Source organism: Streptomyces malaysiensis subsp. malaysiensis (assembly GCF_040653035.1).
In the GTDB taxonomy this organism is placed as follows: domain Bacteria; phylum Actinomycetota; class Actinomycetes; order Streptomycetales; family Streptomycetaceae; genus Streptomyces; species Streptomyces malaysiensis.
This window is the reverse complement of the sequence record NZ_JBEZNG010000012.1, coordinates 165,578-280,920: the sequence shown is the minus strand read 5'-3', so window position 1 is coordinate 280,920 and position 115,343 is coordinate 165,578. Positions and strand designations below refer to the sequence as shown.

The following is a 115,343-nucleotide window of genomic DNA, read 5'->3' as shown; positions in this document are numbered from 1 at the left end:
GGCGGCGATGTTGTTGAGCGCCTCCCAGGCCATACCGCCGGTCAGCGCGCCGTCGCCGATCACGGCGACCACATGGTCCTGCTTGCCGAGCAGCTCATTGGCCTTGGCGATGCCCTCGGCCCAGCCGAGGACGGCCGAGGCGTGGCTGTTCTCGATGACGTCGTGCTCGGACTCGGCCCGCGAGGGATAACCGGACAAACCACCCTTGCTCTTGAGCTTGGAGAAGTCCTGGCGGCCGGTGAGCAGCTTATGGACGTAGGACTGGTGGCCGGTGTCCAGCAGCACCTTGTCCCGGGGCGAGTCGAAGACCCGGTGCAGGGCGATGGTCAGCTCCACCACACCGAGGTTGGGGCCGAGGTGGCCACCGGTCTTGGAGACGGCGTCGACGAGAAAGGTGCGGATCTCCGCGGCCAGCTGGTCGAGCTCCTCCGCAGTGAGCCGGTCCAGATCGCGCGGTCCCGTGATGCGGGTCAGCAGCACCCGTGCCTCCTTGCTTCGAGCGTCTCCATGGAGCTTGCCGGTCCGCCCGAGTCTAATGTTCCGCCCTCCGGCGCAGACCTCCCCCCATGCAATCTCCGTCACGCGTGTTCTTTTCAGCCACCCGTGTGTTCCCCTCAGACGGCTGCCCGGTGCCTCCGCGGAGGCACCGGGCAGCCGGGCGAAGAGGACCGGGGTCAGCCGCGACCCGCGGTGCGTTGTGTCCTGCGCGACACCGAGTCGATGACGACGGCGGCCAGCAGCACTCCACCGGTGATCATGTACTGGACGGAGTTCGCGACGCCCAGCAGGTTCATCCCGGACGAGATCGAGCCGATGACCAGCATGCCGAGCAGAGCCGACCAGACCGAGCCACGGCCGCCGAAGAGGCTGGTGCCGCCGATGACCGCGGCCGCGATGGCCTCCATCAGCAGGTTGCCGGTGCCGGCCTGCTGGCTGGCGGAGCCGATCCGCGAGGCGATCATGATGCCGCCGGTGGCGGCCATCAGACCGGCCAGCGAGTAGACCGAGATCCGGATGGCGACGACGTTGATACCCGCGCGGCGGGCGGCCTCGACGCTGCCGCCGAGGGCGATCACCTTGCGTCCGTAGGAGGTGCGGCGGACCACGAAGTCGAGGATCACCAGGACCGCCACGAAGATCACCAGGGCGAGCGGCAGACCCTTGTACTGGTTGAGCCGCCAGGCCGCGGTGAAGAGGATCACCGCGAGCACGGCCGTGCGGACCAGGATCTCGCTCAGCGGCCGCGAGGGGATGCCGACCGCCTTACGGCGCCTGCTGTCCAGGAACTGGACGAGGAAGAAGGCCGCCGTCGCCAGCGCGGCCACGCCGTAGGCGGCGATGAGCTGGCTGAAGTAGTGGGCGGTGAGATCGCGCACGAAGCTGTCGTCCGCGATGCTGATGGTGCCGGTGGTGCCGAGCACCTGGAGCATCAGACCGTTCCAGGCCAGCAGACCGGCCAGGGTCACCACGAAGGCCGGAACGCCTATCTTGGCGAAGAAGAAGCCGTGCACCGCGCCGAGGGCCGCGCCACTGGCGAGCGCCGCGATCACCGCGATCCCCTCGGGCACCCCGTGGTTGACGTTGAGCACCGCCAGGGTGGCCGCGGCCAGACCGCTGACCGAGCCGACGGACAGGTCGATCTCACCGAGCAGCAGCACGAAGACGATTCCGACCGAGATCATGCCGGTGCCACCGAGCAGGATGGAGAGGTCGGAGAGGTTCTTGGGCGAGAGGAAGGCGCTGTCCTTCCACTGGAAGACCGCCCAGATGATGGCGATGCCGACGATGACCGGGACCACGCCCAGTTCGCCGCTGCGCATCTTGCGGCCGAACTCCGTCAGATAGCCCTTGAACCCCTCCTGACGGACCAGCAGCCGGGGGTCGACGACGGTGACCGCGTCCTTGGCGACGGGGTTGGCGTCGGCCGGGCCGCCCGCCTTGTTGCCGCCGTTCGACGGGCCGTCGTTGGTCTGGTGGACGTTCGTGGTCACTTCGCGACCTCCCCGCTACGCGCCTTGCGGCGGGTCACGGCGTTGTCCGTGGCGCCGGTGATGGCGGAAATGATGTCTTCCTGAGAGGTGGTCTTCACATCGAAGGTGCCGTTGTTACGGCCCAGCCGCAGCACCGCGACACGGTCCGCGACGGCCTTGACGTCGGCCATGTTGTGGCTGATGAGGATGACGGCGAGGCCGCGGTCGCGGAGCCGCTCCACCAGGTCGAGGACCTGCGCGGTCTGCTCGACGCCGAGGGCGGCGGTCGGCTCGTCCAGGATCACCAGCTTGGGCTCGCCGAGCATCGAACGGGCGATGGCGACGGTCTGCCGCTGGCCACCCGAGAGCGAGGCGATCGGGATCCGCACACTGGGGATGCGGATCGACAGGGTCTGGAGCAACTCACGGGAGCGCCGCTCCATTTCGACCTCGTCGAGCACCCCGGCGCGCAGGATCTCGCGGCCGAGGAAGAGGTTGCCGACGACGTCGATGTTGTCGCAGAGGGCGAGGTCCTGGTAGACGGTCGCGATGCCCAGCTCCTGGGCGTCGTGCGGCCGGGTGACCTGGACGGGCCTGCCCTGCCACTCGATGACGCCTTCGTCGGCGGGGCCGACTCCGGCGATGGACTTGACGAGGGTCGACTTGCCGGCGCCGTTGTCGCCCACCAGGGCGACGACCTCACCGGCGTGGACCTCCAGATCGATGTCGGTGAGCGCCTGGACGGCGCCGAACCGCTTGGAGATCCCGCGCAACGCCAACACGGGTCCGTTCGGCACGATGGCCATCTCCGTTCCGGGCAGGGTGGTCCCTGCTGTGTGACGGAGGGGAGAGGGTGCTCTCCCCTCGGTTGGGGGGTGGGTCAGGGGGCGGGCCGCCCTCGGGGTAGGGGCGGCCCTGCTCCGCTACTTCAGACCGGCCGCTGCGCAGGCCGCCTTGACCTTGGCGGTGCAGATCTGGTCGATCTTGTAGATGCCGTCCTTGATGACGGTGTCCTTGATGTTCTCCTTGGTCAGCGAGACCGGGGTGATCAGCGTCGCCGGGATGTCCTTGTTGGTCGGGCTGTCGACCGTGTTGGACTCGTTGACCTTCTCACCGCGGCCGAGCGCGACGGCCATCTCCGCGGCGGCGGTGGCCTCGTCCAGGTAGGACTTGTAGACGCTCATGTACTGCTCACCGGTGACGACCCGGCGCACACCCTCGATCTCGGCGTCCTGCCCGGTGACCGGGGGCAGCGGGTTGAGGCCGCCGCTCTTGAGCGCGGTGATCGCGCCGCCGGCCATGCTGTCGTTGGCGGAGTAGACGCCGACGATGTTGTCCTTGCCGAGCGAGGAGATGGCGCCCGTCATGGCCTCGTTGGCCTTGTCCGCCAGCCAGCGGTCGATGTCGTACGACTTGCCGATGTTCACCTTGCCCTTGAGGACGGACAGCGCGCCCTTCTTGAACATGGCGGCGTTGGGGTCGGCCTCCCAGCCGTTGAGCATGACGATCTTGCCGCTCTTGGCCTTGTTGCCCAGCGCCTTGAGCAGCGCCTGGCCCTGGACCTTGCCGACCGTCTCGTTGTCGAACGAGGTGTACGCGGAGACCGGGCCCTCGGCGAGGCGGTCGTAGGCGACGACCGGGATACCGGCCTCGTCGGCCCTGCGGACCGAGCTGGCGATGGACTTGGAGTCCACCGAGTCGAGGATGATCGCGTCGACCTTCTTGGTGATCATCGAGTCGACCTGCTGCTGCTGAACCGAGGGGTCCGACTTGGCGTTGACGTACAGGACCTTGCAGTCGGCACACAAGCCCTTGATCTTCTTGGTGACGAACGGCCGGTCGAAGTTCTCGTATCTGGCCGTCTGGTCCTCGGGCAGCAGCAGCCCGATCGTGAGCGGACCGGTCTTCTTCTTGTCGTCCTTGCTGTCGCCGCCGGCCTCCTTCGCCGACCCGCAGGCGGCGAGGGCTACCGTCATCGACACCACGGAAGCGGCAAGAGCGACGCGACGCATCGTTGCGTTCATTTGGGGATGACCTCCCTGACGAGGCCGCGTCATTGCGGCCGAGGTGGCTGGAAGTCAACTCGGCCGCCCGCATGACGTCAAGAAGTAAATCCTTAACGAGATGGCAACGGTGCCATTCGTTATCTGAGTGAACGCAGCCGGACAGGCCGGATAGACGGAGCGTGACCGGACAAAGGCGCTCAGGCAACCCCTAGGGTCTGTCGTTTGGATCTCCGCGGCGTCGCGTCGCCCGGCGGTCAGGTGAGCGCCGGGGTCCCCGCCGAGAGCGCACCGTCCAGCAGCGTCGAATCTCCCATCTCGCTGAGCACCAGCGCCAGCGCGCCCAGCACCTCGGCCCGGCCGCCGAGCGCCCCGGGCATCACCGACAGCTGATGGGCCGCGCTGGGGATCGCGTACCGCGCGACCGACTCCCGGATCGGGCCCAGCACCAGCTCCCCCGCCTCGGCGAGCTGACCGCCCAGCACCATCCGGCTCGGGTTGATCAGATTGCAGAGGTTGGCCACCCCGCTGCCGATGTGCCGGCCGACGTCCGCGATCACCCGCCGGCAGCCCGGGTCGCCCTCGCGGGCGAGCTGCACCATGCGCTCCACGGTGAGGTCGGCGCCATGGCTGGAATGCAGCAGTGGCAGCACATAGCGGGCCGCGGTGAAGGTCTCCAGACAGCCGCGGTTGCCGCAGCGGCACACCGGGCCCGACTCGTCGAGGGTGATGTGGCCGATCTCGCCCGCCGTGCCGCCGGGGCCGCGGTAGATCTTTCCGCTGATCACCAGCCCGGCGCCGACACCGTCGGCGACCTTGATGTACGCGAGGTCGGCGACCCCGCGGCCGGAGCCCCAGACCAGCTCGCCGAGCGCGCCGAGGTTGGCGTCGTTGTCCACGTGCACCGGCACTCCGAGCCGCTGGGCCAGGTCATCGCGCGGATTGGTGCCGGCCCAGCCCGGCAGGATCGCGGTCGAGCCCAGCGTGCCGGTCTCCACATCGATCGGGGCGGGCACCCCGAGACCGACGCCGACCACCTTGTCCTGGCTCAGCCCGCTGGCCGTGATCAGCCTGCTGACCAGGTGTTCAGCCCGGTCCAGCCCCTGTGCGGCGGAGGCGTCCACATCCAGCGGCTCGGCCTCCTCGGCCAGCACCTGATGGGCGAGGTTGCCGATGGCGACACGCAGATGCGTATGGCCGAAATCCACCCCCACCACGATGCCCGCGTCACCGCTGAGCGAGACGCTGCGCGCCCGGCGGCCGCCCGCCGAGGTGGGGGTGACCTCGACCGTTCCGCCGTCCTTGAGCTCACGCACGATGTTGGAGACGGTGGCGGCGGACAGCCCGGTGGACCGGGCGATCTCCGCCTGGGTCAGCGAGCCCGCCATCCGCACCGCACGGACCACCCGCTCGAGATTGGCCCGGTGCAGCGACGACTGCGATCCCGGAGTCTCCACGCCCATCCACTCCCGCCTTCGCGGGCGGCACGACGGCCGCTCCGCAGGCCGGACCGCAGCAGTGGGGCCCGGCTGTGTCTCCAACATGTGAACTCTAAGCTGAGCCGCCACGGTTGTCCCACGTCAAGTCCCCGACCGCCACGGGACGGCTCGCGACACCGTCCGATACCCACGAACCACACGGCCCCGTCCTTTCCGCGCGGCGGAATGGACGGGGCCGTGAAAAGGCGATCTCCGGGTTTTCCCCTATTTGAGCGCGCCCGCGGTCAGGCCCGCCTGGACCTGCCGCTGGAAGAGGATGTAGACGCCCAGCACCGGAAGCATCGCCAGCACCAGACCGGCGAAAAGGGCGGACCAGTCGCCTTTGTACTGCTGGCTGGCCGCGAGCTGTACCAGGCCCTGGGTGAGCACCCGCTTGTCCTCATCGGTGTTGAGCACCGTGGGCAGCATGTACTGATTCCACTGGCCGAGGAAGTTGAAGATCCCCACGCTGATCAGTCCGGGCTTCGCCATCGGCAGCATGACCTGGAAGAACGTACGGGTATGGGACGCCCCGTCGATCAGCGCCGCCTCCGCCACCGAGGACGGCAGCGTCTTGAAGAACGAGGTGAGGAAGAAGACCGTGAACGGCAGCGAATAGGCGATATAGACCAGAATGAGCCCGTGGAAGGTGTTGAGCAGACTCATGTTCTTCATCACGAAGAACAGCGGCACCAGCGCCAGGATGATCGGAAAACTCATCCCGCCGACGAACATGAAATAGATGAATCGCTTTCCCGGGAATTCAAAGCGGGCCAGGATGTATGCCGCCATCGAGCCCAGCAGCATCGTGCCGATCAGGGAGCAGCCCACCACCAGGATCGTATTGAGGAAGAAGTCGCCGATGTTCGACTTGCTCCAGGCCCGGGTCCAGTTGTCGAAGTGCAGCGCGGAGGGCAGCCCCCAGGGCGAGGTGAAGATCTGCTTGTCCGTCTTGAGGGAGCTCATCACCGCCCACAGCAGCGGCAGCGTGACCAGCAGCCCCCAGACCACCAGGATGCCGTGCGAGAAGACGTTGAGGACCTTGCCCTCGCTGCCGATCCGGTCCTCGGAGCCCGGCGACTGCTTGCGGACGGGCCCGGTGGGCGGTGCCTCGTCCTCCTTGGTGATGCCCGGGAGTTCCGAGGGCTCTGCGTGCGAGGTCACTGTGGTACCCCCAGATCGGCGGTCGGGCGGCGGTGGCCGGGTGCGGTCGGTGTGATCGGCATCAGTACTCCAGCCGCTCGCGCCGGCCGAGCCTGGTCACGACGACCGCGAAGATCAGGGTGACGATGAGCATCGCGACACCGATCGTGGTGGCCCGTCCCGCCTGCCCGTCGTGGAAGGTCTTGGTGTAGACGTAGTAGCCCATGACCTGCGTGGAGTCGGCGGGGCCGCCCGGCCCCACGGTCATGATCTGCACCACGGCGAACGCGTCGAGCGCGATGATGCCCATATAGATCCAGCCGGTCTGGACCGTGTCCCACAGCAGCGGCAGGGTGATCTTGAAGAAGGTCTTGACCCGGTTGGCCCCGTCGAGCAGCGCCGCCTCGTAGAAGTCCCTCGGGATGGAGCTCATCCCGGCCGAGAAGAGGACGACGTAGAAGCCGACATTGCTCCAGACCATCACCGCCATCAGGCACCACAGCGCCAGCTTCGGATCGGCCAGCCACTGCTGCTGGAGCGAATCCAGCCCGATTCCGCCGAGGAAGGAGTTGAGCGCGCCGTTGCGCGGGTTGTAGGTGAACTGGAACAGCAGGGCGACGATCGCGATCGACAGCACCTGCGGAAAGAAATAGATCACCTTGTACAGGCTCGACCCGCGCACCCCGGAGACGGCCGCGTTCTTCCGGCCCCGGCCCCCCACATTGAGCATGAAGGCGAAGAAGAGTCCGAGGCCGAGCGTCACCAGCGGCACCACGAGCAGCAGCACGACATTGTGCCCGACCGCTTTCCAGAAGAGGTCGTCATGCAGCAGCCAGTTGTAGTTCTTGAACCCGACCATCTTGAAGTCGGAGCTCAACCCGGTCCAGTCCGTGAACGAGTAGTAGACGGCCTGGACGAATGGCGAGATCACGAAGACCGCGTAAAGGATCACCGGCAGGGCCAGGAACCCCACGATGAACCGGTACTTCCCATGCTGCATTTCTACCGACCTCGGTCTTCCCCTACGGATAATGCCGCCGGCGACGCATGAAGGGGCATCAGACGTGCTTGTACTTCTTGACGGCGTCGTCCTTGGCCGTGTCATCGGCGAACTTCTGGCACTTCTTGATCGTCTCGGCGGGGGTCATCCGGCCGGCCATCATCTCGCCGAGCGCGCCGACGCCGATCTGCTGCTTCTGGAGCGTCACGTACCAGTCCTGGAGCCGCGGGTTGACCACGTTCTTGCCCGCCTTGGTCAGCGCCTCCTGCGCCGAGGCCAGGCCCGGCGGCAGGGAGAGGCCCTCGGTGCCGCCGTTGAGGGAGGAGAGCGAGGAGACCTGCTTGATGAAGTTCTTGGTGGACTTCTCCCCGAGCATGATCCGCAGCAGCTCCATGCCGCCCTCGGGGTTCTTCGCCGACTTCGGGACGATGAAGGGCTCACCGCCGGAGGCCCACAGGGTGCCGAACGGCAGCTTGTCGCTCTTGTCCAGGCCGGAGGGAGCGGCCACCGCCATCTGGAAGTCCTTCGGGGTGGTCTTCTTCGCCTCGTTCTCCACCCAGGAGCCGTTGGGGATGAACAGCGCCTTGCCCTGGTTCCACGCGGTCTGGGACTCGATGTGGGTCAGGCCCGGGGTGCCCTTGAGGATGTAGCCCTTCTTGTAGAGCTCGTAGTACGCCTCGAAGGCGGCCTTGACGGCCGGGTGCTTCCAGGCGTTCGGCTCCAGGTTGTCGATCGAGTCCAGGACCTCCCGGCCGCCGATCTTGGCGATGAAGGGGTAGAGGCTGAACGGCAGGTAGTAGGGGTACTTGCCGGGGTAGGTCCAGCCCGCGATCCCCTTCTTCTTGGCCTTCTCGCAGACCTTGAGCATGTCGTCCCAGGTCTCGGGGTACTCCACGTCCAGCTTGGCGAGGTTGGTCTTGGAGTACCAGACGCCGTAGACGGTGTAGGCGTAGTAGAGGATCCATACCGGCTTGCCGTCGAACTGGCCCATCTCCACGACACCCGGGCGCAGGGTCTCGCGCACCGTCTTGTTCGGGTCGTCGAGGGAGGGCGCGTCCAGCAGCGGGGTGAGGTCGGTCAGCTGGTTCTTCCCGACCAGGGTGCCCATGTCCATCTGCTCGGCGCCGGAGTTGTCGACCAGGTCCGGCGGGGTGCCGCCGTTGAAGCGCGGCTGGAGCACGGTCTGGATCTTCTGGGTGGCGGCGTGCTTGACCTTGCCCTTGGTCTTCGGGAAGGCCGCGGCGTACTCCGCCTCGGCGTCCTTGGCGTACTGCTGGCCGAAGCCGCCGTCGAAGATGACGACGTCGAGCGCGGCGCTCTCATTGACCGCGAGCGGGTTCTTCGCGCTCTTCTTGCCCTTGTCCACCTTCTTGGAGTCGTCGTCACCGCCACTGGCACAGGCGGACAGCACGCTCATCGCCGGCACGGTGATCAATCCGAGCGCCGCCGAGCGCTTGATCAGATCGCGACGGCCGACATCTGAAGTGGGTCCCATGCTCAAGTCCTCGCCTTCGTCAGGACTCAGGCGGTGTAACGGTCTCCCGTACATACTCGCCTCCGGCGAGGGGCCCGACACCGCGGGTCAGTTGAAGCGTCAAGCGGAGTATTGCTGGGTGTGCGCCGGGGAGTGCGGAGGACCCGCCGAGGCCCTCCGATATGGGCCGCGGTGCGGCCTTCCCCCTGGGGCGACAGGTATAGTCCACTGGGCCTCATATGGGCAAGATCGAGAGGTCATCGGGTATCAGTCTTTCCCGAGTTGAGACCTGGCCGACATACCGTAGGGAGACAGTCCGCGCGGCAAGCCGTCGTGCGCGCTCCCCGAAAGGCGGTCCCCGTGTCCCGGAAGCAGCTGACCCTCGCCACCAGCATTGTCGTGACCGCGACACTCGCGGTCACCGCGGGGTGCGGCTCGGACGGAGGAGGCTCGGCCGCCACGGACGGCAAGGGGGGCGCCGCGATCGGCAAGGGCATGGCCCAACTGCCCGTGGAGCCCACCCAGGCGCCGACCGAGGACCCCACCGACGACCCCTACGACAATCCGTATGACGAGCCGTCGGACTCCCCCACCGGCGGCTCCGGGCTGGTCACCCCGGACGCCAAGATGGGCACGTGCGGATGGGGTTCGGACGGCAAGCCCTATGCCAATGTGAAAATCACCAACTCCGGTTCCAGTACGGCCTACTACTCACTGCTGGTCGGCTTCGTCGACAGCTCCGAGAAGGCCGTGACCACCGGGGTGGAGTCCGACGCGCCCGTGGCGGGCGGCGCCGGGAAGACCATCAAGGTCACCGGGCTCAAGGCGGACAGCTCCCACACCGCGAAGAAGTGCCGGCTGTCGCTGGCCACCAAGTCCGACAGCAAGGACTGACGACACACCAGGGGCGGCCCCGACGGGCGCGCCGTATCACCCCCATGGACGCGGGCCGTACCACTTCCGGTGGTACGGCCCGCGTCGCACCGTCCGCCGGGCGGACCCGAATTGACGGCTGTCCGCATCCTTGACACCACCCGCCCCCTGCCTCCCTACTTATCACTGCCCGAACCAGTGGACAACGTTGTCAGACTCGTTGAGAGGCTGAGTATGCGACAGAGACGACCACAGAGACGATGGCGTGGGATCGGACGGTCGGCCGCCCTGGTGGCGGCCGTCCTGCTGGCGGTGACCGCCCAGGGCGGCGCGGTCGCCGCCCCCGCCGGCCCGGCTTCCGCTCACCACGCCGACCGCGCCTTCACCTCCTCCTTCGAGTCGGGCGACCCCCAGCCCGACTGGCGCAACACCGTCGAGACCGGACCCGACGGCAAGAAGAAGGCATCCGGAGTGGACGGAGGCTACTCCTCCGGAATCCCCGGCAATGTCACCGACAAGGTCACCGAGGTCCGGGCGAGCAAGGAGAACACCGACGGCGGGGAGATCAAGGAGAACCTCGTGGACGGCGAGGTCACCAGCAAGTGGCTGGCCTTCGACACCACCGCCTGGCTCGAATTCGATCTGAGCGAGCCGGTGGAGGCCGTCCGCTACGCCCTCACCTCCGCCAATGACGCCCCCGGCCGGGACCCGAAGGACTGGACCCTCAAGGGCTCGGCCAATGGCTCCGACTGGACGACGCTGGACACCCGTAAGGACGAGACGTTCTCCTCGCGCCAGCAGACACGGGAGTTCTCCTTCGACAGCTCCACGGCCTACCAACACTTCCGGCTGGAGATCACCCGCAATGCCGGGGACGACATCGTCCAGCTCGCGGAGGTGCAGTTCGCGAACGGCGACACCGCTCCGCCCGCGCCCTCCGACATGCGCACCCAGATCGACCGCGGCCCCACCGGCTCCCCCACCGCCAAGGCCAACGCGGGCTTCACCGGCACCCACGCCCTGCGCTACGCGGGCACCCACAAGCCGAACGGCCGGGCGTACTCGTACAACAAGGTCTTCGACGTCGACACGGCCATCGGCCGGGACACTCAGCTGTCCTACCGGATCTTCCCGTCGATGCCCGAGACCGACCTCAACTACCCGGCCACCCATGTCTCCGTCGACCTCGCCTTCACCGACGGCACCTACCTCAGCGATCTGCCCGGCGCGGTCGACCAGCACGGCGCCCGGATGAGCCCGAAGGGCCAGGCCGACTCCAAGACGCTCTACGTCAACCAGTGGAACCACAAGGAGTCGCGGATCGGCGCGGTCGCCGCGGGCAAGACGGTCGACCGGATACTCGTGGCCTACGACTCCCCCAAGGGCCCCGCGCAGTTCCGCGGCTGGGTGGACGACATCTCGATCGCCCCCAAGGCGCCCGAGAAGCCGCTGGCACATCTGTCCGACTACGCCGTGACCACCCGCGGCACCAACTCCAGCGGCAGCTTCTCGCGCGGTAACAACTTCCCGGCCACCGCCGTCCCCAATGGCTTCAACTTCTGGACGCCGGTGACCAACTCGGGCTCCACCGACTGGCTCTACCAGTACGCCCGCGCCAACAACGCCGACAACCTCCCCACCATCCAGTCGTTCAGCGCGAGCCATGAGCCCAGCCCCTGGATGGGCGACCGGCAGACCTTCCAGGTGATGCCGTCCGGCGCGAGCGGCACCCCCGACGCCGGGCGCACCGCCCGCGCGCTCCCCTTCCGCCATGAGAAGGAGACCGCCCGCCCCTACTACTACGGGGTGACCTTCGAGAACGGCCTCAGGGCGGAGATGGCGCCCACCGACCACGCCGCGGCCATGCGCTTCACCTATCCGGGCGAGGACGCGAGCGTCATCTTCGACAACGTCAACAACAACGGCGGGCTGACCCTCGACGCCGAGCACGGCGTCGTCTCCGGCTACTCCGACGTCAAGAGCGGACTGTCCACCGGCGCCAGCCGGCTGTTCGTCTACGGCGTCTTCGACACCCCGGTGAGCGCGAGCGGCAAGCTGGACGGAGGCGGTGGCAAGGATGTCACCGGCTACTTCCGCTTCAAGCCGGGCAAGGACCGTACGGTCACCCTCCGGCTCGCCACCTCGCTGATCGGTGTCGACCAGGCGAAGGCCAACCTCGACCGGGAGCTGCCCGCGTCGAAGTCGTTCGGGCAGGTCAAGCAGGCCGCGCAGGCGGAGTGGGACAACATCCTGGGGCGGATCGAGGTCGAGGGCGCGGACCGCGACCAGCTCACCACGCTCTACTCCAGCCTCTACCGGCTGTACCTCTATCCCAATTCCGCTTTCGAGAACACCGGGACGGCGTCAAAGCCCCGCTACCAGTACGCGAGCGCCTTCTCGCCGGCCGCCGGGGAGAACACCCCGACCCACACCGGTGCGAAGGTCGTCGACGGCAAGGTGTACGTCAACAACGGCTTCTGGGACACCTACCGCACCACCTGGCCCGCCTACTCCCTGCTCACCCCGAAGCGGGCTGGCACGATGGTCGACGGCTTCGTACAGCAGTACAAGGACGGCGGCTGGATATCCCGCTGGTCCTCACCGGGCTACGCCGATCTGATGACCGGCACCAGCTCGGACGTGGCCTTCGCCGACGCCTACCTCAAGGGCGTGCGGTTCGACGCCGAGGCCGCGTACGAGGCGGCGCTGAAGAACGCCACCGCGGTGCCGCCCTCGTCGGGCGTCGGCCGGAAGGGCATGTCCACCTCGCCCTTCCTCGGCTACACGAGCACCGAGACCCATGAGGGGCTGTCCTGGGCGCTGGAGGGCTATCTCAACGACTACGGCCTCGCCAACATGGGCAAGGCGCTCTACGAGAAGACGAAGAAGGCCCGCTACAAGGAGGAGTCCGAGTACTTCCTCCACCGTGCGCAGGGCTATGTCTCGCTCTTCGACGACAAGGCCGGCTTCTTCCAGGGCAAGGACGCGGACGGCAAGTGGCGCGTGCCCTCCGACAAGTACGACCCCCGGATCTGGGGCTACGACTACACCGAGACCAACGGCTGGGGCTACGCCTTCACCGCGCCCCAGGACAGCCGGGGCCTGGCCAACCTCTACGGCGGCCGGTCGGGCCTGGCCAAGAAGCTGGACACCTACTTCTCCACCCCGGAGACCGCCTCCACCGAATTCGCCGGTTCCTACGGCGGGGTCATCCATGAGATGACCGAGGCGCGGGACGTCCGCATGGGCATGTACGGCCACAGCAACCAGGTCGCCCACCATGTGGCGTACATGTATGACGCGGCGGGCCAGCCGTGGAAGACCCAGGAGAAGGTGCGCGAGGTGCTCTCCCGCCTCTACACCGGCAGCGAGATCGGCCAGGGCTACCACGGCGACGAGGACAACGGCGAGCAGTCCGCCTGGTACATCTTCAGCTCGCTGGGCTTCTATCCGCTGGTGATGGGCGGCTCGGAGTACGCGATCGGATCGCCGCAGTTCACCAAGGCCACGGTGCATCTGGAGAACGGCCGCGACCTGGTCGTCAAGGCCCCGCGCAACAGCGAGCGGAACGTGTACGTCCAGGGCCTGAAGGTCAACGGCAAGGCGTGGAACTCCACCGCGCTGCCGCACTCGGTGCTCGCCGAGGGCGGCACGCTGGAATTCGCGATGGGCGCCAAGCCGTCGTCCTGGGGCACGGGCGCGAACGCCGCGCCGTCCTCCATCACCAAGGACGACAAGGTGCCCACCCCGCGCCACGACCTGACGGTGCCGAGCGGCGGTACGGCGCTGCTGGACAACACCTCCGGCACCGAGGCGACCTTCGAGTCGGTGGACCTCCCGGTCACGGAGGCGGGCCGCGCGGTGCAGTACACCCTGACCTCCTCGGACCGGAGCAAGGCCCCGGCGGGGTGGGTGCTCCAGGGCTCACGCGACGGTGAGAGCTGGAAGGACCTGGACCGCAGATCGGGAGAGTCCTTCAGCTGGAACAAGCAGACCCGCGTCTTCTCGGTGCACACGCCCGGTACGTACGCGCACTACCGGCTGGTGCCCGATGACAAGGCGACCCTGGCGGAGGTGGAACTGCTGAGCTGAGGTGAGAGCGTGCGGGCCGTGGCCGTGAGTTCTGGCGGCCACGGCCCGCCTATGACGAATTGCCGCGTGAGCGAATGTAATGCCATCCGAAATAGAGCGCGCCCAGCGCTCCCACAACCGCACCGACCGCGCACAGCGCCATCGCCCATGAGGCCATGTCTCGTGTGATCCACAGCAAGCTCACGACAATCAGGGCTATGGAGAACAAGAATCGCTCTCCATAGCCCGGACCGCGGCGACCTGTCAGTCGCGGGTGGCGGTGCATGAGTAGGTGACGCCCTTCATTTTAATCTTCCGCCAACCTGCCATCGGCGCGAGGTCGGTGCCGCCGCCACCGCCACCGCCGTCTTTCCGGCAGTAATAACCAAGCGCGTCGAGCTTCCCGAGGTCACTCTTCGCCTGGTAGTTCTTGTACGACTTGATCATGGCAGCTCGCTTACTCGCAGGCGTAGCTTCCTTCGCCTTCGTGTACGCATAGCAGCCGATGCTGGCGCCGATCCCTACCCACGAAGCCCCCTTGGCCAGCGCCTTGGTGAGGCCCGCCGCGCCACTGCCGATCCCCAGGACCGCGCAGATCTCATCAGCTCCAGCGGCGCGAACAGGCGCCTCAGCTGACGCTCGCGCCACTACCGAATCCCCGTTACCTTCCACCGAAGCCGCGTTTGCCGCCTGTGCGCCAATTCCGCACGTCGCGCCGGCCATAGCGAAGGTGATTGCAGCAGAAACGCCCTTGTTCCGCATACTCACGAAAACATTCCCCCATGTTTTTGGTCATTGCGGGAAAGAACATTACCAGCAAGATCACAGTTACGCAATGGATTAATCGGAGCTATTGCGGAATGCCGCAGACCGGCCAGGGGGCGGTGGCCCCGACGGCGGGGTGTGGTGTCCACGGTGGAACACCGTCACCCATCGGCCGCGGGCCACCGCCGGATCCGGTCAGCCGCGGGCCACAGCGAAGATGTGGAGATCCGCGTTGTCGGGGAGGGTGACGGTCTTGACCGTCTTGCCCTCGGGGGCCCGGAACGCCTTCGTGGCGAAGATGTACGCGTCCACCACGTCCTTGTCGCCGCCGCTGATGTTGCGGTACGGGGTTTTGGCGAGGGTCACGTTTCCGTATTGGACCGTTCCGCCGCCGCCACCCACCGTCCAGTCGGTGAAGGACAGGTCCGCCTCGTCCGAGCTGCCGTCCGTGTAGGTGACCTTGGCCGTGGCCTTCTGGTTGCCGTTGACCGCGCTGCCGATGAAGGACAGCGCGGTGGACTCGGGCAGGGTGATGGTCTGGCCGGTGGCGGAGGCGTTGTCGGGGCGGCCGGGCGGGGAGGCGGGCCAGGTGTAGTCCAGGCCCTGGGTGGTCCCCTTGGCGCCCGGCCCGAGGTCGGCGGCGGCGAGGGCCTGGCGGGAGTAGCTCCAGCCACCGCCGTCGTAGTCGCCCTCGTCGTGCTCGCCGCCGTCGTCGGTCGCGCCGACGTTGTTGTAGGCGGCGAGCAGGGTGCCGGGGGCGGCGACGGTCAGGGTGATCGGCTGGACGACCTCGGTGTCCTCGCTGGTCACCGTCACCTTCGCGTCGTAGAAGCCCTCGGGCGTGTCCTTCCCCGCGCGCAGGGAGATCTCGGCGGTGCCGTCCGGGCCGACCGTCCCGGAGGCGGGTGAGGCGGTGAGCCCGTCCGGGGCGTCGGTGGTGAAGCGCACCTCGGGGCGGTCGCCCTCGCTGACCGGGACGGCGGCCACCTTCACGGTCAGGCTCTCGCCCGGGGCGAGCGTGCCCGTGGTGGGCCCGACCCCGATCTGGTAGGGCTGCTCGCCCTCGCGGAAGGAGGGCGGCGCGGCGGACGGGGCGGAGCCCCAGGCGCGGTCGGGGGCGTCGGACAGGGTGTAGTCCAGCGTGCCGCCGTGCCGTACGAAGGACTCCGGCAGCCAGGGGCGGTCGCTCGCCCGCCCGTCGACCTTCAGGGACTGGACGTAGGGCGCGCCGGGCGCGGCCTGCGGGGCGCGGATGGAGATGTCCCGGCCGCCGCGCTCGATCTCGATCCGCGGGAAGAGCGGCGAGGCCAGGACGAGTTCGGCGCGGGAGGGCACCTGCGGGTACATGCCGAGGGCGGAGAAGACGTACCACGAGGACATCTCGCCGAGGTCGTCATTGCCGGGGATGCCGTCGGGCTTGGTGGTCCACAGCTGGCGCATCGCGGCGCGCACGGTCTCCTGGGTCTTGTACGGCTGCCCGGCGTACGCGTACAGATAGGGGACGTTGATCGACGGCTCGTTGTCCAGCTCGGACTTCTCGCCGCCCGCCCCGGTGAGGGCCCAGCCGCCATCGGCGTCGTGGAAGAAGTCGTCCAGACGCTTCACCGCGGCGTCCTTACCGCCCATGGCGGCGAAGAGTCCGGCGGGGTTGTGCGGGACCATCCAGGTGTACTGGGCGCTGGTGCCCTCCACGAAGCCGTTGCCGGTGCCCGGGGTGAAGCCGGTGACCCAGCTGCCGTCGGCCTTACGGTTGGCGGCATAGCCGCCGGTGGCCGGGTCGGCGGCGGCGTTGAAGTTGTTCTGCCACCACTGGGCGCGGCGCGCGAAGGTTTCGGCGGTGTCCTTACGGCCCGCGGCCCGCGCCAGCTGGGAGAGGGCGAAGTCCGCGCCGGACATCTCCAGGGTTTCGGCCGCGCCGCCCCAGGCGTTGGAGACGGACGGCATGTAGTGCAGCTTCAGGTACTTGTCGAGGGAGGGCCGCTGACCCACCGACATGATGGGCTTGCCCGCCGGGCTGAGGTCCTTCTCCGTCGGCACGGTGGCCGCCTTGACGAGCGAGTCGAGCGCGGCGTCGAGGTCGAAGTCGTCACCGCCGAAGGCCCGGATCCCGGCGAGGGCGGCGGGCGAGGGGTCGCCGTTCATCACATGCGTCCCCGAGGCGCCCTGGAGCCAGCGGTCCCAGACGCCGCCGTTCTGCTGGGCGAGGTTCAGCAGGGACTGCGCGATGTCGGAGCCCTTGTCCGGCTCCAGCAGGGTGAGCAGCTGGAGCTGGGAGCGGTAGATGTCCCAGCCGGAGAAGGTGCCGTACTGCGCCCGGTGGCCCCGGCTCACCCGGTGCACCTCACCGTCGCTGCCGCGGTAGCTGCCGTCGGCGTCGCTGATGACGTTGGGGTGCAGCAGCGAGTGGTAGAGCGCTGAGTAGAAGGTGGTGCGGTCCGCGTCCGAGCCGCCGCCGACCCGGATGGCGGACAGCTGGCGCCGCCAGGCGTCGTACGCGGCACTCCGCACCTGGTCGAAGCCGCGCCGCGGCGGGTTCTCGGCGGCGAGGTTGGCCCGGGCGCCCTTGTCGCTCACGTAGCTGATGCCGACCTTGACGCCCACGTCGCGGGTGCCCGGGGCGAATTGGAGATAGCCGCCGGAGCCCTTCCCGGCCACCGGGCGGCCGTCGCCGCCATAGCCGCCGGAGCCGCCCTCGGCGCTGGTGGTGCCGGGCCGCAGGGTGCCGTCCCGCCAGGTGCCCTGGGCGGAGAAGGGGGTGTCGAACGTGGCGGTGAAGTGCAGGGTGTAGTAGCTGCGGCGCCCCTCGGGGTCGAGATAGCCGCAGAAGTTGCCGCTGGTGACCGAGCCGGAGACGGTGCGGTGGGCCGGGTCGATGGTGAGGTCGGCGTCGCTGCTGCCGACCTCGGAGGAGGAGGTGCGGATGAGCAGGGAGGCGGTCTTGTCCGCGGGGTAGGTGAAGCGGGCCGAGCCGGTGCGGGCGGTGGCGGTCAGCTCCGCACCGGCGCCGGAGGCGAGGGAGACCTTGTAGCGGCCGGGTTCGGCGGTCTCGTCGGAGTGGCTGAAGTCGGAGGCGTAGACCTGGTCCTTGGTGTCGGCGGCGGGTGAGCTGGTGACCTCGCCCACGTGGGGGAAGAAGGGGATGTCGCCCGCGCCGCCCGCACAGCCGGTGCCGGACATATGGGTGAGGCTGAAGCCGCGCACGCGGGTGGCGTCGTAGTGGTAGCCGCCGGGCGCGACGGTGCGGGTGGCGTCGCCGCGGGTGTTCTCCGGGCTCCACGACAGCATGCCGAAGGGGACGACGGCGCCGGGGAAGGTGTCACCGCCGGCCGAGCTGCCGATCAGCGGATCGACGTACGCCGCCGGGTCCTTGACCAGCGTCGGCGGCGGGGCGGCCGAGGCGGGCGCGGTCGCCGCGGTGGCGAGGAGCCCCGCGGTCAGGGCCGCGGCCGCCAGGGCGGCCAGGGGTCTTGAGGGCATTGCGGTCCCACCTTGTCGGAAGGGGCGCGATCACCGGGTCGAGCAAGCCGTGGGGACCGTACCGCACGGGGGCCGTCGGCCGTAAGGGGGCGGGGACGGTCTTGACAGGGGCACCCGGTTGGCGGCGTACTGATCGTTACAGCCAGCCTGACAACGTTGTCGCGTTCGCCGGTCGAGCAAGCCGCCACCACGTACCGACAACCCCTCACCCGACGCGCCATCATGGGCGCATGATCCTCCGCCAGCTACGTGACACCGACAAGGACGCCGAGGCGGCATGGGAGGTGATGGCCGCCGCCTTCGGGGACGCCGCCGCTCTCGCGGGCGAGGAGAGATGGCCGCCGGCGTACGTGGCCGAGGTCCACGAGCGGAACCGCCATCTCGCCCGCACCGACCCGGGCGGCTGCTGGCTCGCCCTGGACGAGACCGGAATGCCGCTCGGCGTGACGCTGTCCACGCGGCGCGAGGGCACCTGGGGGCTCTCGATGTTCGCGGTGCTGCCGCGGGCCCAGCGGCAGGGCGTGGGCCGGGAGTTGCTGGCCGCGGCCCTGATGTACGGCCGGGGATGTCTGCGCGGCATCATCTGCGGATCGGAGGATCCGCGCGCGGCGAGCACCTACCGGCGCGCGGGGTTCGCGCTGCATCCGGCGATGCGGCTGCGCGGCACCGTCGGACCGGAGACCAAGGAGCGGCTGTCCCCTCCCGACGGCGCCGTGCACGAGGGCGTGGCCCGCCACCGGGACCTGTTGGACTCGGTGGACCGCCGCACCCGGGGCGGCGCACACGGCGCCGACCACGAACTGCTGCTCACCCAGCGGCGGCTGCTGGTCGTGGACGACCTGGCGGGCAGCGGCTACTGCTACGTCGGCGCGGACGGCAAGGTCGAGATGCTGGCCGCGACCTCACGGCGGCTGGCGAAGCGGCTGCTGACGGCCGCCCTGCTGTGCCTTCCGGAGGGCACCGACGCCCGGGTCCCGGGGCTGACGGCCGAGCAGCAGTGGGCGGTGGACGTGGGTCTCGAGGCCGGGCTCGAGCTGTCGACCGGCGGCTATGTATGTCTGCGGGGGATGCCGCCGCCGGCGCCGTACATCCCCTCGGGGACGTTCCTCTGACCGCGGGGACGTTCCTGCGGCCGCGGGGCGCCTGGTACGCGGACGGGCCGCACCCCCGCCGAGGGTGCGGCCCGTCGCCGCCGTGAGCCGCCCTTACTTGCGGATCAGCGAGCGCAGTACGTACTGCATGATGCCGCCGTTGCGGTAGTAGTCCGCCTCGCCGGGGGTGTCGATGCGCACCTTGGCGTCGAACTCGATGCTCTTCGCATCAGCGGCTCCGCCGCGGGCGGCCTTGACCTTGACGGTCTCCGGGATACCGCCGTCGTTGAGCGCGACGACGCCGGTGATGTCGAAGGTCTCCTCACCGGTCAGACCCAGCGTCTGCGCCGAGGCGCCCTCGGGGAACTGGAGCGGCAGGACGCCCATGCCGATGAGGTTCGAGCGGTGGATGCGCTCGTACGACTCGGCGATGACGGCCTTGACGCCGAGCAGCGCGGTGCCCTTCGCGGCCCAGTCGCGGGAGGAGCCGGAGCCGTACTCCTTGCCCGCCAGGATGACCAGCGGGATACCGGCGGCCTGGTAGTTCTGCGACGCGTCGTAGATGAAGGAGACCGGAGCTCCCCCGTCACCCTCGGCGGCCCGGGTGAAGTCGCGGGTGAAGCCGCCCTCGGTGCCGGGCGCGATCTGGTTGCGCAGCCGGATGTTGGCGAAGGTGCCGCGGATCATGACCTCGTGGTTGCCCCGGCGGGAGCCGTAGGAGTTGAAGTCACGCCGCTCGACACCGTGCTCGGTGAGGTACTTCCCGGCCGGGGTGTCGGCCTTGATCGCACCGGCCGGGGAGATGTGGTCGGTGGTGACCGAGTCGCCCAGCTTGGCCAGCACCCGGGCGCCGGCGATGTCCTCGACCGGGGCCGGGTCCATCGTCAGGCCCTCGAAGTAGGGGGGCTTGCGGACGTAGGTGGACTCCGGGTCCCACTCGAAGGTGTTGCCGGTCGGCACCGGAAGCGACTGCCACTGGGCGTCACCGGCGAAGACGTCGGCGTAGCTGGTGTGGAACATCTCCTGGCCGATCGCGGAGGCCACGACCTCCTCGACCTCCTTCTCGGAGGGCCAGATGTCCTTCAGGTGGACCGGGTTGCCGTCCTGGTCGATGCCGAGGGCGTCCTTGGTGATGTCCACCTTCATGGAGCCGGCGATGGCGTAGGCGACGACCAGCGGCGGGGACGCCAGGTAGTTCATCTTGACGTCGGGGTTGATCCGGCCCTCGAAGTTGCGGTTGCCGGAGAGCACCGAGGTGACGGCCAGGTCGGCCTCGTTGACCGCCTTGGAGACCTCCTCCGGCAGCGGGCCGGAGTTGCCGATGCAGGTGGTGCAGCCGTAACCGACCAGGTTGAAGCCCAGCTTGTCGAGGTACGGGGTGAGCCCGGCGCGGTCGTAGTAGTCCATGACGACCTTGGACCCGGGGGCCAGGGTGGTCTTGACCCACGGCTTGCGGCTGAGGCCCTTCTCGACGGCCTTCTTGGCCACCAGGGCGGCCGCGACCATCACATACGGGTTGGAGGTGTTGGTGCAGGAGGTGATCGCGGCGACGGTGACGGCGCCGTGGTCGATCTCGTACTGCGAGCCGTCGGGGGCGATCACCGGGGTCGGCTTGGTGGGCACGCCGTTGGTGACGGCCGGGGCGTCGGAGGCCGGGAAGGACTCGACACCGGCCTCGTCCAGGTCGGCCACCGGGACGTAGTTGCGCACGTCCTGGGCGAACCTCTCGGCGGCCTCGGCCAGGATGATGCGGTCCTGCGGGCGCTTGGGGCCGGCGATCGACGGGACGACCGTGGCCAGGTCCAGCTCCAGCTCCTCGGAGAAGTCCGGCTCGGCGGCCGGGTCCAGCCAGAGGCCCTGCTCCTTGGCGTACGCCTCGACGAGCGCGAGCTGCTGCTCGCTGCGGCCGGTGAGCTTGAGGTAGCTGATGGTCTCGCCGTCGATGGGGAAGATCGCGGCGGTGGAGCCGAACTCCGGCGACATGTTGCCGATGGTGGCGCGGTTGGCCAGCGGGATCGAGGCCACGCCCTCGCCGTAGAACTCGACGAACTTGCCGACGACGCCGTGCTTGCGCAGCATCTCGGTGATCGTCAGGACGAGGTCGGTCGCGGTGGTGCCGGTCGGCAGCGAGCCGGTGAGCTTGAAGCCGACGACGCGCGGGATCAGCATGGAGACCGGCTGGCCCAGCATCGCGGCCTCGGCCTCGATACCGCCGACGCCCCAGCCGAGCACACCGAGGCCGTTGACCATGGTGGTGTGGGAGTCGGTGCCGACCAGGGTGTCCGGGTACGCCTGGCCGCCCCGGACCATGACGGTGCGGGCCAGGTGCTCGATGTTGACCTGGTGGACGATGCCGGTGCCGGGCGGGACGACCTTGAACTCGTCGAAGGCGGTCTGCCCCCAGCGCAGGAACTGGTAGCGCTCCCGGTTGCGGCCGTACTCCAGCTCCACGTTCTTCTTGAACGCGTCGGGCGCGCCGAAGACGTCGGCGATCACCGAGTGGTCGATGACCAGCTCGGCCGGGGCCAGCGGGTTGATCTTGGCGGGGTCGCCGCCGAGCTCCTTGACGGCCTCACGCATCGTGGCGAGGTCCACCACGCACGGCACACCGGTGAAGTCCTGCATGATCACACGGGCCGGCGTGAACTGGATCTCCTGGCTGGGCTGGGCCTGCGAGTCCCAGTTGCCCAGCGCGCGGATGTGGTCGGCCGTGATGTTGGCGCCGTCCTCGGTGCGGAGCAGGTTCTCCAGCAGCACCTTCAGGCTGTAAGGGAGCCGTGCGGACCCCTCGACCTTGTCCAGCCTGAAGATCTCGTACGATTCGTCGCCCACCTGCAAGGTGCTGCGGGCGTCGAAGCTGTTCGCCGACACGACAGTCTCCTTCATGCATGATTTCGCGCGTACCACCGCAATGCTGCCGTCACATGCCGGCGCCGATCCGCTAAGGTATGGCTAAGTTAGGTAAGCCTTACCGGCGCGGGGCGGCGATGCGCCTTCCAGCAGATATCTCGATGTCGAGATAACTCTAGTACATCGCCCCCGCACGGTCATGCCCTGCCCGGGGGCGGGCGCGTCCCGGGCCGGGGGCACGGCGTGTCCCCGGCCGGAGGCATGGCGCGCCCCGGGGCCGGTTCGACGGTGCTCATGTGCGTTCGCCGACGTTCACCGATTAGGGTGATCACCTGCCGGAAGGACCCCGGACGGCGACGTTCCGACGTGAGAATCTGGACCATGAGCATGTGCGCGGACGCGACCGACGGCCCCGGAACGGACGACGGCCGGGCCCGAACCGGCCCAGGCCACCTCCGAGTTGTGAACTGAGCCACTCCCGCCACCGCGATACTGCTGCCATGGACCCGCATCTGCTCCGCACGTTCGTCTCCGTGGCCCGCTGCGGATCCTTCTCCGACGCCGCCCATGAACTGGGCTTCACCCCGTCCGCGGTCTCCGAGCACATCGCGTCCCTCGAAGCGGATCTGCGCACCTCACTGCTGACCCGGCGGCCGGTCATGCTCACCAGCGCGGGCGCCCGGCTGCTGGAGCACGCCGGTCCGCTGCTGCTGCGGCTGGACGCGGCGCGGGCCGACGTGGAGCGGCTGTCGGGGGCCGGCGCCGCCCGGCTGGTCGCGGGGGCCTCGCCGCTGGCCATGACCCCGAGGATCGCCGCGGCCCTGGACCGGGTGCGCCAGGCCCATCCGGCCACCCGGGCCACGGTGCGGATCCTCGGCCGCCGGGAGATCCCGGCGGCGGTGGCGTCCGGGGCGCTGGACCTGGGCCTGATCGACGGCTCGGCCACCCCCGCCGACGCCCTGCCGCTGCCCGAGGTGGGTCCGCTCACCGCGGTCACGGTCGCGGAGGCCCCGCTGGTGGTCGCCCTGCCCACCGGCCACCCCCTGGCCCGCCGGCTCGGCCTGAGGCTGGCCGACCTCGCCGACGCCCCGTGGCTGGACGCCCCGGACGCCGCCATGCCGCTCGCACAGCTACGGGCGGTCGGCCGGAGCGACGGCTTCCGGGCCTCGCTGACGTACGAGGGCACCGATGTACGCGGCCTCCTCGCCCTCACCGCCGCCGGTCACGGCCTGGCCCTCCTCCCCCACCCGGCCACCAAGGGCGTCCCCGGCATCGTCGCGACCCCCTTGATCGCCCCCCGCCTGGTCCACCGCACCGAACTCCTCCACGGCCCCGCCGTCGACGGCCCGGCGCGGACTCTGGCGGCGGTGGTGACGGGGGATCGTCACCGGTATGGGTGATCCGCGAGCCGGATCCCCGCCACGCCACGTATCGGCTGCGATAGATCTCGCTCCCCGATACCCGCTGGAGGACCGATGAGCGCGCCATCACCTGCGTACCCGACCGACGATCCCCGCGGTGCCCGGCAACCTCGGCTACACCAAGGTGGACGGCCCCCACCCCTTCGGCACCCCGCTCCCGCTCCCGGAGCCGTTCGATCTGGAGTTGGACACCTCCGCGTTCTGACCGGCCTCAGCCGCCGGTGAGGCGGGTTCTGACCAGGGTCAGGACCTCTTCGTCCGAGAGGCCCAGGGCGCGGGCCTGTTCCACCAGGCCCTGGACGCCCTCCAGGAGCCGGGCGCGGGCGGTGGGCTGGTCGCCGGTGACGACCGCGCCGCGGCCCCGGCGCAGTTCGATCAGGCCCTCCTCGCGGAGCCGCTGGTAGCCGCGCAGGACCGTGTGGACGTTGACCCCGAGGGACTCGCCGAGCGCACGGGCGGCGGGCAGTCGGTCGCCGGGGCGTACGGTGCCGTCGGCGATCGCGCGGCGGACGGAGGCGGCGATCTGGTCGGCCAGCGGGACCGCGGAGCCGGGGTCGACACGGAAGAGCATCTCAGCCGCGCTCCCCCGGCGCGGAGCGGTCCCGCTCGATCAGGGTGTTGAGCAGCGCGGCGGCGGTGGCGGCGTCGTCCACCGTCACCGCGAACTCCCGGCCCGTGGTGAGCGTCAGGAACAGCGCGTCGCCGGAGCGGAACACCAGCGCGCTGCCCCCGCCGCGGATCCGGTAGCCCCAGCCGCCGAGGCTCAGCGCGCCGGCCTCGCGGCTGGTGGCCCGCTCGATCCGGTCCAGCGGTATCCGCATCCGGGGCCGCGGGGCGAACCACGGGACCACGGCGAGGCCCCGGCGGTCGACGGTCACCCGGCAGCGGGCCAGCGCCGTGGAGATCACCCCGATGACGATCAGCCATGTCGCCGACCCCGGGCCCACGGCGGTCAGCACGGCGCCCAGCAGCGTGGTCCCCGCTCCCACGGCGAGCAGCACGGGCGAGCCCACGGAGCGTGTCCAGGTGGCCACTTCACCCCTGGCCAACGGGAGGCGGGGGGCGGCGGCCCGGTCCCCGGGCCCGGTCGCGGACGCCGGGTCCCGGCCGGCGATCAGCCAGCCCAGGGCGCCCATCACGGCCGCGACGGCGAAGGCGACGCCCAGCTGCCACAGGGGCTGGGAGACCCGGGAGGCGCGGGTGGCGTCGGCGTTGGCGAAGAGCAGGGAGGCGAAGGCGTAGCCCAGCAGCCCGGACAGCCCGTAGCCGAGGGTGACCGCGAACCGCTGGGCGCGGAGCTCCTTGTTCAGGCGCAGCATGGGCATGAGGGTCAGGAGGCCGGAGCCGAGCAGAACGGCGGTCGCCACCGAGAGGAACGCACCCGTACCGGTGAATCCGTCGGCCTCCCCGCCCGGGCCGAAATGCGTGGCGAGCGGATCCGGCAGCCGGTCGCGCAGCCCGGCGAAAGCCGCCAGAACTACGGCCCAAGCCAGCACAAAAGGCAGAGCGACAACGAGCACGCGCCGCCGGGCAGGACGCATATCGACCCCCTCTATTCACCACTTGTTCGCATGCTACTAGAACAATTCCCGAGTGGAAGGCCAGCACTCCCTCCACCTCCCCCGTCGCGTGCGCATCTCATATGTGAGATAGCCTCTTGGGTATGACTGACGACTACCTCGCACGTATCGGCAAGCTCATCCGTGACGCCCGGCAACACCGGGGCTGGACCCAGTCGCAGCTCGCGGAGGCACTCGGCACAAGTCAGAGTGCGGTCAACCGCATTGAGCGGGGGAACCAGAACATCAGCCTTGAGATGATCGCCAGGATCGGCGAGGCGCTGGACAGTGAGATCGTGTCCCTCGGCTACGCGGGCCCGATGCATCTCCGGGTGGTCGGCGGCCGGCGGCTGTCCGGGGCCATCGACGTCAAGACGAGCAAGAACGCGTGTGTGGCGCTGCTGTGCGCCACACTCCTCAACGCGGGCCGTACGACACTGCGGAGGGTCGCCAGGATCGAGGAGGTCTACCGCATCCTCGAAGTCCTGGGCAGCATCGGCGTACGCGCCCGCTGGATCAACGACGGCGCCGACCTGGAGATCGTGCCGCCCGCCGAGCTGGACCTCGGCGCCATGGACACCGAGGCCGCGCGCCGCACGCGCAGCGTCATCATGTTCCTCGGTCCGCTGCTGCACCGGATGGACCGCTTCAGGATTCCCTACGCGGGCGGCTGCGACCTCGGCACCCGCACCGTGCAGCCGCATATGACCGCCTTGCGCCACTTCGGTCTCGAGGTGACCGCCACCGACGGGATGTACCACTCCCGCGTGGACCGCTCGGTCGCCCCCACCCGCGCCATCGTGCTGACCGAACGCGGCGACACCGTCACCGAGAACGCGCTGCTGGCGGCCGCCCGGCACGACGGTGTCACGGTGATCCGCAACGCCTCGTCCAACTACATGGTCCAGGACCTCTGCTTCTTCCTGGAGGAGCTGGGCGTCAAGGTCGAGGGCGTGGGCACCACGACGCTGACCGTCCACGGCGTCAGCCAGATCGACCGCGATGTCGACTACTCCCCCTCCGAGGACCCGGTCGAGGCGATGAGCCTGCTGGCCGCCGCCGTCATCACCGAGTCGGAGCTGACGATCCGCCGGGTGCCGGTGGAGTTCCTGGAGATCGAGCTGGCGGTCCTGGAGGAGATGGGGCTGGACCACGAGCGCGGCCGGGAGTACGCGGCGGACAACGGCCGCACCCGGCTGGTCGACCTCACCGTGCGGCCGTCCAAGCTCCAGGCCCCCATCGACAAGATCCACCCGATGCCGTTCCCCGGCGTCAACATCGACAACGTGCCCTTCTTCGCGGCGATCGCGGCCGTCGCCCAGGGCTCGACACTGATCCACGACTGGGTCTACGACAACCGCGCGATCTACCTCACCGAGCTCAACCGGCTCGGCGCCCACGTCAAACTCCTCGACCCGCACCGCGTCCTGGTCGAGGGCCCGACCCGCTGGCGCTCCGCCGAGATGATGTGCCCTCCGGCCCTGCGCCCCGCGGTGGTCGTCCTGCTGGCGATGATGGCCGCGCCGGGCACATCGGTGCTGCGCAACGTGTATGTCATCAACCGCGGCTATGAGGACCTGGCCGAGCGGCTGAACTCGATCGGCGCCCAGATCGAGACCTTCCGCGACATCTGACCGCCGACCGCCGCCGCACCTCCTGGCCGACCTGCGCGAGCACGGGCCGGGAGGGGGCGCGGCGGCACACCTCCCACGTCAAGATCCTCGACACAACCAGGAGCCTGTTTAAATAAATTAGGAATAATTCTTGACAGGGTTTCGGCCACGGGCCACAGTCATCGCCGTGACGCCGCCGACGCCTGTCACCGGGCGGCCGCGTCATGTCTCCTTCCTGCTTCCCAACCCTCGGGAGAGGCACGTGACTTCACCCCCGCCCGTACGGAGACCCCGCCACCGCACACCGGCCCGCGGCGCCGTCGCGACCGCGATCGCCGTGGTCCTGGCCACGGCCGCGGCCCCCACGGCAACGGCCGCCCCCGCCGTGGACCAGGGGGCGCCCGACTACTACGACAGCGGGCTCGCCCCGACGCCCTACATGGGCTGGAACACCTACTACGGACTGGGAGCGCCCACCGAGAAGGAGGTGCGCTCGGTCGCCGACAGGCTGGTCAGCAGCGGTCTGCGGGACAGCGGATACGACATCGTGTGGCTGGACGGCGGCTGGCAGGCCGACAACCCGCGGAACGACCGGGGACAGTTGGCGGCCCACCCGGACCGGTTCCCCTCCGGTATCCCGGCCCTCGTCTCCTATCTGCACCAGCGCGGTCTGCGGGCCGGTATCTACACCGACGCCGGCACCTACGACGGCGGCAAGAGCTGTGGCCTGGGCAGCCGTGGCCACTACACCGAGGACGCCCGGCAGTTCGCCGACTGGAAGATCGACGCGATCAAGGTCGACTTCCTGTGCGGCATCGGCGAGAAGCTCGATCCGGGCCCGGCCTTCAAGGAGTTCGGCGACGCGGTCGCGAAGTCCGGACGCCGGATGCTGCTGAACCTGTGCAACCCGCTCACCGACGACTGGGGCCTGCCGCACACACCCGAGCAGGACGCGCACAACTCCTACGGCTACGCCCCGACGATCGCGGACTCCTGGCGCACCGGCACCGATATCGCCTGGGGCACCCCGAGCCCCGGCCAGTGGCCGAACGTGCTGCGCAACATGGACGCCAACGCCTGGCACCCCGAGGCGCAGGGGCCCGGTCACTACAACGACCCCGACTACCTCATCCCCATGCGCCGCATGGCCGACGGCTCGCTGGAGCTGACGGAGGAGGAGTCCACCACGCAGTTGGTGATGTGGGCCGAGATGGGCTCCCCGCTCGTCATCGGCTCCGACCCCCGTACCCTGTCCGACTCGATGCTCCGGACGCTGCGCAACCCGGAGATCATCGCCGTCGACCAGGACCCGCTGGGCGTCCAGGGCGTGCGGGTGGCCACCGACTCCGCCGGCGATGTCTACAGCAAGGTCCTCTCGGGCCACGGCCGGCGCGCCGTCGTCCTGCTCAACCGCTCGGACCGGCCCGCCGAGCGCACCGTGAACTTCTCCGATGTGGCCCTCGGCGGCCCGGTCAAGGTCCGTGACCTGCGGGCACGTGCCGACCGCGGGAGGCACACCGGGTCGTACACCGTCGAGGTGCCGGCGCACGGCACCGCGTTCCTCACGCTCACCGGCGAGGACGCCCTCCCCGGTGCCGCCCTGGGCGAGAAGACCTCGGCGAGCCCGGCGGTCGTACGCGACGGCGAGACGCTGACCACCTTCTTCCGCGGACCGGGCGGCACCCTCGGCCGGCACACGGAGGACGGCGGCGGCAGGCCGCGGACGGAGAACCTGGGCGGCCCGGCGAACGGGAGGATCCTCGGCCAGCCCACCGCCCATGCCTCGGCGGACGGGCGGATCGACGTCTTCGTGCGCGGCGCCGACTCCCGGGCGTACCGGCGGGTGTTCGCGCATGGGCGCTGGGGCGCCTGGCAGGACCTCGGCGGGAAGCTGACCGACGCCCCCTCGGTGGCGTTCACCGACGGGGCGCACTGGACGCTGACCGCGCGCGGCGCCGATGGGCGGATCGTCCAGCGGGAGCCGTCGTCCGGCTGGTCGTCGCTGGGCGCGCCGGGCGACCGGCCGACGTACGGCAGGCCGTCGGCCGTCGTCGACGCGCGAGGACGGACCCATGTGGCCGTGCGCACCTCGGCGGACGAGGTGTGGACGCGGTCGCGCGACGCCTCCGGGCAGTGGTCGCGGTGGAGCTCGCTCGGCGGAACGGTGAGCGGCAGCCCGACGCTGGTCGCCGCCGGGGACGCGGTGGTGCTGTACGCGCGGGCCGGTGACTACACGCTCTGGCAGCGGCGGTACGAGAACGACGGCTGGCAGGGGTGGACCAAGCGGCCGGAGTTCCCCAGCGCCGCGTTCGACGGTGCGCTCGGGGCGGTCGCGGGCCCGGACGGTGTGGTCGACGCCGTGTACCGCGGGGTCGACGGCTCCGTACACCGGACTCAGTTCAAATAAATTAGGAATTAATCTTGACGTGGTGCGGGCACCACGCGAACCTGGATCCGCCGCGAGCGCGACCCGGCCGTCATGGCACGGCCGGGTCCCGCCGAGTGGATCCCCAAGGAGCACTCCATGACGAACTCACACCCCGGTCGACGGCTGTTCCTCGCCGGTCTCGGCGCCGCCGGGACGACGGCGCTGCTCAGCGGCTGCGTCACCGCCGGCTCCTCCGGCAAGAGCTCCTCCAAGGGCGGAGCGGTGACCCTCCAGTCCAACCTGTCCGCCCCGCAGGCGAAGGCGGCGATGGAGGATCTGGTCGCCGCCTACGCCAAGCGCGGCTCCGGGCGCGCCAGCCTCAACACCGTCGCCGCCGAAACCTTCCGCACCCAGCTGCCCACCTACCTGACCTCCGGCAATCCGCCGGATGTGTACACCTGGTACCCGGGCTCGGTGGCGAACACCTACGCGCGCAAGAACCTGCTGCTCGACCTCGGCGAGGTGTGGACCTCGCCCGATCTCAAGGGCTACTCCAAGGCGCTGAACACCCAGTGCACCTCGGCCGCAGGCAAGAAGGTCTTCGTGCCCAGCACCTACTACTGGTGGGGCGTGTTCTACCGGAAGTCCAACTTCGCCAAGTGGGGCGTCAAGGAGCCCAGGACCTGGGACGACTTCCTCGACCTGTGCGACAAGCTGAAGTCCAAGGGTGTGGCCCCGATCGGTCTGGGCGCCGGCAGCAACACCCCCTGGGTGGCCTCCGCCTGGTTCGACTACCTCAACATCCGCATCAACGGCGCCGACTACCACCGCCGACTCCTCGCCGGAAAGCACCGCTTCGACGACCCCGAGGTGCGCAAGGTCTTCGACCGCTGGCAGGAGCTGCTCCCGTACTTCGACCCCAACGGCACCGCCATCGCCTTCCAGGACGCCACCACCGCCCTGCTCGCCGGCCGGACCGGCATGATGCTCATCGGCACCTTCTTCGCCGACGCCGCGCCCAAGGGCGCCCTCGACGACATCGACTTCTTCCGCTTCCCGGTCATCGACCCCAAGGTCCCGCTCGCCGAGGAAGCGCCCACGGACGGCTACTTCGCCAGCGCCCGCACCGGACGCCGGGACGGGGTCTTCGAGCTGCTGCGCTACCTCGCCACGGCCGAGGCGCAGGAGATCTACATCAAGGGCTCGTCGGGCACCGTCCTGCCCTGCCACCCCGACGCGAAGGACGCCGGGACCGCGCTGGTGAAGAAGGGCCGCAAGCACATCGAGGAGGCCGCCGAGATAACCCAGTTCTTCAACCGCGACTCGAGCGACGCCCTCCAGCCCACCGCGGACACCGCGCTGACCAAGTTCATGGCCAAGCCGAAGAGCATCGGTTCGATCCTCACCGACTGGCAGCGCGACGCCGAGAAGATCTGGAAGGCGTGAACGTGGCCGTCCGCACCGTGCCCGAGCGCAAGTCCCCGGCCCCGCCCCCGCCCCGCGGCGGGCGGGCCCGGGGCCCTGGGCGCACACCCCCGCTGGTACTCGCCTTCCTCCTGCTCCCGCTGCTGGCCGAGGGGCTGTGGGTGTTCTGGCCCGCGCTCCAGGGCTTCTACCTCGCCCTGACCGACTGGGACGGGGTGTCGGCACCGGAGTTCATCGGCCTGGGCAACTTCGGCGAGATGGTCCACGACGAGGTGTTCCGCACCGCGGCCGTCGACACCGTGCTGTGGCTGGTGCTGTTCGGCGGCCTGTCCGCGCTCCTCGGTCTCGGTGCCGCCCTGCTGCTCCAGCAGGAGCGCCGGGGCGTCGGCTTCTACCGCGCCGCGCTGTTCCTGCCCGTCGTGTTCTCCCTGGTCGCCACCGCCCTGGTCTGGCAGGCCATCTACCAGCCCGACGGCGTGCTCAACCAGGTCCTGGAGTCGGTCGGCCTGGAGAGCCTGCGCCACGCCTGGCTCGCCGACCAGGACACCGCCCTCTACGCGGTCATCGTGCCCGCGCTGTGGCGCCAGGTCGGCTATGTGATGGTGCTGTACCTGGCCGGGCTCAAGGGCATCGACCCGGCGCTGTACGAGGCGGCCAGGGTGGACGGCGCGGGGCGTTGGCAGCGGTTCCGGTATGTGACGCTGCCCCAGCTGCGCAGCGTCAACGCGGTCGTTCTGTCGGTGATCATCATCGACTCGCTGCGCTCCTTCGACGTCGTGTGGTCCCTGACCCGGGGCGGCCCCTACCACTCGTCCGAACTGCTGAGCACCTACATGTACTCCACCGCCTTCCAGTCCCTGCGCCTGGGATACGGCTCCGCCCTGGCCGTCGTCATCTTCATCCTGGCCTTCGGCGTCATCGCCTCCTACCTCGTCCGCGCCTTCCGGGAGGCCGACTGATGACGGAACTCCGCAGCTCCGTGGCCCTGCGCAGGCGCCGCGCGGCGACCGCCGGCTTCCACCTGGGGGCCGGGGCGCTCGCCACGCTGTGGCTGCTGCCCATCGCCCTGGTCGTGGTGACGAGCCTGCGCTCCTTCGACGACATCTCCGTCCACGGCCTGGGCAGTTGGCCCCACTCCTTCACCCTGGGCAACTTCCAGCAGGCGTGGAACGACGGCGGCCAGCAGCGCGCCCTGATCAACAGTCTGATCGTGACCGTGCCGTGCGTCCTGGTGACCCTGGCCCTGGCCGCCATGGCCGCGTTCGCCCTCAGCCGCTACGAGGTGCCCTTCCGCCGCTTCCTGCTGCTGTTGATGCTCGGCGGCAATCTGCTTCCGCCGCAGATCCTGCTCATCCCGGTGTCCAAGCTGAGCGAACTGCTCGGCGTCTACGACACGCTGCCCGCGCTCATCGGTGTGCAGATCGGCTTCGGTGTCGGCTTCTACGTCTTCGTCCTGCACGGCTTCATGCGGGCCATCCCGGTGGAGATCCAGCAGGCCGCCGTCGTGGACGGCGCCGGTCCCTGGCAGATCTTCTGGCGGATCATCCTCCCGCTCAGCCGCCCGGCGCTCGCCGCGCTCAGCGCCCTGTCCTTCACCTGGATCTTCAACGATCTGCTGTGGGCCATCACCGTGCTGCGCAGCGACACCAAGATGCCCATCACCGCCGCCCTCATCGGGCTCCAGGGCCAGTACGTGTCGATGTGGAACGTGATCGCCGCCGGGTCCGTCATCGCCGCGGCGCCCACCGTGGCCGTCTTCCTGCGGTTCCAGCGCCACTTCGTGGCCGGTCTCAACCTCGGAGCGGTGAAATGACGCCGAACCAGCGCTGGACGCTGCGCACCGAGCGCACCAGCTACACCGTACGGCTGTCCCCGGACGGCCCCTGGGCCGAGCTCGACGCCTGGGGTCCGCACGGCGTGGAGACCGGCCCGTCCGCGCTGGACTGGTCGCACCGCACCCACTTCATCACCCCCGCCGACGCCGCGCCCGCCGAGTATCTGCCGTACGGGCTGCGGCCGTTCACCGGCGCCGACCTGGTGGCCGCGCGGCCCGGTACGGAGCGCGGCGCGTGGTGGGCCTTCGAGGCGGCCGAGGAGTCGGCGGACGGCCTGCGGCTGACCTTCACCGACGATCTGCTCGGGCTGCGCACGGTCCTGTGCTACGCCACGGTGCCGGGCACCGACGTCATCCACCGCTGGACCGAACTCAGCTGCACGGGCGAGGAGGAGCTGCGGCTGGAGCGTTTCGACTCCGCCACGGTGAACGTCCCCGTCACCGCCGGAGCCCGGCTGACGTACCTCACCGGCCAGTGGTCGCAGGAGTTCCAGCGCACCCAGCTCACCCTGTCCAGGGGCACGTTCACCATGGGCAGCCACCAGGGCGTGCCGGGACACGCCTATGCGCCCTGGCTCGCGGTCCAGGACGCCGCGGAATCCGGGGACGCCCCCGCCTATGGCGTGGCCCTCGAATGGCCGGGCAACTGGCACATCACCGCCGAGGCCGAGCCCGGCGGCGCCGTGCGCGTACGGGCCGGCCGCGTACCGCACGAAGGCGTGGTGTGCCTGGCGCCCGGTGACACCCTCACCACGCCCCGGCTGGCCTGCGCCTTCAGCGCCGAAGGGCTCGACGGGCTGTCCCGCGTCTGGCACCGCTACGAACGCCGTCTGACCGGCGAGCGGCTGCACCGGCCCCGCAAGGTGCTCTACAACTCCTGGGAGGCCACCACCTTCGACGTCGACGCGGCGGCGCAGCTCGAACTGGCGAAGACGGCGGCGGACATCGGGGCCGAGCTGTTCGTCGTCGACGACGGATGGTTCACCGGCCGCGCCGACGACACCGGAGGGCTGGGCGACTGGTACCCCGACCCGGTGGCGTTCCCGGAGGGCTTCGACCGGTTCGTGGAGGACGTACGGGCGCTCGGCCTCGACTTCGGTCTGTGGATCGAACCGGAGGCCGTCAGCCCCGGCAGCGCGCTGCACACCGAACACCCCGACTGGGTGTACCGGATCGACGGCCGTCCGGCGCGGCTGGTGCGCCATCAGCTCTCGCTCGACCTGGGCCGGACCGATGTCCAGGACTTCGTCATCGGCACCCTGGACCGGCTGCTGACCGGCCACGACATCAGCTATCTCAAATGGGATATGAACCGGCCGCCGACCGAGCGCGGCCGCCCGGGCGCCGGTCCCGCCGACCGTCTCGACCTGGACGCCCAGCATGTGGCCGGCTATCTGCGCGTGCTGGACCATCTGCGCGCCGTCCACCCCCGGGTCACCGTCGAGGGGTGCGCGGGCGGTGGCGCACGCATCGACCACGCGACCCTCGCCCGCACCGACGTCGTCTGGCCCAGCGACAACACCGCGCCCCTGGACCGGCTGTCCGTCCAGCACGGCTTTCTGCACGCCCATGCCCCGCATGTGATGAGCTCCTGGGTCACCGACGCCCCCGGTGTCTTCGACCCCCGTCCGCGCAGCCTCGCCTTCCGCTTCGTGGGCGCCATGTGCGGAGTCCTCGGCATCGGCGCCGACCTGCGCCGCTGGGACGCCGGGCAGCGCGCCGAGGCCGCCGGCTGGATCGCCCGTTACAAGGAGGTGCGCGAGGTCATCCACCTCGGCGAGGCCCGGCTCCTGGGCAGCCCGCTGGACGCCACCTGCGGCGTCCAGTACGACAGCCCCGACGGCCCCGACGGACGCACCGTCGTCGCCGCGCTCGGCACCGGCCGCCTGGACGGAGCCCCGCTCGTCCCGGGACGTCCGGCCCGGCTCCGGCTGCGCGGCCTCGACCCGGCCGCCCACTACCGGGACACCGCGTCGGCCACCACCTACAGCGGTGCCCATCTGCTCCACTACGGGCTGCCGTTCGTCTGGAGCGCCGACCATGACGCGGAACTGGTGGTGCTGATACGGCAGTAGAGACCGCCGACCGGCACCCGCCCCCGCCCGACGTACAGCGAAGGAGCCCGAACCCCGATGGAGCTGCCCCGCCGGTACGGTGACCGCTTCACCGCCCACACCGCCGTGGTCACCGGCGCCGCCTCCGGCATCGGCGCCGCCACCGCCGAACGTCTCGCCCAGGAGGGCGCCGCCGTCGTGCTCGCCGACATCGACCAGGAGCGTGGCACGGCGGTCGCCGAGCGGATCGGCGGGGAGGGCGGCCGCGCCCGCTTCGTGACCGCCGACGTCTCCGCGGAGGAGGGCTGGGCGCGGATCGCGGCCGCCGCCCGCGACTTCGGCCCGGTCGACGTGCTCGTCAGCAACGCGTACACGGTGGACGTCGCCCCCGCCCATGAAACGTCCCTGCACTCCTGGCAGCGGCAGCTCGCCGTCAACCTCACCGGGGCCTTCCTCGGCTTCAAGGCGGTCCTGGACGATCTGCGCGCCCGCCGCGGAGCCGTCGTCCTGACCTCGTCCGTCCACGCCCACAAGGGCATCCCCGGCCACCCCGCCTACGCGGCCTCCAAGGGGGCGCTGCTGTCCCTGTGCGGGCAGCTCGCCGTCGAGTACGGACCCGAGGTGCGGGTGAACGCCGTGCTGCCCGGCCCGATCCTGACGGCGGCCTGGGACCGGGTGTCCGCCGAGGACCGCGCGCGCAGCGTCGCCGAGACCGCGGCCGGGCGCTTCGGCACCCCCGAGGAGGTGGCCGCGGCCATCGCCTTCCTGGGCTCCCATGAGGCCACGTACATCACGGGTGCGAGTCTTCTCGTGGACGGCGGCTGGAGCGTCGTCAAGTCCTCCGCATGACCACCGCGATCAGCCCGCACCAGAAAGGCATGACGACATGACGCCCTACGCCCGCCGCGGCGTGCACGGCCAGACCGTGGAGGCCCTCGCGCGCCGCGTGCTGAGCGGCGACATCCCGGAAGGAGCCACCCTGGACCTGGTGGCCCTCCAGAGCGAACTGGATGTCAGCCTGACCGCTCTGCGCGAGTCGCTGAAGGTGCTGGCCGCCAAGGGGATGGTCGACGCCCGTCAGAAGCGCGGCACCTTCGTGCGGAATCGCTCGGACTGGAATCTGCTCGACGCCGACGTGCTGCGCTGGCAGTTCGAGAGCGACCGCACCACCGACGCCGGCAGCGCGCTGCTGGGCAATCTCGCCGAGGTGCGCGGCATCATCGAGCCCGCGGCCGTACGCCTGGCCGCCGAGCGGCGCACCGAGGACGACCTCGCGGCGCTGGACGCCGCCGTGGACGCGATGGGGGTGGGCGGCTCCGACGCCGCCCACGCCGTCGAGGCCGACCTCGCCTTCCACCGCGCCCTGCTCGCCGCCACCCACAACGAACTCCTCGAGCGCATGGAGATGGTGATCGAGTCGGGCCTCGCCTACCGTGACCGCATCGTCCACAGCTCCCCGCACAGCCAGGATCCCGTACCCGCCCACCGCGCCGTCCTGGACGCCGTACGCGCCCAGGACCCGCGGGCCGCCGAAGCCGCCATGCGGGCCCTGCTCGACCAGGCCGGTCGCGACCTGGACCGGATCGGCGGCTCGGACAACCACACGGAAAGGCCCTCCGGTCAGTGAAGATCACCCGTATCGAGACCTTCCTCGTACCGCCGCGCTGGCTGTTCTGCCGCGTCGAGACCGACGAGGGCGTGGTCGGCTGGGGCGAACCCGTCGTCGAGGGGCGCGCCGAGGTGGTCCGCGCGGCCGTCGATGTCCTCGCGGACTATCTGATCGGCCGCGATCCGCTGCGCATCCAGGACCACTGGCAGGTGCTCACCAAGGGCGGCTTCTACCGGGGCGGACCCGTGCTGTCCAGCGCCGTCGCCGGGCTCGACCAGGCCCTGTGGGACATCGCGGGGAAGACCTACGGCGCCCCCGTGCACGCCCTGCTGGGCGGGCCGGTGCGCGACCGCGTCCGGGTGTACGCCTGGGTCGGCGGCGATGAGCCCGCCGAGCTGTCCGAGCAGATAGCCGCGCAGGTCGAGGCGGGCTTCACGGCGGTGAAGATGAACGGCGCCGGGGCGACCTCCCCGCTGCCCACCACGGCCGAGACCGCCGCGGTCGTCGACCGCGTGGCCGCCGCCCGAGAGGCCCTGGGCCCGGACCGTGACGTGGCCGTCGACTTCCACGGCCGCTTCACCGCGGCGGGCGCCCGCCGCGTCCTGGCCCAACTGGCCGATCTCCACCCGCTGTTCGTTGAGGAACCCGTCGTCCCCGAGCTCAGCCATCTGCTCCCCGGCCTGGTCGCCGCGAGCCCGGTGCCCCTCGCCACCGGTGAACGGCTCTACGGGCGCACGGAGTTCCTGCCGGTCCTCGCCGCCGGTGTCGCCGTCGCGCAGCCCGATCTGTCCCACGCGGGCGGCATCTCCGAGGTGCACCGCATCGCCTCGCTGGCCGAGACCTACGGCGCCCAGCTCGCCCCGCACTGCCCGCTCGGCCCCATCGCGCTCGCGGCCAGCCTCCAGGTGGCGTTCGCGACCCCGAACTTCCTGATCCAGGAGCAGAGCCGCGGTATCCACTACAACAAGGACGCCGACCTGCTGTCGTATCTCGTCGACCCCGAGCCGTTCCGCTTCGTGGCCGGCCATGCGCCCCGCGGCGACGCCCCGGGGCTGGGCATCACCATCGACGAGGCGGCCGTGCGCGCGGCCGACCGCACCGGTCACGCCTGGCGCAACCCGGTCTGGCGGCACCCCGACGGCTCCTTCGCGGAGTGGTGACGCGGTGCTGGAGATCGTCACCGATCCCGCGCACGGCGGCCGCTGGACCTCGCTGAGCGCCGGGGGACATGAGTGGCTGTGGCACCGCCCGGATCCGGAGCGGGAGCGCGTGGGCCCCGGGGACGCCTTCGTGGACGCGGGCGGCCTCGAGGAGTGCGTCCCCACCGTCCGCGGCACCCCCGACCACGGCGACGCCTGGTCGCGCCCCTGGCGGCGCGAGGGGGACGCGGACACCGTGCGCTGCGACCGGTTCACGCTGACGCGCACGATCCGCGGTACGGCCGACGGTGCCGAGGCCGACTACGTCCTCACCGCCGGCCCGGGCTTCGCCTTCGTCTGGGCCGCCCACGCCCTGCTCGACCTGACCCCGCGGGCGACCCTGCGGCTGCCCGAGGGGGCGCGCGCCCGGCTCTTCCCGGAGGCCGCACCGCTGCTGGAACGGCCCTGGCCGGCCGGGGCGCCGTGGGTGGAGGGCGACTGGCCCGCACCGCTCGGCCTGGCCCTCGACCGGTTCGGGCCGGACGACGGCACCGCGGTCGGCGCGGTCGTGGACACCCCGTACGCCTGCGTCCACGACGGCACACGACGCCTGGCCCTCGCGCTGGAGGCCGACGGGCAGCCGCTGTCCGTCGCCCTCTGGCGCAACCTCGGCGGCTTCCCCGCCGAAAGCCCGTATCGCAGCACAGGAGTCGAGCCGATGCTCGGCCGGGTCTTCGACCTCGCCGACGCGGGCCCCGCCGACGCCGCGCGGGTACCCGCCTCGGGCGAGGTCCGCTGGCGGCTCACGCTCACCGCGGCCTGCCGCTGCCCCTGAACCCGCCCAACCTCACGAGGAGTTCCGCCCGTGGATCTGCGAGCCGCCCTGGCCGCCCATCGGCTGGTCGCCATCGTGCGCGGCAGCGACCCCGAGGCCGCGCTGCGCACCGTACTGGCCCTGGCCGACGAAGGCATCGAACTGATCGAGGTGTCGCTGACCGGCAAGGACGCCCTGACCGTCATCGAACGGGCCCGTGCGGCCCTCGGCCCCGGCCGTCCGCTCGGCGCGGGCACCGTGCTCACCGCCGACGACGCCCGCGCCGCCCACCGCGCGGGCGCCGACTTCGCCGTCACCCCCGGCCTGGGCGCGGGGATGGCCACCGCACGCGAGCTGGGCCTCCCGGTGCTCGCCGGGGTCATGACCCCGACCGAGATCATCGGTGCCCGCGCGCTCGGCGCCGAGGCGCTGAAGATCTTCCCGGCCGCCCAGGCCGGCGGGCCCGGCTATCTCGAGGCCCTGCGGGGGCCCTTCCCGCACGAGGCGTTGGTACCGGTCGGCGGCGTCGGCGAAGCCGCGGCCCGCGCCTATCTGGCCGCCGGGGCGACCGCGGTCGGCATCGGCTCGCCCCTCGTCGGCGACGCCGCGGACGGCGGCGGCACGGCCGCCCTGCGCGAACGCGCCCGCGCCTTCCGCACCGCGGTCCAGGAGGCCACCGCGTGATCGAGGACCCGCGCCCCACCCGCCCCGACCGCCTCGGCCTGGGCGAGGGCATCCGCTGGACCGGCGACGCCCTCGTGCTCGTCGACATCCTCGAGGGCCGCCTGCTGACCGCTCCCCAGGACCCCACCGCGCCGCTGCGGACGCTGGCCGAACTGCCCGTACCACTGGGCGCGGTGGCACCCGTGGCGGGCCGGCCCGGCACCTGGATCGCCGCCGCGGGCACCGGGATCTGCCTGCTCGGCCCCGACTCCACCACCACCTGGCTGGCACGGCCCGAGGCGGCCGCCCGCCCCGCCCGGCGCATGAACGACGGCGCCGCCGACCCGTCCGGCAGGTTCTGGGCGGGCAGCATGGCCTACGACGCCGACGAGGGCGCGGGCTCCCTCTACCGGGTGGACCACAACGGCGCGGTGACCCGGGTCCTCGACGGCATCTCGGTGCCGAACGGACCCGCGTTCACGGCCGACGGACGCACCATGTACCTGGCCGACAGCGCCCGGGGAGTCGTCCGGCGCCACCCCGTCGACCCGGCGACGGGCGGACTCGGCGCACCGACGACATTCGTCACGGTGGTCGACGGCAGCCCCGACGGCATGGTCGTCGACGACGAGGGAGCCGTGTGGATCGCCGTCTGGGGGACGGGGACGGTACGCCGGTACCGGCCGGACGGCGAACTCGACCGGACGCTGCGGCTGCCCGCGAGCCGGCCCGCCGGGGTCTGCCTCCAGGGCGACGTCCTGCACATCACGACGGCCACGGTGGGCCTCACCGCGCCGGGCCCGTACGACGGCGCCGTGTTCTCGGTCCGGGTGGGGGTGCCGGGACCACCGGCGGCGGAGTACCGCCCGGCGGCCGGACCGGCCGGGGGCTCGGTGTGAGCGCGCCGCGTGCCGCGGGCGACGGCGGAGCGCGGGCGGCCTCGCCGCCGACGACCGCGCCCGGTGTGCCCGGTGCGGTCGGTACGCCCGGTGCGCCCCGTGGCGGCGAGGAACCGCGGACCGCCGCGTCCTGGCCTCCCGTCGGCGGCACCGTGGTCTGTGTCGGCGAAACGATGGCCGCGCTCGCCCCCGAACCACCCGAGGCCCTGGATACCGGCGACGCCTTGCGGCTGTCCGTCGCGGGCGCGGAGTCCAATGTCGCGATGTACCTCGCGGACCTGGGGCTTTCCGCCGTGTGGCGCTCGGCCCTCGGCGACGATCCGTTCGGCAGGCGGGTGCGTGCCGCCGTCGCCGCGGCGAACGTGGACGTCTCGGGCGTACGGTCCGACCCGGACCGGCCGACGGGGCTGCTCGTGAAGGACCCGGGGCCCACGGGCACCCGCGTGCACTACTACCGGCGCGGTTCGGCCGCCTCGGCACTGGGACCCGACGTTCTGGATGATCCCGGACTCCGGTCGGCGGCGCTGCTCCACCTCACGGGCGTGACCCCCGCGCTCTCCCCGTCCTGCCGCGCCCTGGTGGAACGGGCGCTCGCCACCCCTCCGTCCGACCGCCCCTACGCCATCAGCTTCGACGTCAACCACCGCCCCGCGCTGTGGCCGGACGGCACGGCCGCCACGGTCCTCCACGAGCTGGCCGACCGCGCCGACATCACCTTCGTCGGCCTCGACGAGGCGCAGCACCTGTGGGGCGCGGACCTCGACGCGGGCGGGGTGCGCAAGCTGCTGCCGCGTCCGCGCCTGCTCGTCGTCAAGGACGGCGGACGTGCGGCGACCGCCTTCGGCGAGGGGCCGGAGGTCACGGTGCCGGCCCCGCGTACGGAGGTGGTGGAGCCGGTCGGCGCGGGGGACGCCTTCGCCGCCGGATTCCTGGCGGGGCTGCTGCGCGGCGGGGAGCTGACCTCGGCGCTGCGGCTGGGCCACATCACGGCCGCGTCCGCGCTCAAGGTGACCGGGGATCACGGTCCGCTGCCGGACGCCGCCACGGTCGAGCGGCTGCTCGGGCTCTCGGAAGGGGCGTGGGCGGCGCTCGTCTGAAGCCCATGAGGCAACCGGTGTTACCTATTTGCCTTATTTTGGCGCGAACACACCTTTCAGTCCCTAGGTCCCGCCAAGAGTGGTCCACGGTCCCTTCCGGCACTATCGTCCGCTTCATATCGTCAAGGGCTGCGGTATTCCGCTTCACGCCAACCGACGGGACCACCTCCGTGCCCGATCCCTCCCACGCCGCCACCTGGCGCTTCGCCCTGCCGCATACGACCGCCGCCGTCCCCCTGGCACGTGCGCTGATCCGGAACACCCTGGCCGACATCGGGGCGCCCGTGGACGGCGACACGGCGGAGCTGCTGACGGCCGAGCTGGTGGCCAACGCGGTGCGGCACACGGCCGGCGACGAGCCGATAGAGCTGGTCGTGGAGCTGGTGCCGACCGGGGGCTGGCAGGTCGAGGTGCACGACCAGGACCCGAATCCGCCCGGCGGGCTGGACTCGCTGGGGCGGCCCGAAGGGCCCAAGAGACCCGACGGCCTCGCCGAGGGCGGGCGCGGTCTGCTGCTGATCCGGACCCTCAGCGCGGACGCGGGCTACCGGCCGACCCCCTACGGCAAGGCCGTCTGGTTCGTCCTTCCGCCCATGGAGCGCCCCGAGGAGCCTTGAGGGCGCCCTTGGAATGCCTCGCGGGCCGCCTTACGAAGCGCCGCCCCCAGACCGCCTTACGGAGCGCCGAGGGTCGCGACCAGCACCGCCTTGATCGTGTGCATCCGGTTCTCCGCCTCGTCGAAGACGACGGAGTGCTCGGACTCGAAGACCTCGTCGGTGACCTCGAGCTCGGTCAGCCCGTGCCGCTCATGGACCTCACGGCCGACGTCGGTGCCCAGGTCATGGAAGGCCGGCAGGCAGTGCAGGAACTTCACGGCGTCGTTGCCCGTGGCGCGCAGCACGTCCATCGTCACCGCGTACGGCCCGAGCAGCGCTATCCGCTCGTCCCACACCTCCTTGGGCTCGCCCATGGACACCCATACGTCGGTGGCCACGAAGTCCGCACCGCGCACGCCCTCCTCGACGCTCTCGGTGAGCGAGATCCGGGCGCCGGAGGCCGCGGCGAGCTGCCGGGCCAGCTCCACGATGGTGTTGTCGGGCCACAGCAGCTTGGGCGCGACGATACGGACGTCCATGCCGAGCAGGGCGCCGGTGACGAGGTAGGAGTTGCCCATGTTGTACCGGGCGTCGCCGAGGTAGGCGTAGGCGACGCGGTCCAGCGGCTTCTCGCTGTGCTCGGCCATGGTCAGCACATCGGCGAGCATCTGGGTGGGGTGCCATTCGTCGGTGAGGCCGTTGTAGACGGGCACCCCGGCGTGCGCGGCGAGCTCCTCGACGACGCCCTGGCCATGGCCCCGGTACTCGATCGCGTCATACATCCGGCCGAGCACCCGCGCGGTGTCCTTGACCGACTCCTTGTGACCGATCTGTGAGCCCACCGGATCGAGATAGGTCGTCGAGGCGCCCTGGTCGGCGGCCGCGACCTCGAAGGCACAGCGGGTGCGGGTGGAGGTCTTCTCGAAGACCAGGGCGATGTTCTTGCCCCGCAGCCGCCGCTCCTCGGTGCCCGCGCGCTTGGCCGCCTTCAGCTCGGCGGCCAGGTCGATCAGGCGACGGAACTCGTCGGCGGTGAAGTCCAGCTCCTTGAGGAAGTGGCGGCCGGTGAGGTCAATCGCCATCAGGGGGCTCCTAGGGCACGGCATGGACACGACGGACACGGCGGATCAAAGCTACGGCGAAGGCGCCGCGGCCGGAAACCATGGAAGCATATACGATACTCTGCATATATGCGGAGGACGGAAGGTGAACCCTCGCCTTACGGCTCCACCGGGTCCCGCTCGACCGGACAGCTCATGCACCGCGGGCCGCCCCGGCCCCGGCCCAGCTCGCTGCCCGGGATGTCGATGACCTCGATCCCGCACTTGCGCAGATAGGTGTTGGTCGTCGCGTTCCGCTCGTAGGCGACCACCACGCCCGGTTCGACCGCGAGCACATTGCAGCCGTCGTCCCACTGCTCGCGCTCGGCCGCGTGGACGTCCTGGGTGGCGGTGAGCACACGGATGGAGTCCAGGCCGAGGGCCGCGGCTATCGCGCGGTGCATATGCTCCGGCGGATGGTCGGTGACCTTGAGGTCCCGGCTGCCCGCGCCCGGCTCGATGGTGTACGAGCGGAGCATCCCCAGCCCCGCGTACTGGGTGAAGGTGTCCCCGTCCACCATGGTCATCACGGTGTCCAGGTGCATGAACGCCCGCCCCTTGGGCATGTCGAGCGCCACGATCGTCCGGGCCGAACCGGCCTCGAAGAGCCGGTGGGCGATCATCTCCACCGCCTGCGGAGTGGTCCGCTCGCTCATCCCGATCAGCACCGCGCCCTTGCCGAGCACCAGCACATCCCCGCCCTCGATGGTCGAGGGGTACGCGGCCTGGCCCTCCGACCAGACGTGGAAGTCCTCCTTCGCGAAGAGCGGGTGATGGCGGTAGACGGCCTCGTAGTGCACCGTCTCGTGCCAGCGGGCGGGCCAGCGCATCGCGTTGATCGACACCCCGTCGTACACCCATGCCGAGGCGTCCCGGGTGAAGAGGTGGTTGGGCAGCGGGTTGACCAGGAAGTCATCGGGCTCCATGGCGTGGAAGCGGACGGAGACCGGCTCCGGGTACCGCGCCAGATACTCCCGCTTGGTCATGCCGCCGATCAGCGCCTCGGTCAGCTCGGGGGCGGTCAGCTCGTCGAAGGCGGCGCGCAGCGGGTCGGTGGCCAGCGGGCCGTACTCCTTCTCGTCGAAGACCCGGTCCAGCACCAGCGACCGCGCCTCCGGCTGGGCCAGGCTCTCGGTGAGCAGATCCCCGAAGAGATGGACCTCGACCCCGCGGTCCCGCAGGACGTCGGCGAACCCGTCGTGCTCCTGGCGGGCCCGGCGCACCCACAGGACGTCGTCGAAGAGCAGAGCGTCCCTGTTGGACGGGGTGAGCCGCTTGAGCTCCAGGTCGGGGCGGTGCAGTATGACGCGGCGCAGCCGCCCGGCCTCGGAGTCGACATGGAATCCCATGCCCCCATCTTCGCCGCTCGCGGCGCATTGTGAACGCTCGGCGAGACGGATCTCTCTCGCCGACCGCGATTCGGCGGAGGAGGGGTTCGGCGGAGGAGGGGGTGACGAATGCGCGGCGCCGGGCGGGACCCGGCGGGGGCGGGGCCCGCGCCCGGCCGCGCGGGGCGGCCGTCCGGCCGCGCTCGGCTCTCGGGCCGCGCTCGGCTATCCGGCCGCGCTCGGTTATCCGGCCGCGATCACCACGATCAGCACCAGCGCCACCGCGATGAATCCCAGCAGGGCGGAGACCCACAGCTGGCCGGGCTTCAGATCGAGACGCGCGGCGTCGTCGGCCACCCCGCGCCGCCGGCGCCACCGCGTCTCGCGCCGGGTGGCGCGGGCCGCCTCCGCCTCGTACTCCCGGCACTCCTCGGCCACGCCGCCGAACAGCGCCTTCCAGCCCTTCTCACCGAACCCGGTGAGCTGCCGGGTGCCGACGATCCGGCGCACCACCTCACGGCCCGCGCCGTCGCCCGCCACCCACAGACCGGGCAGGACGCACGCCATCAGCTCCGGTATCGCACCGCGCCCCGCGTACGGGCGGACCAGCCCCTCGTACAGCATCAGCGCGTTGCGCACCCGCAGCCGGCGGCCGGGGTCCGCGGCCGAACCGCCCGGCACCCGGTGCGGCGGGTCGAGATAGAGCTGCGCGAGCAGCACCTTCTCGCAGACCGCGGCCGCCAGCTCCGGTCCGCGCTCGGGCGCGCGGCGCACCAGCTCGACCACGACGCGGGTGGCCCGCTCGGCGGGCAGCCCCTCGTCGAGCGCGCTCAGCAGCAGGCCGTCGTCGGCCTCCCGCAGCGCGGCGGGCAGGGCATCGCCGCCGTCGCGCAGCGCCTCACGCAGCATGCGCGCCCCGGTGACCGAGACTCGGCGGGCCCCCGCGCCCGCCGGCCTCGCCCGGTCCGCCGTGCTGTCGTATGCGATCTCCGTGTCTTTCGGGTCCTCTGTCTCTTTCACCATTGATGTCCTTCTCCTCACAGCGCCTCCAGCACCTCCCGTATGCGTATGGCCGCCCCGGCGTCGAGCGGCTCGTCACCGTCCTGCGCCAGCCGGGGCAGAAAGTCGCACAACACGGCGACCTGTCGTTCGTCGCGGGCCGCCCGCCGGATCCAGCCGACCAGCGCGTCCTCGGCGGCTCCGGCCGATCTGGCCCAGGTCAGCGTGGACCGCAGCAGCTCGGCGAGCCGTGGCTCGCACTCCGGACGGGCCGCCAGCAGCGCCGTGGCCAGCGGCCAGGCGGCGTACGGCTCCAGCTCCGGCACCTCGCACAGCCCCCACAGATACGAGGTGCGGGTGGTGACCGCGCGCAGCGCCGTGAGCAGCGCCAGGTCCCGGCGGGGCCGCCGGGTGTCGCGCAGCCAGCGGGTGAGCGCGGTCAGTACGGTCTCCGGTTCGGGCCCGGCCAGCAGCCGCAACACGCTGTAGGAGGTGGTGCGGCCGTCGTCGGCGCAGGCGATCCGGCCGAGTTCCTCCAGGGACGCCGCGACCGAGCCGGCCGCCAGGCCGTAGCCGTGGGCGAGCGCGGCCGTCTCGCACTCGCGCTCGTCGTCGCCGCGCGCCCAGTCGTGCAGCAGTCCGTTCACGGCGGACCGCACCTCCGGGGCGCGGGACGCCTCGGCGAGCGCGGTGGCCGCCGCCATCCGCTGCACCGGGCTGTCGGTGCGGGCCAGCGGCAGGGCCAGCTCGACCAGGCCGTAGAGATAGTCGCGGGCGCACAGCACGCCCGCGGCGACCGCCGCGCGCACCCACACCTGGGGGCGCGGATCGTCGCACAGCGCGCGCAGCCAACGGGCCATCGGGCCACGGAGGTTGTGGTGGGCGTCCCAGGACTCGTGGAGCACGGCGGGCGCCAGGCGCCGCCCCTCGAACCACACCGCGCGCACGGGCACCGAGGCGTCCCCGAGGTCCTCCACCCCCTCGCCGTGAACCGCGCGCGCCATGGTGAGCGAGGCCCCGGGGCGGGCGGAGAACAGCGGGCGGCCCGGTGCGTACTGCGGATCGAGCGTGACGGCCAGTTCCCAGGTCAGCAGCTCGGCGGCCTCCGCCATGAGGCTGTGCGACGAGCCGTCGAAAACGGCGAGCGCGATCCGCAGCGCGGCGGTGCGCAGCGCGGGCAGCGCGGCGGGCAGGGTGCCGGGGTGCGCGGCCTCCAGAAGCCACTCACGGGCCTGGTGCGGCGCGAATGACCGGCAGTGCTCCAGCAGCCGCTCCTCGGACAGCCTGCCCTCGGCGTGCGCGGCCAGATGGCCGGCGAGCCGGGCGGCCTCGCCGGGCCGCGGCTCGTCCAGGCCGAGCGCCTCGGCCAGTTCGGGGCGGCGGGCGGTGGCGCGGGCCGTCTCCAGGAGTTCGGCCGGGCGGTCGGCGAGCAGCTCGGCCAAGTGGCGGTCGAGGACCTCGGCGGCGGCCGGGGGCTGGTACGGCACGGCGTGGCGGCGGCCGCGCAGCAGCCGCTCGGCGGCCGGGCCGCCCGCGACCAGGACCACGCAGAACGCCTCGTGCTCGGCGAAGTGTGCGCGCAGCCGGTCCAGCAGGGACTCGACCGTGGAGTCGGCCTGTTCGGCGGGGAGTTCGAGGAGATAGCCATGGCCCCGCTCGGTCTTCTCGGTCGTCTGCGTACCCGACGCCCCGTACGGGATGCCGGACCCGAGCCGGGCGACCCCGCCACCGGCCAGCTCGGACAGCTCGGCGAGAAGGGCGAGCCCGGTCCAGGCGCGCCCGGTGCCGGGTTCGCCGCACAGCGCCAGCAGCCCGGTACGCCGCAGATGGTCGCGCATCGCCGTATGGCCGGGAACGGTCCGGTACAGGCGGCGCAGCCGGTCCAGCTCCTCGCGGGGCACCGGGCCTTCGGGCAGGGGATGGGGTGCCGGTTCGGCGCACAGCCGGGCGGGGCCGACGGGGATGTGCAGATGGGCGCGTGCCTCGCGCGCCGTACGGGCGCCGCCCGGCTGGCCCGCCCCGTCCAGCGGGCCGCCTTTGGGGATCTCCAGCCGTCGTCCCGGAGACTCCGCCGGGACGTTGACGTCTTCCGCTGCGTTCATCGCCCGCCGTCCTTCATGCCGTGGCCCCCGTGTCCCGGGGCGGTGGTGATGGGGTGCCGGTGAATGCGCGAAGCGGGCGGCGGGGCTCGTCCCCCTGCCCACCCCGCCGCCCTTCTCCGGTGCGGGGCGCTTGGACCCTGTCCGGTGGTACTTCTCCGGGCAGGGCCCGGCCGTGCGCACCCCCGTCGCTCACGGCCCAGCGCCCTGTGCCGACTCCAGGGTCGCCGGGGAACGGCGGGACGGCTGTAGCCGTTTACACAGTCGCGCGGAAAGGCGTGGGGAGTGCGCGCCCGCGCTCAATCGCGGGGGCGGGCCGGGATGTGCTCCCCCGTCGCACGGCCCTCGGCCAGCAGCCGCAGCAGCCCGATGTTCATCACCACGAAGCGGCGCGAGGCGGTCCGGACGACGCCCTGGGCGCGCAGCAGCCGCAGCGCCTTGGCGACCGCCTCCCGGGTCGAGCCCACCGCGGCCGCTATGTCGTGCTGCGGCAGCGGCAGATCGACGGTGATCGCGCCGTCGGCGGCGGGGTGGCCGGTGCGCTCGGCGAGTTCGACCAGCCGGGCCGCCAGCCGCTGGAGCACCTTCTCCGAGGCGAGTGACCGCCGCTCCCCGTCGGAGCTGCGCAGCCGGGAGCTGAACTGACGCATGATCAGCACGGTCGCGACGGGACGCGCGGCCAGATAGGCCCGGAACCGGTCGCCGGAGACCACCACCGCCTCCATCGGGCCGAGCGCGGTGACGGTGGCGCTGCGCGAACCGTGGTCCACCGCGGCCTGGTCGCCCACGACCTCGCCCGCCCCGCGCAGCGCCAGGATCAGCCGCACCCCGCGCTCGGTCTCCACCGAGACGGTGGACCAGCCGGAGGTGATCGCGACGACGAAGGTCGTACGGTCGTGCTCGCGCAGCACGACCTCGCCGGCGGCGTAGGCGCGGGGGGTGCCAAGGCCGAGCAGCGCGCGCCGGTCCTCGGCGGGCAGCGCGTGCAGAAAGGGCCGTCCATCCTCGAAGAGACTCATCCGCCCTCCCCGCTCAGCTCGTCGTCGTCATGCCTGCGGAGAACCCAGGGACCGATCAGCACGCTAAGCAGCTGGCACGGGCACGTCAATGGTGCCGGGCGGGGTCCCTGCCGGATCCGCGGTTCTCCCCCGAATCGGTTCGATTCTTCCCGGTCTCCCCGGTCTCATGACGAACGCCCGTGCGCAAGGCGGCGCCCGCGACGGCCGCGAGCGCCGCGGTCACTGCCGTGAAGATCCACCCGGCGCGCAACGCGTCGAGCCCCGGCCGCGCCGCGCCCCCGGTGATCACGACCAGCGCCGCGACGCCCAGGGCCGAACCACCCTGCCGGGACATCATCAGCACCCCGGAGCCGAGGGAGAGCCGGCGGGCCGGAAGCAGCCCGGCGGCCGAGAACATCACCGGCTGGTAGAGCCCCGCGCCGATCCCGGTGAGCACCAGTCCGGGCATGAACTCCACGGCGTAGTGGGCGCCGTCGCCGCCCGCGAGAAGCACCCACCACATCGGCCCGGCCGCGAAGCACAGCCCGCCGACGACGGCCGTGGTCCGCTCCCCCAGCGCCCGTACGATCCGCCCCGACAGCGTCGACACCACCAGGACGGCCAGCGGCCAGGGCGTGACGGCCAGGCCCGCCCTGGCCGGGGACCAGCCCCACGCCCCGGTGAACAGCAGCGTCGCGGCGAGCAGCGAGGCGGCGTAGGCGAGGAAGTAGCTCAGCAGACCGAGCGCGGCGGCGGTGAAGGCACGGGTCCGGAACAGCCCGGGGTCCACCACCGGATCGGGGTGGCGGCGTACGTGCGCCACGGCCAGCGCGCCCACAACCAGGCCGGTGGCGAGGAAGCCGAGGGTGGCCGGGGCGCCGTAGCCCCAGTCCGCGGCCTCGACACAGGCGGTGGTGACGGCCCCGGTGCCGAGGAGGACCAGCAGCGTGCCCAGCGGATCGAGGCGGCGGCGCCCACCGGGGACGGGCCCGGTGCGCGGCAGCAGCCGCAGCCCGGCCACCCATGCCACCAGCACCACGGGCGGATTGATGAGGAAGATCCAGCGCCAGTCGGAGGCGGCCAGCAGCCCGCCCGCCACCGGCCCAGAACTCGCCGCGACCGCGCTCACCGCCGTCCAGACGCCGACGGCCGTGGCCCGCTCACGCCGCGGGAAGGCGGGCAGGGCGAGCGAGAGGGAGGTGGGCACCAGGACGGCCGCCGCCACGCCCTGCGCCACGCGCGCGGCGATCAGCGTGCCGAGCCCGGGGGCGGCCCCGCAGGCGAGGGAGGCGAGCCCGAAGAGCGCGATACCGGTCAGGAACGAGCGCCGCCCGCCGATCGCGTCGGCCAGCCGCCCGGCCGGGACCAGCAGCGCCGCGAGCACGATCGTGTAGGCGTTGAGCACCCAGGACAGCTCGGCGGTGGACGCGGAGCTGAAGTCCGCGCCGATCGCGGGGAAGGCGATGTTCACCGCGATCATGTCGAGCACGGCGAGGAACTGGGCCGCCGACGCGACGGCGAGGATCAGCCAGCGCCGGGGGCTGGGGGCGGGAGCCGCGTCGGAAGCCGTGTCGGGAGCGGGGGCGCTGGCGCTGTCCGGCGTGGTGGCAGGGGGCTTGTCCGGGGTGGCCGCGGGCACACCGCTGCCCTGGGCCTTTGAGGAAGGGGTCGTCATGCCTGTCCAGCATCGGCCCCGGGGTAGGGCGCAACGAGTGGCAAGAGTGACAGCATGCGCTACATTTCTGCCATGCGATCCATCGCCCTCGCCGTCGTCCCGGGCATGCCGATCTTCGATCTGGCGGTGCCCTGCCATGTCTTCGGCACCGATCGCCCCGGGCTCCCCGACCCCTGGTACGAGCTGCGGGTCTGTGCGATCGGACCGGGCGGTGAGGGGGCCGGTGACCCGGTCGCCGCCCGCTCGTGGTTCGCCGCCCACACCCCGTACGGCACCGAGGAGCTGCTCACGGCCGACACAGTGATCGTCCCGGCCTCGGCCGATGTGCGCGGCGATCCGCCGCCGGAGCTGGTCGACGCGCTGCGCGAGGCCCATCGGCGCGGCGCCCGCATCGTGTCGCTGTGCTCGGGCGCGTTCACCCTCGCCGCGACCGGACTGCTCGACGGCCGTACGGCGGCCACCCACTGGATGTACGCGGCGCTGTTCGCCGAGCGCTATCCGGCCATACGGCTCGATCCGTCCGTGCTCTATGTCGACCACGGCGATGTACTGACGGGGGCGGGCTCCACGGCCTGTATCGACGTCTGTCTGCATCTGGTGCGCGAGGACTACGGCACCGAGGTGGCGAACACCCTGGCCCGGCAGCTCGTCGCGCCCGCCCACCGGCCGGGCGGCCAGGCCCAGTACATCGAGGCGCCGCTGCCCGAGCGCACCGACGACTCGCTCGCCCCGCTGCTGCACTGGGCCGCCGAGCGGCTGCACGAACCGCTGACCGTGGCCGACCTCGCCCGCCGCGCCCACACCAGCCCACGCACCCTGGCCCGCCGCTTCCACGCCGCCACGGGCACGACACCGCTGCGCTGGCTCCAGGGCCAGCGGATCGGGCGCGCCCGGGAGCTGCTGGAGGGCGGCGATCTGCCGGTGGACCGGATCGCGGAGCTGTGCGGGCTGGGGACGGCGGCCAATCTGCGCCGCCACTTCACCCGGGCGGTGGGGGTGCCGCCCCACGACTACCGCCGCGCGTTCCGGGCCCGGGCATCGCGCGCACCGGCCGCCTGACACCCGGCGGCCGGAACCCCGGGACCTGGGCCGCCAGGCCCTGCGGGCCCGATACCGGCCCAACCCCGCGCTGAAGGACGGGGTTTACGGCCTCGAGCGTTTACGGCCTCGAGCGTTTACGGTCAAGAACACCCGTCCGGGTATCGCCCCGCGGCCCTCCCTCGCCTAATGGCTTCTCACCACGGCGGCCAGCTCCGCGATCCGCTCCGGCCCCACCCGGCAGCAGCCGCCGATGAGCCGCGCCCCCGCGTCCCGCCATGCCCGCACCCGCCCCGGGTCGAAGGTCGAGCGGCCGCGCCAGCTCCGCGCCGCGGCATCCCACTCCTCTCCGCTGTTCGGATAGACCACCACCGGTTTGCCGGTGATACCGGCCGCGATCTCCACGGCCCGGTCCGCGTCGCCCGGTTCACAGCAGTTGACGCCGACGGCGATCACCTGGTCGACCCCCGCGGCCAGGGCGAACGCGTCCCTCAGCGGCTGCCCGGCCCGGGTGGTCTCCCCCGCGATGCTGTAGGAGAGCCAGACCGGCACCCCACAGCCCTCGACGGCGCTCAGCATCGCCGCGGCCTCATCGGCGTCCGGCACCGTCTCCAGCGCCAGCGCATCGGGTCCGGCCGCGGCCAGCGCCTCGATCCTCGGCCGGTGGAACCGCGTCAGCTCGGCCACGCTCAGTCCGTACCGCCCCCGGTACTCGCTGCCGTCCGCCAGCATGGCCCCATAGGGGCCCACGGAGGCAGCGACCCACACCGACCCAGCGGCCCCGCCGCCCACGTGGCCCGCGTCGCCCGGATCGGTCTGCCCCGCCTCCGCCCGCTCAACGGCCGCCCGCTCAACGGCCATACGCTCGACGGCAGCCCCCCGCGCCTCCGCCCGCCCCGCCTCCGCCCCCTCGACGGCCGCCCGCTCCGCCTCCGCCCGCTCAACGGCCGCCCGCACGGCCGCCGTACGCTCGACGGCCGCCCGCCCTGCCTCCACCCCCTCGACAGCTGCCTGCCCCGCCTCCGCCCCCTCGACGGCCGCCCGCTCCGCGGCCGCCCGCTCGGCGGCCATGCGCGCCAGCTCCACGCTGCGCCTCAGCAGCGCCGTGGCCTCCTCATGCCCCAGACCCCGATGGGCGAAGCCCTCATACGTGGCCTGATAGCTGCTGGTGATGAGCACCCGTGCGCCCGCCCGTGCGTAGGCGGTGTGGGCCGCCTCGATCTGCCCCGGGTCATCGGCCAGCAGCCGGGCCGACCACAGTTCGTCGGAGAGATCGCAGCCCTGTGCCTCCAGCTGGTTGGACAGCCCGCCGTCGAGGACGAGCGGCCCGTGCTCAAGCGCGGCGGCCAAGGGTGTGCGGGGTACGGACATCACGGGTGCTCCTAGGGCCTGTCGTCAAAGGGGGCGCCCTGCTCCCGACGCCTGGCACGGCCGCTCGCCGCGTTGTCGCGTCACCCGAGTACGCCCAGTACGAGGGCGACGCTCCGCCTTGCGATCGACCGCACCAGACGCCGCTCGCGGCCGGGCGCCCCCTTTGACGACAGACCCTAGTGGTGCGCTCAGCCCAGCTGGGCCTGGACCTGTGAGGAGATCAGCTCCAGATGGTCGAGGTCCGCCAGGTCCAGCATCTGGAGGTACATCCGGGAGGCGCCCGCCTCCGCATAGCGGCCGATCTTGTCGACGACCTCGGCCGGAGTGCCCGCCAGACCGTTCTCCTTGACCTCCTCGACCTCCCGGCCGATCGCCGCGGCCCGCCGGGCGACCTCGGCGTCGTCCTTGCCCACGCACGCCACCAGCGCGTTGGAGTACACCAGATCGTCGCCCTTGCGGCCGGCGGCCTCGGCCGCCTCCCGCACCCGGCCGAACTGGCGCTGGCTGTCCTCGGCCGAGGCGAACGGCATATTGAACTCATCCGCGTACTGGGCGGCCAGCCGCGGGGTACGGGTGGTCCCCTGGCCGCCGATCAGCACCGGCACCCTGCTCTGCGCGGGCTTGGGCAGCGCCGGGGAGTCCACCAGCTGGTAGTGGGCACCGTCATAGCCGAAGGTCTCGCCGACCGGGGTCCGCCACAGCCCGGTGACGATGGCCAGCTGCTCCTCCAGCCGCGAGAACTTCTCCTTGGGGAAGGGGATCCCATAGGCCCGGTGCTCCTCCTCGAACCAGCCCGCGCCCAGGCCCAGCTCGACCCGGCCACCCGACATCTGGTCGACCTGCGCGACCTGGATCGCCAGCACACCGGGCAGCCGGAAGGTGGCTGCGGTCATCAGGGTGCCCAGCCGGATCCGCCGGGTCTCGCGGGCCAGCCCGGCCAGGGTGATCCAGGCGTCGGACGGACCCGGGAGGCCGTCCACGCTTCCCATGTGCAGATAGTGGTCGGACCGGAAGAAGGCGTCGAAGCCCAGGTCCTCGGTGGCCTTGGCGACGGTGAGCAGGGTGTCGTAGGTCGCCCCCTGCTGGGGCTCGGTGAAGATGCGAAGATCCATGCCACCCATCCTGCCTCTTCACGCGGCACCACCCCACTCCCCACCCCATTCGCGGAAGGTGAGATGCCGCAGCATTCCGTGCACCCGGTCCCGGGCCTCGTCCGCCGCGTCGATCGCCTCCACGCACTGCCAGTACAACGCCTCCTCCTCGGTGTTGGAGGCGACCCCGACCAGCGCGAAGCCCGCCTCCGCGAGCAGCTCCCCCAGCGCCAGCAGCACCCCTCTCGGATCGCGCACCTCCGAGAGCTGGGCGGCCCGTAAACCGCCGCCGCGCAGCGTGGGGTGGTGCAGCGCCGGGCGGAAGAGGGCGCCGCGCGCCCGCCCGCCCGCCTCGCACAGACCGCGCGCCTCCGCTCGCGCGGCCGCCGGGCCGCTCACCACGAAATATCCGCCGACCGCTTCGGCCAACGCTTGAACCTGCCAGGCTTCGGCCACGATGTCGTGCACGCTCCCGGCCTTTGCCAGGGCGTGCCGGGTGACACCGATCAGCCGCATCGCGTCCATTCCCCGCACCCCTCTCAACGGACTTCCGAGCCCGTCACTCCTCCACTACCCAGAGTGATGATTAACAGGCAGAAAAGCTAGGGGAATTCAGGAATCTGTTGACAACAGTTGCGGTGTGGATAACTTTCTCACTACGGAGAGTGACGAAATGCGGGGTTAAACGCTCTATGGACAGGCGAGATCACGGTTCACCGCCACACCGCCCGTTCACTGCCATAGTCCCCCGTTCACCGCCAGACCCCCCATTCACCGCCAAAGCCCCCGTTCACGATCAGCGCCTCGCCGCCCTTCGCGATCAGCGCCCCCGTACGTCGCGATGAGCGCCCCCGTCCGCCGTTCAGCGCCCCCCGTTCGCCGGGAACCGCCCCTCGTTCCGGTCGATCTTCGCCGAGAGCGCCGCGAGCGCGTCGATCCCCAGCACCTCGCAGAACTGGAGCAGATAGGCCAGCACATCGGCGACCTCGTCCTCGACCCGGGCCGCCGCGCCCTTGTCCTCCATCACCCGCGCCGACTGCTCGGGCGTCAGCCACTGGAAGATCTCCACCAGCTCCGACGCCTCGACGCTCAGCGCCGCCGCGAGGTTCTTGGGGGTGTGGTACTGCTGCCAGTCGCGCGCCGCCGCGAAGGCGGCCAGCCTGCGCTGCAACACCGCCACATCCAGGCCGTCGGTTCGTCGCTCGCTCTCATAGGACTCGCTCACGCCCCAGGTTTACCACCGTGACGGGGGCGTCCCCGACCGCCCCCGTCACGTCCCCCACCGTCCCCACGAGCCGGATGTGCCCCCGTGCGCACATCCGGGCCGCCACCCCCAGGAGCTCCCGCGCCTGCCGCCGGTCCAGACACCGGTCGAATCCATCGGCCAGCACCGTCAGCACCTGCCGCGCGGGGAGCACATCGGCCGCCGGGTCCACGGCCAGCACACCGGGCCCGGTCAGCAGCACGAGCGCGAGGGCGAGATAGCGCAGCTCGCCGTCGCCCAGCCGCTCCACGGGCATCGCGCCGAACTCCCCCTGCTGGACCAGGGCCCGCACCACCCCGTCCGCGCGCCCCTCCGTGACCAGGCCCTCGACCGGTCCCGCGCACCCCGCCCGGACCGCCGCGACCAGCGCCGCGTGCCGCGTACCGCATTCGCGGCTGGTGCGCCGCAGGACCGCGGCCAGGTTCTCGCAGCAGCCGCGCAGCCGCCCGTCCCTGGGCACCGCGGACGCCCGCATCCGCTCCGGCCGCGGATCGCAGGGGAAGACCGAGCGCAGCGCGATGACCACCTGCTCGGCGGCGGCCAGCGCGAGCCGCTGCCCCTCCGTGGTGCCCGCGACCCGCAGCGGCAGCAGCGAGGTGGCCAGCCGGTCGTCGGGCAGCGGGGCGCGGGTGACCGCGACCGCTCCCGCGGTGTGCCAGGCGGCCTGCACACAGCGCCGCCCGGGGTCGCGCAGCGCCGTCTCCAGCAGGGTCTCCCCCGCCCCCGTCATCCGCTCGCCCACGATGCGCAGTTCGGGCTCGGCCTGGACGGCGACATCGAGCCGTACGGGCCCGACCGGGCCGTCCACGGTGCAGCCGATGCGGAAGCCGCGCCGCCCCTGCCGGTCCGGCCGCGCCCGGCGCGGGATGTACGCGGCCGGATCGCGGAACACCTCCGTGAGCCGGGCGCCGCCCGCGAGCCGCGCGAGCGCCGCGTACGCCTCCAGCACCCCGGACTTACCGCTGCCGCTCGGCCCGGAGATCAGGGTCAGCGGGCCCAGCGGGAAGGCGGCACGGCGGTGGCCCTTGAAGGCTGACAGCCTCAACTCGGAGACCACGGGCCGCAGTTGGGTCCTGGCGGGCAGCAGCCCGGATGCGCTCATGCTCCGGAACATATCTGTGGCACATACCGCCGAACCGTTACTCCTTCCGTATCTTCCTACCATCGGGGGATAGCCGCGGTGGCCGATGATGACCAAGGGACGGCGGATGACCAGCGCTCATGGAGTGGCGGACGATACGGGGGGCCATGGCCGACAACACGTTCTGGATCGCGGCCCTCACCGGCGGCACCGCCGTACTGGCCAGCTGGGTCACCAGCCGCGGCAACACCCGGGCCGCCCGGATCCAGGCGGACACCGCGGCGCTCGCCCAGCGCGTGGAGCGGCTGCGCGACAGCCGCCGCACCGCGTATCTCGATCTGATCGAACAGACCCACAGCATGGGCGAGTTGTACTGGGAGGTGGCCGCCGTCCAGCGCACCGGCGAGGCGGAGCGCCGCCCCGCCCTCCTGGACGAACTGGCCGAGCGCGAGCGCGACGAGTACGGCAGGATGCGCCGCTGTGTGCGCGTGGTCGAACTGGAGGGCCCGGAAGCCGCGGCCGCCGCCGCGAACGCGCTACAGAAGGCCACCGGCCCGTTCCACCGCGCCCTGGGCGCGATGCGCTCGGGTGAGCCGGATGCTCCGCAGCGCTTCCATGACGCCTTCCGCCCGTTCTGGCAGGCCCTCACGGAGTTCGTCGACGCCGCGAAGACGGCCCTTCGCTGACCCCCTTCGGGGCGCTCCTGACGAGGCGTGATGGGGTGTCGTGACCAGGCGTACGGGATGTGGTGTCAGGAAGCGGACGGGGCGGGAGGTGTCGGGTCCACGGCGGCCCGCCGCACACCCCGTTTTTGTCAACAACATGTCGTTCCGCCCCACTTCACGGCCCGCCTCCACAGTGGCACCCGAGACTCGGACGGTGGCCGTCGGCCCGGGGCATGGAGGGCGCCATCAGCACGGATGCTGATACACGGACCGCCTCCCTAAACCCTTTGGCGGAGCCGCCCTCAACCCCCAGGCCGATTTCCACGGGGACACATGGTGCGGCCCGAACGGCTGTCCTAGCGTGCCCTATTACTGGAACCTTAAATCCCTAAGGAGCGTCATGTTCGGGCGAATAGGACGGTTCTCCGTCAACCGTCCATGGCTGATCGTCGCGTTGTGGGTCATCGCGGCGGTCGGCCTGGCCATCCTTGCCCCACCGCTGAAGTCCAGCACCGACCAGGCCGACTTCCTTCCCTCGCACTATGAATCGGTGCGGGTGTCCAAGATCCAGGAGCAGGCGTTCCCGCAGCAGGAGAGCGCGGCGGCCATCCTGGTCTACCAGCGGTCGGACGGGAACAAGCTCTCCGAGGCCGACAAGGCCGCCGTCATCAAGGCGACCAAGGGGTTCCAGGGCGAGCAGTACAAGACCTTCAAGGCCGTGGTGACCACGCCCGAAGCCGTCTCCAAGGACGGCAAGATGGCGCTGGCCAACATCTACTCGACCAAGAAGGACCTCTACGACGAGGACACCCAGCAGTCGATCAAGGACCTGCGCGCGGACCGCGACAAGCTGCTGAAGGACACCTCGCTGAAGGTCGATGTGACCGGTCCGGCGGCCTCGGGCCTCGATGCCACCGAGTCCGAGGGTGACACCGACGCCATGATCATGATGGCCACCCTGGTCCTGATCATCGTGCTGCTCGGCGCCATCTTCCGCAGTCCGCTCATCGCGTTCATGCCCGTGCTGATGATCCTGGTGATGTTCATCATGGCCCAGGGTCTGATCGCCACCGCAAGCGACTGGTTCGGGCTCGAGGCCGACAGCGGAGTGTCCGCGATCCTGATCGTGGTGCTGTTCGGCGTCGGCACGGACTACATGCTGTTCCTGCTGTTCCGTTACCGCGAACACCTCCGCCAGGGCCAGGAGGCCAAGGAGGCCCTGGTCAACGCGGTCTCCCGGGTCGGCGAGACCATCGCCTCGGCGGCCGGCGCGGTCATCGTGGCGTTCCTCGCCCTGACCCTGTCGACGATGGGCAGCATGCGCGCCATGGGCCCCTCGCTGGCGATCTCCGTCGCGGTGACGCTGGTGGCGGCCCTCACCCTGGTGCCCGCGGTGTTCTCGCTGCTGGGGACGAAGGCGTTCTGGCCGTCCAAGGCGTGGCAGCAGGCCCCCCGCAACCGGCTGGCCAACGGCACCGGCTCCCTGGTCTCACGCCGTCCCGGGCTGATCGCCACGGTGTCCGCCTGTGTGCTGGCCGCCCTCGCGGTGGGCGCGCTGGGCTTCAAGGCCGAGTTCGACACCGACAGCTCGCTGCCCAAGGACCTGGAGTCCGTCCAGGCCATGGCGGAGCTCCAGAAGAGCTTCTCGGCCGGTGAGTCCGACCCGAGCCTGGTGTACGTCCAGTCGGACGGCGGCGGCAAGCTGGACCCCGCGGCGCTGACCGGGTTCCGGCAGAAGCTGGCGGGGGTCGAGGGCGTCGGCGAGGTCTCCCCCGCCGGGCTCAACCCCAAGGGCGACGTGGCCCAGTTCAGCGTCGTGCTGAAGCACCGGCCCGCCTCCGAGAAGGCCATCGAGCTGGTCTCCGGGGACCTGCGGGACACCGCGCACAGCTCCGCGCCCGACGGCACCAAGGCCCTGGTGGGCGGGACGACCGCGGTGCTGGCCGATATCGAGGACGCGGTCAACCACGACTACCGGCTGGTGTTCCCGGTCGCGGGCCTGGCCATCATGGTGATCCTCGGCCTGCTGCTGCGCAGCGTGGTGGCACCGCTGTATCTGATGCTCGCCGTGGGTCTCGGCTTCGCCGCGACCCTGGGTTCGACGGTCTGGCTGTTCCAGGACGTCAGGGGCGAGAACGGGCTGCTCTTCATGCTGCCGATCGTGGTCTATCTGTTCGTGGTCGCGATCGGTACGGACTACAACATCCTGATGGTGGCCCGATTGCGGGAGGAGGTCCGCAAGGGCAAGTCGCCGGCCGAGGCGGCGCGGCTCGCGGTGGCCCAGTCGGCGCCGACGATCGGTTCCGCCGCCATCATCCTGGCGGGCACCTTCGGTGTGCTGATGCTGGCCAGCAACACCATGCTCCAGCAGATGGGCTTCGCCGTCGCCTTCGGCATCCTGCTCACCGCGTTCATCATGGCGCTGCTGCTGGTGCCCACGGTGACCGCGATGCTCGGCTCCAAGGCGTGGTGGCCCAACCACCGCCACGACTCCCCCGCCGCGCCCGGCGCCTCCGGCCCGGGGCGGACCGAGGAGCCCGACGCGGCGGGCGAGACCGTACGGGTGTGACCCGACCTTCCGGCGACGGCCGGAACGCCTCGGTGGCCCTTCGCACGGCGTCGCGGAGGGCCACCGGTGTGTGTGGCGGGGGTCCGGTCGGTCAGGGGCCGACCGGCCGGAACAGCTCGGCCGGGGCCCCACCGCCGTGGCTCGTGGCATGGGCGTCGAACAGGTGCCGGAAGTCCGCGTCGGGCGGCCAGAGCATGGAGTGCTGCGAGCGGTAGCACTCGATCGCTTCGTACTTGGCGGCCCAGGAGGCTTCCCCCGCGGTCTCGGCCACCGGGTCCAGCAGGGCGCGGCCGTCCGGAAGCGGGGGGATGTCACTGCCCCGCAGCCCGTAGGGGAGGTCCTCCCAGCACCGCACCGGGACCTTCCCGGCGAGCGCGGTGACCACCGCGTCGCGGGTGCGCCGGTGGTCGATGTGGTTGCCGACCGCCGCGCTGGTGAGGACCACGTCGGGCTGGATCCGCTCGGCCAACTCGGCCACGGCGCGCATGAGCAGGTCGCAGAGCTGGGGCTCGACGGCCTCGCTGCCCTGCACCATCGGCCCGTCGACGTCGATGAGCCAGCCGCCGTCGGGCCGCCGCCGGTAGACCGCGTCGAGGAACTCGCCGTGGAGCGGGGTGGCGCCCAGCCGGGCCATGGCCTTGCGGTCCTCCTCCCGCCGGTGCTCCATCGGCTCGGTCTCCAGGCCCCAGGTGTAGTGGAAGTACTCGGCGATGGGCGAGTACGGCAGCGGCGGGATGCCCGCGAACATGGTGAAGACCGTGACCTCGGCGCCTTCGGCGGCCAGGTGGTGGATGCGGCTGCCGGCGGACAGCGCGGCGTCGTCCAGGTGCGGGGAGACGACGAGGATGTGGGAGGGCATCAGGGCGTGGACCGTTCGTCATCGGTGGTGGACGGTTCGTTCGCGGCGGGGGGCTCCGGCGGCTCGGTGGTGCGGGGGACCCGCTGACGGACGCCGTCGGCCGTCTCCAGCTCCCCGGTCTCGCCCTGGGCCATGGCCGCGGCGATCGCCGACGCGGAGCCGGGCCGGTTCTTCTGCACCCAGCCGGGGATGTTGCGTTGTTTGAGCGACCCCTCGGAGATGACGAGCGCGCCCGGCGGGACGTCCTCGGCGATCAGCGCGCGGGCGCCCGAGTAGACCCCGTCGCCGATGGTGACCGGTGCGATGAGCCCGTTCTGGCCGCCGATGCGGACGTTGCGGCCCACGACGGAGCGGAACTTCTTACGGCCGTCGTAGTTGGCGAAGCCGGACAAGCCGCCGATGTTGCTCCCCTCGCCGATGTCCGCGTCACCGATGTACGACAGATGCGGGACCTTGGCCCCGGCGCCGAGCGTGGAGTTCTTGATCTCCACGAACGTGCCGACCTTGGCGGCCTCGTCCAGCCGGGTGTCGGGGCGCACATAGGCGTACGGGCCGACCTGCGCCGACGCCCCCAGGACCGCCTGGTCCAGCACCGAGCCGGTGACCTCGGCACCGGCGCCGATCCCGGACCGGGACACGGTCGAGTAGGCCCGCACCCGGGCGTCCGCGCCGATGTCCGAGGCGGTCACGGTGGACCGCTCCACCAGCGCCCCCTCGCCCACGACGGAGTCCCGCACCTCGGTGTCCGGGCCGATCACCGCGCCGCACCCCACCGAACTGGCGCCGAGCACCCGGGTGTTGGGCAGGACGACCGCTCCGGCCGCCAGCCTGGCGCCGACGTCGATCCAGGCCGTCGCCGGGTCGGCGATGTCCACCCCGGCCGCCAGCCACCAGCGGTTGATCCGGTCGCGCAGGACGGCCCGCACCCGGGCCAGCTGGACCTGGTCGTTGGCGCCCAGGATGTCGTCCGGGTCCTCCGCGACGGTGATGCCGATGCGCAGGTCGTGCGCGGTGAAGTGGTCGAGCACGGTGGCCAGGTACTCACCGGAGGTGCGGCCGCTCGTCAGCAGGTCGTCGAAGGCCGCGCGCAGGGCGGCGGCGTCGAAGGCGTAGACCCCCGCCCCCACCTCGCGCAGCCGTCCGCCCGCCGGGCCGTCGCCGGGCTCGCGGCGGTCGGCCCGGTCCGGCGGCAGCAGGGCCTCGTACTCGCCCACCTCGGAGCGGAGCACCAGGCTGTAGCCGGTGGTGTCCGGCAGCCGGCCGGACAGCAGGGTCATGGCGTTGCCCGCCTTCTCGTGCTCGGCGACCAGCCGGGCCAGGGTGTCCCCGGTGAGCAGCGGCGCGTCCCCGCAGCTGACCAGGATGGTCCCGGTGAAGCCCGGGAGCCGGTTCACGGCGGTGAGCAGGGCGTGCCCGTAGCCGCCCTGGTGCTCCTGGACGGCGGTCTCCGGCGCGGGCGCGGCGTCGGCGAACCGGGCGGCGAGGTACTCCTCGACGTCCGTGCGGTGGTGTCCGGTGACCACGACCGTGCGCCGCGGGGCGAGTTCGGCCACGGCGTCGAGGACATGGCCGAGCATGGCCCGGCCGCCCACCTCGCGCAGCACCTTCTGGGGGCCGGGTCCCATGCGCTCGCCGTTGCCCGCGGCGAGCACCACGGCGGCCAGCTCCCGGGCGTGCTGATCCCGGTCCTCCCCCGGCCCGGACATCAATTCGCTTCTACCGTCGAGTATCTTTTGGGAAATCATCTCAATCAGCCCCTCCCGAGAGTGATCAGGCCGCCCGCGAATCCTTTTCGGAGACCGTGACGCAGGTCTCAGACAAGGGCGAAGCAGACAGCCCCGCAAGGGATCCCCGGAACCCTTGGCAGGAAGCTGACTGCGCACTCGACCGTGCTGCCCGGCTTTCCTAGCATCGAATTCACCACATGACGTCAACCGGCCATCTGAGGCGTCCGGATGGCGGAAGAGGAGTTATCCGTGAGCGTCTCTCGTCCGGGCCTTCCGGAGGGAATTCCGGAGAATGCGCGACCGCTGCACATCGCGATGTTCAACATCCCGGCGGACGGTCATGTGAATCCGAATCTCGCGCTCTGCGCCGAATTGGTCGAGCGGGGGCACCGGGTCAGCTTCTCCATCGACGAGGGGCACGCCGCGGCGGTGCGGGCCACGGGGGCCGAGCCGGTGCTCTACCGGACCACCTTCCCGGACGCGAGCCGCGGCGAGCGGTTCCCCATCCGCGATGTGGTCGCGATGTCCTCGCTCTTCCTGCGGGAGGCGGTCGCGGTGCTGCCGCAGCAGACCGCCGCGTTCGAGGACGACCGCCCCGATCTGATCCTCTACGACTACGCCGCGCTCTCCGCCCAGATCCTGGCCGGGCGCTGGGACGTCCCGGCGGTGCGGCTCTCCCCGACCCGGGTGTCAAGCAACACCTACGAGCGCGACCTGGCCCCGTTCTACGCCTCGGTGGCGGACGATCCGGCGTGGCTGGCCTACCGGGACGAGTTCCAGCGCTTCCTGGACGCGGGCGGGATGGACCTGACCATCGAGGAGTTCCTCTACGTCGGCCGGGCCGACCACTATGTGGTCACCATCCCGCGGGCCTTCCAGGCCGACGCGGACGAACTCGGCGACGCCTACACCTTCGTGGGCCCCGTGGTGCGCGGACAGGACCACCAGGCGCCCTGGCGGCCGCCAGCGGAGGGCCGTCCGGTGCTGCTGATCGCGTTCGGCTCGGTCGCACCCGAGGTGCCCGAGGTGCAGCGGGTCTTCTTCGAGTGCGCGGAGGCGTTCGCCGATTCGCCGTGGCATGTGGTGATGTCGATCGGCAGGCATCTGGACCCGGCGGACTTCGGACCGCTGCCCCCGCACTTCGAGCTGATCGCCGAGGTTCCGCAGCTCCAGGTCCTGGCCGAGGCCGCGGTGTTCATCACCCACGCGGGCATGGGCTCCACCATGGAGGCGGTCCAGCACGGCGTTCCGATGGTGGCCGTGCCCATGGGGTTCGACCAGATGGAGAACGCCCGGGTGATCGACGAGCTGGGCATCGGCGTACGGGTGCCCTTCGAGGGCGTCACCGGCGATGAGCTGCGGGAGGCGGTGGAGCGGGTGTCGGCCGACCCCGAGGTGCCCCTGCGGCTGGCGAAGCTGCGTGCGGAGATCGTCGCGGAGGGCGGCGCCGCGGCGGCGGCCGACGCGGTCGAGGCCGTGCCGCGGCGCGCGCGGGCCGGCGCGTGACCGGATCGGGAACGGCCGCCGGGGCGGGGCCGGCGCCGGAGCCGCGCCGGGCCGCCCTGGCCGCCTTCGGCTGGGCGGTCGTCTTCACCGCGATGCATGTCTACTGGTTCGCCGGGGGCCGGTTCGGACTCGGCGACGCGCCCGATGTGGTGCCGGAGGCCACCAGCACCGGCGACCGGATCCAGGGCGCGGTCATCGTCGGCATGTTCGCGGTGGGCATCGTGCTGCCGCTGGCGCTGACCCGGCCGTGGGGGCGGCGGATCCCGCGCCGGGCGGCGCTGTTCTGCCTGTGGACCGGCGCAGCGCTGGTGGCGGTGCGCGGCGGCGCCGGGCTGCTGGACACGGCGCTGCGCTCCACCGGCCTCGCGTCCCATGGCCTGACCGGGCTGACGTACGAGCAGATCACCGGCGACGCCCACCCTTCCGCGTACACCATCTGGTCGGGGGTCTGCGTCGACGCCTATTTCATGCTCGGCGGGGTCCTGTACGGCCTGACCGCCCTGCGGCTGGGCCGGCGGGCCCGGCCGGGGCGGCCCGTCACGGCAGATTGACCACCAGCGCGGCGTGCGCGAGCCCCGCGCCGAACCCCGCCAGCAGGGCGAGTCCCCCCGAGGGCAGCGCCCCGCGGTCCCTGAGGGCCTCCATGGCGAGCGGGACGGACGCGGCGGAGGTGTTGCCCGCGGATCTGATGTCGTCGGCGACCACCACATGCGGCGGCAGTTCCAGCGCCTTGGCCACGGCCTCGGTGATGCGCAGATTGGCCTGGTGCGGGATGAAGGCGGACAGCTGGTCCGCCGTGACGCCCGCCCGGCTCAGGGCGGCGGCGGCCGTGCGCGGCACCTCCCTGATCGCCCAGCGGAACACCTCGGACCCGGCCATCCGCATATACGGCCAGGGGCGGTCCGCGTCCCGGACGGCGGTCCAGGGCTCCTGGTGGGCGATGAGGCCGTGCTGCTCCCCGTCGGAGCCCCAGGCCACGGAGTGGATCCCGGGTTCGGCGGCGGGGCCGACCAGCACCGCGCCCGCGCCGTCCGCGAAGAGGAAGGCGGCCCCCCGGTCGTCCGGGTCGACGATGTCGGTCATCCGCTCGGAGCCGATCACCAGCACCCGGCGGGAGGTGCCCGCGCGGATCAGCCCGTCCGCCACGGCGAGGGCGTAGCAGAAGCCCGCGCAGGCGACGTGCACATCGAAGGCGGCGGCGGATCGCGCGCCGAGGGCCGAGGCCACCTGGGGTGCCGCGGCCGGGCTCTGGTACAGGTAGGACATCGAGGCGAGCAGCACGGTGTCGACGTCGGCCGGGGCCACGCCCGCGTCGGCCAGGGCCTTGCCCCCGGCGTGCGCGGCCATGGCGATCACCGTCTCGTCCGGCCCGGCGTGGCGCCTGCTGACGATGCCCGACCGGCGCCGTATCCAGGTGTCGGAGGAGTCCAGCCGGGCACACAGCTCCTCGTTGGGCACGGTGCGGGCGGGACGGTAGCCGCCGAGCCCCAGGATGCGCGCGCCGGGGTGGCCCTGACGCCCGGTCATGCCGGGCCTCCGCCCACCCGTACGAGGGTGCCGTCCACGTACTGCTGGCGGCAGGTGCCGCGGCGCACCTTGCCGCTCGTGGTCTTGGGCAGGGTGCCGCGGCGGATGACGACGACGTCCTCGGCCTCCAGCCGGTGGTCGCTGCGCACCCGCTCGCGTACGGCGCTGACCAGCACGTCGTGGCCGGCCGCGCGCAGCGCCCGGCCGTCCGCCTCGATCACCACCACGAGGGCCTCCCGGTCGCCCCGGTCGACCGCGAAGGCGGCCGCGGACGCGGGGCGCAGCGCGGGGTGGCTGCGCTCGGCGGAGTACTCCAGGTCCTGCGGGTAGTGGTTGCGGCCCTTGACGACGAGGAGGTCCTTGAGCCGCCCGGTGACATAGAGCTCGCCGTCGCGGACGAAGCCGATGTCGCCGGTGCGCAGGAACGCCGCGGTGTCGGCGTCGTCGGCGATCCGGGCCCGGAAGGTCTCCTCGCTCTCCCGCTCACGGCCCGCGTATCCGGCCGCCACACAGGGGCCGGTGGCCCAGATCTCGCCCACCCGGTCGGGGGCGGCCGCCCGGCCGGTGGCGGGGTCCACGATCCGCACGCGGGTGCCGCCGATGGTGCGGCCGCAGCTGACCACGGGCACCGCGGCGGCGTCCGTGGTCTCGGTGACCCGTCCCTCGCCGAGGTCCGCGGGCGAGAGGGTGAGGGCCCGCGGCGGTTCGCCGGGGCCGCTGCCGCTGATCTTGAGGGTGTGTTCGGCGAGGCCGTATCCCGGCGAGACCGCGCGCGGGTCCAGGCCGTAGGGGGTGAACGCCTCGATGAACGCCCGGACGGTGTGGAGCCGCACCGGCTCGGCGCCGTTGACGGCCGCCCGCCAGGCGGACAGATCGCAGCCCGGCGCGGGGGGTGCCTCCCGTACGCACAAGTCGTAGGCGAAGTTGGGGGCCGCGGCATGGGTGCCGCGGAACCGGGAGAGGGCCTCCAGCCAGCGGGCCGGGCGGCGGACGAACGCCTCGGGGCCCATGAGGTAGGAGGGGATTCCCGCCCACAGGGGCAGCACGACGCCGAACAGCAGCCCCATGTCGTGGAAGAGCGGAAGCCAGGAGACGACGGTGCCGCCCCGTGTGGGCCACAGGGCGTCGGTCTCGGCGGCGTTGTGCCAGAAGTTGCGGTGGGTGACCATCACGCCCTTGGGCGTGCCGGTGGAGCCGGAGGTGTACTGGAGCAGCGCCACATCGTCCGGTCCGGCGGCGGGCGGCGGCTCCCCGGCCGTCGCCGTTTCCGGGAACTCATCGGTGGCCAGCAGTTCCAGACCGCGCAGCTCGGGCGCGCCGGGGAAGTCGGCCAGCAGCCGGTCGCGGGTCTCCGCGGTGGTGAGGACCCAGGTGGTGCCCGAGTCATCGGCGACGGAGCGCAGCCGGCGCAGCGCCTGGCCGTTCCTGGGCACCTGTACGGGCGCCCCCATGACCCCGGCGGCGGTGCAGCCGAGCCAGGCGCGGACGAACTCCAGGCCGGTGGGGTACATCAGGACGGCACCGCGGCCGCGCATGTCCCGGCGGCGGAGTTCGGCCGCGCGCACGAGGGCCTGGCGCCGGAGTTCCGCGTAGGTGACCCGGTCGTCCGGGTCCTCGCCGTTGCGGAGATAGCAGTAGGCGAGGCCGTCCGGGTTTTCGGCGGCGCGCCTGGCGAGCAGGGCCGGCAGGGACATCAGCTTTTCGGGGGCATGGCCGACAGAAGTCATGTCCATCCTTTTCAGCGGTGGATGGCTCCTGTATAGCCAGGGGCACCGGGCCCCTCAAGGGCGATATCACCATGCTGCCAATATCACGGAATACCGCCCGGTAACCATTCCCGGCGGCCATTCAATGACGCGTCAGTTACGCGCGCCGCCGCGCGAAATGAGGAAAAGCACTTTCAGGCCGATCACTCCGGCGACCACCAGCAGGTGATAGCCGAGCAATTGGAAGAGCCCTATTCCGGGAACGACCACCGGACCGCCGTCGATGCTGAGCAGGATCACCGACATGACCCCGCTGGTGGCGGCGAGGAAGGTCAGCAGGATCTCATGCACCAGCGATCTGATGTACGTACGGTCGCGGGCGTTGGCGAAGAGCCGCACGCCGACGCCGAGCCGGCCCTGTTCGAGCGCGCTGGTGACCCGGTCCAGCCGCCGGGGCAGTCTGCGCAGCAGCTCCCAGGCGGCCATCACATCCGTCGGGCTGATCAGCTGGCCCAGCGGATCGCCGCCGGCACGGGCGAAGCCCCCGTCGGCGAAGGTCCGGGCCTCCTCCACCATGACGAAGCCCGGGGCGATGAGCATCAGGGTGCCCTCGAGGGTGCCCAGGGCCCGGAAGACGGCCGCGACCTCGGGCGGGATGGTCAGCCCATGCCGCTGGACCAGCCGGAAGAGATCGGTGAAGATCTGCACGCTGGGGGTGGAGCCGGGCGCGAAGTAGCGGGACAGGAAGCGGCCGAGCTCCCGCTGGAGCCGCTGCTCGTCGATCTCCTCGGGCCGGGTGACCACTTCCAGCAGGGCGTCGCACAGGGCGGCCGGGTCCTGACTGTTAAGCGCGAAGAGCAGGGACCGCAGTCCGGAGCGGACCTGGGCGTCGACCCGGCCGACCGAGCCGAAGTCGATCACCCCGATGGCGCCGTCGTCCAGCAGCAGGATGTTCCCCGGATGCGGATCGGCGTGGAAGGTGCCGTCGGACATCACCTGGTGGAACATGTTGACCATCACCTTCCTGGCGAGCGCCAGGCGTTCCTCCGGGGTGCCCTTCAGCACCGCGGTGGCCGAGCCCATGGGGGTGCCGGAGAGCCGCTCCATGACCAGCACCTGCTCGCCGGACCACTCCTCGTACACCCTGGGCAGCCGGATGCCGGTGCCCTCCGAGCGCCGGGTCCACGCGGCGCTGACGGTGGCGAGGTTGGCGGCCTCGATCCGGAAGTCCAGTTCCTCACGGACGGAGGTGGCGAATCCATCGGCCAGGTCCACCACGCCGAGCGCACGGGCCCAGCCGGCGCGCCGCTCCAGCGTTCCGGCCAGCCGCAGAATGATCTGGAGGTCGCATTCGGCGACCTCCCGGACCCCCGGGCGGCGCACCTTGACCACGACCTCCTCGCCCGAGTGCAGCCGTGCCGCGTGCACCTGCGCGATGGACGCCGCCGCCATCGGCTCGTGGTCGAAGTGCGCGAACGCCTCGTCCAGCGGCATGCCCAGCTCCCGCTCCAGGGCCTCCCCCACCACCTGCCAGGGCTCCGGGGAGACCTGGTGGTGCAGCCGCCCCAACTCGGCGATGAACGCGGGCGGGAGCAGGTCCCGGCGGGTGGACAGCACCTGGCCCAGCTTGACGAAGGTGGCGCCGCCCTCCTCCAGCGCCAGCCGCAGCGGCCGGGCCATCCGCCCGGAGCCGGGCCCGCGGCCGACGGTGGGCACCGCGCCGTACCTGCCGGGGCGCAGCCCGTGCCGCATCGCGATGGACACGATGTGCCAGTAGCGGCGGGTGCGGGCGACCCGGGAGCGCACCGACCGCACCCAGCCGCGCGGCCCGCCCAGCGTGCCGCTGGGCGCCACCACTTCGAGGACGGCCAGGAAGCCGGTGGTCACCACCAGCGTGGACCCGAACTGCACCCCGGTGAGGATGCCGCGCTGCTCGGGGCGCTGCATCAGCAGGCTGAAGACGGCCAGGCCCACCACGCTGACCAGCCCGGCCAGCAGGGAGCGCACGATCCCGATGCGCAGGCCCAGCAGCCTCCGGGCGGTGAACACGAACGCCATGATGAACGCGCTCATCACCAGGAGGGCCAGGAGGAACTGGGCCAGCTTCATCACAGCGCGGGGTCCTTAGGGGTCCTTCGGGGTCAGCGTGCGGCGGCCCGGTGGTAGGCGCGGGCGGCCATCGGGGCCACCACGATCAGCAGACAGCACAGGATGAGGGTGCCCGCGGCCAGCGGATGCTGGGCCGGCAGCGCGTCGCTCACCACGGTGGAGGGGTTGCCCCACAGGTCCCGGCAGGCGCTCACCACCGAGCTGATGGGGTTCCACTCACCGATGATCTGCATCCAGCGCGGCAGCCCGTCCAGCGGTACGAAGGAGTTGGACAGCAGCGCGAACGGCAGGACCATCAGCGAGGAGATGGTGTTCACCGCCTCCGGGCTGCGCACCACCAGACCGATCAGCGCGCCGATCCAGCACATGGTGAAGCCGAGGAGGAGCAGCAGGCCGAAGCCGGCGACGGTCTTCACCAGGCCGTGGTGGGCCTTCCAGCCGATCAGCAGGCCGACCAGCGCCATGACGAGGCAGCTGAGCGCCGTCATCGCCATGTCCGAGACGGTCCGGCCGAGCAGCACCGCGTAGCGGGACATCGGCAGCGACCGGAAGCGGTCCACCAGACCGTTCTTGAGGTCGTCCGCGACCCCGGCGGCGCTGGTGCCCACCGCGGAGAACATCACCTGGGTGAAGATGCCCGCCATGATGTACTCGCGGTAGTTCCCGCCGGGCACGGACATCGCGCTGCCGAAGAGATAGCCGAAGACCATCACCATCACGACGGGCGCGATGGTCACCCCGATGAGCTTCTCCGGTACGCGGGCGATGTGCTTCATATGACGCCCGGCCAGGATCCAGGTGTCGGTTGCCAGTTCTCTCATGCTGCCGTCTTCCCCTCGTCCTCGTCGGGCTCCCCGGCGCTGCTGCGCCCGGTCAGCGCGAGGAACACGTCGTCCATGGACGGTCTGCGCATGGCGAAGTCCGTCACCTCGATTCCCTTGCCGCGCAGCGCGGTGGCGGCGTCGGCGATGGAGTCGATGCCGGAGCCCACCGGCACCGATACGCTGCGGCCCTGGTCCCCCACCACGGGCTCGCCGACCGCGACCCGCTCCAGCAGCGCGGTGACCTCCGGGACCGTGGCCGGGTCGGCGAGGGTGACCTCCAGGCGCTCCCCGCCGACCTTGCGCTTGAGCTCGTCGGGGGTGCCGTCGGCGATGAGCATGCCCTTGTCGATGACCGCGACACGGTCGGCGAGCTGGTCCGCCTCCTCCAGGTACTGGGTGGTGAGCAGGACGGTGACGCCCGCGTCGACCTGTTCGCGGACCATGGCCCACAGGGTCATCCGGCTGGTGAGGTCCAGGCCGGTGGTCGGCTCGTCCAGGAACAGCACCCCCGGGTCGGCCAGCAGGCTGGCGGCCAGGTCCAGCCGGCGCCGCATACCGCCCGAGTACGTCTTGGTCTCGCGGTCGGCGGCGCCGGTGAGGTCGAAGCGCTCCAGCAGCTCCTCCGCCCGCCGCTTGGCGTTGGCGCGGCCGAGCCGGTAGAGCCTGCCGATCAGGACGAGGTTCTCCCGGCCGGTCAGCCGCTCGTCCACGGCCGCGTACTGCCCGGCCAGGCCGATGCGCCGGCGGACCTCCAGGGGCGCGGTGACGATGTCGTGTCCGGCCACCACCGCGCGGCCGCCGTCGGGCGGCAGCAGGGTGGCCAGGATCCGTACCGTCGTGGTCTTCCCGGCTCCGTTGGGTCCGAGGAGGCCGAGCACGGACCCGGCGGGCACCGTGAGGTCGACGCCCTTCAGCACCTCGTTGTCGCCGTACCGTTTGCTCAGGCCCTCGGCCTCGATCGCCACGTCCATGTTCTCTCCTGGAAAGGTCGCCGGTGTGTGCGTGATCGGTCCGTCATCGGTCGATGCCCGCGAGACCGCGGGCGTGGCGGCGGCCGGTTCCCCGGGAGACGGCGAGCGGGTCCCAGCGCTCGTCGCGCTCGGGCAGCAGGTCCGCGTCGCCCAGCACGGCACCGTCGTGCACCTCGTGCATCAGCCGGCGGCCGACGATGGCGGAGGCGCAGGCGATGCCGCCCACGGCGACACCGGTGATACCGCTGCCGTAGCGGGTGTTGGCGCCCACCACGTGCAACCCCTCGACCTGGGTGCGGGTGTCGGGTCGCACGCCGACGCCGCCCCAGTCCGCGAGGCCGAAGGGGGTGCCCCCGGTGGACAGGGTGTAGCGCTCATGGGTCAGCGGGGTGGCCGCCTCCAGATGGGTGATGTGGTCCCGGAAGGGACCGATCGCCCGCTCGGCGGCGGTCAGCATGGCCTCGGTGAACTCTTCCTTGCTCTTCCGGTAGGCGCCGACGCGGCGGTAGCGGGTGCCGTCGGCGGGGCCCGTGGTCACCCCCCAGCGGTCGTACTCGGGCGGGCACAGCGTCATCACCTGGAAGTTGCTGTGGCCCGGGGGGCACACGGCGCGGCCCTGGGGGTCCTTCTGGGAGGCGAAGGACAGGAAGAGGAAAGAGACCGGGTCGATGTCGCCCTCGGCGAGCCGCCGGTAGTAGGTGCCGATGTCGTCGTCCGCGTACCACCACAGATTGGCGTTGCGGCGCTCGGGCAGCGGCCGGTCCAGGGCGATGTACAGCGTGGCGAACGGCAGCCCCATGGCCGCCTCGCGGGTCTTGGTCACCAGCTTGGCGGGGAAGTGTTCGGCGCCCACGAGGTCGAGCACGGTACGGCGGTAGTCGGCGTTGGAGACCACCAGCGGGGCGGAGAAGCTCCGCCCGTCGGCCAGCCCCACCCCGGTGACCTTGCCGCCGTCGACGAGGACGCGCGTCACATGGGCCCGGGTGAGCAGGGCCCCGCCGTGTGCCTCCAGCGACTCCACCAGGCCCGCCGCCAGCATCTGGCCGCCGCCCTCCGGGTAGTAGGCGCCCCGGACGTAGTGATCGGTGACGGTCGCGTGCATCGAGACGGTGGCCTGGTCGGGCCCCATGCCGTAGTTGGGCGACTGGGCGGCCAGCACGGTCCTGGCCCGCGCCGAGAGCCCGCAGTGGTCGAAGAGTCCGGACAGCGGGTGGCGGCCCCACTTGAGGGTGACCGGGGTGCGCGCGACGAGGTCGGCGACGGTCAGCTCCTCCCCGGACAGCAGCGCCGAGCGCATCTCGGTCCCCAGGGCCTCGCAGATGTCGAGGAAGGTGTCCAGGCCCGCGGCGTCCTCCGGCAGCGTCTCCTTCAGGCGCCGCCGGTAACGGTCCCAGCCGGCGGGCATGAACATGGAGGTGCTCGGCAGCACGATCTCGTCGAAGCCGTCCTGGTCCATCTCGCGGTAGGTGATCCGCTTGTCCAGGCCGAGGCCGCCGAGGATCGCGGGCAGCACCCCGCCGGGGCCGCAGTCGCCGAGGTAGTGGACGCCGACGTCGAACTCGTAGGCGCGGCGGCGGCGGAACACATGGCTGTTGCCGCCCGCGACGTCGTGCTGTTCGAGCACCAGGACCCGCCGTCCGGTCACCGCCAGATAGGCGGCGCAGACCAGGCCGCCGATGCCGGAGCCGACGACTATCGCATCCCAATCATCCCGGTTCGTCATGCTGGGGATCCCATCTCTGTCGCAATCGCCGTAACCGTCGCAGCAATCGGGGCCGCGGTCCCGGGCCGTGACCGGAAGCTGCCATCCACACTTTTCGCCCATACGAGACAGGGGATCCGGTGGGTCCGCTTCCGTTCGCTCGCCTTCGGCTGTGCCGTTGCCGTTGCCGTTGCTTTTGCCGTTGCCGTTGCCGTTGCCTTCGCCTTCGCCTTCACCGCAGCCGCAGCAGTGCGCAGGCCACGGCCCCGTCACGGTCCACCGAGGTGATGACCGCGACCTTGCCGGAGGCGTCCGGGGCGTCCTCGGCCGTGGCGAGGACCGCCACCACCTGGAAGGCCGCCGCGGCCGCCGAGGTGTCCCCGATCGGTTCGGGGTGCGGCACCCAGCGGGGTTCGACGTCGCCGAACAGCGCCTCCAGCACGCCCCGTTCGGCCACCCCGGCACTCCCGGCGGGCACGGAGGGCGAGACGGCCCACACCTCGGCCGGGCTCACCCCGGAGCGCCGCAGCGCCCGCCGCACACACCGGGTCAGCGCGGGCGCCGCCCCGTCCGGACCGGCCACCCCGGACTCCACCAGCACCACTTCGGCCAGGCCCGCCGCCGCGTCCGGCGCGTCGGCGGGGACCAGCCGCAGCACCGCACAGCCCTCGCCGAGCGGCACCGCGTCGGCCCGCTCGTCCTCGCCCCGGGTGTGGTGCTCCAGCCAGGCGCGGGCGGCCGAGTGCTCCTCCACCGCGCCGACCAGCACACTGCCCGCCCGGCCCGAGGTCAGCAGCCGCCGTCCGTAGTGCAGCGCCTGGAGCCCGGAGGCGCGGCCCGCGGCCACCGTGGCGTTGGGCCCGCGCAGTCCGTACCGGATGGCGCACTGCCCGGAGGCGCAGTTCATCACCGTGTTGGGGAAGTGCGAGGGGTCGACGTAGAACGGCTTCTCCTCCAGGAAGGTGTCCCGGGTGTGGTCCATGATGGACTGCGCGCTGCCGGTGTTCGTGCCGAGCACCAGCGCCACATCGTCCCCGCCCGAGGCGGGTCCCGGCTCGGCGCCCGTGACCTCCCGCAGCAGCCGGTCCACGGCCGTGACGGCCAGTCCGGTCACCCGGTCCATGGACCGGGTCCCCTTGCGTCCCAGCACCTCACGGATGACGAAGCCCGGTACCAGACAGGCTCGTTCACCGGGGCCCGACCACTCGGCCGGGTCGAGTTCCACCGCCGTGCTCCGCCCGGACCGCAGCCCCTCGACGAAGGCGTGGCGCCCGATCCCGTACGGCGAGACCGCCGACCAGCCCGAGATCACGGGACCGCGCACCGCGGCAACCATGGCCGTCACAACCGATCCACTCCTTGGGGAATCCTCGCGGGTCCCGGCGGCCGCGCCCCGGGAGCCCGCTCACAGATAGAAGACCGCGCGGTAGCCGGGCCAGCGGGCCGCCATGGCCCCGGCCGGTACCGTGCGTACACCGGGCAGCAGACCGGACTCGGCGTCCGGGCCGTACGCCCGCAGGTCCTGCTCCTCGATCCAGACGCCGACCCCGGCCTCCAGGAGCACGTTCAGGCCGTCGCCCGGGGCGTTGACGGTGGTCAGCTCCCGCTTCCCCAGGCGCGGTACGGGCGTCCGGGCGGCCCGGACGGCGTAGCCGGCCGCCGGGCCGCGCAACAGGACGTCCAGCCCGCCCAGATGGCGGTGGAACAGATACGCGCAGTAGAGGCCGTCGGAGAACTGGGTCTCCACCGCGCCCCGGTAGGCGCGCTCGACGATGGCGAGCGCGCGCCGCCCCTCCTCCGCCACGGTCACATCACCCCCAGGTAGAGCGTCTTGTCCGCGGCGGCCACATGCTCGGCGAATCGCGCCGGGGCCCGCACCGGGACCTCCGGGATGTGGTCCACCGCGCCGCGGTCGTCGCTACAGAACCGGCAGGCGTACCAGCGCAGCCGGTCGGGGAAGGCGAGGAGCATCTCCCGTACGAGCAGGCTCGTCGACGGGTGATCCACCTCCCATGCGGCGAGGTTGCGGGGTTTGCTGTCGCCCAGCCCCCGCTGGGTGAGCATGGTGGCGTAGCCGCACGCCCAGATCTGCACCGTGGCCCCGCCCTCCAGCATGGCCTGCGAAAGCCGCAGCACGCTGGTGAGCAGGTCGTTCTCGTACGGTGCGCCCATGACCGTCAGCAGCACGTCGGAGCGGGGCACCGCCGTGGGCCTGGCCATCAGTGCCACACCACCCGGACGCCGGGGGCGAGCACCCGGGCGGAGACCTCCGGCATGCCCACCACCCGCGCCTCGGGGATCAGCCGGTCCGCGGCGAGGCCGCGCTGGGCGAGGGAGAAGTCGTCCACCCACACCTCGCCGCCGGCCTCCACCAGGGCCCGCACCTCCGCCGAGTCCTCCGCCGTGCCGCGCACGGCGGCGGTGACGGCGTCCTGCACCAGGACCAGCTGCACCGGGTGGCCGGAGCCGGCCAGGGTGCGGGCGTCCCGGACGAACGCGCCACAGGAGGCGCCCGCCCAGGGGCCACGGCTCTCGATGAGCAGATGGGGGGTGGTGCGGACCGGTGCGTCTTCTCGCGTCATGATTCCCATGCCTTCAGCCGACCGTCGTACCGTTCACGGCGTGGCCAGCATCGCCACGGCCGAGGCCACCTTCCAGGCGGGCGACATGATCCTGCCAGTGCTCCCGTGGGCCCTGGAGCACGAACTCGATCAGGTCGGCCGCGGTGACCGCGCCGCCCAGCCGCCGCATCCGCTGGGCGATGGCGGCGGTCCGCGCCGCGACCCCGGAGTCGGAGGCGACGAAGGACACGGCGTCCCGCAGCCGCGCCGCGGTCGCCTTGTCCAGCGGGACATGCCGCCCGAGCCCCAGCTCCACGAGGCGCTCGGCGTTGAGGTGCTGGTCGTTGACCTGCGGGACGGCGACCATCGGCACCCCGTGGTGCATGGCCTCGAGCACCGAGCCCATTCCGCCGTGGGTGATGAAGGCCGAGGCCCGCTCCAGCACCGCCAACTGGGGTACCGAGCGGTGCTGTTCGACATTGGGCGGCAGCGGGCCGAGCAGTGCGGGGTCGAGGGTGCCGGTGGCCAGCACCACATGCCAGGGCGTGCCGGTGAAGGCCGCCACGACCTCGCGGTAGAAGCCGGGCTGCCCGCTGCCCGCGGACCCCAGGGCCACCAGCAGCACCGGCCGGTCGTCCACGGGGGCCCGCCACTCGCCCTGGTGCCCCCGCTTCCCCAGGCAGGGGCCGACGAAGGCGTAGCGCCCGTCCACGGCGTCCCCGTCGATCTGGAACTCCCGGGGCATCGGCACCAGACAGCGTTCGGGCAGACCGGTGTAGTCGTCGATGGACAGGGCGATACCGGCGTCGTCCAGGAACTCCCGGAATCTTCGGCGGTACTCCGCCCAGCGCGGATCGTCCGCGAAGTGCTCCTCGAACATCTCCTGGCGGGCCCGGCGCTCTTCCGGGCCCGCCGCGGACACATGGGTGGAGGCCAGGCAGATGACCGGAACCCGCCAGCGGTGTGCCAGCAGCCGGCCGGTGAGCGCGCCGAAGTCGTGCAGCACCAGGTCGGGCCGGTCCCCGTCGAACGCCCGCAGCTGCCCCGGCAGGATGGCGATCGCCTCGTCCAGCGCCAGACGGGACATGGCGACCGGGTCGTCGGAGGGCCAGTCCTCGACCCGGTCGGAGGCGGGCAGCGTCGTCTCGTACGGCACCAGGGTGGCCCCGGCGGCCCGCACCTGCGGGCCGAACTCGGCCGGCGCGGCGTAGCTCACCCGGTGTCCACGGCGCACCAGTTCGGCCACCGTGCCGAGCGTGGGGTTCACATGGCCGTGGGCCGGGATGTTGAAGAACGCGATATGGGATGTGGGTCTGTGGGTCGGATCCATGGCGCGCTCCGGCTCAGTCCCTGGTGATCACGACGGGGAGCCGTGAGGCGCCGATCATGTCCGATGTGTCGAGGAACTCGATGTCCGCGTCCGGTACGACCTGGATGGAGCGGTACCGGTCCAGCAGCAGATTGAAGGCGATCCTGCTCTCCAGGCGGGCGAGCGGGGCGCCGATGCAGTAGTGGATGCCCTGCCCGAAGCCGACGTGCCGGTTGTTCTCCCGGTGGATGTCGAACCGGTCGGGGTCCTGGAAGGCGCTCGTATCGCGGTTCGCGGAGGAGATCCACACATGGACGAGCTCCCCGGCCGGGATGATCTGCCCGCCGAGCTCCACGTCCTCGGCCGTCATCCGGACGAAGTTGCTGAACGAGGGCCGGATGCGGACGACCTCCTCGATCGCCTGGGGCACCAGGGAGCGGTCGGCCCGCACCTCGGTGTACAGCTCCGGGAAGCGGTCGAAGGTCAGGACGATATTGCTGATGAGCGCCGCGGTCGTGGTGATCCCGCCCATCAGCAGGACGCCCGCGAAGCCCACGATCTCCTCGTCTTCGAGCCTCCGGCCGTCCATCTCGGCCTGGACGAGCGTGGTGATCAGATCGTCGCGCGGCTCGGCCCGGCGCCTGCGGATCTGCTCGAACATATAGCTGTTGAGGGACTTCAGCCGCATCGCGGTCGCCCGGTGGCCCTCGACACCCGTATTGCTGGCGTGCAGCAGATTGGCCCATTCCGCGAAGAGGTGGGCGTCCTCATGGGGGGCGCCGAGGATATCGGCGATGACGGCCACGGGGAACGGGAACGCGAAGTCCGCCGCGATGTCGAAGTGCTCCTTGTCGCCCACCGCGTCGAGCAGCCCGGTGGCGATCCGGACCAGCTTCGGCTCCAGACCGGCTATGTAGCGGGCGCTGAACGCCTTGCTGACCAGCATCCGGAATTTCCGGTGCCGGGGCTCGTCCATCGCGGCGATGTTCCCCTTGAAGAAGACGTCGTAGTCCTCCTGGGGCGGCGTGATATCGGACATGTCGTTAACGAAGACATCGGTGTTGGCCATGATGTGCGTGACATCCTCATGCCGGAACACCGACCACTGGAAGGACTGCTCGTTGTAGCTGACCGGATCTTCTCTTCGCATCTTCTCCAGCCAGGCGAAGAAATGCGCGTTCGCCTCGGCGGCCTGCCGGTCACGCACGGCGTCACTGGTGGTCATCGCGTTCTCGCTCCTTGTCAAGTTCCAGATCTACTGCGCCGCACCGTGGGCGTCCGGTCCGGGGCCGTCCATTTCCTCGAGTTTCGCGGCCAGAATGCGGCCGATTTCCGCCAGCGGTCCGGGCTTCATCAGATCCGTGTGCTGCCGGTCGACTTCCCGTGTCTCGATCCGCCCGCCGACATAGGGGCCCCAGGTGGCCGGGGTCGGGGAGATGTCGATCTTGTCGAGCGTGGCCACGACCAGCAGGATGTCTCCGCCGAACCTGTCCGGCAGATGAGTGTTGAACAGGTCGCTGTTGTTGGCGTAGATCCTGGTGATGGCCTCGATATGGCGGCCCTCGAGGGTGGCCATGGCACTGCCGAGGCGCTGGAGCACCTCGGTCACCCGCTCATGGGTGAGCGGTCCGCTTCCGAGGTAGCGGCGGTCGTAGCCGACCCACCGCAACAGGTCGGCCAGCACGTCCTGTTCGTCGATGGGCGGCATCTTCTGGTTCGGATAGGTGTCCAGCACGCCCAGCAGGTCGGTCTCCTCGCCCAGCGCCTCCAGCCGGGTCGCCATGGCGTGGGCGATCACCCCGCCCGCCGAGTAGCCGACCAGCCGATAGGGGCCGGAGGGCTGGACGGTGCGGATCTGCCGCACATAGTCGTCGGCCATCTCGGCGATGGTCGAGGGCAGTTGCTCGCCGTGGTCGTCCAGCCCGCGCGCCTGGAGGCCGTAGACGGGGTAGTCCTGGCCCAGGTGCTTGATCAGCCCGGAGTAGCACCAGCTGAGACCGCCCGCCGGGTGGATGCAGAAGACCGGGGGGCGGGTGCCGTGCGGCCGCAGCGGCAGCAGTACGTCCAGCGGCTGCCCCCGGTCCTCGTCGTCGAGATGGCCCGCGAGCTCGGCGGGCGTCGGGGCCTCGAAGAGGCTGCGGATGGTCAACTCCACGCCGAACGTGGCGTGGATGCGCTTGAGCAGCCGGGTGGCCAGCAGTGACTGTCCGCCGAGGTCGAAGAAGTTGTCGTCCACACCGACACGGGGAGCGTCCAGGATCTCGGCGAACAGACCGCACAAGATCTCCTCACGCGGTGTACGCGGCGCCCGACCACCAGCACTCACCGGCGCCTCCGGCACGGGCAGCGCCTCACGGTCCAACTTGCCGTTCACCGTCAACGGCAACCGCCCCAACACCACAAACGCCGACGGCACCATATGCTCCGGCAACATCCCCGCCACATGCCCCCGAAGGCCACCCGCCTCCACCTCGACGCCCACCTCGGGGACCACATACGCGACCAGACGCCTATCCCCGGGACGGTCCTCACGGACCACCACCACCGCCTGACCAACCCCCGCACACTCCCCCAGAACCGACTCGACCTCCCCCAGCTCGATACGGAAACCCCGCACCTTCACCTGGTCATCCGCCCGCCCCACAAACTCCAGAACACCCTCATCAGTCCACCGCGCCACATCCCCCGACCGATACATCCGCGCACCCGCGGGACCGAACGGATCCGCCACAAACCGCCCCGCCGTCAAACCCGCCCGATTCCAATAACCCCGAGCCACCCCCGCACCACCGACATACATCTCCCCCGCCACCCCGGCCGGCACCGGCCGCAGACCGCCGTCGAGGACATACACCCGAAGGTCCGGAATTCCGACCCCGATCACACTTCCCGCACCTGATTTCGCGATACGGGAATCCAGCGCCGCATAACTGACATGCACCGTCGTCTCGGTGATGCCATACATATTCACCAGCACCGGATCACTATCACCATGCCGGTCGAACCACTCCGTCAAACGCCAAAGATCCAGCGCCTCACCCCCGAACACCACCCACCGCAACGCCAGCCGCCCACCCAAATCCGGCGCCTCACGATCCGCCTGCATCAGCTGATAGAACGCCGACGGCGTCTGATTCAACACAGTCACACCCTCATCCACCAACAACCGCAAAAACTCCCCCGGCGAACGACTCACCTCGAACGGCACCACCACCAACCGCCCACCCCGCAACAACGCACCCCACAACTCCCACACCGAAAAATCAAACGCAAAGGAGTGGAACAGCGTCCACACATCGTCCGCACCGAAGCCGAACCACCCATCCGTCGACTCGAACAGCCGCACCACATTCCCGTGCGACACCACCACACCCTTGGGCCGCCCCGTCGAACCGGATGTGTAAATCACATACGCAGCCGCCTCCGGCACAACGCGGATTCCCACATCAGACCCGTCCAACTCCACCAATTCCGCCGTGACCCCGGCGTCGTCCAGCACCACCAGCGGAACCCCCGCCGGGACCCCGGCGCCCGCGCCCGCCACCGTGACCACCAGCGAAGGACCCGCGTCCTCCCACACATAAGCCACCCGGTCCGCCGGATAACCCGGATCCACCGGCACATACACCGCCCCCGCCTTCAACACCGCGAGAACACCCACCACCAGATCCACCGACCGCGACAACACCAACCCCACCCGGTCCTCGACACCCACCCCCCGCCCCACCAACAACCGCGCCAACCGATTCGCCCGAGCGTTCAACTCCCCGTACGACAACGACTCCGCACCGCACACCACCGCCACGCTCTCCACGGACTCCCTCGCCCGCGCCTCGAACAGCTCGGTGAGGGTGGTGTCCGGGAGCGCGGCCGAGGTGTCGTCCCTCGGCGGCAGCAGACGGGACCGCTCCTCGGGCAGGAGGATGTCCACGGTGCCCAGGGCGCGGTCCGGGCCGGCGTCCGCGAGGGACTCCATCAGCCGGACGAACCTGCGCTGGTGGAGGGCGAGATCGTTCTCGCCGTAGAGCTCGGGGTTGCCCTCGAAGTCGATGCGCAGCCCCTTGCCCTCGCCCAGGTCGTGGACGACGACGGACAGGTCGTCCACCGGGCCGAGGTTGAGGGTGTGCGGGGTCGCGGGCAGTTCGCCGAAGGTCAGCCCGTGGCCGAACATCATGATGTTGATCTGCGGCCCCACCAGGCGCTGGTCACCGCCGAGCAGGCCGAGGTCGCGGCGCAGGTCCTCGTAGCGGTAGCGCTGGTGGCGCAGGACCCGCCGCATCGATCCGGCGACCTGGGTGAGCAGTTCGTCGAAGGTCGACTCGGGCCGTACGGACAGCCGCAGCGGCAGGACGTTGGAGACCATGCCCGGGGTGGCCCGCGCGACCTTGCCGAGTCTGCCGGTCACGGGCAGTCCGACGACGATGTCATCGCCTCCGCCGAGGCCCTGGAGGTAGGCGGCGAGAACGGCGGTGACCACGGGTGGCCAGGGGACGCCGGCCCGGTCCCCGGCCTCCCGCAGCGCACGGGTGGACCGGGGGGACAGCCAGGTGGTGCCGCGCCGCAGGCGGGTCGGCATGGTGGGGTCGGCGGCCGTAAGGCTGGGCGGCTTGGGACGGTCGGCGAGCACGGTGGTCCAGTGCGCCCTGTCCTTGGCGAAGTCCTCCGAGGCGCGGTAGCGCTCATCGGCGGCCACCAGCTCCGCCAGCGGGCCGAACTCGCCCTCGGGCACCGGGGTTCCGGCGGCCAGGGCGGTGTAGATCTCGGCGACCCGCCGGGTGACCAGGGCCCCGCTGAAGCCGTCCAGCACGATGTGGTGGACGCGGAGGTACCACAGGAAGCGATCGGGGGCGGTCTCCAGGACGGCGAAGAGGACCAGTTCGTCGTCGAGGAGGTCCAGCGGACGCCGGAAGTCGGCGTGCATCCATGCCTCGGCCGCGGCCCGGGGGTCGTCCTCGTGGCTGACGTCGATGTAGTGGACCGTGCCCGAGCCGTCCGGGTCGACCATCTGCCATACGCCCTCGGTGTCCTCGACGAAGCGGGTGCGCAGCGCGTCGGTCTCCCGGACGACCCGGCGCAGCGCCTCCTCCAGGAGATCGGGGTCGAGCAGTCCCTGGATCTCCAGGTACTGGGCGCCGTTGTAGATCGGGTTGTCGGGGTCCAGCCGCTGGGCGTACCACATTCCCGACTGGGCGGCGGTCAGGGGGAGCCGGTTGGTCCGGGCGTCAGGCATGTCTCGTTCATCCTCGGTCGCGGTGAGACTCGCGTGTCGGGTGGCGCGCTCTCGCGCGGCTGCGGTGCCAGAAGGCGGGCCCCGGCCCGGGGACGGCCGCACGGGTGGGTGCGGCCGTTCCCGGGCCCGGCGTGGTGGGGCGGCGGGGTCAGACGGCGTTCATCGCGTCGACGAGGCTCTTGGGCCGCATGTCGGTCCAGTTCTGGTCGATGTGCTCCAGGCACGCCTCGCGGGTGTCCTCGCCGTGGACGACCGTCCAGCCGGCCGGGACCTCGGCGAAGGCCGGCCAGAGGGAGTACTGCCGCTCGTCGTTGATCAGGACGAAGAAGCGGCCCTCGGCGTTCTCGAACGGGTTGCTCATGTCGTTTCTCTCCTTGTTTCGGTTCCCGAGGGTTGTTCGGCGCTCCGGGAGGCTCCCGGGGCGGAAGGGCCGGGTCAGTCGCCGGCGCCGAGCCGGTCCCGGAGGATCGGCCCGACGATCCGCAGGGCCACCGGCTGGGTCATCTCGCCGTGGGCGCAATCGATGTCGTGGACCTCGACCCGGCCGTCCACGTACCGGTCCCAGGTGTGCGGGTCCAGCCCGAGCTCCTCGCCGGAGCGGGCGGCACGGAAGTGGATCAGGTCTCCGGTGAACCGGCCGGGGGTGAACTCCTGGCTCATCGCGGCGAAGTTCCGGTGGATCCGGAACATGTTCTCCGCCTGGTCCGCGTCGAGCGTGGCGAAGGGCGAGCCCTCCTCACGGATGGCCGCCATCACCTCGTCGCGGTCGAGGGGGCCGTCATGGCCGGGGTCGATGCCCGCGACCTCCAGGACCTCCCGGAGGAACTGCTGTCGGCTCCACGGTCCGGCGTCGGCCGGTGTCGCGTCCATCGGATAGCCGTCCAGGCTCATCAGCAGGGCGACCTCCTCCCCGGACGCCTGGAGCCGGGTGGCGACGGCCTGGGCGAGTGCCGCGCCGAGGGACCAGCCGAGCAGGTGGTAGGGGCCGTGCGGCTGGATCTCCCGGATCCGGCCGAGGTAGTCCTCGATGACCTCCTCGATGCTTTTGGGCAGATCGCCGATGTCCCGGAGCCCCCTGGCCTGGAGGGCGTGGAGGGGACGGCCGCGGTCCACCTCGGGGATGAGCCGGGTGTAGGGCCAGCCGACGCCCGTGCCGGGGTGGACGCAGAACAGCGGCGGCAGGGCGCCCTGCGCCCGCAGGGGCAGCAGTACGTCCAGGTCGTCGCCGGGGTCCAGTTCGTACAGCCGCTCGGCCAGGCCCGCGACGGTCGGGGTGTTGAGGAGGGTCCGGATCGTCAGGTCGACGCCGAAGGCCAGCCGCACCTGGTTGGCCAGCCGCACCATGAGCAGCGAATGGCCGCCCAGCTCGAAGAAGTTGTCGTCGATCCCCACCCGGGGCAGCCCCAGCACCTCCGCGAACACCCCGCACAGGATCCGCTCGCGTACGGTGCGCGGGGCGCGGCCCTCGGCGGCCACGGGGGCATCGGGCGCGGGCAGCGCCCCGCGGTCCAGCTTGCCGTTGGGGGTCAGCGGCAGCTCGGACAGTGGCACGAAGGCGGACGGCACCATGTACTCGGGCACCTCGGCCGCCAGGTGGTCGCGCAGGGCCGCCGGGGCGGGTTCGCCACCGGTGGCCGGGACGACGTACGCCACCAGGCGCGGATCGCCGGGCTGGTCCTCCCGGACCACGACCGCGGTGTGCGCCACCTCGGCGTGGCGGGCCAGCACCGCCTCGATCTCGCCCAGTTCGATCCGGAAGCCGCGCAGCTTCACCTGGTCGTCGGCGCGGCCGAGGAAGTCCAGGGCGCCGTCGGACCGCCAGCGGGCCACGTCCCCGGTGCGGTACATCCGACCGCCGTCGGCGGAGAAGGGGTCGGCGACGAACCGCTGCGCCGACAGGCCGGGGCGGCCCAGATAGCCCCGGGCCAGCTGGACACCGGCCAGGTACAGATCGCCGGGCACCCCGGGCGGCACCGGCCGCAGCGCGTCGTCGAGCACATACAGCCGGGTGTTCCACACCGGCCGGCCGATGGGCACCGGGCCCGGTGCGGCCCCGCGCTCGCACTCCCAGGAGGTGACGTCCACCGATGCCTCGGTCGGGCCGTACAGATTGTGGAGTTCGGCGTCCAGGGTGCGCAGGAACTCGTCCTGGAGCTCACGGGGCAGCGCCTCGCCGCTGCACAGGACGCGCCGCAGTCCGGTGCACCGGGCGGCGCCCGGCTCCTGGAGGAACACCTGGAGCATCGAGGGCACGAAGTGGACCGTGGTGACGCGCTCCGCCTGGATCAGCCCGGCCAGATAGCCGGGGTCCTTGTGGCCCTCGGGCCGGGCGACGACGAGCGCCGCGCCTTCGAGCAGCGGCCAGAAGAACTCCCAGACGGAGACGTCGAAACCGGCGGGCGTCTTCTGGAGGACCCGGTCCTCGGGGCCGAGGCCGTAGTGTGCCTGCATCCAGGCGAGCCGGTTGACGATGCCGGAGTGCGGCACCACCACGCCCTTGGGGCGGCCGGTGGAGCCGGAGGTGTAGATGACATACGCGGGCGAGTCGGGGTGCAGGGCGGCGCGCCGCTCACCGTCCGCGACATCGCCGTCCCCGAGCCCGGCAAGGGCCTCCAGGGTGCCGGGCGCGTCCAGTGCCAGGACCGGTACGGACGCGTCGACGGGCAGTCCGGCGGCCGTCCCGGTGGTCGTCAGCAGCAGCGCCGGGGCCGCGTCGTCGAGCATGAAGCGGATGCGGTCCGCCGGGTAGCCGGGGTCCACCGGCAGATAGGCCGCACCGGTCTTGACCACCGCGAGCAGCGCCACGACCAGTTCCACGGAGCGCGGCACGGCGATGGCGACGTAGCCCTCGGGGCCCACACCGCGCCGGATGAGCAGCCGGGCGAGCCGGTTGGCGCGCGCGTTGAGCTCGGCGTAGTCGAGGGTGGTGCCCTCGAAGACCAGCGCCGGCCGGCCGGGGGTGCGGGCCGCCCGCGCCTCGAACAGCGCGGGCAGGGTGGCGGCGGGCACCTGGTGGGCGGTGTCGTTCCAGCCCCGCAGGATCCGCTCGCGCTCGTCCTGGGTCAGCGTGTCGACCTCGGCGATGGAGGTGTCGGGCGCGGCGGCCATCGTGCGCAACACGCGGACCAGCCGCTGGGCGAGCGCCTCGGCGGTGCCGTGGTCGAAGAGGTCGGTGCTGTAGCGCAGGACGCCGTCGATACCGTCGGCGCGGCCGTCGGCGAGCAGTTCCTCGCTGAGCTCCAGGCTCAGGTCGAATTTGCTGATGTCCACGGCCACCGGCTGGGGCGCGGCGTTCAGACCCGGCAGCGCCACGTCCGAGTCCGCGGTGTTCTGCAAGGTGAGCGATACCTGGAACAGCGGGTGGCGGGCCTGGGAGCGCTCCGGGTTGAGGACCTCCACCAGCCGCTCGAACGGGACGTCCTGGTGCGCGAAGGCGCTCAGGTCCCGCTCCCGGACCCGCTGGATCAGCTCGTTGAAGGTCGGCTCCCCCGAGGTGTCGGTGCGCAGCACGAGGGTGTTGACGAAGAAGCCGATCAGGTCGTCCAGCGCCTCGTCGGTACGGCCGGCCACCGGGGTGCCGACGGGGATGTCGGTGCCGCCGCCGAGCCGGGTGAGCAGGGTGGCCAGACCGGTCTGGAGGACCATGAACAGCGTGGCCCGGCCGGTCCGCGCCAGCTGGGCGAGCGAGGTGTGCAGTGCGGGGTCGATCCGGAAGACCACGGCGCCGCCACGGCCGGAGGCGACGGCGGGCCGCGGCCGGTCCACGGGCAGGGCCAGCTCCTCGGGCAGCTGGTCCAGGCTCTCCTTCCAGTAGGCCAGCTGGCGTGCGATCGGGCTGTCCGGCTCGGCCTCGTCGCCCAGCACCTCGCGCTGCCAGAGGGTGAAGTCCGCGTAGTGCACGGGGAGTTCGGCCCAGTCGGGAGCGTCGCCGCGCAGCCGGGCCACATAGGCCGTGGACAGGTCGCGGGCGAGCGGGCCCATGGACCAGCCGTCCGAGGCGATGTGGTGGATCGTCACCAGCAGGACGTGGTCGGTGTCGCCGAGGGAGAACAGCCGTGCCCGTACGGGGATCGCCGCCGCGAGGTCGAAGTGCGCGGTGACCTCGGCGTTGAGGGCGTCGGGCAGCTCCTCCTCGCGTACCTCGGAGTGGGCGAGGGCGATCTCGGCCGAGTCCAGCACGACCTGCCGGGGCACCCCGTCGGTTTCGCGGAACACCGTCCGCAGGCTCTCGTGCCGGGCCACGACGTCGCGCAGGGCGGCCTCGAGGGCGGCCCGGTCCACCTGGCCGGCCAGCCGCATCGCGGTGGGGATGTGGTAGGTGCCGCGGTCGTCGCCGAGGCGGTCGAGGAACCACAGCCGCCGCTGGGCGAAGGACAGCGGAAGCTCCGCGGGCCGCGGCCGCGCGGTCAGCGGGGTGCGGGCGGTCCCGGCCCCGGCCAGCAGGCCCGCGAGCCGGGCCGGGGTGGCGGCCTCGAACAGGGAGCGGATGGCGAGCTCCACGCCCAGCGCCGAGCGGACCCTGGAGACCAGCCGGGTGGCGAGCAGCGAATGCCCGCCCAGGTCGAAGAAGTTGTCGTCCACGCCGACCCGTTCGACGCCGAGGACCTCGGCGAACAGCCCGCACAGGATCTCCTCCTGCGGGGAGCGCGGCGGGCGCGCGGAGGCTCCGGCCACCTCGGGGGCGGGCAGGGCCTTGCGGTCCAGCTTCCCGTTGGCGGTCATGGGCAGTTCGGGCAGGGTGACGAACGCCGACGGCACCATGTACTCGGGCAGCGCGTCCGCGAGCCGGGTGCGCAGCGCGGCGGGGTCGGGCCGGCCGCCGGGGTCGGCGACCACATAGCCGACCAGGCGCCGGTCGCCCTCCTGGTCCTCCCGGACCACCGCGGCCGCGTGGCCCACACCGGGGTGGGCGGCCATGACGGACTCGATCTCGCCGAGCTCGATGCGGAAGCCGCGCAGCTTGACCTGGTCGTCGGTGCGGCCGAGGCACTCCAGGAGGCCGTCGGGGGTCCACCGGGCGCGGTCGCCGGTGCGGTACATCCGGCTGCCCGCGGGGCCGTACGGGTCCGCGACGAAGCGCTCCGCCGTGAGGCCCGGCCGGTTCAGATAGCCCCGGGCCACGCCCTCCCCGGCGAGGTACAGCTCACCGTCGGTGCCGGGGGCCACCGGCCGCAGCCAGCGGTCCAGGACCAGCGCCCGGTAGTTGTGCAGCGGACGGCCGATGGGCGGCGCCGACTCCACGGGGGCGTCGGTGTCCCACGCCGTGGCGTAGACCGTGGCCTCGGTGGGTCCGTACACATTGGCCAGCCGGCCGGGCGACAGGGTCTTCTGGATGTCCACGGCGGCCTGGGCGCCCAGCCGCTCACCGCACAGCAGCACCGTGTCGGCGGTGAGCCGTACGTCCCCCTGGCCGACCAGCTGGGCCAGCGCCGAGGGCACGGCGCTGACCACGGTGCCGGGCAGCTGCGCGGTGGGCCGTTCGGCGAGCGCGAGGAGGTCGTCCAGGACCTCCAGGGTGCCGCCCGACATCAGCGTCCCGAACATCTCGAAGACGGAGACGTCGAAGCTCAGCGAGGTGGTGAACAGCATCCGGGCCGGCTGCTCGCCGCCCAGGGCGGTGCGCGCCCAGGCCGCGAGGTTGACCACCGCGCGGTGCGGCACGGCGACGCCCTTGGGGCGGCCGGTGGAGCCCGAGGTGTAGATGACGTACGCGGGCGAGTCGGGGTGCAGCGGGGCGCGTCGCTCGCCGTCGGCCGGATCGGTCGCCGGGCCGCTCTCCAGCGCCCGCTCCACCTCGGGGTCGTCGAGGACGACCACCCGGTGGCCGGTCGCGGGCAGGGCCGCGTCGACCCCCGACTCGGTGAGCACCAGCGCCGGCGCGGCGTCCTGGACGATGTACGCGATGCGGTCGGCCGGGTACTTGGGGTCGATGGGCAGATATCCGGCGCCCGACTTGAGCACCGCGAGAACGGCCACGAGGGTGCGGTCGTTGCGCGGCAGCGACAGCGCCACCAGCTTCTCCGGGCCCGCGCCCAGGGAGATCAGGTGGTGGGCGAGCCGGTTGGCCCGCTCGTCGAGCTCGGCGTAGGTGAGGGCGGCCTCGCCGTGCACCACCGCGAGCTGGTCCGGGGTGCGCGCCACCTGCTCCTGGAACATCCCGGGCAGGGTGGTGGCGGGCACCTCGCGCGCGGTGTCGTTCCAGTCCACCAGCACCCGGCGGCGGACGGCGGGGTCCAGCGCGTCCACCCGCCCGACGAGCTGCCCGGGGTCCTCGACCACCGCCTCGAAGAAGCGGGTGAGCCGGTCGACCAGGGAGGCGACCGTGGCGCGGTCGAACACATCGGGGCGGTAGCCCACCTTGAGCAGCATCCTGGGCCCGGGGGCCATGGCCAGGCTCAGCGGGTAGTGGGTGGCGTCGCGGCCCGAGCCGCCGGTGACCCGGGCGCCGGAGAGGGAGGACTCGACCGTGCCGGAGTCCACCCGGTAGTTCTCGAAGAGGACGAGGGTGTCGAAGAGGGTGCCGACACCGGCCAGTCCCTGGATCCGGGTGAGCCCCAGGTGCTGGTGGTCCATCAGCTCGGTGTGCTGGTCCTGGAGCCGCCCCAGGAGCTGCCCCAGCGACTCGGCCGGATCCAGCCGCACCCGCACCGGCAGCGTGTTGATGAACAGCCCCACCATCGTCTCCACCCCGGGAATCTCCGGGGGGCGGCCGGACACGGTGGTGCCGAACACCACGTCGTCCCGGCCGGTCAGCGACGACAGCAGCAGACCCCACGCACCCTGCGCCACCGTGTTCAGCGTCCAGCCCCGCGACCGCGCCAGCGCCGTCAGCCGCTCCGTCAGCTCCGCCGGCAGCGAGGCGCTCAGCTCCTCGGGGACCACATCGGCGTGGCCCGAGGCCCGCGGCGCGAGCAGGGTCGGCTCGGCCAGACCCACGAGCGCCGTGCGCCAGGCCGCCTCGGCGGCGGCGGTGTCCTGGTTCGCCAGCCAGGCGAGGTAGTCGCGGTACGGGGTCACCGGCGGAAGGCCGGAGGCGTCCCCGCCACGGGCGTACAGCTCGAAGAACTCGCCCGCCACGATCGGCGAGGACCAGCCGTCCATGAGGATGTGGTGCTTGGTCAGCAGCAGCCGGTGGTCCCGGGGGCCCATCCTGACCAGGGTGAACCGCATGAGCGGGGGCCTGGCCATGTCGAACCGGCGGGTGCGGTCCTCGTCGACGATGCGGGCGATGGCCTCCTCGCGCCGCTCCTCGTCCTCGATACCGCCGAGGTCGTGCTGGAGCCAGGGCAGCGGCACCTCGCGCCGGATGACCTGCACGGGGCGCTCCCCGCCCTTGTGCCGGAACCCGGCGCGCAGCACGGCGTGCCGCTTCAGCAGGGCCCGCCCGGCGGCCTTGAGCGCCTCGGTGTCGATATCGCCCTCGAGGTGGAACACGCTCTGCACGGTGTAGGGGTCGATGCCCTCGGTGTCGTACTGGGCGTGGAACAGCAGCCCTTCCTGCAACGGCCCCAGGGGCAGTACGTCCTCGATCCGGGATTGCTTCACCGGGTGATCCCCCACTCCTCGTCGAGCTCGTCGTCGTCCGACTCGTCGTCCAACTCGTCCTCGAGTTCGTCGATCTCCTGCTGGCTCAGCGACACCAGCGGCAGGTCCGAGGGCGTGTGGCCGCCGGAGGCGCCGCCCTCGACATGGGTGACCAGGGCCTGGAGCACCTGGGCCCACACCTCGCTGAGCTCCTTGACCTCGGGCTCGCGGAACAGGGCTCCGGGGAAGGCCCAGGCCACCCGCAGGCGGGGGCCGTCGGCGTGGTCCTCGGTGACCGCGTTGAGGGACAGGGCGTACATCATCGGGGCGTTCCGGTCGGAGAACCCGGGGGCCTTCTCGGGCGCCGCCGCCCAGTCGGCGTACTCCGCGCGGCCCGCCATGTCGAACCGGCCCAGGTAGTTGAAGCCGATCTGGCGGGGCAGGAAACCGGCCAGGGCGGGCTTGGTGTCCAGGTTGAGATGGCGCAGCAGCCCGAAGCCGAGGCCGTTGTCGGGGATGCCGCGCAGCTGCTCCTTGACCTGCTTGAGCGCGTCCCCGACGGCCGGTCCGCCCGCCAGGACCTCCCGCCAGTCGAGCCGGCCGGGGTCCAGGCGCACCGGGTAGATGCTGGAGAACCAGCCGACCGTACGGGACAGGTCGACCCCGTCGGTGAACTCCTCGCGGCCGTGGCCCTCCAGGTCGACGAGGACGGCCGGGTGGTCCTCACCGCCACGCGAGCGCCGCCAGTGGGCGACCGCCAGGGCGAGCGCGGTGAGCAGTACGTCGTTGACGCCTGCGTTGAACGCCGCCGGGACCTTGGTGAGCAGGGGCCCGGTCAGCTCCGGCGGCAGGATCTGCCACAGCCCGCCCATGGTGTGGTTCATGTCCTGCGACGGGTCCAGGGGCCGCTCGCTGAGCAGCGGGTCCGGCACGTCCAGGGTGCTGGACCACAGCTCCGCCTCCTTGACCCGCTCGGGGGCGTACGCGGAGGCGACCAGGTGCTCGGCCCAGCGTTTGAACGAGGTCCCGACCGGCTGGAGTTCGGCCCGACGCCCCTCCTTGGCCGCCTGCCAGGCCGCCGCCAGGTCGGTCTCCAGGATGCGCCAGGAGACGCCGTCCACGACCAGGTGGTGGATGATCACCAGGAGCCGGCCGGACGCCTCGGGGCCCGCGTCGAACCAGACCGCCTCGAGCATCCGCCCCCGCTCGGGGGAGAGCCGCGCCCACGCGGTCTCCGCCTCGGTCTCGATGGCGGCGCCCAGGGCGTCCCCGGTCAGTCCCGAGACATCGACCCGGGTGATGGACTCGGCCGCGCGCACGGTGCCGCGCGGCGGCACCTCGAGCGACCACTCGCCGCCGCCCTCGGGGCGGGTCAGCCGCATGCGCAGCGCGTCGTGGTGGTCGAGCACGCTCTGCACCGTGGTCTCCAGGGCCTCCTCGCCGAGGTCGGCCGGGACCTGGAGGAGCACCGACTGGGCGTACTTGGCGATCGGACCGCCGCGGTCGCGCAGCCGGTGGATGATCGGGGTGAGCGGCACCGAGCCGACCCCGGTGTCGGTGCCCTTCCCGACGCGCTTGCCGACGGTGCCCGCGTGGGCCGCCAGCGCCTCCACCGTCTTGTGCTGGAAGACGGCCCGGGGGGTGAGCGAAAGCCCCGCCTTGCGGGCCCGGCTGACCAGCTGGATGGAGATGATGCTGTCGCCGCCGAGGTCGAAGAAGCTGTCGTGCACACCGACTTCGGACAGATCGAGCAGATCCGCGAAGATCTCGCAGAGGATCCGCTCCTGCGGGGTGCGCGGCCCCTGCTTGGTGACCGTGGCGGCGAAGTCCGGCGCGGGCAGCGCCGCCCGGTCCAGCTTGCCGTGCGCGGTCAGCGGCAGCGCGTCCAGCAGGACGACCGCGGCGGGCACCATGTAGTCCGGCACCGCGTCCGCGACCCGGGCCCGCAGCGCCGCCGCGTCGGGGCGGGCGCCCGCGGCGGGCACGGCGTAGCCGATCAGGCGCCGCTCGCCCGGCTGGTCCTCGCGTACGACGACCACGGCGCGCTCCACCTCCGGGTGGCCCGCGAGCACGGTCTCGATCTCGCCGAGTTCGATCCGGAAGCCACGCAGCTTGACCTGGTCGTCGGCGCGGCCCACGTACTCCAGCTCACCGTCGGCGCGGCGGCGGGCGAGGTCGCCGGTGCGGTACATCCGGGCGCCCGGCGCGCCGTACGGGTCGGCCACGAAGCGCTCCGCCGTGAGCGCGGCGCGGTTGAGATAGCCGCGGGCCAGGGCGGTTCCCGCGATGTAGAGCTCGCCCGCCACTCCGGGCGGGGCGAGCCGCAGCCCCTCGTCGAGGACGTAGAGGCGCGCGTTGCCCTGGGGACGGCCGATCGGCACCGGTCCTGACGGCACCTCGTCACCGGGCTCGATACGGAACTCCGCGACGTTGACGGTCCCTTCGGTGGGCCCGTACACATTCAGCACGGTGGCCCCGGGGTGGCGGGCCCGCCAGTCCTGGAGCGCCTCGCCGAAGAGCGCCTCGCCGCCCAGCAGAAGCTCATTGCCGGGCGAGAACGCGTCGGGGAGTGCCGCGAGCAGCGGCAGATGGCTGGGGGTGGCCTTCAGGAAGGTCACCGGGCGCCCGGCCAGGGCCCGCTCGGCGGCGGGGTCCTCCTCCAGCGCCGCGAGGTGCACCGCGCCGCCGACGACGAGCGGGGTGTAGAGCGCGGTCACCGAGAGGTCGAAGGAGACCGGCGAGTGCAGCAGCGCGGCGCCGGCCGCGCTCGGGTAGGACCGGCTCGTCCAGTCCAGGTAGTCGGACAGGGAGCGGTGGGTGACGACGACGCCCTTGGGGCGCCCGGTGGAGCCGGAGGTGTAGATGACATACGCCGGGTGATCCACCGACAGCGCCACCAGCCGCTCGCCATCGCCCAGGTCCGTCCCGGCCAGGGCATCGACCCGCGCCCGCGTCTCCGCCTCGTCCAGGACGAGTCGGGCCAGGTCGGGGGTCTCGGGCAGCCCGGCGGCGGTGTCCTGGTCGGTCAGCAGCAGCGCCGGATTCGCGTCGCCGAGCATGTAGGAGATCCGCTCCGCCGGATAGTCCGGATCCACCGGCAGATACGCACCACCGGCTTTGACCACCGCCAGCAACGCCACCACCTGCGACACCGAACGCGGCAACGCAAGCGCCACAATCCGCTCCGGACCCACACCCAACCCCACCAGCAACCGCGCCAGCCGATTCGCCCGCCCGTTCAACTCCCGATAGGACAGCGACACCTCGCCCTCGACCAGCGCCACCGCATCCGGCGTCCGCACGACCTGGGCCTCCACCAGCGCTGACAGCGACCGCACCGGCACCTCGAGCACCGGACCGTTCCACTCCTCCAGAAGCCGCGAACGCTCCCGCCCGGAGAGAATCTCCACCCGGCCCAGCCGCACCTCAGGATCAGCGACCACCGCCTCCAGCAACCGCACAAACCGCCCCACCAACGCCTCGACCGTCCCCCGGTCGAACAGATCCACGCTGTAGCGGATCTCGCCGTGCACACCGTCCGCGGCACCGTCGTGGCCGTGGCGCTCGGTCAGGTCGAAGCTGAGGTCGAACTTGCTGACGGCGACGTCGACGGGCTGCGGCTCGACGGTGATCCCGTCGAGCGTGAGCTGCGGCTCGGGGTTGTTCTGGAGGTTGAGCATCACCTGGAACAGCGGGTGGCGGGCGGCCGACCGCTGCGGGTTGATCGCCTCGACCAGCCGCTCGAACGGCACATCCTGATGCGCGAAGGCCGACAGATCCGACTCCCGCACCCGATCCACCAGCTCACGGAACGACGGATCACCCGACACATCCGTCCGCAGCACCAACGTGTTCACGAAGAACCCGACCAGATCGTCCAGGGCCTCGTCGGTGCGGCCCGCGATGGCCGTGCCCACGGCGATGTCCTGCCCGGCGCCCAGCCGTGACAGCAGCCCGGCCAGCGCCGCCTGCACCACCATGAACACACTCGCCCGCGACTCCCGCGCCAGCCCCACCAACCCTCGGTGCACCTCGGCGGTCAGTCCGAACTCCACGACATCGCCGCGCCCGCTCAGCACCGCAGGACGCGCCCGGTCCACCGGCAGCGCCAACTCCTCCGGCAACCCCGCGAGCCGCTCCCGCCAGAACCCCACCTGACGGTCGAACACACTCCCCTCGGCACCCTCCACACCGAGCACCTCACGCTGCCACAGCGCGAAGTCCGCGTACTGCACCGGCAACTCCGGCCACACGGGCGCACGGCCCGCGCACCGGGCGGTGTACGCGGCGGACAGATCGCGGGCGAGGGGGCTGAGGGACCAGCCGTCCGAGCCGATGTGGTGCATGGTGAGCAGCAGCACATGCTCGGTCTCCGCCAGGGAGAACAGCTCCGCACGCAGCAGCACATCGTCCGCCAGGTCGAACGGCCGCGCCACCGCCGCGCTCAACGCCTCGCCCAGCCCCTCCCGCGACACCACCGACTCCGCGAACGGCACCTCCACCGAAGACCGCACCACCTGCCGCGGCACCCCGTCCACCTCCACGAACACCGTCCGCAGACTCTCGTGCCGCCCCACCACATCACCCAACGCCGCCCGCAACGCCACCCGGTCCAACTCACCGGAGAGCCGCGTGGCGTAGGGGATGTGGTAGGCCGAGGACCCTTCCTCGATACGGCTGACCACCCACTGGCCGCGCTGGGCGTGCGACAGCGGCAGCACCTCGGGGCGCACATACGGGCGCACTCCCGGGCGGGCGTCACCGGCGTGGGCGAGTTCGGTCTCCAGCCGGGCCGCGGTGGGCGCCTCGAACAGCGCGCCCACGGCCAGTTCGACGCCGAACGCGGAGCGGATCCGCGACACCAGCCGGGTGGCCAGCAGCGAGTGCCCGCCCAGGGCGAAGAAGTCGTCGTCGGGGCCGACCCGATCCACGCCGAGCACCTCGGCGAACAGACCGCACAGGATCTCCTCGCGGGGGGTGCGCGGCGCACGCCCGATTCCACCGGTGACCGCGTCGGGCGCGGGCAGGGCCTTGCGGTCCAGCTTGCCGTTGGCGGACAGCGGCAGCCGGTCCAGGGGCACGAACGCCGACGGCACCATGTAGTCCGGCACCGCGGCGGCCAGATGGGCGCGCAGATCCGCGGAGTCGGGGGCGTCCGCCGGGTCCGCCGCCACCGGGTAGGCCACCAGCCGCTGGTCACCGGCGCGGTCCTCCCGGACCACGACGGCCGCCGCGGCGATCCGCTGATGGCTGGTCAGGGCGGCCTCGATCTCGCCGAGTTCGATCCGGAAGCCGCGCAGCTTGACCTGGTCGTCGGCGCGGCCGAGGAACTCCAGGACCCCCTGGTCGGTCCAGCGGGCCACATCGCCGGTGCGGTACATCCGGCTGCCCGCGGGCCCGTACGGGTCGGCGACGAAGCGCTCGGCGGTCAGATCGGGCCGGTCGAGATAGCCCCGGGCCAGCTGCGCGCCCGCGAGGTAGAGGTCGCCCGCGACACCGGGGGCGACCGGGCGCAGCATGGCGTCCAGGACGAGGGTCCGGGTGTTCCAGACCGGGCGGCCGATGGGCACCGGGCCGGGGGCGTGTCCGGCCTCGCACTGCCAGTAGGTGACGTCCACGGACGCCTCGGTGGGGCCGTACAGGTTGTGCAGCTCCGCCGTCAGCACGGAGAAGAACCGCTCGCGGAGCGGGTCGGGAAGCGCCTCGCCGCTGCATAGGACGCGGCGCAGCCCGGCGCACCGGACGGCGGCCGGCTCCTGGAGGAACTCCTGGAGCATCGACGGGACGAAGTGGAGCGTGGTGACGCGCTGGTCGCGCACCAGGCCGGCGAGGTACGCCGGGTCCTTGTGGCCCCCGGGGCGGGCGACGACGAGCGTGGCGCCCTCGGTGAGGGTCCAGAAGAACTCCCACACCGACACGTCGAAGCCGGCGGGGGTCTTCTGGAGCACCCGGTCGTCCATGGCCAGCCCGTACTGCCCCTGCATCCAGGCGAGGCGGTTGACGATGCCGCGGTGCGGCACGACGACGCCCTTGGGGCGGCCGGTGGAGCCCGAGGTGTAGATGACGTAGGCGGGGTGGTCCTGGGTCAGCGGGGCGGTGCGCTCCGCGTCCTGGACGTCCGTGTCCGCGTGGTCCGCGAGGGCCGCGGTCTGCTCCGGGGCGTCCAGGACCAGGACGGGCGCGTCGGTCGTGGGCAGACCACCGGCGGCGGCCGCGGTGGTGAGCACCAGGGCGGGCCGGGCCTGGGAGAGAACGTAGGAGGTGCGGTCCCGGGGGTGGTCGGGGTCCACCGGGAGGTAGGCTGCGCCGGTCTTGGTGACGGCGAGCAGGGCGACGATCAGCTCCACCGAGCGCGGTACGGCCAGGGCCACGGTCCGCTCGGGGCCGACCCCCTGGGCGATGAGGTGGCGGGCGAGGCGGTTGGCCCGTGCGTTCAGGTCGGCGTAGGAGACCTCGGTGCCCTCGAAGACCACGGCGGGGTGGTCCCGGACGGCCGCCGCGCGGGCCTCGAACAGCCGCGGGAGCGTGTTGGGCCGTACGTCGTACGCGGTGTCGTTCCACCGCTCCAGCACGCGTTCGCGCTCGTCGGCCGCGAGGACGTCGACGGCGGCCACCCGCTGGTCGGGGTCGGCGGCGACGGCCTCGAGGACCCGGGTGAGCCGCGCCGCGGCGGCCTCGGCCGCCACGCGGTCCACGAACTCCGGGCGGTGGCCGACGCGCAACCGGATGCGCTCGCCCGGGTAGGCGATGAGGCTCAGCGGGTAGTGGGTGGCCTCCGCGCCGGAGAAGCCGGAGACCCGCACGCCGTCCACCGTCCGGTCGAGGGCGGCGGGGTCGAAGGGGTAGTTCTCGAAGACGGCGAGGGTGTCGAAGAGCGCGCCGGTGCCGGTCTCCCGCTGGATCTGGGTGAGTCCGAGGTGCTGGTGGTCCATCAGCTCGGTGTGCTGGTCCTGGAGCCGCCCCAGAAGCTGCCCCAGCGACTCGGCCGGATCCAGCCGCACCCGCACCGGCAGCGTGTTGATGAACAGCCCCACCATCGCCTCGACCCCCGGAACCTCCGGAGGACGACCCGAGACCGTGGTGCCGAACACCACGTCGTCCCGGCCGGTCAGCGACGACAGCAGCAGACCCCACGCGCCCTGCACCACCGTGTTCAGCGTCCAGCCCCGCGACCGCGCCAGCGCCGTCAGCCGCTCCGTCAGCTCCGCGGGAAGCTCCAGGCCGAACTCCTCGGGCATCCGGTCCACCCGCTGACCGGCGCCCGGCACCAGCAGGGTCGGCTCGGTGACGCCGTCGAGGGCGGTGCGCCACGCCTTGGCCGCGGCGTCCCGGTCCTGGCGGGACAGCCAGGCGAGGTAGTCGCGGTACGGGGTGACCTTGGGCCGGCCGCTCTCGTCGCCACGTTGTGCGTACAGCTCGAAGAGGTCGTCCACCAGCAGCGGGAAGGACCAGCCGTCCAGCAGGATGTGGTGCAGGGTGACCACCAGCCGGTACCGCTCGTCGGCGAGCCGGGCGAGGGTGAAGCGGATCAGCGGCGGTGCCGCGAGGTCGAAGCGGCGGGTGCGGTCCCGTTCGACGAGCTCGTCGAGCGCCGTCCGCCGCGCCTGGTCCGAGCCGTCCCGCAGATCGGCCTCCTGCCAGGGCAGCTCGACCTCGTGCGGGATGACCTGGACGGGCCGGCTGAGCTTCTCGTGCCGGAACCCGGCCCGCAGATTGGGGTGGCGGCGCAGCAGGGCGTCCCCGGCGGCGCGCAGACCCGCCGGGTCCACCCGGCCTTCGAGGTCGAAGCCGAGCTGCACGGTGTAGGCGTCCACCGACCGCTCGTCGTAGAGGGCGAGGAAGAGCATGCCCTCTTGCAGGGGCGACAGGGGCAGAACGTCGGCGAGTCCCGGCTTGGTCATGAGTTCCTCCACTCGGATTCCAAAAGGTCGATCTCCGCCTGCGACAACGACACCAACGGAAGGTCCGAGGGGGTCCAGCCACTGCTCATGGACCGGTCGGGCCGGTCCGACAGGGCGTCCAGCGCCGTGAACCAGTCCTCGGCGAGGTCACGCACCTCGGGCTCGGACAGCACGCCGTCCGGCCACGACCAGGTGGCGGCCAACCGGGGCCCGTCCACGCCGTCTTGTGTCAGCACATTGATTTCCAGGCAGTGTGCGAGCGGCAGGGCGGGGTCGGCCCCGGCGCCCAGCACGTCCGTCAGGGGGTCAGCGGTCCACTCCGCGTCCGCTCCTCCGGAGCCGGAGGGGGCCGCGAAGCGTCCCAGGTAGTTGAACGAGATCTGCGGTACGGGGCGCGTCCGGAGCGCCTCCGCGGTGTGCGGGTTGAGATGGCGCAGCAGTCCGTAGCCCAGTCCGTTGTCCGGCAGGGCGCGCAGCTGCTCCTTGACCCGCTTCAGGGCGGCCGTCGCGGGGGCCGGCTCCTGGTCCGTGCGGCCGGGGTCCAGCCGTACGGGATAGAGGCTGGTGAACCAGCCGACCGTGCGGGAGAGGTCGATGTCCGGGGCGAACTCCTCCCGGCCGTGCCCCTCCAGGTCGATGAGGACGGCGGTGTGGTCGCCGCCTTCGCGCTTACGGCGCCGGCCGGTGACCGCGAGCGCCAGGGCGGTCAGCATGACCTCGTTGACCGACGCGTTCAGCGCGGCGGGCACCTCGGCCAGCACCGCGGTGGTGCGCTCGGGGTCCATGGTCAGGGTGAGCGACCGTGCGCTGCCGGCGGTGTCCCGGACGGGGTCGAGGGGGCGCCTGCCGAGGGTGCGCTCGGGCGCGGCGGTCATCCGCTCCCACAGCTCGAGTTCGGCGGTGCGCCCGGGGCTGTGGGCCTCTTCGGCGAGCCGCTCCGCCCAGGTCCTGAACGACGTTCCCACGGGTTCGAGTTGGGCCGTCCGGCCCGCCGCGGCGGCCTGCCAGGCGGCGGTCAGATCGGGCACCAGGATGCGCCAGGAGACGCCGTCCACCACCAGGTGGTGCAGGGCGAGCAGCAGCCGCCCCGGCCGGTCCGGTCCGGCGTCGAACCAGACCGCCTCGACCATGCCGCCGGTCGCGGGGGCGAGCCGGTCCAGGGCATGCGCCGACTCGGCGGTGACGCGCTCGGAGAGGGCGTCACCGTCCAGCCCCGCCACCTCGACCCGGGTGACACGGGGCGCGGCCGGGACGGCGCCGGGCCCGGGAACCTCCATGGCCCAGGGGGCGTCGGGCGCCTGCCGTACCAGGCGCATCCGGAGCACATCATGGTGGTCCAGCACGGTCTGGAGGGCGTCCCGGAGGCGGGTGAGCCCCAGGTCCGCCGGGACCCGCAGCAGCATGGTCTGGCTGAACCGGTCGAGCGGGCCACCCCGTTCGCGCTGCCAGGTGATGATCGGCGTCTCCCGGACCGGGCCGACGCCGCTGTCCCCGGCCGCGGGGCGGCTCGTCGCCCCGGCCTCGCGGGCGACGGCCGCGAGCGCCTCGACCGTGCGGTGCCGGAAGACATCGCGCGGGGTGATGACGAGCCCCGCCTTGCGGGCCCCGCTGACGAGCTGGATGGAGACGATGCTGTCGCCGCCGAGGTCGAAGAAGCTCTCGTCGACGCCCACTTCGCCCGCCCCGAGCACCTCCGCGAACAGCCGGCACAGGGTTTCCTCACGCGCCGTGGTGGGCGCGCGCCCCGGGGCGGCGGCGGTGCGGTCGGGCGCGGGCAGGGCCTTCTGGTCCAGCTTGCCGTTGGGCGTCAGCGGCAGATGGCCGAGTGCCACGATCGCGCTCGGCACCATGTACTCCGGGAGCGCGGCGGCCACATGCTTGCGCAGGATCTGCTGGTCGGGCCGGGCGGCACCGGGCTCGGGCACGATGTAGCCGACGAGCTGCCGATGGCCGGGGCGGTCCTCGCGGACGACGACCACGGCGCGCTCCACCTCCGGGTGGCCCGCGAGCACGGTCTCGATCTCGCCGAGTTCGATCCGGAAGCCGCGCAGCTTGACCTGGTCGTCGGCGCGGCCCACGTACTCCAGCTCACCGTCGGCACGCCACCGGACGAGGTCGCCGGTGCGGTACATCCGGGCGCCCGGCGGCCCGTAGGGGTGGGCGACGAACCGCTCGGCGCTGAGCCCGGGGCGGCCGAGATAGCCGCGGGCGAGCCCGGCACCGGCGATGTAGAGCTCGCCGACGACGCCCACGGGAGCGAGCCGCAGCCGCTCGTCGAGGACGAGGGCGCTGGTGTTCCACACCGGGCTCCCGATCGGCGGGGCCCCGGCACCGGGAGCGAGGGGCCCGCTGGTGGTGGCGGCGACGGTGGACTCCGTCGGACCGTACGCGTTGACCATCCGGCGCCCGGGAGACCAGCGCTCCACCAGTTCGGCGGGGCATGCCTCGCCACCCACGATGAGGGTGCGGAAGTCGGTCAGGCCCGCGGGGGCCACCCCGGCGAGTGCGGCGGGCGGAATGAGGGCGTGGGTGATCCGCTGTCCGGCCAGGACGTCGGTGAGCATCTCCCCGACGAGCGGGCCGGGCGGCGGGACGACCAGGGCCGCACCGTGCGGAAGGGCCATGCACACCTCCAGCACCGCCGCGTCGAAGCTCGGCGAGGCGAACTGGAGCACCCGGCTGTCGGGGGTGACGAAGAACCGCTCCGCCTCCGTCCCGCAGAAGGAGGCCAGACCGCGGTGGGTGACGACGACGCCCTTGGGGCGCCCGGTGGAGCCGGAGGTGTAGATGACATACGCCGGGTGATCCACCGACAGCGCCACCAGCCGCTCGCTGTCCTCCAGGTCCGTCCCGGCCAGGGCATCGACCCGCGCCCGCGTCTCCTCCGCATCCAGGACGAGTCGGGCCAGGTCCGGGGTCTCGGGCAGCCCGGCGGCGGTGGCCTGGTCGGTCAGCAGCAGCGCGGGGTCCGCGTCGCGGAGCATGTAGGAGATCCGCTCCGCCGGATAGTCCGGATCCACCGGCAGATACGCACCACCGGCCTTGACCACCGCCAGCAACGCCACCACCTGCGACACCGAACGCGGCAGCGCCAACGCCACAATCCGCTCCGGCCCCACACCCATGCCCACCAACAGCCGCGCCAGCCGATTCGCCCGCCCGTTCAACTCCCGGTAGGACAACGACACCTCGCCCTCGACCAGCGCCACCGCGCTCGGCGTCCGCACGACCTGGGCCTCCACCAGCGCCGGAAGCGACCGCACCGGCACCTCGAGCACCGGACCGTTCCACTCCTCCAGAAGCCGCGAACGCTCCCGCCCGGAGAGAATCTCCACCCGGCCCAGCCGCACCTCAGGATCAGCGACCACCGCCTCCAGCAACCGCACAAACCGCCCCACCAACGCCTCGACCGTCCCCCGGTCGAACAGATCCACGCTGTACTCGACGACACCCTCGATCCCGGCGGGCGTGTCCTGGCCCTCGTGGCGCTCGACGAGGTCCAGCGTCAGGTCGAACTTGGCGGTGGAGGTACGCAGTTGACGAATCCGGGAGTCGACGCCCGGCAGGTCGAGCTCGGGGTCCGGGTTGTTCTGGAGCGCGAGCATCACCTGGAACAGCGGGTGCCGGGCGGCCGACCGCTGCGGATTGACCACCTCGACCAGCCGCTCGAACGGCACATCCTGATGCGCGAAGGCCGACAGATCCGACTCCCGCACCCGGTCCACCAGCTCACGGAAGGACGGATCACCCGACACATCCGTCCGCAGCACCAACGTGTTCACGAAGAACCCGACCAGATCGTCCAGCGCCACATCGGTACGCCCCGCAGTGGCCGTACCGACGGCGATGTCCTGCCCGGCACCCAGCCGCGACAGCAGCCCGGCAAGCGCCGCCTGCACCACCATGAACACACTCGCCCGCGACTCCCGCGCCAACCGCACCAACCCCCGATGCAGCTGAGCCGACAGCCCGAACTCCACCACCCCACCGCGCCCGCTCAGCACCGCAGGACGCGCCCGGTCCACCGGCAGCGCCAACTCCTCCGGCAACCCCGCAAGCCGCTCCCGCCAGAACCCCACCTGACGGTCGAACACACTCCCCTCGACACCCTCCACACCAAGCACCTCACGCTGCCACAGCGCGAAGTCCGCGTACTGCACCGGCAATTCAGGCCACCGCGGAGCCCCACCGGCCGCGCGGGCGCGGTAGGCCGTGGTGAGGTCGGTCGAGAGGGGAATCAGCGACCAGCCGTCGGCGACGATGTGGTGCATGGTCAGCAGCAGCACATGCTCGGTCTCCGCCAGGGAGAACAACTCCGCGCGCAGCAGCACATCGTCCGCCAGGTCGAACGGCCGCGCCACCGCCGCGCTCAACGCCTCGTCCAGACCCTCCCGCGACACGGACGACTCCGCGAACGGCACCTCCACCGAAGACCGCACCACCTGCCGCGGCACCCCGTCCACCTCCACGAACACCGTCCGCAGACTCTCGTGCCGCCCCACCACATCACCCAACGCCGCCCGCAACGCCACCCGGTCCAACTCACCGGAGAGGGTGATCTCAAAGGCCAGGTTGTAGGTGGCGCCGCCGCCCTCGAGCCGGTCGAGGAACCACAGGCGTTGCTGGGCGTGGGACAGCGGCAGCACCGAAGGACGTTCGTAGCGGCGCACACCGTCGCGGGCCACGGCCGCCGAGGAGAGGGCCTCGGCGACGCCGGCGGGCGTGGCGGCCTCGAAGAGCTCGCCGACGGTCAGCTCGGCACCCAGCTCGGCGCGGATCCGGGACACCAGGCGTGTGGCCAGGAGCGAATGCCCGCCGAGGTCGAAGAAGTTGTCGTCCACACCCACACGGGGAGCGTCCAGGATCTCGGCGAACAGACCGCACAAGATCTCCTCACGCGGTGTACGCGGCGCCCGACCACCAGCACTCACCGGCGCCTCCGGCACGGGCAACGCCTCACGGTCCAACTTGCCGTTCACCGTCAACGGCAACCGCCCCAACACCACAAACGCCGACGGCACCATATGCTCCGGCAACATCCCCGCCACATGCCCCCGAAGGCCACCCGCCTCCACATCCGCACCCGCCTCGGGGACCACATACGCGACCAGACGCCTATCCCCGGGACGGTCCTCACGGACCACCACCACCGCCTGACCAACCCCCGCACACTCCCCCAGAACCGACTCGACCTCCCCCAACTCAATACGGAAACCCCGCACCTTCACCTGATCATCAGCCCGCCCCACAAACTCCAGCACACCCTCATCCGTCCACCGCGCCACATCCCCCGACCGATACATCCGCGCACCCGCAGGACCGAACGGATCCGCCACAAACCGCCCCGCCGTCAAACCCGCCCGATTCCAATAACCCCGCGCCACCCCCGCACCCCCGACATACATCTCCCCGGAGACATCGGTCGGCACCGGCCGCAAGTCTTCATCGAGTACATACACCCGCAGGTCCGGAATTCCGACCCCGATCACACTTCCCGCACCTGATTTCGCGATACGGGAATCCAGCGCCGCATAACTCACATGCACCGTCGTCTCGGTGATGCCATACATATTCACCAGCACCGGATCACTGTCACCATGCCGGTCGAACCACTCCGTCAAACGCCAAACATCCAGCGCCTCACCCCCGAACACCACCCACCGCAACGCCAGCCGCCCACCCATATCCGGCGCCTCACGATCCGCCTGCATCAACTGATAGAACGCCGACGGCGTCTGATTCAACACCGTCACACCCTCATCCACCAACAACCGCAAAAACTCCCCCGGCGAACGACTCACCTCGAACGGCACCACCACCAACCGCCCACCCCGCAACAACGCACCCCACAACTCCCACACCGAAAAATCAAACGCGAACGAATGGAACAGCGTCCACACATCATCCGCACCGAAGCCGAACCACCCATCCGTCGACTCGAACAGCCGCACCACATTCCCGTGCGACACCACCACACCCTTGGGCCGCCCCGTGGACCCCGACGTATAGATCACGTAGGCAGCCGCCTCGGACGAAACACGAACCCCCACATCGGCCCCGTCAAAACCCGCCAACTCGGCCATGACCTCGGCGTCGTCCAGCACCACCAGCGGAACTCCCGCCGGCACCTCCACACCCGCGCCCGCCCCCGTCACCACCAGCGAAGGACCCGCGTCCTCCCACACATAGGCCACCCGGTCCGCCGGATAACCCGGATCCACCGGCACATACACCGCCCCCGCCTTCAACACCGCGAGAACACCCACCACCAGATCCACCGACCGCGACAACACCAACCCCACCCGGTCCTCAACACGCACCCCCCGCGCCACCAACAACCGCGCCAACCGATTCGCCCGAGCGTTCAACTCCCCGTACGACAACGACTCCTCGCCACAGACCACGGCGACACTCTCCGCCGAAACGCCGGCCTGAGCCTCGAACAGCTCGGGAAGCGTGGCGGTCTGAACGCGATCGGACATTGCTGAACCCCTCGAAAAGAGCGTGACCAGTGGAGGATTCGATGAACGACGTACGGAATTCACGGCGCGACAAGGCCGGGGTGGAGGGTCCCTCTCCTACGGCTCGGACAATCCGCGGGAGACCCGTCCGCCCCGGCCTCGAATTCTTCTCGGCGGGTGTGGTGACCGAGCGGTCTAGCCGCAGCCTCCTGCATGTCCAGTATCTCCACCGGGGGCGGAGAACCGGGGCAGCTCGTCATGATGCTGCCAGCCTTTCTCGACCTCCTCGAGAGGTTGGCCGCGGAAGGCCGCGACAAAGGGCGTCAGCCGGTCCGCACCCCAGAACTTCTCCCGTCCGTAGATGAAGAACGGAACGCCGAACAGGCCGTCCTGATACGACTGGACCAGGCAATCCAGCCCCCGCTTGCGCAACCCGGGGTCGTCCGAGGCATTCGCCAGCCGCTCGGCCGGTAGCCCCAGTTCCACGGCGATCTCGCCCATCGTCTCTGGCCGGGTGATGTCCCGGCCCTCCTGCCAGCGCGCCCGGTAGGTGAGTTCGATGAAGCGCCGACCGTGGCCCTCCTCCTGGGCGGCGAGATAGGCCAGGTGGGAGACCTCCCAGTTGGGGTCCTTGTCGATCGGCACGGTCATCTTCAGACCGCGCGCCTTGGAGATCCGCGAGAGGTCCTGGAGGATGTAGAAGTTCTTCGCCCGGGACATGGCGACGATGGGCAGCTCCACATCGGCCTCGTCCAGCATCCGCTGGGTGACGGCGTCGGGCTCCCAGAAGGGGATCCAGTCCATTCCGTCGGCCACGTCGGGGTAGCGCTCGGTCAGGTCCAGGTAGGCGAACCAGGAGTACGGGCTGCGCAGCGAGAAGTACCACCTCGGTGGCTTCTTGGGCTTGGGCACGGTGGTGCTCCGCCTTCCGGTAGAGGTCGATGAGGGGCCGGTCATGGACCGGTCGGGGTTCAGATGGTGATGCCGCCGTCGATCTGGAAGACGGCGCCGGTGATGTAGGCGGCCCGGTCGGAGACCAGGTAGGAGACGAGGTCGGCGACCTCTTCCGGCCGGCCCAGCCGCTTCAGCGGGATCTGCTGGAGCGCCTTCTTGCGCACCTGATCGCTCAGTTCCGCCGTCATATCGGTCTCGATGAAGCCGGGGGCGACCACATTGGTGCGGATGCCGTACCGGCCGACCTCCTTGGCCAGCGACCGGGAGAAGCCGATGATGCCCGCCTTGGAGGCCGAGTAGTTGGTCTGGGTGGGGTTGCCGTACACCCCCGCCACGGATGAGAGGTTCACGATGGCGCCCGACTTCCGCTTCATCATCTCGAAGATGACGGCGCGGCAGACGTGGTAGACCCCGTCGAGGTTGGTGCCGATGACCTGCTTCCACTCCTCGTCGGCCATCATCAGCAGGGGGTTGTCCCGGGTGATGCCGGCGGAGGTGACGGCGGCGTCGACCGGGCCGAGGGTCTCCTCGGCGCGGCCCACGAACGACCGGACGGACTCCATGTCGCAGACGTCGGCGCGGACGGCGAGCGCCCGGACGCCGAGCTCCCGGACCTCCTTCTCCAGGACGTTCGCCGCGGCCTCGTCGGACCGGTAGCAGTAGGCGACGTCGAAGCCGTCCCGGGCCAGGCGCAGGACCACCTCCCGCCCGATGCCGCGGGATCCGCCGCTGACGAGGGCGACCCTGGACTCACTGTTGTGCACGACTGTTCCCTCTCCTGGTTGGCTGCGGGCCCTCCTGGCCGACTGCGGGCCTGCGGACCTGCGGGCTATGGAACGGCGGGGGCCGCGACCTGGTCGGCGGAGGCCGGCGGGCGCAGCTGGTCCCCGGGGCGGAACGCCATCACCATGCGCGAGAAGGTCAGCGCGATCTCGCCGCCGACCAGCGTCTCGCCCTCGAAGATCACGGTGTCGGTGAGCGCCCGGAAGAGCCGCACCCGGTGCTCCAGCACATCGCCGGGGTGGACCGGGCGGTGGAACTCCACCCCGGACATCGAACCGGCCAGCATGACCTGGCCGGTCGGGCCGCCGGTCGCCTCGGCGCCGCACACGGCGAGCAGCCCGGCGGCCTGGCCCCAGGACTCGACCAGCAGGGTCTGCGGATAGGCGAACCGCTCGGGGGCCGCGTCCTCGCCGAGGTGGCGGTACCAGGGCTCATTGCAGGTGATGGCCTTGAGCGCGACCAGCCGGTCGCCGGGGACGAGCTCCACCACCCGGTCGATCAGCAGCATCGGATGGCGATGCGGCATCAGCCGCTTGATCCCGGCCGCGTCGATCATGGTGTGACCTCCGTACGAAAGCCCAGCCGCACCTTGGCGGAGGTGCCGCGCTCGGTGGCGGCCGTCGCCGTGTACGTCCAGCCGCCGTCGGCCGGCTTCCAGTCGGCGCGGACGGTCAGCACATCGCCGGGGAAGACCGGGCCGATGAAGCGGGCGGATTCCAGAGCCCGCAGCGCGATGGTCCCGGCCCCGGGGGCCGTGGCGAGGGCCGCGCGGTGGGCACACTCGACCACGCACACCCCGGGAAAGATCGGGAAGTCCGGGTAGTGGCCGGCGAAGACCGGCTCCTCCGGTGCGATACGGAACCGGACCTCGCTGCTCGGCCCCGGCCGCCCGGCGTCCGCCGAGGCCCGCCGCACGACTTCCGGCACGGCCCGCACCGGGCTGTTGGTGGACGTGGTGGCGTCGGTGGACGTGCCACCGGTGGCCGTGCCGGTCATCGGGCGCGCAGCTTCTGTGTCAGCAGCTGATGCGCCTGGTTCAGCGACACCACCTGGCGCAGCTCCGCCTCCGCGAACTTGACGCCGTACTTCTTCTCCAGGACCACGATGACCTCGAGCGCCATCAGGGAGTCGACCTCGAGGTCGGCCATGAAGTCGGCGTCGTCGGCCACGTCGGTGGCGTCGACCTCCAGGATGTCGGCGACGATGCCGCGCAGTTCGTCCATGTCGAGCGGGGCCGCGCCGGCCGCGTCGGAGTAGGTGACGGACATGGGGTTCCTTTCACACAGCGGGAAGACAGCGGGAAGGGACATCACAGGAGGCGCAGAAGTGCGCAGGCGAGCGCGCCGTCACGGTCCACGGACGTCACCACCGCCAGCCGGCCCGCGGCCCGGTCGTCGTCCTGGGCCGCCGTCAGCACGGAGACGATCTGGAAGGCGGCGGTCGCGGCGGCGGTGTCGCCGATCGTGTCCGGCTGCGGGATCCAGCGCACCTCGTGTCCGGCGAACCCGGTCCGCAGGGCGGTCCGTTCCTGTTCGCCGAGGAGCCCGGCCGGGCCCGAGGGGGACACGGCCCAGACGTCCCCCCGCGACGCCCCGGCCCGGCGCAGCGCGCGCCGCACGGCGGACTCCAGCGCGGGGCCCGCCCCGTCGGGGCCCGCCACCCCGGCCTCGACGGCGAGCACCTCGGCGAGCCCCTCGCCGTCGGCCACGGCCTCGGCGGGCCGCAGCCGCAGCACCGCGCAGCCCTCGCCGAGGACCACACCGGTCTCGTCCTCGCCCCGGGTGTGCCATTCGAGCCAGGCGCGGGCCGGGGAGTACTCCTCGACGGCGCCGCACAGAACGGTCATGGCGCGGCCGGAGGCGAGCAGCCGCCGGGCGTAGTTGAGGGCGATCAGCCCGGATGAACGCCCGGCGGCGACGGTGGTGTTCGGCCCCTTGAGCCCGTACCAGATGGCGCACTGCCCGGCGGGGCAGTTCATGATGGCGTTGGGGATGTGCGAGGGGTCGATGTAGAAGGGCTTCTCGTGGATGAGGGTGTCGCGGGTGATGTCCATCATGCTCTGGGCGCTTCCGGTGGTCGTGCCCAGGACGAGGGCGACGTCGGCGCCGCTCTCCGCCGCGCCTTCCTCCCCCGTGACCAGCTCCCGTACCGTGGCCACGGCCAGGCCGGTGACCCGGTCCATGGACCGGGTCCCCTTGCGGCCCAGGACCTCCTTGATGACCAGGTCCCGGGCCAGGCACACCCGCTCGTCCGGGACCGGTTCGCCGCCGGGCTCGGAGGCGGTGGCCGTGGACCGGCCGGACCGGGCGCCCTCGACGAAGGCGTCCCGGCCGATGCCGTACGGCGAGACCGCCGACCAGCCCGCGATCACGGGACCGCGCGTCGCGGTGGCCGTCGTGCTCACGGCTGGTTCCGGCCGTCGCCGGAGGCGAAGGCGTTCAGGACTCGCTCGTCGAAGGTGACCAGGCGGCCCTCCTTGCCGTTCTCGACCACCCCGTAGGCGTGGGTGATGGTGCCGGTGGAGGTCTGCACCAGGTGGCCGTCGCGGACCACATAGGTGTCCAGGCGCGAGGTGTAGAGCAGGTTCTTGAAGACGTTGTCGACGGTGTAGACGACGTAGAGGTCCTCTTCGAGGAGCGCCTCGTCCAGCAGTGTCACCCGGGAGTGGGTGACGGCGGGGATCCAGTTCTTCTCCTCCAGCAGCGCCCGGATGGAGATGCCGCGCGCGTCCACGAAGCGGTGCTTGGCCTCCTCCATCAGACGCAGATAGCCCGACATCTGGAGGCGCTCGAAGAAGTGCACGAACGGGTAGGGGATGCGGAACTTCCAGCCGTACGCGTTCTGTCCGGCCAGGAGGTGCTCCAGCACCGCGTCGGTCTCGGCACAGGCGCCGGAGATCAGCTCCTCGGTGACCGCGGGCGCGGCCGGTCCCGGCTCGGCGCCGCCGACGCGGTCCGTGACGAACCGCTCCAGGCCCTCGGGCACGGGCAGCCGGCGCGTCATCCGCACATCGTTCTCGTCGCGCCGCAGCACGGCCTTCACCTTGGAGGCGACGGCCTTCTTGGGGGCGCCGTCGCGCTCGACGGTGATGGCGACCTTGAACGCCAGCTCGGTGGCGCCGTCCTTGGTCACCGGGGTCACCTCGACGGCCGCCTCGTCATCGACGATGAGGGCGGTCTGGAGGCGGGAGTCGATGTCGACGATGTCGAATCCGAGGCCGTGCTCCTCGTAGAGCCTGCCGACCGGGAGCCCGCTGCGCTTGAAGTGCGCGATGACGGCCTTCTCGACCAGGTAGTTGACGTGCTTGAAACCGATGATGGTGCCGATGTTGGCACCCTCGTAACCGGGGCTGAGGACGACCGCGGTCGACTCGTTCAGCAGCGACTTGACGGCTTGCGACATCACTTCTCCGTGAGGTGTGGGGCGGCCCGGTCCGGGAGCCGCCCAAGGAACGCGCCGACCAGGGCGGAGAACGACTCCGCGTGCTCGGACATCGGGTAGTGACCGCATCCGGGGACCGTGTGCAGCCCGGCCCCGGGGAGGTCGGCCGCGAGCAGGGCGCTCTCGGCGGCGGCGAAGTCGTCCTGGCCGGTCACGACCAGGCCGGGCACGGTGATCAGTTCGGTGCGGAGCCAGGGGGTGCGCAGATAGTGCTCGAAGAACCGCACCCAGCCGTAGGGGCCGACCCGTTCGCACACCCGCTCCGCCATATGCCGCCGGACCTCCGGGGAGATCCGGCGGGCGGAGTGGGTGCGCAGCCCCTCCTCCATGATGTGGAGGAAGTCCCGCTGCATGCCCGAGACGGAGTCCCAGGCGAAGTCGTCCGGTGAGCGCCGGTAGAAGGGCGAGACGAGGACGACGCCCCGGATGCCGTACCGCTCGTACGGGTCGTTGCCCGCCTCGGCCTCCCGGCTCAACAGGTCCAGCAGCTGGTTCGCCGAGAACGAGTGGGCCACCACGACATCGGGCGGATCCGGCAGCCGCTCCAGGGCCGTGACGATCCAGTCGGTCCGCTCGGGGCGGCGGCTCCACGGCTGGACGTGGTCGGCGCGCCAGGGCAGATCGGCGGTCCAGGTCTCCAGGTCCGGCGGCAGATGCGGGGCCAGCCCGTCCCAGACCGCCCCGCTGCTGGCCAGCCCGTGCAGGAACAGGGCGCGCAGCCGGGTGGCGTCCCGCGCGGGGCGGTGGCGCAGCAGCAACGGCCGCTGTGCCGGGCCGCGGTCCCCGGCCGCGCCGGTCTCACCGAGGGCCATCAGGACCGGCCCGGGGCCAGGAGGGCCAGCCCGGCGGTGGCGTCGTCGCCGTCACGGCCGGCGAGGGCGTAGACGGGCCCGGCCCCACCACCGGCGTACCAGCCGATGGTTCCGGCGCACTGGAGGACGCCGAGGACCGCCGACGCCTCGCCGAAGGTGCCGGCCAGCGCGTGGTGGACGGTGCTGGACGGCAGCAGGGCGGAGCCGGCCCCCTGGCCGTCGCCGGGGCCGAACCAGGCGGCGGGCGGGGTGCGGTCGTCCCCGGCCAGCCGCTCCAGGCATGCCTCGACACTTCCGGCGCGGACCGCGGAGCTCACCACGGCCCGGGGCTCGGCGCCGCGGACGGCGGCGGCCGCCCGGCGCTCCACGACGACGGCGGCGGCGCCGTCCACGATCCGGTCGGCGCCGGTGAGGCGGCGGACCATCTCGTTGTCCGGTTCGACGGCCAGGACCAGCGCCCGGTCGGCGCGGCGCGCGCCGACGAGGGCGGTGGCCCAGCGGACCGCGTCCAGGCCGGAGGTGGCGCCGTTGCAGACCATCAGATTGGGGCCGCGCAGCCCGTACTTGATGGCGAGCGTGGAGGCGATCACATTGCTGGACGCGTTGGGGGTGTCCATGGGGCTGACACCGCCCGTGGCCCCCTCGGCCGCGATGGTGTCCACGACCGAGCAGACGGTGTCCACGTTGCCGTAGTTGGAGGCCACCAGGACGGCGACGGTCTCGCCGGGGACCGTGAGCCCCTCGGGGCCGAGCAGTCCCGCGTCCGTCAGCGCCTCGGCGGCGCAGGCCAGCGCGAGCTGGGTGGCGCGGTCCTTGAAGCGCAGCCCCTTCTTGCCGATACGGGCGGCCGGGTCCACCGGCTCGGCGCCGCCGGGGACGGGGGCCAGCAGGTCCTCCGGGGTGGTGACGCCGGGCAGGGCGAGCCCGACTCCGGTCAGTACGGCGCTCATCGGGCCGCCTCCACTACCGCCACGGCGTTGATGCCGCCGAAGCCGAAGGCGTCGATCTGGGCGAGCGATACATCGGCCCGTTCGGCGGTGCCGCGCACCATCCGGAATCCCTCGGTCTCCTCGGCCGGATGGTCGAGTCCGGTGATCGGGGGCACACGGTGCTCCCGCATGGCGCGCAGCGCGACGATGAGGCTGAGCACACCGGAGGCGCCGGAGGTGTGGCCGGTCATCGACTTGATCCCGGTCATCACGGGGCGGCCCAGGTGGTCGCCGTACACCTCCCGCAGCGCGGTGGCCTCGGCGGCGTCGTTGAGCGGGGTGCCCGTGCCGTGCACCATCACCAGTTCCACGTCCTCCGGTTTGACGCCCGCCCGGCTGTGGGCGTCCTTGATGGCCAGGGCGATGCCACCGGCGTCGGGCGCGGTGGCGTGGTACGCGTCGCAGTTGACGCCCACGCCGCGCACCCAGCCGTGGCCGCCGCCGTCGGCCTCGCGGCGCAGCACGATCGCGGCGGCGCCCTCGCCCATCACGGTGCCCTTGCGGTCCCGGTCGAACGGGCGCAGCGCTTCGGGCGGGTCGAGCTGGAGCCGGTCGGAGAGGCCGAACATGCTCTCGGTGATGACGTCGACGCCCGCCACCACGACGGTGTCGGCCCCCTGGAACTCCAGCAGGTCCACGGCGAGGGCCAGCGAGTACAGGGAGGCGGAGCAGGCGTTGGAGATGGTGGTGGTGTCATCGGCGCCGAACCGTTCCCGCAGCGCGGTGCCGAAGTGCATCCGTCCGGCGTCGAAGTCCTGTCCGTCGCGCCACCACAGCTCCAGCGAGCGCAGCTCGCGCAGCCCGGTGCCGATGAGGACGGGCACCCCGCGCAGGTCCGGGGGCAGGCCAGCGTCGTCCAGCGCCTGCCCGACGGCCGTGGTCAGCAGGGCGGTGGCCCGGCCCGTGACATCGGTGCCCGGCGCGGGCCGGTCGTCCACCTCGTACAGCAGGTCGGCGTTGTACCAGTCGCGGTTGAAGCCGCGCAGGCTGTGCAGCCCGCCGCGCCCCTGGCAGAGGTTGTCGAAAATCTGCGCCGGGTCGGCTCCGACGCTGGCGACGGCGCCGACTCCGGTGATGGGCCAGCGGCTCATCGGTGCTCCTCGTACTTGCCCAGGATGACGACCGCGTTGTTGCCGCCGAAGGCGAGACCGTTGTTCTGCACGATCCGCAGATCCGCCCCGACCGCCTCGTTGGGCACGCAGTCGACCTCGCATTCGGGGTCGGTGGCGGTGTGGTTGATGGTCGGCGGGATGAAGCGGTGCACGATCGCCAGCGAGCAGGCGATCGCGGCCAGTGCGCTGGCGGCGCCCATGGTGTGGCCGAGCATCGACTTGATGGAGATGGTGCGCGGCGGGGCGGCGCCGTAGACCTCGCGGATGGCGCGGGCCTCGGTGATGTCGTTGGCCTTGGTGCCGGTGCCGTGCGCGGACACCAGATCGACCTCGCCGGGCTTGACCCCGGCGTTCTCCAGGGCGAGCGCCATGCAGCGGGCGACGCTGCTCTGGTTCGGGGCCACCTGGTGGTAGGCGTCGCAGTTGAGCCCGTAGCCGAGGACCTCCGCGTAGATGCGGGCGCCACGGGCCAGGGCCGACTCCAGGCTCTCCAGGACGAGTACGCCCGCCCCCTCGCCGGTGAGGATGCCCTTACGGTCGACGTCGAACGGCTGGCACAGCTCGGGAGCGATGGTGCCCAGCCGGTAGAAGCCGGCGAAGGTCTTGCGGCACATGGCGTCGGCGCCGCCACAGAGGGCGAAATCCACCTCGCCGGTGCGTACGGCATCGAAGCCGTAGCCGATGGCGTAGTTCCCGGCGGCGCAGGCCGTCGGGATCGTCACCGCTTCGACGTCCGTCAGCCCGAGTTCATGGGCGACGGCCGCGGAGAGACGGCCGGCCCGCACCCGGCGGGCGATGGTGGAGTCCATCTTCTCCGGCCCGTGGGCGATCTGGCTCTCCACCAGCTGGTCCAGATCGAAGGACTCCCCGTCGGTGGTGCCTATCGAGATGAGGCCGCGCTGCTCCCGCAACGCGTCGACGTCGAGATTCGCGTCCTCGACGGCCATGCGGGCCGCGGCGGCCGAGAACTGACTGGCCCGGCCGAGTTCCGCCACATCCAGATTGCGTATCCACTTCTCGGGTTCGAAGTCGACAATTTCGCAGCCGTTGGCGTGGGCGAACCCCTCGGTGTCGAAGGCGGTGATCGGCTTCGCTCCGCTGCGGCCGGAGCGCAGCCCCTCGGCGAACTCGGCGGCGCCCACTCCAATGCTGGAGAAAACGCCAAACCCGGTAAGAACCACTCTATGAGCCGCGACGGCGGAACCGTCACGCGCGGGAGCAGTCATCGAAACCTCCAACCAGTCTCGGCTTGAACAGCGGACGGGATTACCAGCCCGCTGACTCGGCGACGACCTCGTAGACGCCCTTGAGGTTGACCATGCGGGCGAGTTCGGACTGGTCGATGACGACCTTGAACTCCTTCTCCAGGGAGGCGAGGATCTCAATGGCGCGCAGCGAGTCGGCGTCGTGGTCCTCACGGAAGAGGCTGGTCTCGCTGACCTCGTCCTCCTCGAGCTCCAGGATCTCGCAGACGATTTCCTTGATCTTCGTAGCGCGCTCTTCGGTAAGGGTAGGCATGATGAATTCAACCTCTCGGTCTTTGCCGCCGGGCGGGAATCCCCCGTTCGGCGCTCCTTTTGCGTTCCCGCACTCGAAACCATCGCAGTACGGGAATGTGATGTGCACGTGCCGCGTCAGGAAGGTGCCAACACTGCTTCGTCCAGACGCCTTCTGATGTCGTTCGTCAGGGAATCCCGCTCGGCATTCAGGTAGAAATGGCCACCGGGCAGGACGCGTATGTCGAAGGAATGTCCGGCGACCTCGGACCAATGCCTCATCTCGTTCTCCCCGGCACCCGGATCCCGGTCTCCCGCATAGGCCACGACCGGACATCCGACGGGGTGCGGGGCCGCGGCCCGATAGGTGCCCGCGATCCCGAAGTCGGCCCGTACGGACGGCAGCACGATGTCCCGGATCCCCGGGTCGTCCAGCAGCGCGGCGTCCGCGCCCCCGAGCCGCACCACCTCGGCGATCAGCTCGTCGTCGGTGCCGAGGTGGATCTCCTTGGGCGTGACCAGATGGGGCGCCTCACGGGACGAGACGAACAGTCCGGCCAGACGGTCCGCATGGGCCGGCTGGAGGCGCAGGGCCAGTTCATAGGCGAGCGACGCCCCCATGCTGTGGCCGAAGAAGGCCACCGGGGCGTCGAGGAAGGGCAGCAGCTCCGCGGCCAGCGGGTCGGCGAGCTGCTCGATGCTGGTCGCGCACGGTTCGGCGATCCGCTCCTGACGGCCCGGGTACCGGGTGGCCAGCACCTCGATGTCGGGGCCAAGCGCACCGGCCCAGGGGTGGAAGAACGTCGCGGTCCCGCCCGCGTGGGGCAGACAGACCAGCCGCGCCCGCGGCCGTCCGGCCGCCGCCGGGTACCGCCGGAACCACCGGCTTCGGGCACTGCCGGACGATGTCATCGTCGCTCTCCTCGTGGCTGTCCCCCGCGGCCGGCGCGGCGACCGGCCCGGCCCCGTCCGGGGCCGGACGCACTCGGATGGCTCGCGCCGCGTCCATTGAGGTGTCGGCGGCGGGGCGCGGGGAAGAGCCCCACCGCCGGGTCGCGCTCCGCTGCCCGCCGCGCGGCGGGCGGGAGGACCCGGGACACCTTTCTAACCAGGCCCGCCACGCGCCTCAATGCCCCCTTCAGGAAGGTGCCAGGGCGGGCCCGTGAGCCGGGTCCGGGGCGGCCGGAAGGGCCTTGGAGGAACGGCATAACAGCTTGTTGCCAGTGCGCGGCGGAGGTGACCCCGCGATGGATCACGGGCGCCCGGGCGGGGCAGGATGCGCGGGAGATCCTTTGGACCCGCCCCCGTAACCCACCACCCAGCGAGCCGCCCGATGACCGACGACCCGACCCCTCCGGCCGCGACCGAGCCCCCCTGGGCGTTCCTGGCCCGGCTGGAGGAGCAGATCGCCCACGACCAGGAGGCGTGTCTACGCGACTGCGCGGCGCCCTGGGGCGAGCTGCTCGAACGCTTCGTCGACGCCCTGACAGGGCGACAGCACCCGGACCCGGATGCCACCGACGCGGCAAAGGGAGACGCCGGGGGCGGCGAGGCGGCGGGCGAGCCGGAGGGGCCGGAGGCCCCGGGCGCCCCGGAAGGACGCGGTGGGCCGGAGGGGCCGGACGGAACGGGCGAGCCGCACGGGCAGGAGGATCCAGGCGCCCCAGACAGCCACGGCGGGCCCGACGGACCGGACCCGGCGAACGGATGGGACTCGGCGGATCGATCGGGCACGCCAGATGGACCCAAAGCACCGGACGGAACAGCCGAGCCGCACGGGCAGGAGGACCCGGACACCCCAGACGGACACGGCGGGCCCGACGGACCTGGCACGTCAAGTGGGCGGGGCGGAGCAGGCGTTCTCGGTGGGCCGGACACGCCAGGCAGGCCGGGCGCGCCGAACCGGCCCAGTGAGCCGGGCTCGGTCAACGGACCCGGTGGGCGGGACGCGGTGGACGAGCCCGGCCCATCGGGGGCCGGAGACGGCGCCGGAGAGTGGTGGCCCCCGCCGGGGGCGCCGTAAGGGCCGACCGGCCCTGTGGGGGCAGCCACCGGCCCGTGTGCGGGCAGTCCCCAGCCCGTGTGCGGGCGGGCCGACCGACAGCTGTGGCGGGCTCAGCGGGGCGGCACGCTGCGCAGGCGGGGGCGGGGGCGGGGGCGGTTCGACGGCCGCGGCAGTGTCTCGGTCAGCCCGGCGGCGGCGTCGATGACCGTGTTCCGTAACCCGCGTTCGGGGAGCTTGGCCATCCTCGCCCGCGGCCCGGACAGCACCAGCGCCGCGGAGACCCGGCCGTCGCCGTCCCGGACCGGTACGGCGAGCACATACTCGTCCAGCACCATCACATCGGGCCCGTGTGCCCAGCCGCGCTGCCGGACCAGGGCCAGCTGCGCCGCGTTGAAGCGCGCGCCACGCAGCCCCGCGTACAGCTCGTCCGGGTCCTCCCAGGCGAGCAGCACCTGGGCGACCGGGCCGGACTTGGCGGGGCGTGCGGTGCCGAGGGGGACCGCGTCCTGCCCGGTGACCGGGTCGGAAGAGCTGGCCACGCAGATGTGCACGGCGTCGCGGCGGCGGTGCACCCGGGCGTTGAGGCCGGTGCGGGTGTGCAGTTCGGCCAGCACGCCCTCCGCGATGTGCTCGAGCCGGTCGCGCGGGTGCGCGGCCCCGGAGTGGCCGATCCTGGCGCCGGGCAGGAACCGGCCGTGCGCGTCCCTGGTCAGCAGTTCGAGCCGTTCCAGGGCGGTGGCGATGCGGTAGACGGTGGGGCGTGGCAGCCCGCTGATGGCCACCACCTGGGCGAGGCTGGCGGGGCGCTGCTCGACAACGCTGAGGATCATGGACGCCTTGTCGAGAACTCCGACGCCGCTCATCGGCAGTGGCCGCGACGCGACGCTCATCGCTGCCGCCCCGTCGGCGTCGGCGCGCTGGTAGACCGGACCGATCGGCATGTGACTCATGGAGGATTCGCCTTCCGCACGGCGGACACCGGATGGCGCGAGGCTCCGGTGCCGAGCGGCGCCGGAATCCCGCACATCGACGGCTCGCGGGGGTGGCGACCGGCCGCCGGGACGGGGTGCGAGCTGCGGCTCGCCGGTCCCCCGCTCTGATGCGCCCATTCAAATCGGAGGCCCCCGGAGCGGGCAACGCCGGAGACAGGAAACTGCCAGGCCGACCCCACCGGACGGCGGCCACCGGGCATCTGGCGGGTTGTTCCCCTCCCCGCCCCTTCCCGGAGCCGCGTAGCGAGGCTCCGGGAAGGGGCAAAGCCCCCGCCCGA

Annotated in this window: 79 protein-coding genes and 3 pseudogenes (1 of these 82 cut by a window edge); 25 read left to right on the top strand and 57 right to left on the bottom strand. The window is 71.7% G+C overall.

Translation table 11 applies throughout. The annotated features are described in order from the left end of the window. From dxs to ngcE, 8 genes are all read right to left on the bottom strand, one after another. A protein-coding gene (gene dxs / locus AB0E24_RS24715; protein WP_069867190.1) for a 1-deoxy-D-xylulose-5-phosphate synthase crosses the window boundary here: on the bottom strand, nt 1–480 show its start. Its footprint begins 1,479 nt before the window's first position; only the first 480 of its 1,959 coding nucleotides appear in the window; it begins with the start codon at nt 478–480; its stop codon lies beyond the left edge, outside the window. A 194-nt stretch (nt 481–674) separates the two neighbouring features. Continuing rightward, entirely contained in the window at nt 675–1,991 is a 1,317-nt protein-coding gene (locus AB0E24_RS24710; protein ID WP_069867191.1) for a sugar ABC transporter permease, read from the bottom strand. Continuing rightward, nucleotides 1,988–2,776, bottom strand: coding sequence for an ATP-binding cassette domain-containing protein (locus AB0E24_RS24705; RefSeq protein WP_069867192.1), 789 nt, complete (start codon nt 2,774–2,776; stop codon nt 1,988–1,990). The genes AB0E24_RS24710 and AB0E24_RS24705 overlap by 4 nt, the downstream gene beginning before the upstream one ends. Before the next feature lie 117 nt (nt 2,777–2,893). Further along, a complete protein-coding gene (locus tag AB0E24_RS24700; protein WP_069867193.1) occupies nt 2,894–3,994 on the bottom strand; it encodes a substrate-binding domain-containing protein in 1,101 nt (366 codons plus the stop codon). Between the two features lie 236 nt (nt 3,995–4,230). Next, a complete protein-coding gene (gene rok7B7, locus AB0E24_RS24695) occupies nt 4,231–5,430 on the bottom strand; it encodes an ROK family transcriptional regulator (protein ID WP_069867242.1) in 1,200 nt (399 codons plus the stop codon). Between the two features lie 246 nt (nt 5,431–5,676). Next, entirely contained in the window at nt 5,677–6,615 is a 939-nt protein-coding gene (locus AB0E24_RS24690) for a carbohydrate ABC transporter permease (protein ID WP_173963193.1), read from the bottom strand. A 61-nt stretch (nt 6,616–6,676) separates the two neighbouring features. Then, entirely contained in the window at nt 6,677–7,594 is a 918-nt protein-coding gene (locus tag AB0E24_RS24685) for a carbohydrate ABC transporter permease (protein WP_069867194.1), read from the bottom strand. Between the two features lie 58 nt (nt 7,595–7,652). Next, nucleotides 7,653–9,089 (bottom strand): N-acetylglucosamine/diacetylchitobiose ABC transporter substrate-binding protein, encoded by a 1,437-nt coding sequence (gene ngcE / locus AB0E24_RS24680; protein ID WP_099015222.1) that lies wholly within the window; start codon nt 9,087–9,089, stop codon nt 7,653–7,655. A gap of 339 nt (nt 9,090–9,428) precedes the next feature. Here ngcE and AB0E24_RS24675 point away from each other — a divergent pair, with 339 nt between their 5' ends. Together AB0E24_RS24675 and AB0E24_RS24670 are read left to right on the top strand one after the other, a co-directional pair. Then, nucleotides 9,429–9,962 carry a hypothetical protein gene (locus AB0E24_RS24675; protein ID WP_283883631.1) on the top strand — a complete coding sequence of 178 codons (534 nt, stop codon included), beginning with the start codon at nt 9,429–9,431 and terminating at the stop codon, nt 9,960–9,962. A 213-nt stretch (nt 9,963–10,175) separates the two neighbouring features. Further along, nucleotides 10,176–14,033, top strand: a complete 3,858-nt coding sequence (locus tag AB0E24_RS24670; protein ID WP_359379948.1) for a GH92 family glycosyl hydrolase — start codon at nt 10,176–10,178, stop codon at nt 14,031–14,033. 243 nt (nt 14,034–14,276) lie between these two features. Here the strand turns inward: AB0E24_RS24670 and AB0E24_RS24665 are convergent, their stop codons facing one another. Beyond that, nucleotides 14,277–14,774, bottom strand: a complete 498-nt coding sequence (locus tag AB0E24_RS24665; protein WP_359379980.1) for a hypothetical protein — start codon at nt 14,772–14,774, stop codon at nt 14,277–14,279. Between the two features lie 198 nt (nt 14,775–14,972). Then, nucleotides 14,973–18,254 (bottom strand): GH92 family glycosyl hydrolase, encoded by a 3,282-nt coding sequence (locus AB0E24_RS24660; RefSeq protein ID WP_359379945.1) that lies wholly within the window; start codon nt 18,252–18,254, stop codon nt 14,973–14,975. 230 nt (nt 18,255–18,484) lie between these two features. Between AB0E24_RS24660 and AB0E24_RS24655 the strand changes: the two genes are divergently transcribed. Then, nucleotides 18,485–19,366 (top strand): GNAT family N-acetyltransferase, encoded by an 882-nt coding sequence (locus AB0E24_RS24655; RefSeq protein WP_359379941.1) that lies wholly within the window; start codon nt 18,485–18,487, stop codon nt 19,364–19,366. Between the two features lie 93 nt (nt 19,367–19,459). Here AB0E24_RS24655 and acnA read toward each other — a convergent pair whose 3' ends face one another. After that, the gene (gene acnA / locus AB0E24_RS24650; RefSeq protein WP_308403568.1) at nt 19,460–22,216 is read right to left on the bottom strand and encodes an aconitate hydratase AcnA; all 2,757 of its coding nucleotides are present in this window, start codon (nt 22,214–22,216) and stop codon (nt 19,460–19,462) included. A 479-nt stretch (nt 22,217–22,695) separates the two neighbouring features. Here acnA and AB0E24_RS24645 point away from each other — a divergent pair, with 479 nt between their 5' ends. Then, nucleotides 22,696–23,595, top strand: a complete 900-nt coding sequence (locus tag AB0E24_RS24645) for a LysR family transcriptional regulator (protein ID WP_069867746.1) — start codon at nt 22,696–22,698, stop codon at nt 23,593–23,595. 106 nt (nt 23,596–23,701) lie between these two features. Next, a pseudogene (locus AB0E24_RS24640) lies at nt 23,702–23,821 on the top strand (Uma2 family endonuclease); the annotation flags it as partial. 6 nt (nt 23,822–23,827) lie between these two features. Here AB0E24_RS24640 and AB0E24_RS24635 read toward each other — a convergent pair. Together AB0E24_RS24635 and AB0E24_RS24630 are read right to left on the bottom strand one after the other, a co-directional pair. Beyond that, a complete protein-coding gene (locus AB0E24_RS24635) occupies nt 23,828–24,187 on the bottom strand; it encodes a GntR family transcriptional regulator (RefSeq protein WP_359379936.1) in 360 nt (119 codons plus the stop codon). A 1-nt stretch (nt 24,188) separates the two neighbouring features. Further along, nucleotides 24,189–25,136, bottom strand: a complete 948-nt coding sequence (locus AB0E24_RS24630) for a DUF1648 domain-containing protein (protein ID WP_359379933.1) — start codon at nt 25,134–25,136, stop codon at nt 24,189–24,191. A gap of 143 nt (nt 25,137–25,279) precedes the next feature. Here AB0E24_RS24630 and relB point away from each other — a divergent pair, with 143 nt between their 5' ends. The 14 genes from relB to AB0E24_RS24560 all read left to right on the top strand — a co-directional run bounded on the left by relB (nt 25,280) and on the right by AB0E24_RS24560 (nt 41,307). Beyond that, nucleotides 25,280–26,809 carry a type II toxin-antitoxin system RelB family anti-toxin gene (relB, locus tag AB0E24_RS24625; RefSeq protein WP_069867749.1) on the top strand — a complete coding sequence of 510 codons (1,530 nt, stop codon included), beginning with the start codon at nt 25,280–25,282 and terminating at the stop codon, nt 26,807–26,809. Between the two features lie 241 nt (nt 26,810–27,050). Further along, the gene (locus AB0E24_RS24620; protein WP_359379929.1) at nt 27,051–29,195 is read left to right on the top strand and encodes a DUF8189 domain-containing protein; all 2,145 of its coding nucleotides are present in this window, start codon (nt 27,051–27,053) and stop codon (nt 29,193–29,195) included. A 117-nt stretch (nt 29,196–29,312) separates the two neighbouring features. Beyond that, nucleotides 29,313–30,602 carry an ABC transporter substrate-binding protein gene (locus tag AB0E24_RS24615; RefSeq protein WP_359379926.1) on the top strand — a complete coding sequence of 430 codons (1,290 nt, stop codon included), beginning with the start codon at nt 29,313–29,315 and terminating at the stop codon, nt 30,600–30,602. A gap of 2 nt (nt 30,603–30,604) precedes the next feature. Further along, the gene (locus AB0E24_RS24610; protein ID WP_069867751.1) at nt 30,605–31,540 is read left to right on the top strand and encodes a carbohydrate ABC transporter permease; all 936 of its coding nucleotides are present in this window, start codon (nt 30,605–30,607) and stop codon (nt 31,538–31,540) included. Continuing rightward, nucleotides 31,540–32,394, top strand: a complete 855-nt coding sequence (locus AB0E24_RS24605) for a carbohydrate ABC transporter permease (RefSeq protein ID WP_069867752.1) — start codon at nt 31,540–31,542, stop codon at nt 32,392–32,394. Before AB0E24_RS24610 ends, AB0E24_RS24605 begins: the two co-directional genes overlap by 1 nt. Beyond that, nucleotides 32,391–34,490 carry an alpha-galactosidase gene (locus AB0E24_RS24600; protein ID WP_359379922.1) on the top strand — a complete coding sequence of 700 codons (2,100 nt, stop codon included), beginning with the start codon at nt 32,391–32,393 and terminating at the stop codon, nt 34,488–34,490. Before AB0E24_RS24605 ends, AB0E24_RS24600 begins: the two co-directional genes overlap by 4 nt. A 57-nt stretch (nt 34,491–34,547) precedes the next feature. Continuing rightward, nucleotides 34,548–35,318 (top strand): SDR family NAD(P)-dependent oxidoreductase, encoded by a 771-nt coding sequence (locus AB0E24_RS24595; protein WP_359379920.1) that lies wholly within the window; start codon nt 34,548–34,550, stop codon nt 35,316–35,318. Nucleotides 35,319–35,355: 37 nt separating this feature from the next. Then, nucleotides 35,356–36,096, top strand: coding sequence for a FadR/GntR family transcriptional regulator (locus tag AB0E24_RS24590; protein WP_069867755.1), 741 nt, complete (start codon nt 35,356–35,358; stop codon nt 36,094–36,096). Next, complete coding sequence (gene dgoD, locus AB0E24_RS24585; protein WP_069867756.1) at nt 36,093–37,238, top strand: galactonate dehydratase; 1,146 nt, start codon at nt 36,093–36,095, stop codon at nt 37,236–37,238. Before AB0E24_RS24590 ends, dgoD begins: the two co-directional genes overlap by 4 nt. A gap of 4 nt (nt 37,239–37,242) precedes the next feature. Next, a complete protein-coding gene (locus AB0E24_RS24580) occupies nt 37,243–38,052 on the top strand; it encodes a hypothetical protein (protein WP_359379916.1) in 810 nt (269 codons plus the stop codon). Nucleotides 38,053–38,082: 30 nt separating this feature from the next. Next, the gene (locus AB0E24_RS24575; protein ID WP_069867758.1) at nt 38,083–38,715 is read left to right on the top strand and encodes a bifunctional 4-hydroxy-2-oxoglutarate aldolase/2-dehydro-3-deoxy-phosphogluconate aldolase; all 633 of its coding nucleotides are present in this window, start codon (nt 38,083–38,085) and stop codon (nt 38,713–38,715) included. Beyond that, nucleotides 38,712–39,593, top strand: a complete 882-nt coding sequence (locus tag AB0E24_RS24570) for an SMP-30/gluconolactonase/LRE family protein (protein ID WP_347236655.1) — start codon at nt 38,712–38,714, stop codon at nt 39,591–39,593. Before AB0E24_RS24575 ends, AB0E24_RS24570 begins: the two co-directional genes overlap by 4 nt. 152 nt (nt 39,594–39,745) lie before the next feature. Beyond that, nucleotides 39,746–40,690 (top strand): sugar kinase, encoded by a 945-nt coding sequence (locus AB0E24_RS24565; protein WP_257788952.1) that lies wholly within the window; start codon nt 39,746–39,748, stop codon nt 40,688–40,690. A gap of 170 nt (nt 40,691–40,860) precedes the next feature. Then, complete coding sequence (locus AB0E24_RS24560) at nt 40,861–41,307, top strand: ATP-binding protein (RefSeq protein WP_069867760.1); 447 nt, start codon at nt 40,861–40,863, stop codon at nt 41,305–41,307. Nucleotides 41,308–41,363: 56 nt separating this feature from the next. On the opposite strand, the gene argF is transcribed toward AB0E24_RS24560, so the two are convergent. From argF to AB0E24_RS24530, 6 genes are all read right to left on the bottom strand, one after another. Continuing rightward, a complete protein-coding gene (gene argF, locus AB0E24_RS24555; protein ID WP_069867761.1) occupies nt 41,364–42,368 on the bottom strand; it encodes an ornithine carbamoyltransferase in 1,005 nt (334 codons plus the stop codon). Between the two features lie 137 nt (nt 42,369–42,505). After that, nucleotides 42,506–43,735, bottom strand: a complete 1,230-nt coding sequence (locus AB0E24_RS24550) for an arginine deiminase (protein ID WP_069867762.1) — start codon at nt 43,733–43,735, stop codon at nt 42,506–42,508. Between the two features lie 222 nt (nt 43,736–43,957). Further along, nucleotides 43,958–44,737 carry a hypothetical protein gene (locus AB0E24_RS24545; RefSeq protein ID WP_359379909.1) on the bottom strand — a complete coding sequence of 260 codons (780 nt, stop codon included), beginning with the start codon at nt 44,735–44,737 and terminating at the stop codon, nt 43,958–43,960. A gap of 14 nt (nt 44,738–44,751) precedes the next feature. Beyond that, complete coding sequence (locus AB0E24_RS24540) at nt 44,752–46,815, bottom strand: hypothetical protein (RefSeq protein WP_359379907.1); 2,064 nt, start codon at nt 46,813–46,815, stop codon at nt 44,752–44,754. A gap of 296 nt (nt 46,816–47,111) precedes the next feature. Then, entirely contained in the window at nt 47,112–47,831 is a 720-nt protein-coding gene (locus AB0E24_RS24535) for a Crp/Fnr family transcriptional regulator (RefSeq protein WP_079259278.1), read from the bottom strand. A gap of 85 nt (nt 47,832–47,916) precedes the next feature. Continuing rightward, nucleotides 47,917–49,485, bottom strand: coding sequence for an MFS transporter (locus tag AB0E24_RS24530; RefSeq protein WP_359379904.1), 1,569 nt, complete (start codon nt 49,483–49,485; stop codon nt 47,917–47,919). Nucleotides 49,486–49,539: 54 nt separating this feature from the next. Here AB0E24_RS24530 and AB0E24_RS24525 point away from each other — a divergent pair, with 54 nt between their 5' ends. Next, nucleotides 49,540–50,544 (top strand): GlxA family transcriptional regulator, encoded by a 1,005-nt coding sequence (locus tag AB0E24_RS24525; RefSeq protein WP_435865315.1) that lies wholly within the window; start codon nt 49,540–49,542, stop codon nt 50,542–50,544. A gap of 165 nt (nt 50,545–50,709) precedes the next feature. Here AB0E24_RS24525 and mmuM read toward each other — a convergent pair whose 3' ends face one another. From mmuM to AB0E24_RS24500, 5 genes are all read right to left on the bottom strand, one after another. Then, the gene (gene mmuM / locus AB0E24_RS24520; RefSeq protein WP_359379898.1) at nt 50,710–51,894 is read right to left on the bottom strand and encodes a homocysteine S-methyltransferase; all 1,185 of its coding nucleotides are present in this window, start codon (nt 51,892–51,894) and stop codon (nt 50,710–50,712) included. A gap of 188 nt (nt 51,895–52,082) precedes the next feature. Continuing rightward, nucleotides 52,083–53,006: an LLM class F420-dependent oxidoreductase gene (locus AB0E24_RS24515; protein WP_359379896.1), complete on the bottom strand. Its 924-nt coding sequence runs from the start codon at nt 53,004–53,006 to the stop codon at nt 52,083–52,085. 18 nt (nt 53,007–53,024) lie between these two features. Next, a complete protein-coding gene (locus tag AB0E24_RS24510) occupies nt 53,025–53,510 on the bottom strand; it encodes a DUF6099 family protein (RefSeq protein WP_079259275.1) in 486 nt (161 codons plus the stop codon). 337 nt (nt 53,511–53,847) lie between these two features. Continuing rightward, nucleotides 53,848–54,210, bottom strand: coding sequence for a nucleotide pyrophosphohydrolase (locus AB0E24_RS24505; protein WP_069867771.1), 363 nt, complete (start codon nt 54,208–54,210; stop codon nt 53,848–53,850). Beyond that, nucleotides 54,194–55,351, bottom strand: a complete 1,158-nt coding sequence (locus tag AB0E24_RS24500; RefSeq protein WP_069867946.1) for an AAA family ATPase — start codon at nt 55,349–55,351, stop codon at nt 54,194–54,196. The genes AB0E24_RS24505 and AB0E24_RS24500 overlap by 17 nt, the downstream gene beginning before the upstream one ends. 146 nt (nt 55,352–55,497) lie before the next feature. On the opposite strand from AB0E24_RS24500, the gene AB0E24_RS24495 reads away from it, so the two are divergent. Both AB0E24_RS24495 and AB0E24_RS24490 read left to right on the top strand, forming a co-directional pair. Beyond that, on the top strand, nt 55,498–56,016 hold the full coding sequence (locus AB0E24_RS24495; protein ID WP_102937092.1) for a hypothetical protein: 519 nt from the start codon (nt 55,498–55,500) through the stop codon (nt 56,014–56,016). 379 nt (nt 56,017–56,395) lie between these two features. After that, the gene (locus AB0E24_RS24490; protein ID WP_359379889.1) at nt 56,396–58,564 is read left to right on the top strand and encodes an MMPL family transporter; all 2,169 of its coding nucleotides are present in this window, start codon (nt 56,396–56,398) and stop codon (nt 58,562–58,564) included. Nucleotides 58,565–58,655: 91 nt separating this feature from the next. Here the strand turns inward: AB0E24_RS24490 and AB0E24_RS24485 are convergent, their stop codons facing one another. Both AB0E24_RS24485 and AB0E24_RS24480 read right to left on the bottom strand, forming a co-directional pair. Beyond that, nucleotides 58,656–59,423 carry a PIG-L deacetylase family protein gene (locus AB0E24_RS24485; RefSeq protein ID WP_347236663.1) on the bottom strand — a complete coding sequence of 256 codons (768 nt, stop codon included), beginning with the start codon at nt 59,421–59,423 and terminating at the stop codon, nt 58,656–58,658. Continuing rightward, complete coding sequence (locus AB0E24_RS24480) at nt 59,423–61,129, bottom strand: bifunctional UDP-N-acetylglucosamine diphosphorylase/glucosamine-1-phosphate N-acetyltransferase GlmU (RefSeq protein WP_359379885.1); 1,707 nt, start codon at nt 61,127–61,129, stop codon at nt 59,423–59,425. Before AB0E24_RS24480 ends, AB0E24_RS24485 begins: the two co-directional genes overlap by 1 nt. A 270-nt stretch (nt 61,130–61,399) precedes the next feature. Between AB0E24_RS24480 and AB0E24_RS24475 the strand changes: the two genes are divergently transcribed. Both AB0E24_RS24475 and AB0E24_RS24470 read left to right on the top strand, forming a co-directional pair. Then, nucleotides 61,400–62,656, top strand: a complete 1,257-nt coding sequence (locus AB0E24_RS24475; protein ID WP_359379883.1) for a macrolide family glycosyltransferase — start codon at nt 61,400–61,402, stop codon at nt 62,654–62,656. After that, entirely contained in the window at nt 62,653–63,207 is a 555-nt protein-coding gene (locus AB0E24_RS24470; RefSeq protein ID WP_102937097.1) for a DUF3995 domain-containing protein, read from the top strand. The genes AB0E24_RS24475 and AB0E24_RS24470 overlap by 4 nt, the downstream gene beginning before the upstream one ends. On the opposite strand, the gene AB0E24_RS24465 is transcribed toward AB0E24_RS24470, so the two are convergent. The 30 genes and pseudogenes from AB0E24_RS24465 to AB0E24_RS24320 form a co-directional block, all read right to left on the bottom strand. Next, nucleotides 63,194–64,183, bottom strand: a complete 990-nt coding sequence (locus AB0E24_RS24465) for a beta-ketoacyl-ACP synthase III (RefSeq protein ID WP_347237458.1) — start codon at nt 64,181–64,183, stop codon at nt 63,194–63,196. The genes AB0E24_RS24470 and AB0E24_RS24465 overlap by 14 nt on opposite strands. Then, a complete protein-coding gene (locus AB0E24_RS24460; RefSeq protein ID WP_359379879.1) occupies nt 64,180–65,910 on the bottom strand; it encodes a fatty acyl-AMP ligase in 1,731 nt (576 codons plus the stop codon). The genes AB0E24_RS24465 and AB0E24_RS24460 overlap by 4 nt, the downstream gene beginning before the upstream one ends. A 132-nt stretch (nt 65,911–66,042) precedes the next feature. Further along, nucleotides 66,043–67,998: an ABC1 kinase family protein gene (locus AB0E24_RS24455; RefSeq protein ID WP_359379876.1), complete on the bottom strand. Its 1,956-nt coding sequence runs from the start codon at nt 67,996–67,998 to the stop codon at nt 66,043–66,045. 32 nt (nt 67,999–68,030) lie between these two features. Then, nucleotides 68,031–68,819, bottom strand: coding sequence for an ABC transporter permease (locus tag AB0E24_RS24450; RefSeq protein ID WP_069867780.1), 789 nt, complete (start codon nt 68,817–68,819; stop codon nt 68,031–68,033). Then, entirely contained in the window at nt 68,816–69,793 is a 978-nt protein-coding gene (locus AB0E24_RS24445; RefSeq protein ID WP_102937100.1) for an efflux ABC transporter ATPase subunit, DrrA-related, read from the bottom strand. Before AB0E24_RS24445 ends, AB0E24_RS24450 begins: the two co-directional genes overlap by 4 nt. A 43-nt stretch (nt 69,794–69,836) precedes the next feature. After that, nucleotides 69,837–71,516, bottom strand: a complete 1,680-nt coding sequence (locus tag AB0E24_RS24440; RefSeq protein ID WP_093702321.1) for a phytoene desaturase family protein — start codon at nt 71,514–71,516, stop codon at nt 69,837–69,839. Between the two features lie 211 nt (nt 71,517–71,727). After that, nucleotides 71,728–72,831 carry a beta-ketoacyl synthase N-terminal-like domain-containing protein gene (locus tag AB0E24_RS24435; protein WP_359379975.1) on the bottom strand — a complete coding sequence of 368 codons (1,104 nt, stop codon included), beginning with the start codon at nt 72,829–72,831 and terminating at the stop codon, nt 71,728–71,730. A gap of 69 nt (nt 72,832–72,900) precedes the next feature. Further along, on the bottom strand, nt 72,901–73,305 hold the full coding sequence (locus AB0E24_RS24430; RefSeq protein ID WP_359379869.1) for a hypothetical protein: 405 nt from the start codon (nt 73,303–73,305) through the stop codon (nt 72,901–72,903). Further along, entirely contained in the window at nt 73,302–73,715 is a 414-nt protein-coding gene (locus AB0E24_RS24425) for a hypothetical protein (protein WP_069867783.1), read from the bottom strand. Before AB0E24_RS24425 ends, AB0E24_RS24430 begins: the two co-directional genes overlap by 4 nt. After that, on the bottom strand, nt 73,715–74,077 hold the full coding sequence (locus tag AB0E24_RS24420; RefSeq protein ID WP_069867784.1) for a DsrE family protein: 363 nt from the start codon (nt 74,075–74,077) through the stop codon (nt 73,715–73,717). Before AB0E24_RS24420 ends, AB0E24_RS24425 begins: the two co-directional genes overlap by 1 nt. 115 nt (nt 74,078–74,192) lie before the next feature. Then, nucleotides 74,193–75,386: pseudogene (locus AB0E24_RS24415) on the bottom strand (macrolide family glycosyltransferase); the annotation flags it as partial. A 13-nt stretch (nt 75,387–75,399) separates the two neighbouring features. Then, nucleotides 75,400–76,590 (bottom strand): cytochrome P450, encoded by a 1,191-nt coding sequence (locus AB0E24_RS24410; protein ID WP_069867786.1) that lies wholly within the window; start codon nt 76,588–76,590, stop codon nt 75,400–75,402. A gap of 30 nt (nt 76,591–76,620) precedes the next feature. Next, entirely contained in the window at nt 76,621–80,595 is a 3,975-nt protein-coding gene (locus AB0E24_RS24405; protein WP_359379863.1) for a non-ribosomal peptide synthetase, read from the bottom strand. Between the two features lie 148 nt (nt 80,596–80,743). After that, complete coding sequence (locus tag AB0E24_RS24400) at nt 80,744–80,956, bottom strand: MbtH family protein (protein ID WP_093705863.1); 213 nt, start codon at nt 80,954–80,956, stop codon at nt 80,744–80,746. Nucleotides 80,957–81,030: 74 nt separating this feature from the next. Further along, nucleotides 81,031–88,140, bottom strand: a complete 7,110-nt coding sequence (locus tag AB0E24_RS24395) for a non-ribosomal peptide synthetase (RefSeq protein WP_359379859.1) — start codon at nt 88,138–88,140, stop codon at nt 81,031–81,033. Then, on the bottom strand, nt 88,137–96,020 hold the full coding sequence (locus tag AB0E24_RS24390) for a non-ribosomal peptide synthetase (RefSeq protein WP_359379856.1): 7,884 nt from the start codon (nt 96,018–96,020) through the stop codon (nt 88,137–88,139). Before AB0E24_RS24390 ends, AB0E24_RS24395 begins: the two co-directional genes overlap by 4 nt. Beyond that, nucleotides 96,017–102,475, bottom strand: a pseudogene (locus AB0E24_RS24385) (amino acid adenylation domain-containing protein); the annotation flags it as partial. The gene AB0E24_RS24390 and the pseudogene AB0E24_RS24385, both read right to left, overlap by 4 nt. A 201-nt stretch (nt 102,476–102,676) precedes the next feature. Next, on the bottom strand, nt 102,677–103,393 hold the full coding sequence (locus AB0E24_RS24380; RefSeq protein WP_093705894.1) for a 2-hydroxychromene-2-carboxylate isomerase: 717 nt from the start codon (nt 103,391–103,393) through the stop codon (nt 102,677–102,679). Nucleotides 103,394–103,452: 59 nt separating this feature from the next. Further along, nucleotides 103,453–104,199, bottom strand: coding sequence for a 3-oxoacyl-[acyl-carrier-protein] reductase (fabG, locus tag AB0E24_RS24375; protein WP_359379848.1), 747 nt, complete (start codon nt 104,197–104,199; stop codon nt 103,453–103,455). 65 nt (nt 104,200–104,264) lie between these two features. Then, nucleotides 104,265–104,774, bottom strand: coding sequence for a 3-hydroxyacyl-ACP dehydratase FabZ family protein (locus AB0E24_RS24370; protein WP_167503665.1), 510 nt, complete (start codon nt 104,772–104,774; stop codon nt 104,265–104,267). Then, nucleotides 104,771–105,214 (bottom strand): 3-hydroxyacyl-ACP dehydratase FabZ family protein, encoded by a 444-nt coding sequence (locus AB0E24_RS24365; RefSeq protein WP_359379844.1) that lies wholly within the window; start codon nt 105,212–105,214, stop codon nt 104,771–104,773. The genes AB0E24_RS24370 and AB0E24_RS24365 overlap by 4 nt, the downstream gene beginning before the upstream one ends. Continuing rightward, on the bottom strand, nt 105,211–105,486 hold the full coding sequence (locus AB0E24_RS24360) for an acyl carrier protein (protein WP_069867796.1): 276 nt from the start codon (nt 105,484–105,486) through the stop codon (nt 105,211–105,213). The genes AB0E24_RS24365 and AB0E24_RS24360 overlap by 4 nt, the downstream gene beginning before the upstream one ends. Before the next feature lie 41 nt (nt 105,487–105,527). Further along, complete coding sequence (locus tag AB0E24_RS24355) at nt 105,528–106,622, bottom strand: beta-ketoacyl synthase N-terminal-like domain-containing protein (RefSeq protein WP_359379839.1); 1,095 nt, start codon at nt 106,620–106,622, stop codon at nt 105,528–105,530. Beyond that, entirely contained in the window at nt 106,619–107,620 is a 1,002-nt protein-coding gene (locus AB0E24_RS24350) for an acyl-CoA thioesterase family protein (RefSeq protein ID WP_069867798.1), read from the bottom strand. The genes AB0E24_RS24355 and AB0E24_RS24350 overlap by 4 nt, the downstream gene beginning before the upstream one ends. Continuing rightward, entirely contained in the window at nt 107,620–108,471 is an 852-nt protein-coding gene (locus AB0E24_RS24345; protein ID WP_359379834.1) for an alpha/beta fold hydrolase, read from the bottom strand. The genes AB0E24_RS24350 and AB0E24_RS24345 overlap by 1 nt, the downstream gene beginning before the upstream one ends. Next, a complete protein-coding gene (locus AB0E24_RS24340; protein WP_174884478.1) occupies nt 108,471–109,421 on the bottom strand; it encodes a beta-ketoacyl synthase N-terminal-like domain-containing protein in 951 nt (316 codons plus the stop codon). Before AB0E24_RS24340 ends, AB0E24_RS24345 begins: the two co-directional genes overlap by 1 nt. Further along, complete coding sequence (locus tag AB0E24_RS24335) at nt 109,418–110,551, bottom strand: beta-ketoacyl synthase N-terminal-like domain-containing protein (RefSeq protein WP_359379829.1); 1,134 nt, start codon at nt 110,549–110,551, stop codon at nt 109,418–109,420. Before AB0E24_RS24335 ends, AB0E24_RS24340 begins: the two co-directional genes overlap by 4 nt. Beyond that, nucleotides 110,548–111,798: a beta-ketoacyl-[acyl-carrier-protein] synthase family protein gene (locus AB0E24_RS24330; RefSeq protein WP_359379827.1), complete on the bottom strand. Its 1,251-nt coding sequence runs from the start codon at nt 111,796–111,798 to the stop codon at nt 110,548–110,550. Before AB0E24_RS24330 ends, AB0E24_RS24335 begins: the two co-directional genes overlap by 4 nt. A 40-nt stretch (nt 111,799–111,838) precedes the next feature. After that, nucleotides 111,839–112,090: an acyl carrier protein gene (locus tag AB0E24_RS24325; RefSeq protein WP_069867802.1), complete on the bottom strand. Its 252-nt coding sequence runs from the start codon at nt 112,088–112,090 to the stop codon at nt 111,839–111,841. A 116-nt stretch (nt 112,091–112,206) separates the two neighbouring features. Continuing rightward, nucleotides 112,207–112,980, bottom strand: a complete 774-nt coding sequence (locus AB0E24_RS24320) for a thioesterase II family protein (RefSeq protein WP_359379823.1) — start codon at nt 112,978–112,980, stop codon at nt 112,207–112,209. A gap of 364 nt (nt 112,981–113,344) precedes the next feature. Here AB0E24_RS24320 and AB0E24_RS24315 point away from each other — a divergent pair, with 364 nt between their 5' ends. Further along, nucleotides 113,345–114,091, top strand: a complete 747-nt coding sequence (locus tag AB0E24_RS24315) for a DUF6269 family protein (protein WP_359379820.1) — start codon at nt 113,345–113,347, stop codon at nt 114,089–114,091. A 92-nt stretch (nt 114,092–114,183) separates the two neighbouring features. Here AB0E24_RS24315 and AB0E24_RS24310 read toward each other — a convergent pair whose 3' ends face one another. Next, entirely contained in the window at nt 114,184–115,023 is an 840-nt protein-coding gene (locus tag AB0E24_RS24310) for an IclR family transcriptional regulator (RefSeq protein ID WP_256114411.1), read from the bottom strand. Between the last annotated feature and the right edge of the window lie 320 nt (nt 115,024–115,343).

Coding starts and splice junctions, on each gene's coding strand:
- AB0E24_RS24445 (WP_102937100.1), bottom strand. CDS start 69,793: ATGGACGTGGCGATCGAGGCCGAGGGCCTGAGCAAACGGTACGGCGAC.
- AB0E24_RS24685 (WP_069867194.1), bottom strand. CDS start 7,594: ATGCAGCATGGGAAGTACCGGTTCATCGTGGGGTTCCTGGCCCTGCCG.
- AB0E24_RS24440 (WP_093702321.1), bottom strand. CDS start 71,516: ATGACGAACCGGGATGATTGGGATGCGATAGTCGTCGGCTCCGGCATC.
- AB0E24_RS24325 (WP_069867802.1), bottom strand. CDS start 112,090: ATGCCTACCCTTACCGAAGAGCGCGCTACGAAGATCAAGGAAATCGTC.
- AB0E24_RS24615 (WP_359379926.1), top strand. CDS start 29,313: ATGACGAACTCACACCCCGGTCGACGGCTGTTCCTCGCCGGTCTCGGC.
- AB0E24_RS24540 (WP_359379907.1), bottom strand. CDS start 46,815: ATGAACGCAGCGGAAGACGTCAACGTCCCGGCGGAGTCTCCGGGACGA.
- AB0E24_RS24700 (WP_069867193.1), bottom strand. CDS start 3,994: ATGAACGCAACGATGCGTCGCGTCGCTCTTGCCGCTTCCGTGGTGTCG.
- AB0E24_RS24705 (WP_069867192.1), bottom strand. CDS start 2,776: ATGGCCATCGTGCCGAACGGACCCGTGTTGGCGTTGCGCGGGATCTCC.
- mmuM (WP_359379898.1), bottom strand. CDS start 51,894: ATGTCCGTACCCCGCACACCCTTGGCCGCCGCGCTTGAGCACGGGCCG.
- AB0E24_RS24435 (WP_359379975.1), bottom strand. CDS start 72,831: ATGGTTGCCGCGGTGCGCGGTCCCGTGATCTCGGGCTGGTCGGCGGTC.
- ngcE (WP_099015222.1), bottom strand. CDS start 9,089: ATGGGACCCACTTCAGATGTCGGCCGTCGCGATCTGATCAAGCGCTCG.
- AB0E24_RS24545 (WP_359379909.1), bottom strand. CDS start 44,737: ATGGTGAAAGAGACAGAGGACCCGAAAGACACGGAGATCGCATACGAC.
- AB0E24_RS24315 (WP_359379820.1), top strand. CDS start 113,345: ATGCGCGGGAGATCCTTTGGACCCGCCCCCGTAACCCACCACCCAGCG.
- argF (WP_069867761.1), bottom strand. CDS start 42,368: ATGGCGATTGACCTCACCGGCCGCCACTTCCTCAAGGAGCTGGACTTC.
- AB0E24_RS24605 (WP_069867752.1), top strand. CDS start 31,540: ATGACGGAACTCCGCAGCTCCGTGGCCCTGCGCAGGCGCCGCGCGGCG.
- AB0E24_RS24485 (WP_347236663.1), bottom strand. CDS start 59,423: ATGCCCTCCCACATCCTCGTCGTCTCCCCGCACCTGGACGACGCCGCG.
- AB0E24_RS24310 (WP_256114411.1), bottom strand. CDS start 115,023: ATGAGTCACATGCCGATCGGTCCGGTCTACCAGCGCGCCGACGCCGAC.
- AB0E24_RS24490 (WP_359379889.1), top strand. CDS start 56,396: ATGTTCGGGCGAATAGGACGGTTCTCCGTCAACCGTCCATGGCTGATC.
- AB0E24_RS24670 (WP_359379948.1), top strand. CDS start 10,176: ATGCGACAGAGACGACCACAGAGACGATGGCGTGGGATCGGACGGTCG.
- AB0E24_RS24595 (WP_359379920.1), top strand. CDS start 34,548: ATGGAGCTGCCCCGCCGGTACGGTGACCGCTTCACCGCCCACACCGCC.
- AB0E24_RS24340 (WP_174884478.1), bottom strand. CDS start 109,421: ATGAGCGCCGTACTGACCGGAGTCGGGCTCGCCCTGCCCGGCGTCACC.
- AB0E24_RS24420 (WP_069867784.1), bottom strand. CDS start 74,077: ATGACGCGAGAAGACGCACCGGTCCGCACCACCCCCCATCTGCTCATC.
- AB0E24_RS24465 (WP_347237458.1), bottom strand. CDS start 64,183: ATGACCGGGCGTCAGGGCCACCCCGGCGCGCGCATCCTGGGGCTCGGC.
- AB0E24_RS24500 (WP_069867946.1), bottom strand. CDS start 55,351: ATGAGCGCATCCGGGCTGCTGCCCGCCAGGACCCAACTGCGGCCCGTG.
- AB0E24_RS24360 (WP_069867796.1), bottom strand. CDS start 105,486: ATGTCCGTCACCTACTCCGACGCGGCCGGCGCGGCCCCGCTCGACATG.
- AB0E24_RS24320 (WP_359379823.1), bottom strand. CDS start 112,980: ATGACATCGTCCGGCAGTGCCCGAAGCCGGTGGTTCCGGCGGTACCCG.
- AB0E24_RS24550 (WP_069867762.1), bottom strand. CDS start 43,735: ATGGGATTCCATGTCGACTCCGAGGCCGGGCGGCTGCGCCGCGTCATA.
- AB0E24_RS24345 (WP_359379834.1), bottom strand. CDS start 108,471: ATGGCCCTCGGTGAGACCGGCGCGGCCGGGGACCGCGGCCCGGCACAG.
- AB0E24_RS24660 (WP_359379945.1), bottom strand. CDS start 18,254: ATGCCCTCAAGACCCCTGGCCGCCCTGGCGGCCGCGGCCCTGACCGCG.
- AB0E24_RS24460 (WP_359379879.1), bottom strand. CDS start 65,910: ATGACTTCTGTCGGCCATGCCCCCGAAAAGCTGATGTCCCTGCCGGCC.
- AB0E24_RS24665 (WP_359379980.1), bottom strand. CDS start 14,774: ATGCGGAACAAGGGCGTTTCTGCTGCAATCACCTTCGCTATGGCCGGC.
- AB0E24_RS24515 (WP_359379896.1), bottom strand. CDS start 53,006: ATGGATCTTCGCATCTTCACCGAGCCCCAGCAGGGGGCGACCTACGAC.
- AB0E24_RS24330 (WP_359379827.1), bottom strand. CDS start 111,798: ATGACTGCTCCCGCGCGTGACGGTTCCGCCGTCGCGGCTCATAGAGTG.
- relB (WP_069867749.1), top strand. CDS start 25,280: ATGACTGACGACTACCTCGCACGTATCGGCAAGCTCATCCGTGACGCC.
- AB0E24_RS24535 (WP_079259278.1), bottom strand. CDS start 47,831: ATGAGTCTCTTCGAGGATGGACGGCCCTTTCTGCACGCGCTGCCCGCC.
- AB0E24_RS24655 (WP_359379941.1), top strand. CDS start 18,485: ATGATCCTCCGCCAGCTACGTGACACCGACAAGGACGCCGAGGCGGCA.
- AB0E24_RS24450 (WP_069867780.1), bottom strand. CDS start 68,819: ATGAGAGAACTGGCAACCGACACCTGGATCCTGGCCGGGCGTCATATG.
- AB0E24_RS24350 (WP_069867798.1), bottom strand. CDS start 107,620: ATGTCGCAAGCCGTCAAGTCGCTGCTGAACGAGTCGACCGCGGTCGTC.
- AB0E24_RS24425 (WP_069867783.1), bottom strand. CDS start 73,715: ATGGCCAGGCCCACGGCGGTGCCCCGCTCCGACGTGCTGCTGACGGTC.
- AB0E24_RS24370 (WP_167503665.1), bottom strand. CDS start 104,774: ATGATCGACGCGGCCGGGATCAAGCGGCTGATGCCGCATCGCCATCCG.
- AB0E24_RS24410 (WP_069867786.1), bottom strand. CDS start 76,590: ATGACCACCAGTGACGCCGTGCGTGACCGGCAGGCCGCCGAGGCGAAC.
- AB0E24_RS24495 (WP_102937092.1), top strand. CDS start 55,498: ATGGCCGACAACACGTTCTGGATCGCGGCCCTCACCGGCGGCACCGCC.
- AB0E24_RS24635 (WP_359379936.1), bottom strand. CDS start 24,187: ATGCTCTTCCGTGTCGACCCCGGCTCCGCGGTCCCGCTGGCCGACCAG.
- AB0E24_RS24405 (WP_359379863.1), bottom strand. CDS start 80,595: ATGCCTGACGCCCGGACCAACCGGCTCCCCCTGACCGCCGCCCAGTCG.
- AB0E24_RS24645 (WP_069867746.1), top strand. CDS start 22,696: ATGGACCCGCATCTGCTCCGCACGTTCGTCTCCGTGGCCCGCTGCGGA.
- AB0E24_RS24530 (WP_359379904.1), bottom strand. CDS start 49,485: ATGACGACCCCTTCCTCAAAGGCCCAGGGCAGCGGTGTGCCCGCGGCC.
- AB0E24_RS24590 (WP_069867755.1), top strand. CDS start 35,356: ATGACGCCCTACGCCCGCCGCGGCGTGCACGGCCAGACCGTGGAGGCC.
- AB0E24_RS24335 (WP_359379829.1), bottom strand. CDS start 110,551: ATGAGCCGCTGGCCCATCACCGGAGTCGGCGCCGTCGCCAGCGTCGGA.
- AB0E24_RS24480 (WP_359379885.1), bottom strand. CDS start 61,129: ATGTCCGGGCCGGGGGAGGACCGGGATCAGCACGCCCGGGAGCTGGCC.
- AB0E24_RS24390 (WP_359379856.1), bottom strand. CDS start 96,020: ATGACCAAGCCGGGACTCGCCGACGTTCTGCCCCTGTCGCCCCTGCAA.
- AB0E24_RS24510 (WP_079259275.1), bottom strand. CDS start 53,510: ATGGACGCGATGCGGCTGATCGGTGTCACCCGGCACGCCCTGGCAAAG.
- AB0E24_RS24525 (WP_435865315.1), top strand. CDS start 49,540: ATGCGCTACATTTCTGCCATGCGATCCATCGCCCTCGCCGTCGTCCCG.
- AB0E24_RS24600 (WP_359379922.1), top strand. CDS start 32,391: ATGACGCCGAACCAGCGCTGGACGCTGCGCACCGAGCGCACCAGCTAC.
- AB0E24_RS24455 (WP_359379876.1), bottom strand. CDS start 67,998: ATGAAGCTGGCCCAGTTCCTCCTGGCCCTCCTGGTGATGAGCGCGTTC.
- AB0E24_RS24400 (WP_093705863.1), bottom strand. CDS start 80,956: ATGAGCAACCCGTTCGAGAACGCCGAGGGCCGCTTCTTCGTCCTGATC.
- AB0E24_RS24365 (WP_359379844.1), bottom strand. CDS start 105,214: ATGACCGGCACGGCCACCGGTGGCACGTCCACCGACGCCACCACGTCC.